Origin of the sequence: Chthonobacter rhizosphaerae (genome assembly GCF_013839525.1) — a bacterium.
Classification (GTDB): Bacteria; Pseudomonadota; Alphaproteobacteria; order Rhizobiales; family Pleomorphomonadaceae; genus Chthonobacter; species Chthonobacter rhizosphaerae.
The window spans coordinates 1-84,436 of sequence record NZ_JACDIS010000015.1 but is presented as its reverse complement, the minus strand read 5'-3'; the positions used below and the strand labels follow the sequence as shown (position 1 = coordinate 84,436).

At 70.4% G+C, this 84,436-nt stretch carries 81 protein-coding genes, 3 tRNA genes, 2 pseudogenes and 1 riboswitch; of the genes and pseudogenes, 50 read left to right on the top strand and 36 right to left on the bottom strand.

The features are described 5' to 3' along the window. Positions 1 to 128 (bottom strand): annotated as a pseudogene (locus HND91_RS22955) (sugar phosphate isomerase/epimerase); the annotation flags it as partial. A gap of 336 nt (positions 129 to 464) precedes the next feature. On the opposite strand from HND91_RS22955, the gene wrbA reads away from it, so the two are divergent. Beyond that, positions 465 to 1,064 (top strand): NAD(P)H:quinone oxidoreductase, encoded by a 600-nt coding sequence (gene wrbA / locus HND91_RS20150; protein ID WP_181708403.1) that lies wholly within the window; start codon positions 465 to 467, stop codon positions 1,062 to 1,064. Positions 1,065 to 1,136: 72 nt separating this feature from the next. Here the strand turns inward: wrbA and HND91_RS20145 are convergent, their stop codons facing one another. Further along, positions 1,137 to 2,078: a 2-hydroxyacid dehydrogenase gene (locus HND91_RS20145; protein WP_181708402.1), complete on the bottom strand. Its 942-nt coding sequence runs from the start codon at positions 2,076 to 2,078 to the stop codon at positions 1,137 to 1,139. A 56-nt stretch (positions 2,079 to 2,134) separates the two neighbouring features. Next, on the bottom strand, positions 2,135 to 2,878 hold the full coding sequence (phnF, locus tag HND91_RS20140) for a phosphonate metabolism transcriptional regulator PhnF (RefSeq protein ID WP_181708401.1): 744 nt from the start codon (positions 2,876 to 2,878) through the stop codon (positions 2,135 to 2,137). Between the two features lie 206 nt (positions 2,879 to 3,084). On the opposite strand from phnF, the gene phnG reads away from it, so the two are divergent. The 10 genes from phnG (at position 3,085) to phnN (ending at position 10,941) form a co-directional block, all read left to right on the top strand. Further along, positions 3,085 to 3,552: a phosphonate C-P lyase system protein PhnG gene (phnG, locus tag HND91_RS20135; protein WP_181708400.1), complete on the top strand. Its 468-nt coding sequence runs from the start codon at positions 3,085 to 3,087 to the stop codon at positions 3,550 to 3,552. Continuing rightward, complete coding sequence (gene phnH, locus HND91_RS20130; RefSeq protein WP_181708399.1) at positions 3,552 to 4,163, top strand: phosphonate C-P lyase system protein PhnH; 612 nt, start codon at positions 3,552 to 3,554, stop codon at positions 4,161 to 4,163. The genes phnG and phnH overlap by 1 nt, the downstream gene beginning before the upstream one ends. A 4-nt stretch (positions 4,164 to 4,167) precedes the next feature. Next, entirely contained in the window at positions 4,168 to 5,250 is a 1,083-nt protein-coding gene (locus HND91_RS20125) for a carbon-phosphorus lyase complex subunit (protein WP_181708398.1), read from the top strand. Positions 5,251 to 5,378: 128 nt separating this feature from the next. Then, the gene (locus tag HND91_RS20120; protein ID WP_425485505.1) at positions 5,379 to 6,296 is read left to right on the top strand and encodes an alpha-D-ribose 1-methylphosphonate 5-phosphate C-P-lyase PhnJ; all 918 of its coding nucleotides are present in this window, start codon (positions 5,379 to 5,381) and stop codon (positions 6,294 to 6,296) included. After that, entirely contained in the window at positions 6,296 to 7,102 is an 807-nt protein-coding gene (gene phnK, locus HND91_RS20115; RefSeq protein WP_181708397.1) for a phosphonate C-P lyase system protein PhnK, read from the top strand. Before HND91_RS20120 ends, phnK begins: the two co-directional genes overlap by 1 nt. A gap of 9 nt (positions 7,103 to 7,111) precedes the next feature. After that, complete coding sequence (gene phnL / locus HND91_RS20110) at positions 7,112 to 7,810, top strand: phosphonate C-P lyase system protein PhnL (RefSeq protein ID WP_181708396.1); 699 nt, start codon at positions 7,112 to 7,114, stop codon at positions 7,808 to 7,810. An 11-nt stretch (positions 7,811 to 7,821) separates the two neighbouring features. Next, positions 7,822 to 8,484, top strand: a complete 663-nt coding sequence (locus HND91_RS20105) for a DapH/DapD/GlmU-related protein (protein ID WP_181708395.1) — start codon at positions 7,822 to 7,824, stop codon at positions 8,482 to 8,484. 39 nt (positions 8,485 to 8,523) lie between these two features. Continuing rightward, complete coding sequence (locus HND91_RS20100; protein ID WP_181708394.1) at positions 8,524 to 9,210, top strand: DUF1045 domain-containing protein; 687 nt, start codon at positions 8,524 to 8,526, stop codon at positions 9,208 to 9,210. Between the two features lie 43 nt (positions 9,211 to 9,253). Then, positions 9,254 to 10,393, top strand: coding sequence for an alpha-D-ribose 1-methylphosphonate 5-triphosphate diphosphatase (locus HND91_RS20095; protein ID WP_181708393.1), 1,140 nt, complete (start codon positions 9,254 to 9,256; stop codon positions 10,391 to 10,393). Next, positions 10,390 to 10,941: a phosphonate metabolism protein/1,5-bisphosphokinase (PRPP-forming) PhnN gene (phnN, locus tag HND91_RS20090; RefSeq protein ID WP_181708392.1), complete on the top strand. Its 552-nt coding sequence runs from the start codon at positions 10,390 to 10,392 to the stop codon at positions 10,939 to 10,941. Before HND91_RS20095 ends, phnN begins: the two co-directional genes overlap by 4 nt. A 565-nt stretch (positions 10,942 to 11,506) precedes the next feature. Here phnN and HND91_RS20085 read toward each other — a convergent pair. Further along, positions 11,507 to 12,316, bottom strand: a complete 810-nt coding sequence (locus HND91_RS20085) for a transporter substrate-binding domain-containing protein (protein ID WP_181708391.1) — start codon at positions 12,314 to 12,316, stop codon at positions 11,507 to 11,509. A gap of 299 nt (positions 12,317 to 12,615) precedes the next feature. Between HND91_RS20085 and HND91_RS20080 the strand changes: the two genes are divergently transcribed. Next, the gene (locus HND91_RS20080; RefSeq protein WP_181708390.1) at positions 12,616 to 14,574 is read left to right on the top strand and encodes a glycosyltransferase; all 1,959 of its coding nucleotides are present in this window, start codon (positions 12,616 to 12,618) and stop codon (positions 14,572 to 14,574) included. Here HND91_RS20080 and HND91_RS20075 read toward each other — a convergent pair. From HND91_RS20075 to HND91_RS20065, 3 genes are all read right to left on the bottom strand, one after another. Next, positions 14,563 to 14,636, bottom strand: a tRNA-Gly gene (locus HND91_RS20075). The genes HND91_RS20080 and HND91_RS20075 overlap by 12 nt on opposite strands. Before the next feature lie 60 nt (positions 14,637 to 14,696). Then, positions 14,697 to 15,440, bottom strand: coding sequence for a biliverdin-producing heme oxygenase (locus HND91_RS20070; RefSeq protein WP_181708389.1), 744 nt, complete (start codon positions 15,438 to 15,440; stop codon positions 14,697 to 14,699). A gap of 66 nt (positions 15,441 to 15,506) precedes the next feature. Next, a complete protein-coding gene (locus tag HND91_RS20065) occupies positions 15,507 to 16,565 on the bottom strand; it encodes a sensor histidine kinase (protein WP_181708388.1) in 1,059 nt (352 codons plus the stop codon). A gap of 304 nt (positions 16,566 to 16,869) precedes the next feature. Between HND91_RS20065 and HND91_RS20060 the strand changes: the two genes are divergently transcribed. Beyond that, positions 16,870 to 19,449, top strand: a complete 2,580-nt coding sequence (locus tag HND91_RS20060; RefSeq protein ID WP_181708387.1) for an HWE histidine kinase domain-containing protein — start codon at positions 16,870 to 16,872, stop codon at positions 19,447 to 19,449. A gap of 317 nt (positions 19,450 to 19,766) precedes the next feature. Beyond that, the gene (locus HND91_RS20055) at positions 19,767 to 20,513 is read left to right on the top strand and encodes a Crp/Fnr family transcriptional regulator (protein ID WP_181708386.1); all 747 of its coding nucleotides are present in this window, start codon (positions 19,767 to 19,769) and stop codon (positions 20,511 to 20,513) included. A gap of 19 nt (positions 20,514 to 20,532) precedes the next feature. Here the strand turns inward: HND91_RS20055 and HND91_RS20050 are convergent, their stop codons facing one another. Next, a complete protein-coding gene (locus tag HND91_RS20050; RefSeq protein ID WP_181708385.1) occupies positions 20,533 to 21,684 on the bottom strand; it encodes a 2'-deoxycytidine 5'-triphosphate deaminase in 1,152 nt (383 codons plus the stop codon). Between the two features lie 167 nt (positions 21,685 to 21,851). Between HND91_RS20050 and HND91_RS20045 the strand changes: the two genes are divergently transcribed. Continuing rightward, positions 21,852 to 22,889: a ligase-associated DNA damage response exonuclease gene (locus HND91_RS20045; protein ID WP_181708384.1), complete on the top strand. Its 1,038-nt coding sequence runs from the start codon at positions 21,852 to 21,854 to the stop codon at positions 22,887 to 22,889. A 52-nt stretch (positions 22,890 to 22,941) separates the two neighbouring features. Here HND91_RS20045 and HND91_RS20040 read toward each other — a convergent pair whose 3' ends face one another. Further along, positions 22,942 to 23,457, bottom strand: a complete 516-nt coding sequence (locus tag HND91_RS20040; RefSeq protein ID WP_181708383.1) for a GNAT family N-acetyltransferase — start codon at positions 23,455 to 23,457, stop codon at positions 22,942 to 22,944. Between the two features lie 109 nt (positions 23,458 to 23,566). Between HND91_RS20040 and HND91_RS20035 the strand changes: the two genes are divergently transcribed. Next, on the top strand, positions 23,567 to 25,204 hold the full coding sequence (locus HND91_RS20035; protein WP_181708382.1) for a cisplatin damage response ATP-dependent DNA ligase: 1,638 nt from the start codon (positions 23,567 to 23,569) through the stop codon (positions 25,202 to 25,204). Positions 25,205 to 25,598: 394 nt separating this feature from the next. Further along, positions 25,599 to 25,958 (top strand): hypothetical protein, encoded by a 360-nt coding sequence (locus HND91_RS20030; RefSeq protein WP_181708381.1) that lies wholly within the window; start codon positions 25,599 to 25,601, stop codon positions 25,956 to 25,958. Positions 25,959 to 26,112: 154 nt separating this feature from the next. Here HND91_RS20030 and trhA read toward each other — a convergent pair whose 3' ends face one another. The 3 genes from trhA to HND91_RS20015 form a co-directional block, all read right to left on the bottom strand. Further along, positions 26,113 to 26,763, bottom strand: coding sequence for a PAQR family membrane homeostasis protein TrhA (trhA, locus tag HND91_RS20025; RefSeq protein ID WP_181708380.1), 651 nt, complete (start codon positions 26,761 to 26,763; stop codon positions 26,113 to 26,115). 391 nt (positions 26,764 to 27,154) lie between these two features. After that, positions 27,155 to 27,370, bottom strand: coding sequence for an AsnC family transcriptional regulator (locus HND91_RS20020; RefSeq protein WP_181708379.1), 216 nt, complete (start codon positions 27,368 to 27,370; stop codon positions 27,155 to 27,157). A gap of 68 nt (positions 27,371 to 27,438) precedes the next feature. Continuing rightward, positions 27,439 to 27,648: a cold-shock protein gene (locus HND91_RS20015; protein ID WP_181708378.1), complete on the bottom strand. Its 210-nt coding sequence runs from the start codon at positions 27,646 to 27,648 to the stop codon at positions 27,439 to 27,441. A 463-nt stretch (positions 27,649 to 28,111) separates the two neighbouring features. Further along, positions 28,112 to 28,191: riboswitch (SAM riboswitch) on the top strand. 112 nt (positions 28,192 to 28,303) lie between these two features. Here HND91_RS20015 and HND91_RS20010 point away from each other — a divergent pair. Further along, complete coding sequence (locus tag HND91_RS20010) at positions 28,304 to 29,515, top strand: O-succinylhomoserine sulfhydrylase (protein ID WP_181708377.1); 1,212 nt, start codon at positions 28,304 to 28,306, stop codon at positions 29,513 to 29,515. Positions 29,516 to 29,737: 222 nt separating this feature from the next. Here the strand turns inward: HND91_RS20010 and HND91_RS20005 are convergent, their stop codons facing one another. Then, entirely contained in the window at positions 29,738 to 30,343 is a 606-nt protein-coding gene (locus tag HND91_RS20005; RefSeq protein ID WP_181708376.1) for a CDP-alcohol phosphatidyltransferase family protein, read from the bottom strand. A 178-nt stretch (positions 30,344 to 30,521) separates the two neighbouring features. On the opposite strand from HND91_RS20005, the gene apaG reads away from it, so the two are divergent. Further along, positions 30,522 to 30,914 carry a Co2+/Mg2+ efflux protein ApaG gene (gene apaG / locus HND91_RS20000; RefSeq protein WP_181708375.1) on the top strand — a complete coding sequence of 131 codons (393 nt, stop codon included), beginning with the start codon at positions 30,522 to 30,524 and terminating at the stop codon, positions 30,912 to 30,914. Between the two features lie 87 nt (positions 30,915 to 31,001). Next, entirely contained in the window at positions 31,002 to 31,271 is a 270-nt protein-coding gene (locus tag HND91_RS19995; protein ID WP_181708374.1) for a DUF6460 domain-containing protein, read from the top strand. A gap of 112 nt (positions 31,272 to 31,383) precedes the next feature. Here the strand turns inward: HND91_RS19995 and HND91_RS19990 are convergent, their stop codons facing one another. Beyond that, entirely contained in the window at positions 31,384 to 32,283 is a 900-nt protein-coding gene (locus HND91_RS19990; RefSeq protein ID WP_181708373.1) for a histone deacetylase family protein, read from the bottom strand. 299 nt (positions 32,284 to 32,582) lie between these two features. Here HND91_RS19990 and HND91_RS19985 point away from each other — a divergent pair, with 299 nt between their 5' ends. The 3 genes from HND91_RS19985 to nudC are packed head-to-tail and all read left to right on the top strand — an operon-like array spanning position 32,583 to position 35,288. Then, positions 32,583 to 33,908 (top strand): MATE family efflux transporter, encoded by a 1,326-nt coding sequence (locus HND91_RS19985; protein ID WP_181708372.1) that lies wholly within the window; start codon positions 32,583 to 32,585, stop codon positions 33,906 to 33,908. Positions 33,909 to 33,921: 13 nt separating this feature from the next. After that, the gene (locus HND91_RS19980) at positions 33,922 to 34,356 is read left to right on the top strand and encodes an HIT domain-containing protein (protein ID WP_181708371.1); all 435 of its coding nucleotides are present in this window, start codon (positions 33,922 to 33,924) and stop codon (positions 34,354 to 34,356) included. 11 nt (positions 34,357 to 34,367) lie between these two features. Beyond that, on the top strand, positions 34,368 to 35,288 hold the full coding sequence (gene nudC / locus HND91_RS19975; RefSeq protein ID WP_181708370.1) for an NAD(+) diphosphatase: 921 nt from the start codon (positions 34,368 to 34,370) through the stop codon (positions 35,286 to 35,288). Positions 35,289 to 35,328: 40 nt separating this feature from the next. On the opposite strand, the gene HND91_RS19970 is transcribed toward nudC, so the two are convergent. Together HND91_RS19970 and HND91_RS19965 are read right to left on the bottom strand one after the other, a co-directional pair. Further along, positions 35,329 to 36,219, bottom strand: coding sequence for a prephenate dehydratase (locus HND91_RS19970; protein ID WP_181708369.1), 891 nt, complete (start codon positions 36,217 to 36,219; stop codon positions 35,329 to 35,331). A 207-nt stretch (positions 36,220 to 36,426) separates the two neighbouring features. After that, the gene (locus HND91_RS19965; RefSeq protein WP_181708368.1) at positions 36,427 to 37,185 is read right to left on the bottom strand and encodes a 3-deoxy-manno-octulosonate cytidylyltransferase; all 759 of its coding nucleotides are present in this window, start codon (positions 37,183 to 37,185) and stop codon (positions 36,427 to 36,429) included. 294 nt (positions 37,186 to 37,479) lie between these two features. Between HND91_RS19965 and HND91_RS19960 the strand changes: the two genes are divergently transcribed. After that, positions 37,480 to 38,091: a c-type cytochrome gene (locus HND91_RS19960; RefSeq protein WP_181708367.1), complete on the top strand. Its 612-nt coding sequence runs from the start codon at positions 37,480 to 37,482 to the stop codon at positions 38,089 to 38,091. Between the two features lie 113 nt (positions 38,092 to 38,204). Here HND91_RS19960 and HND91_RS19955 read toward each other — a convergent pair whose 3' ends face one another. Beyond that, positions 38,205 to 39,290: a quinone-dependent dihydroorotate dehydrogenase gene (locus tag HND91_RS19955; protein ID WP_246329602.1), complete on the bottom strand. Its 1,086-nt coding sequence runs from the start codon at positions 39,288 to 39,290 to the stop codon at positions 38,205 to 38,207. Between the two features lie 11 nt (positions 39,291 to 39,301). Beyond that, the gene (locus HND91_RS19950) at positions 39,302 to 39,670 is read right to left on the bottom strand and encodes a DUF952 domain-containing protein (protein ID WP_181708366.1); all 369 of its coding nucleotides are present in this window, start codon (positions 39,668 to 39,670) and stop codon (positions 39,302 to 39,304) included. Positions 39,671 to 39,887: 217 nt separating this feature from the next. Here HND91_RS19950 and HND91_RS19945 point away from each other — a divergent pair, with 217 nt between their 5' ends. Further along, entirely contained in the window at positions 39,888 to 40,487 is a 600-nt protein-coding gene (locus HND91_RS19945; protein WP_181708365.1) for a helix-turn-helix transcriptional regulator, read from the top strand. Between the two features lie 29 nt (positions 40,488 to 40,516). After that, entirely contained in the window at positions 40,517 to 41,236 is a 720-nt protein-coding gene (locus HND91_RS19940) for a thermonuclease family protein (protein WP_181708364.1), read from the top strand. A 66-nt stretch (positions 41,237 to 41,302) separates the two neighbouring features. Here HND91_RS19940 and HND91_RS19935 read toward each other — a convergent pair whose 3' ends face one another. Further along, complete coding sequence (locus HND91_RS19935; RefSeq protein WP_181708363.1) at positions 41,303 to 42,967, bottom strand: lysine--tRNA ligase; 1,665 nt, start codon at positions 42,965 to 42,967, stop codon at positions 41,303 to 41,305. 464 nt (positions 42,968 to 43,431) lie between these two features. Between HND91_RS19935 and HND91_RS19930 the strand changes: the two genes are divergently transcribed. Continuing rightward, the gene (locus tag HND91_RS19930) at positions 43,432 to 43,800 is read left to right on the top strand and encodes a DMT family protein (protein ID WP_181708362.1); all 369 of its coding nucleotides are present in this window, start codon (positions 43,432 to 43,434) and stop codon (positions 43,798 to 43,800) included. 186 nt (positions 43,801 to 43,986) lie between these two features. Here the strand turns inward: HND91_RS19930 and HND91_RS19925 are convergent, their stop codons facing one another. From HND91_RS19925 to HND91_RS19915, 3 genes are all read right to left on the bottom strand, one after another. Then, positions 43,987 to 44,424 carry a DUF2948 family protein gene (locus HND91_RS19925; protein WP_343057427.1) on the bottom strand — a complete coding sequence of 146 codons (438 nt, stop codon included), beginning with the start codon at positions 44,422 to 44,424 and terminating at the stop codon, positions 43,987 to 43,989. Between the two features lie 151 nt (positions 44,425 to 44,575). Beyond that, entirely contained in the window at positions 44,576 to 45,865 is a 1,290-nt protein-coding gene (murA, locus tag HND91_RS19920) for a UDP-N-acetylglucosamine 1-carboxyvinyltransferase (protein WP_181708361.1), read from the bottom strand. 185 nt (positions 45,866 to 46,050) lie between these two features. Further along, positions 46,051 to 46,308 (bottom strand): hypothetical protein, encoded by a 258-nt coding sequence (locus tag HND91_RS19915; RefSeq protein ID WP_181708407.1) that lies wholly within the window; start codon positions 46,306 to 46,308, stop codon positions 46,051 to 46,053. Between the two features lie 217 nt (positions 46,309 to 46,525). On the opposite strand from HND91_RS19915, the gene HND91_RS19910 reads away from it, so the two are divergent. The 3 genes from HND91_RS19910 (at position 46,526) to HND91_RS19900 (ending at position 47,445) form a co-directional block, all read left to right on the top strand. Beyond that, positions 46,526 to 46,600: transfer RNA gene (locus tag HND91_RS19910), tRNA-Thr, on the top strand. Between the two features lie 78 nt (positions 46,601 to 46,678). Beyond that, on the top strand, positions 46,679 to 47,263 hold the full coding sequence (locus HND91_RS19905) for a DUF6538 domain-containing protein (protein ID WP_181708360.1): 585 nt from the start codon (positions 46,679 to 46,681) through the stop codon (positions 47,261 to 47,263). 17 nt (positions 47,264 to 47,280) lie between these two features. Then, positions 47,281 to 47,445 (top strand): hypothetical protein, encoded by a 165-nt coding sequence (locus tag HND91_RS19900; RefSeq protein WP_181708359.1) that lies wholly within the window; start codon positions 47,281 to 47,283, stop codon positions 47,443 to 47,445. Between the two features lie 357 nt (positions 47,446 to 47,802). On the opposite strand, the gene HND91_RS19895 is transcribed toward HND91_RS19900, so the two are convergent. Beyond that, complete coding sequence (locus HND91_RS19895; protein WP_181708358.1) at positions 47,803 to 47,973, bottom strand: hypothetical protein; 171 nt, start codon at positions 47,971 to 47,973, stop codon at positions 47,803 to 47,805. A 142-nt stretch (positions 47,974 to 48,115) separates the two neighbouring features. Then, positions 48,116 to 48,358, bottom strand: a complete 243-nt coding sequence (locus HND91_RS19890) for a DUF2188 domain-containing protein (RefSeq protein WP_181708357.1) — start codon at positions 48,356 to 48,358, stop codon at positions 48,116 to 48,118. A gap of 399 nt (positions 48,359 to 48,757) precedes the next feature. Between HND91_RS19890 and HND91_RS19885 the strand changes: the two genes are divergently transcribed. From HND91_RS19885 to HND91_RS19875, 3 genes are all read left to right on the top strand, one after another. After that, on the top strand, positions 48,758 to 49,540 hold the full coding sequence (locus HND91_RS19885) for a winged helix-turn-helix domain-containing protein (protein ID WP_181708356.1): 783 nt from the start codon (positions 48,758 to 48,760) through the stop codon (positions 49,538 to 49,540). 46 nt (positions 49,541 to 49,586) lie between these two features. After that, a complete protein-coding gene (locus HND91_RS19880; RefSeq protein WP_181708355.1) occupies positions 49,587 to 50,000 on the top strand; it encodes an ArsR/SmtB family transcription factor in 414 nt (137 codons plus the stop codon). A 450-nt stretch (positions 50,001 to 50,450) separates the two neighbouring features. Continuing rightward, positions 50,451 to 51,437, top strand: coding sequence for a porin (locus HND91_RS19875; RefSeq protein WP_181708354.1), 987 nt, complete (start codon positions 50,451 to 50,453; stop codon positions 51,435 to 51,437). 175 nt (positions 51,438 to 51,612) lie between these two features. On the opposite strand, the gene HND91_RS19870 is transcribed toward HND91_RS19875, so the two are convergent. The 3 genes from HND91_RS19870 to HND91_RS19860 all read right to left on the bottom strand — a co-directional run bounded on the left by HND91_RS19870 (position 51,613) and on the right by HND91_RS19860 (position 59,558). After that, positions 51,613 to 53,355, bottom strand: a complete 1,743-nt coding sequence (locus HND91_RS19870; protein ID WP_181708353.1) for a thermonuclease family protein — start codon at positions 53,353 to 53,355, stop codon at positions 51,613 to 51,615. A 145-nt stretch (positions 53,356 to 53,500) separates the two neighbouring features. Continuing rightward, positions 53,501 to 57,670: a translocation/assembly module TamB domain-containing protein gene (locus HND91_RS19865; RefSeq protein WP_181708352.1), complete on the bottom strand. Its 4,170-nt coding sequence runs from the start codon at positions 57,668 to 57,670 to the stop codon at positions 53,501 to 53,503. Between the two features lie 13 nt (positions 57,671 to 57,683). After that, positions 57,684 to 59,558 (bottom strand): autotransporter assembly complex protein TamA, encoded by a 1,875-nt coding sequence (locus tag HND91_RS19860; RefSeq protein WP_181708351.1) that lies wholly within the window; start codon positions 59,556 to 59,558, stop codon positions 57,684 to 57,686. Between the two features lie 269 nt (positions 59,559 to 59,827). Between HND91_RS19860 and HND91_RS19855 the strand changes: the two genes are divergently transcribed. The 4 genes from HND91_RS19855 (at position 59,828) to HND91_RS19840 (ending at position 63,688) form a co-directional block, all read left to right on the top strand. After that, positions 59,828 to 60,274: an RbsD/FucU family protein gene (locus tag HND91_RS19855; protein WP_181708350.1), complete on the top strand. Its 447-nt coding sequence runs from the start codon at positions 59,828 to 59,830 to the stop codon at positions 60,272 to 60,274. Positions 60,275 to 60,444: 170 nt separating this feature from the next. Next, positions 60,445 to 61,737 (top strand): histidinol dehydrogenase, encoded by a 1,293-nt coding sequence (hisD, locus tag HND91_RS19850; RefSeq protein ID WP_181708349.1) that lies wholly within the window; start codon positions 60,445 to 60,447, stop codon positions 61,735 to 61,737. Positions 61,738 to 62,744: 1,007 nt separating this feature from the next. Continuing rightward, the gene (locus HND91_RS19845; RefSeq protein WP_181708348.1) at positions 62,745 to 63,227 is read left to right on the top strand and encodes a UPF0262 family protein; all 483 of its coding nucleotides are present in this window, start codon (positions 62,745 to 62,747) and stop codon (positions 63,225 to 63,227) included. Between the two features lie 5 nt (positions 63,228 to 63,232). Beyond that, positions 63,233 to 63,688, top strand: a complete 456-nt coding sequence (locus HND91_RS19840; RefSeq protein ID WP_181708347.1) for an arsenate reductase/protein-tyrosine-phosphatase family protein — start codon at positions 63,233 to 63,235, stop codon at positions 63,686 to 63,688. A 27-nt stretch (positions 63,689 to 63,715) separates the two neighbouring features. On the opposite strand, the gene HND91_RS19835 is transcribed toward HND91_RS19840, so the two are convergent. Then, on the bottom strand, positions 63,716 to 64,168 hold the full coding sequence (locus tag HND91_RS19835) for a hypothetical protein (protein WP_181708346.1): 453 nt from the start codon (positions 64,166 to 64,168) through the stop codon (positions 63,716 to 63,718). Beyond that, positions 64,165 to 64,707, bottom strand: coding sequence for a MarR family winged helix-turn-helix transcriptional regulator (locus HND91_RS19830; RefSeq protein ID WP_181708345.1), 543 nt, complete (start codon positions 64,705 to 64,707; stop codon positions 64,165 to 64,167). The genes HND91_RS19835 and HND91_RS19830 overlap by 4 nt, the downstream gene beginning before the upstream one ends. A 189-nt stretch (positions 64,708 to 64,896) precedes the next feature. Here HND91_RS19830 and infA point away from each other — a divergent pair, with 189 nt between their 5' ends. The 11 genes from infA to HND91_RS19775 all read left to right on the top strand — a co-directional run bounded on the left by infA (position 64,897) and on the right by HND91_RS19775 (position 73,846). Beyond that, positions 64,897 to 65,115, top strand: a complete 219-nt coding sequence (infA, locus tag HND91_RS19825) for a translation initiation factor IF-1 (protein ID WP_004432473.1) — start codon at positions 64,897 to 64,899, stop codon at positions 65,113 to 65,115. Between the two features lie 71 nt (positions 65,116 to 65,186). Next, positions 65,187 to 65,813 carry a Maf family nucleotide pyrophosphatase gene (locus HND91_RS19820; RefSeq protein ID WP_181708344.1) on the top strand — a complete coding sequence of 209 codons (627 nt, stop codon included), beginning with the start codon at positions 65,187 to 65,189 and terminating at the stop codon, positions 65,811 to 65,813. 209 nt (positions 65,814 to 66,022) lie between these two features. Beyond that, entirely contained in the window at positions 66,023 to 66,214 is a 192-nt protein-coding gene (gene yacG, locus HND91_RS19815) for a DNA gyrase inhibitor YacG (RefSeq protein ID WP_181708343.1), read from the top strand. A 658-nt stretch (positions 66,215 to 66,872) separates the two neighbouring features. Continuing rightward, positions 66,873 to 66,948: transfer RNA gene (locus HND91_RS19810), tRNA-Phe, on the top strand. Positions 66,949 to 67,274: 326 nt separating this feature from the next. Then, positions 67,275 to 68,309 (top strand): substrate-binding domain-containing protein, encoded by a 1,035-nt coding sequence (locus tag HND91_RS19805; protein ID WP_181708342.1) that lies wholly within the window; start codon positions 67,275 to 67,277, stop codon positions 68,307 to 68,309. A gap of 54 nt (positions 68,310 to 68,363) precedes the next feature. Further along, positions 68,364 to 69,311 (top strand): ABC transporter substrate-binding protein, encoded by a 948-nt coding sequence (locus HND91_RS19800; protein ID WP_181708341.1) that lies wholly within the window; start codon positions 68,364 to 68,366, stop codon positions 69,309 to 69,311. Between the two features lie 11 nt (positions 69,312 to 69,322). Beyond that, positions 69,323 to 70,108 (top strand): ATP-binding cassette domain-containing protein, encoded by a 786-nt coding sequence (locus HND91_RS19795; protein ID WP_181708340.1) that lies wholly within the window; start codon positions 69,323 to 69,325, stop codon positions 70,106 to 70,108. Beyond that, positions 70,105 to 71,106 carry an ABC transporter permease gene (locus tag HND91_RS19790; RefSeq protein WP_181708339.1) on the top strand — a complete coding sequence of 334 codons (1,002 nt, stop codon included), beginning with the start codon at positions 70,105 to 70,107 and terminating at the stop codon, positions 71,104 to 71,106. The genes HND91_RS19795 and HND91_RS19790 overlap by 4 nt, the downstream gene beginning before the upstream one ends. Then, positions 71,103 to 72,164: a phosphotriesterase family protein gene (locus tag HND91_RS19785; RefSeq protein ID WP_181708338.1), complete on the top strand. Its 1,062-nt coding sequence runs from the start codon at positions 71,103 to 71,105 to the stop codon at positions 72,162 to 72,164. Before HND91_RS19790 ends, HND91_RS19785 begins: the two co-directional genes overlap by 4 nt. Before the next feature lie 15 nt (positions 72,165 to 72,179). After that, the gene (locus HND91_RS19780) at positions 72,180 to 72,956 is read left to right on the top strand and encodes a glutamine amidotransferase (RefSeq protein ID WP_181708337.1); all 777 of its coding nucleotides are present in this window, start codon (positions 72,180 to 72,182) and stop codon (positions 72,954 to 72,956) included. Next, the gene (locus HND91_RS19775; protein WP_181708336.1) at positions 72,932 to 73,846 is read left to right on the top strand and encodes a PfkB family carbohydrate kinase; all 915 of its coding nucleotides are present in this window, start codon (positions 72,932 to 72,934) and stop codon (positions 73,844 to 73,846) included. Before HND91_RS19780 ends, HND91_RS19775 begins: the two co-directional genes overlap by 25 nt. Positions 73,847 to 73,906: 60 nt before the next feature. Here HND91_RS19775 and HND91_RS19770 read toward each other — a convergent pair whose 3' ends face one another. Then, positions 73,907 to 74,635, bottom strand: coding sequence for a maleate cis-trans isomerase family protein (locus HND91_RS19770; RefSeq protein ID WP_181708335.1), 729 nt, complete (start codon positions 74,633 to 74,635; stop codon positions 73,907 to 73,909). Further along, positions 74,632 to 75,219, bottom strand: coding sequence for an aspartate/glutamate racemase family protein (locus HND91_RS19765; RefSeq protein WP_425485506.1), 588 nt, complete (start codon positions 75,217 to 75,219; stop codon positions 74,632 to 74,634). Before HND91_RS19765 ends, HND91_RS19770 begins: the two co-directional genes overlap by 4 nt. 559 nt (positions 75,220 to 75,778) lie before the next feature. Here HND91_RS19765 and HND91_RS23260 point away from each other — a divergent pair. Further along, a complete protein-coding gene (locus HND91_RS23260) occupies positions 75,779 to 77,149 on the top strand; it encodes a tetratricopeptide repeat protein (protein ID WP_181708333.1) in 1,371 nt (456 codons plus the stop codon). 2,240 nt (positions 77,150 to 79,389) lie between these two features. Here HND91_RS23260 and HND91_RS19755 read toward each other — a convergent pair. From HND91_RS19755 to HND91_RS19735, 5 genes and pseudogenes are all read right to left on the bottom strand, one after another. Further along, on the bottom strand, positions 79,390 to 79,854 hold the full coding sequence (locus HND91_RS19755; RefSeq protein ID WP_181708332.1) for a hypothetical protein: 465 nt from the start codon (positions 79,852 to 79,854) through the stop codon (positions 79,390 to 79,392). Between the two features lie 598 nt (positions 79,855 to 80,452). Next, positions 80,453 to 80,755, bottom strand: a complete 303-nt coding sequence (locus HND91_RS19750; protein WP_181708331.1) for a hypothetical protein — start codon at positions 80,753 to 80,755, stop codon at positions 80,453 to 80,455. Between the two features lie 237 nt (positions 80,756 to 80,992). Beyond that, the gene (locus HND91_RS19745; protein WP_181708330.1) at positions 80,993 to 81,808 is read right to left on the bottom strand and encodes a nucleotidyltransferase domain-containing protein; all 816 of its coding nucleotides are present in this window, start codon (positions 81,806 to 81,808) and stop codon (positions 80,993 to 80,995) included. Between the two features lie 181 nt (positions 81,809 to 81,989). Next, positions 81,990 to 82,791 (bottom strand): annotated as a pseudogene (locus tag HND91_RS19740) (IS5 family transposase); the annotation flags it as partial. 460 nt (positions 82,792 to 83,251) lie between these two features. Beyond that, positions 83,252 to 83,584, bottom strand: a complete 333-nt coding sequence (locus HND91_RS19735; RefSeq protein ID WP_181708329.1) for an ArsR/SmtB family transcription factor — start codon at positions 83,582 to 83,584, stop codon at positions 83,252 to 83,254. Between the two features lie 472 nt (positions 83,585 to 84,056). On the opposite strand from HND91_RS19735, the gene HND91_RS19730 reads away from it, so the two are divergent. After that, positions 84,057 to 84,436 (top strand): porin (locus HND91_RS19730; protein ID WP_181708328.1); only part of this gene is annotated, 380 nt, incomplete at its 3' end.

The following is an 84,436-nucleotide window of genomic DNA, read 5'->3' as shown; positions in this document are numbered from 1 at the left end:
GTGGGGATCTGGACGCCCTTGAAGCCGAGGCCGGCCGCCCAGCCGCAGATCGCGTCGAGCGAGTTGAACGGCGGGTTGTCGCCGGCGAACTGGGCCAGGAAGATGGCCGGTCCCTTGATCGTCCTCATCAGCGTGAACTCCTCCCCGGGAGTGCCGGACGCCATGGCCCGGCGGTCGTCGTCCGACGCGGCCGGAGGCGGCCGGCGCCCGAAAGTAACCGATTACATCGACACTCTGGCAGAGGTCGCGCGCCCTCACAAGGGCGGCCGGGCAGGGGAACCGGTCGGGGCGGCACGCCGTTCCGGGTGTGAGAGGGGGCGGGTGAACGGCCCGTCCCCGACTGTTCAGCGATCCGGCAACACTGTGTTCAGGGGTCACTTCGGCGTCCGCCGACCCGATATGGGTGGGCGAGCGAGGCGCCCCGTGCGCGTCGGTCGCACAGCCGAACTGAAGGGAATGAACGGATGGCAAAGGTCCTGGTGCTCTACTATTCCAGCTGGGGTCACGTGGAGAAGATGGCGAACGCGGTGGCCGAAGGCGCCCGCTCCGCCGGCGCGACGGTGACCGTGAAGCGCGTGCCCGAGCTGGTTCCTCAGGAAGTGGCCTCCTCCGCCCACTACAAGCTCGACCAGGCGGCCCCGATCGCCGACCCCACCGAACTCGCCGACTACGACGCGATCATCTTCGGCTCGCCGACCCGCTACGGCAACATGGCCGCCCAGATGAAGAACTTCCTCGACCAGACCGGTGGCCTCTGGGCTCAGGGCAAGCTGGTCGGCAAGGTGGCGTCGGCCTTCACCTCCACGGCCACCCAGCACGGCGGCCAGGAGACGACGCTCACGTCCATGCACACGGTGTTCTTCCACCACGGCATGGTGGTCGTCGGCCTGCCCTACGCCTTCCCTGGCCAGATGAAGATGGACGAGATCACCGGCGGCACGCCCTACGGCGCCAGCACGCTCGCCGGCGGCGACGGCTCGCGCCAGCCGAGCGAGAACGAGCTCGAGGGCGCCCGCTTCCAGGGCCGCTTCGTGGCCGGGATCGCCGGCAAGCTGTTCGGCTGATCCGGCCGTTTCGAAACGACGCGCGGGCGCGCCCTGGAGACGGGCGCGCCCGTTTTCCGTTTGCCGCCCCGCTCAGTAGCCGCGCGAGCGGTCCACCAGGTTCTGCAGCGGCTCGCCGCGCTCGAAGGCGGCGATCTGGCGGGCCACGTAGCGGCTGAGCGCCAGGGGGTCGCTCTCCGCGGCCACGTGCGGCGTGATGGTGAGGTTCGGCGCGTCCCAGAGCGGGCTTTCCGCCGGCAGCGGCTCGGTGACGAACACGTCGAGGCTGGCGGCCCTCAGCCGCCCGTCCTTCAGCGCCGCGACGATGTCGTCCTCCACCTGCAGGCCGCCGCGCCCGCCGTTGACAATCACCGGGCCGCCGAGCGGTCCGTCCTTGGCGAGCCGGTCGACGAGCGACGCGTCGAGGATGCCCCGGGTATCTTCAGTGAGCGGCAGGAGCACGACCAGGATGTCCGTGCGGGCGAGGAAGGGGCCGAGGCCCGCCTCGCCGGAATAGCAGTCGATGCCCGGCTCCGTCTTCGGCGACCGGCTCCAGCCGGCGACCGGGAAGCCGAGGCCCGACAGCGCCCGCGCGGCGTCGATCCCGAGCACGCCGAGGCCCATGATCCCGACCCGGACGTCCGCCGAGGACCACTGGCGCAGCGACTTCCACGTCTTCCTCGCCTGGAAGGCGTCGTAGGCCCGCTGCTGGCGATGGTGCATCAGCACCTGGAGGAGGACCCACTCGGTCATCCGGCCGGTGAGATCCGGGTCGACGATCCGCACCACCGGCAGGTCCGGCAGGTCCGGGTCGGACGTCAGGTGGTCGACGCCGGCGCCGAGCGAGAAGATGACCTTCAGGTTCGGCAGGCTGGCCAGATAGCCGGGCCGCGGCTTCCAGACGAGCGCATAGTCCACCGCGGCGAGGTCCACGTCGTCGCCGGGCGTCAGGACGGCGCGGTCCGGCGCCACCGCCTTCAGGCCCTCGATCCAATCGGCCGGCGACCAGCCCTCGACCGCCACGATGATGGACATGAACCGCGCTCCTCTGTCGTTGAAGCGCAGGAGAGTGCCGCATGCGGCAGGCCGCCTCAAGCCGGATCGTCGCCCTGTTCCACCACCAGTTCCACGCGCTCGCCGGCGAACAGCGTCCGGGAGGTCTGCACGGGCGTGCCCGCCGTGTCCACGTCGATGTTCTCCGTCACGAGCACGGCGGAGCCCGGCGGCAGGCCGAGCCGCTGGCCTTCCAGGGCGTCCGCCACCCGCGCCGTCACCCGGGTGGACCGGCGGGTGTAGTCGGTCACGCCGTGGGCCTCGAGCACCTTGGTGAAGGACCCGGTCTCCGCGTAGACCTCCACGAGGCGGGGGAAGCGCTCGGCCGGGATCCAGTGCTCGGCGAGCGAGATCGGCACGCCGTCGGCGACCGACAGGCTCTCCACCCGGTGTACCGGCGTGCCGGCCGCCACCTTCAACCGCGTGGCGACCGCCTCGTCAGCCACCTCCAGCCGGTGGCCGATCAGGCGGCCGGAGGGTTCGCGCGCCTGGGCCGAGACGATTTCCGAGAATCGGGTCCGCCGCCGGATCGGGTAGCTGAGCCTCCCGGCCTGCACGAAGGTGCCGCGGCCCTGGTCGATCCGCACCACGTCGGCCTCGGCGAGCGCCGCCATGGCGCGCCGCAGGGTGTGGCGGTTCACGCCGAACCGGGCCGCCAGGTCGGCCTCCGGCGGCAGGCGGTCGCCCACCGCGTAGACCCCCGTGGCGATCTCGGTCCTGATCTGCTCGGCGATCTGTCGCCAGAGCGCGATGCCGCCGCCGCGCTCCATGCCTTCTGTCATCGGGCCGTCGTGTCCCCATGGTTCGATTCGCATCGGTCCGGCCACTCATACAGGCGGCGATTGTCACAATCATCCGCCGCGTCTCCGGCCTTCTTTTCCGTCCGCCGGATCCCGTCCAGCCGTCATCGGCTTGTCATCCGGACGGTCTATGCATCGTCGCGGGTCCAGTGGTATAGATGTATAGACCAATTGAACGGAGACCTGCCATGACCAGTCTCTCAGGCCTCGACGCCGATACGGACGCCCGTCGCGCCGTCCTCGGCGTCCTGGCCCGCGCCACCAGGGACGACCTCGCTGCCGCCTGGACCGCCTGGCCCGACAAGCCGGACGTCTTCGACGTCCGGGCGCCCGAGACCGGGCTCGTGATGGTGCGCGGCCGCATGGGCGGCGGCGGGCGCCCGTTCAACCTCGGCGAGACGACCGTGACCCGCTGCACGGTTAGGCTCGGCGACGGCACGGTCGGCACCGGCCACGTGCTCGGCCGCGACCGGGTGCAGGCGCGCCTCGTCGCGGTGTTCGACGCCCTCTGGCAGCGGCCGCGGACGCGCCCGGCCGTGGAGGCCGCAGTGATCGCGCCCGTCCGCGCCCGCCTCGCTGCGGAGGACGACTCGGCCCGCTCCGAGACGGCCGCCACCCGCGTCGATTTCTTCACCATGGTCCGGGGAGACGACTGATGGCCGCCCTGACGGCAGACACCCTCGAAGGGGGCTTCCACGATCCCGTGTTCCAGTCCCAGGCCGTGTTCCGGGCCGTGATGGCGGCGCTCGCCGAGCCGGCCCGGCCGGTGCCGCTGCCGCCCTCGGCTCGGCCGCCGGCGCCGCTCACGGCCGAACTCGGCGCGGTCGCGCTGACGCTCGCCGATCCGGACACGCCCGTGTGGCTGGACCCGGCGCTCGCCGCATCGGACGCGGTGCGCGCCTGGCTCGCCTTCCACACCGGCGCGCCGGTCACCGCCGAGCCGATGGACGCGGCGTTCGCCCTGGTGGCCGATCCGGCGCGCCTGCCGCCGCTCTCCGCCTTCGCCCAGGGCACGGCCGAGTATCCGGACCGCTCGACCACGCTCGTCATCGCGGTGGAGCGCTTCGACACGGCCGCCGGGCCGCTCTTCACCGGGCCGGGGTTCGAGACGCCCCGCCGGTTCGCCGCCCACCCGGAACGGATCGGCTTCCTCGACCAGTGGGCCGCCAACCGGGCGCTCTTCCCGCGCGGCGTCGACATCGTCTTCGTCGCCGACGGGCTCGTCGCGGGCCTGCCCCGCTCGGCCCGCCTCGCCACCACGGAGTGACGCCATGTATGTTGCCGTCAAAGGGGGCGAACAGGCGATCGCCGCCGCCCACCGCCTGCTCGCCCACGAGCGCCGGGGCGACCGCTCGGTCCCCGCTCTCACGCTCGCCCAGATCGCCGAACAGCTCACCCTGGCGGTCGACCGCGTGATGGCGGAAGGCTCGCTCTACGACCGGGACCTCGCCGCCCTCGCGGTGAAGCAGGCCCGGGGCGACCTGATCGAGGCCATCTTCCTTCTGCGGGCCTACCGGACCACCCTGCCGCGCTTCGGCTTCTCCCGGCCGGTGGACACGGCCGCCATGCTGGTGCGCCGGCGCATCTCGGCGACCTTCAAGGACCTGCCGGGCGGCCAGTGCCTCGGCCCCACCTTCGACTACACCCACCGGCTGCTCGACCCCTTGCTGGCCGGCGACCCGGACCTGCCGGACCCGGCCGAACGTCCGGCGGACGAGACCGCCATGCCCCGGGTGACCGATCTTCTCAACGACGAGGGCCTGATCGAGCCGGACCCGGCCGAAACCGACGCGCCCGTCGGCGACCTCACCCGCGAGCCCCTGAGCTTTCCCGCCGACCGGGATCTCCGCCTCCAGGCGCTCGCCCGCGGCGACGAGGGCTTCCTCCTGGCGCTCGGCTATTCCACCCAGCGCGGCTATGGCCGGACCCACCCGTTCGTGGGCGAGATCCGGCTCGGCGACGTGGAGGTGGAGATCGACGTGCCGGAACTCGGCTTCTCGGTCGCCATCGGCCGCATCACCGTGACCGAGTGCCAGATGGTCACCCAGTTCAAAGGCTCCGCCAAGGCGCCCCCCGCCTTCACCCGCGGCTACGGCCTCGTGTTCGGCCATCAGGAGCGCAAGGCCATGGCCATGTCGCTCGTCGACCGGGCGCTCCGGGCCGGCGACCTCGGCGAGGACCGGGTGGCGCCCGCCCAGGACGAGGAATTCGTCCTCTCCCATTCCGACAACGTGCAGTCCACCGGCTTCGTGGAGCACCTGAAGCTGCCCCACTACGTGGACTTCCAGGCCGAACTCGACCTCATCCGCCGCATGCGCGCCGAGATCGCCGCCCGCCAGGAGGCCGCCGAATGACTGACATGGATGACGCGAGGTTCCCCCCTCTCTCCAACTCTCTCCCACGAGGGGAGAGAGGGCCCGTTGGCGGGTCCGGAGCGGGCGCGGACGCCGGTGTAGAGCTGAACGGAGCCCTCTCTCCCCTCGTGGGAGAGAGCGGGAGAGAGGGGGCGCCCGGGGCCGTCCTCGACGACCAGGCGAACCTGCGAACCTATTCCTTCGCCTACCTCGACGAGCAGACCAAGCGCATGATCCGGCGCGCGATCCTGAAGGGGATCGCCATTCCGGGCTATCAGGTGCCGTTCGCCTCCCGCGAGATGCCCATGCCCTACGGCTGGGGTACCGGCGGCGTGCAGGTGACGGCGGCGGTGCTCGGGCCCGACGACGTGCTGAAGGTCATCGACCAGGGCGCCGACGACACCACCAACGCGGTGGCGATCCGCGGCTTCTTCCAGAAGACGGCCGGCGTCGCCACGACGACCCGAACCGCCGACGCGACCGTCATCCAGACCCGCCACCGGATCCCGGAGCGGACCCTGCAGGCGCACCAGATCCTCGTCTACCAGGTGCCGATCCCGGAGCCCCTGCGCTACCTGGAGCCGCGCGAGACCGAGACGCGCAAGCTGCACGGGCTGGAGGAATACGGCCTCATGCACGTGAAGCTCTACGAGGACATCGCCCGGCACGGCCACATCGCCACCACCTACGCCTACCCGGTGAAGGTGGAGGGCCGCTACATCATGGATCCGTCGCCGACGCCGAAGTTCGACAACCCGAAGATGCACCGCTCCAAGGCGCTGCAGCTTTTCGGCGCCGGCCGCGAGAAGCGCATCTACGCGGTGCCGCCGCACACGGACGTTGTCAGCCTCGACTTCGAGGACCATCCGTTCCGGATCCAGACCTTCAAGGAGCCCTGCGCCCTGTGCGGCGCCGAGGGCGTCTACCTGGACGAGGTCATCCTCGACGACAGGGGAGGGCGCATGTTCGTCTGCTCCGACACCGACCACTGCGAGGAGCGCCGGGCCGAAGGCCACCGGGGCGCCCTGTCCGGGGAGAGCCGCTGATGTCCGCCGTCGCCACCCTGCCGGACGCCGAGGAGGAGCGCCCGCTCCTCAAGGTGTCCCGCCTGTCCCACTACTACGGCTCCCGCCTCGGCTGCCGCGACGTGAGCCTCGACGTCTACCCCGGCGAGGTGGTCGCCGTGGTCGGCGAGAGCGGGTCCGGCAAGACCACGCTCCTCAACTGCCTCGCCGGCCGGCTGACGCCGACCGCCGGCTCGGTGGAGTTCCGCATGCGGGACGGCCGGCTGCGCGGTCTCTTCTCGCTCACCGAGGCGGAGCGGCGCCTGCTCGCCCGCACCGACTGGGGCTTCGTGCACCAGAACCCGGCCGACGGCCTGCGCATGACGGTCTCGGCCGGCGCCAACGTGGGCGAGCGGCTGATGGCCGTCGGCGACCGGCACTACGGCCGGATCCGGTCGACCGCCCTCGACTGGCTCGCCCGGGTGGAGATCGAAGCCGACCGGATCGACGACGACCCGCGCGCCTTCTCCGGCGGCATGCGCCAGCGCTTGCAGATCGCCCGCAACCTAGTGACCCGGCCGCGTCTCGTCTTCATGGACGAGCCGACCGGCGGGCTCGACGTCTCCGTCCAGGCGCGGCTCCTCGATCTCCTGCGCCAGCTGGTGGCGGATCTCGGCCTCGCCGCCATCGTGGTCACCCACGATCTGGCGGTCGCCCGGCTCCTTTCCGACCGCATGCTGGTGATGAAGGGCGGCGAGGTGATCGAGCACGGCCTCACCGACCGGGTGCTCGACGACCCGCGGGAGCCCTACACCCAGCTCCTCGTCTCCTCCATCCTGCAGGTCTGAGGACACACCATGGCAACGCGTATCGTCGTCTCCGGTCTCTCCAAGTCCTTTGTCATGCATCTTCAGGGCGGGGTGCAGCTGCCCGTGGTCCAGGGCGTGGACTTCTCCGTCGACGCGGGCGAATGCGTCGTCCTCGGCGGGCCGTCGGGAGCGGGCAAGAGTTCGATCCTGAAGATGGTCTACGGCAACTACGGCGCCGACGGCGGCCAGATCCTCGTCCGCGACGGCGACAGGCTCGTCGACGTGGCGAGCGCCGACCCGCGCCGGATCGTCCGCCTCCGGCAGTCCACGATCGGCTACGTGAGCCAGTTCCTGCGGGTGGTTCCGAGGGTCTCGGCCCTCGACGTGGTGGCCGAGCCGCTCGTCTCGCGCGGCGTCGACCGGGCGCTCGCCCGCTCCCGGGCGCGGGAGATCCTGTCCAGGCTGAACGTGCCCGAGCGGCTGTTCGCCCTGCCGCCCGCCACCTTCTCCGGCGGCGAGCAGCAGCGGGTGAACGTCGCCCGCGGCTTCGTCACCGACCACCCGATCCTCCTCCTCGACGAGCCGACCGCGTCCCTGGACGCCGCCAACCGGGCCGTGGTGGTGGACCTGATCCGCGAAAAGAAGCGCCAGGGCGTCGCGATGCTCGGCATCTTCCACGACGAGGAGGTGCGCTCGGCGGTGGCCGACCGGATCGTCGACGTCATGTCGTTCCGCGCGGCAGCCTGAGGGAGACTCCCATGAGCCAGACACCGAAGGCCAAGCTGGCCGAGACCTTCATCGATCCGACCGTGCGCCTGCGCGAGGCGGTGGTCGGTCAGCGCTGCGAGATCCTGAAGGATTCGCGCGTCTCCTACGCCACCGTCGGCGACATGTCCTACATCGGCGAGGACTGCAGCGTGGCGGACGCCACCATCGGCCGCTATTGCGCCATCGCCGACAAGGTCCGGATCGGCGCGCCGAACCATCCGATGGATCGGCCGACCCAGCACCGGCTCACCTACACGCCGGAATACTACGACACCGCGCTGGAGCGCGACCACGCCTTCTTCGCGGCGCGCCGGGGCGCGCGGGTGACGATCGGCAACGACGTGTGGATCGGCCACGGGGTTACGGTGCTGCCGGGCGTGACCGTGGGCGACGGGGCGGTGCTGGCGGCAGGCGCCGTGGTGAGCCGGGACGTGGCGCCCTACACCATCGTCGGGGGCGTGCCGGCGAAGCCGATCCGCGAGCGATTCTCGCGGGATATCGCAGAGCGGCTGATCCGGATCGCCTGGTGGGACTGGCCGGTCGAGACGGTGCTTGCCCGCCTCGCTGACTTCCGCGATACGGACGTGGCGGCGTTCTGCGACCGCTTCGAACGGGAGGCCGACCGTCACCCTGGTGACATGAGCGCCGCCTAGGAGCAGTGCGCTAAAGTAAGAATGGGGGACAAGCGGTCCATGCGTTACGCCATCTACTTCGCCCCGCCGCCCGGCAGCCCGCTTGCCGAGGCGGGCGCCCGATGGCTCGGGCGGGACGCCTTCACGGGCGCGGCGCTCACGCAGCCGGCGGTGGAGGGCGTCGACCCGGAGACCGTCCGCCTCCTCACCACCGACCCGCGCCGCTACGGCTTTCACGCCACCCTGAAGGCCCCCTTCGGCCTGAAGCCGGGGGCGAGCGCGGCGGCGCTGGTGGACCGGTTCGAGACCTTCGCGGCCGAGCGCCCGCCGTTCCGGGTCCGGCTCGCGGTCCGACGGCTCGGCGGCTTCATCGCCATCATCCCGGACGAGCCGTCCGAGCCGCTCCAGGCGCTCGCCGACGACTGCGTCCGCGCGTTCGAGCCCTTCCGCCGACCGCTGACCGTGCAGGAGGTGGAGAAGCGCCGGAAGGCCGGGCTGTCGCCCCGCGAGGAGGCCCACCTGATGGCCTGGGGCTATCCGGCGGTGTTCGACACCTTCCGCTTCCACATGACCCTCTCCCAGCGCGTGCTCGGCCCCGAGGGCGACCGGCTGGAAGAGGCCGCCCGGGCCTATTTCGCCGACATCCTGGCCGAGCCGGTCACCGTCGACCACCTCGGCCTCTTCGCCGAGCCGCCGGGCGGCGGCCCCTTCACCGTCCATGTCCTGAAGCCCCTCGCGGGGCGCTGATCCGCCCTTTTCGTCCGAACGCCCTGCCCGAAAGCACCGACCGATGTCCGCCGAAACCGTCTTCACCAACGCCCGCGTCGTCCTCGCCGACCACGTGATCGACGGCACCGTCGTCGTCCGCGACGGCCGGATCGCCGAGGTCGCCGATGGGCGATCCGCCTCCGGCGTCGACCTGGAGGGCGACTGGCTCATCCCGGGCATCGTGGAACTCCACACCGACCACCTGGAGAACCACTACGCCCCGCGCCCCAAGGTGCGCTGGAACCCGCTCGCCTCCGTCCAGGCCCACGACGCCCAGGTGGCGGCCTCCGGCATCACCACCGTGTTCGACGCGCTCCGGGTCGGCATGGACTATGACGCCGAGCTCAACGGCGAGGACATGCGCCGCCTCGCCGACGCCATCGAGGCGGGCGTCGCCGCCGACCGGCTGCGGGCGGATCACTTCATCCATCTGCGCTGCGAGGTGGCGGCTCCGGACACCCTGGAGGTGTTCAAGCTATTCGAGCGGGACGGGCGGGTGAAGCTCGCCTCCCTGATGGACCATACCCCCGGCCAGCGCCAGTTCACCTCGCTCGACCACTACCGGATCTACTACCAGGGCAAGACCGGCATGTCGGACGAGGCCTTCCTCGCCATGATCGACCGGCGCGTCGGCCAGGCCGCCCAGTTCTCCGAGCCGCACCGCGCCGAGATCGCCGAGCGCTGCCGCGCGGCCGGCATCGTGCTCGCCAGCCACGACGACGCGACCGCCGCCCACGTGGCCGAAAGCCTCGCCCACGGCGTCACCATCGCCGAATTCCCCACCACCATGGAGGCCGCCAGGGCGGCCCGGGACGGCGGGCTGAAGATCCTGATGGGCGCGCCCAACGTGGTGCGCGGCGGTTCCCACTCCGGCAACATCGCCGCCCGGACGCTGATGGAGGAGGGCCTCCTCGACATCCTGTCGTCCGACTACGTGCCCTTCTCGCTCCTCCACGCGGCCTTCATGGTGGCGGGCGACGTGCCGGGCGTCGGCGTACCGGAGGCGATCGCCACCATCACCCGCAACCCCGCCGAGGCGGCCGGGCTGACCGACCGCGGCGTCATCGAGGCCGGCCGGCGCGCCGACCTCGTCCAGGTCAACCTCGAACACGAGGTGCCGCTCGTCCGCTCCGTCTGGCGCGAAGGGCGGCGGGTGTCATGACCGACGGCCGGCCGGGCGCCTTCGTCGCCGTCGTCGGCCCGTCAGGCGCCGGCAAGGATACGGTCATGAGCCGCGTGCGCGAGCAGCTCTCCTCGGACGGGCGCTTCGTCTTCGCCCGCCGGGTGGTGACGCGCGACCAGAACGGCGGCGAGGACCACGACTGCCTGGACCCCGCCGCCTTCGAGGCGGCCTGCGCCGATGGGGCCTACGTGCTCTCCTGGCGGGCGCACGGCCTCGGCTACGGCATCCCGGCCGCCTATGGCCGCATGGTGGACGGGGGCGCCGTGGTGGTGGCCAACCTGTCGCGCGCGGTGCTCACCGACGCCCGCGCCCGCTTCCCGCGCTTCGCCGTCCTGGAGATCACCGCCCCCGCGGAGGTCCTCGCGGCGCGGCTGGCGGCCCGCGGCCGCGAAAGCACGGACGAGATCGCCGCCCGCCTCGCCCGCGTGGAGGCTCCGGTGACCGGCCCCGACGTCCACCGCATCGACAACGGCGGCCCCCTCGCGGACGCCGTCGCGGCCGCGGTGAGCGTGCTCCGAGGCCTCTGAGCCGGAGCGAGGCTCGGCAGCGCCCGTCAGGCGATCCGCCGGGACGCCCGGAAGCGACCCTCATTCCCGGAAGCGACCCTCATTCCCGATGGCCAGGAGGTTCCCCCTCTCCCCCACCCTCTCCCTCAAGGGGAGAGGGGGACCCTCGGCGTATCCGAGCGTCATCACAGGCCCATCCCTGCGTCCGCCCTCGCCACAAACACTCACTTTGGCAGCCCGACGCTCCCATCGCACCCCGCCACTTCCGATCCCCTCCTGAACCGCCACGGACCCCCTCTCCCCTTGCGGGGGAGGGTCGGGGTGGGGGGTGCCCGCGCGACGCTGGTCGTCGTCCGAGGCGACGCCCCACCCGATCCACCCCACCCTCAAGCAGAAAGCAGGCGCGGCGGAGCACCGCCCCCCGCCACTTCCGATCCCCTCCTGAACCGCCACGGACCCCCTCTCCCCTTGTGGGGGAGGGTTGGGGTGGGGGGTGCCCGCGCGACGCCGCTCGTCGCCCAAACCTATCCACCCCACCCTCAAGCAGAAAGCAGGCGCGGCGGAGCGATGCGCGCCACGCCCTCCCTCAATACAGTCCCACCGGGAAGAACCTTAAGTGGAGATCCGCAAGGGTGCCGTCGGCTTCCAGGCTTCGGAGCGTGGAATCGATCAGCCGCTTCAGGCCGACATTCTCCTTGGCCACCGCGATGGTGAGGCCCTTGCCCATGTAGGCCGGCTCGGTGAAGGCGCCCGGGGCGAAGCGGCAGCAGGTGCGGGATTCCGGGCCGGCGAGCCAGAAGGACGCCCCGAGGCCGCCGGTGAACACCGCATCCACCTCGCCGGCCTGGAGCAGGCGGAAGGCCTCCTCGTCGGACGCCGTCTCGGTGCGGCGGGCGCCGGGGTAGAAGTCGGCCAGGAAATCGCGCGTGCGGGTGCCGGCCCGCACCGCCACGGTGGCGCCGGCCATCGCCTCCGGGGTGACCGCCCGCGTCCACTCCCGTCGGACCACGAAACGGGCGGGCAGGCGCAGATAGCTTTCCGTGTGGATCACATAGTCGCGGAGCGCCGGCGTGTCCTTCAGGCCGGCGATCACCGCGTCGGCGGCATTCTCCACCAGCGCGTCGACCAGCAGCGGAAAGGGCCGGACCTGCACCGTGCACGGCACCCCCAGCCGCTGGCAGATGGCCCGGGCGAGTTCCACGTTGTAGCCGCCGAGCCGGCCCGATCCGTCCAGGAAGTTGAACGGCGGGAAGTCGTCGCTGGTGACGAAGCGGATCGCCGCCGGCTTCGCCACGTCGGCGGCCGCCGGCGTCTCGGCCAGGAACCGGGGCAGGGGTTGCAGTTCGGCCGCACGCGCCGGTATCCCGGCGATCAGGCCGGCAACCGCTATTGTCAAAAACAACGATCCATGCGTTAGGTGTGGAGAGCGCCACAGCGTCAATGGTCTGGCCCCATGTGGTCCGCCCTCACCGGCTCCGGTCGATGTCCGGAGCGGCGGGCTGACGATGCCGTTCGACCGGACGCTAGTGGGTTTCGCGATCGATTGGAATTGCATCCCGCGCCGGCCGGGTGAACCGGCGCCCGGACCCGGCCCTGAAAGCGCCGGGCGTGTTCGCTCGCCCTCACGGACGGACAGTCGATGCGCGGGCGCGGAACCGGATCCGGACGGCGGGGCGGTGCGGACGGGAGCGCGTGATGAGTTGGAGCTTCAGGACGGGACCGGGCGGCAAGACCCCGGACGGGGACGGTGAGGGCCGGCCGGGCGGCATGGAGACCGCGGGGGAGCAGGCGCCGGCCGTGACGACGGCGGACGCCCCGCCCGGCGCGGCGCCGGCCGTGACGACGGCGGACGCCCCGCCCGGCGCGGCGCCGGCCGACGAGCCTTCCGCGTCCATGGCCGCCGAGTGGCCGGAGGACGCGGTCTACCGGGCCGCGTGCGCCACGGCGGGCGCCCGGTTCGAACCGCTCACCCGATGGGGCGGGCCGCGGCGCGCGGAGCGGCTGACGGCGCGTGGGGCCGCGCGGCTGGGCGCGGCGGGCCTGGCGGATCCGGACGGCGCGACCGTGACGGTGCTGGCGCCGCCGCCCCATGCGCTCGACCGCGTGCTCCTCGACCTGAAGCCGCGCGGCCGCTGGCCGAGCCCGGCCGTCATCACCACGCCCCGGCGGCTGCGCGCCGTCCTGAGGGGGGCGATCTCCGAGCGGACCGAGCAGCGGGTGCGCCATCACCTCGCGCGGGCGGAGCCGCAGCTCTCGGCCTCGACGGCCCCGTCGCCGGCGGCCCGGGCGATCATCCTGGCGACCGTCGCGGGCCTGTGCGCCGGGATCCTGACCGGATGGCCGCCGGTGACCTGGACGCTCTTCGTGGTCTCTGCCGTGCTCTTCCACATCACGGCGGGGATCCGCTTCCTGGTGGCCCTGGAGACGAGCGCCCCCTTGTCGACGCCGCCACCCGCGATCCCGGAACGGGACCTGCCCTTCTACACCGTGATGGTCTGCCTCTACCGGGAGGCCGCCATGGTGCCCTCCCTCGTGGCGGCCCTCGACCGGCTGCGCTACCCGCGCGACCGGCTGGAGATCCTGATTCTCCTGGAGGCGGACGACGCGGAGACGATCGCGGCCGCGGAGGCGGCCTGCCGGACGCCCGAATACGACGTGATCGTGGTGCCGCCGGGCCGGCCGCGCACCAAGCCGCGGGCGCTGACCTACGGTCTCGCCTTCGCGCGGGGCGACCTGGTGGGCGTGTTCGACGCGGAGGACCGGCCGGACCCGGACCAGCTGCTCGCCGCCGCCGCCATGTTGACGGCCGGGCCGCACCATCAAGTCTGCGTCCAGGCGGGTCTTCGCATCGACGGCGACACGGGCGTCCTGCAGCGGCTGTTCGCGGTGGACTATGCGGCCCTCTTCGCCGGCCTCCTGCCCTGGCTGGCCCGGCGCCGGGCGCCCCTGCCGCTCGGCGGCACGTCCAACCACTTCAAGCGGGACGCGCTGGTGATCGCCCATGGGTGGGATCCGTTCAACGTGACGGAGGACGCCGACCTCGGCGTCCGGCTCGCCCGCTACGGCTTCTCGTCCGGCGTGCTGGACTCCGTCACCCGCGAGGAGGCGCCGGACCGGTTCCGGATCTGGCTGCCCCAGCGCACGCGGTGGCTGAAGGGCTGGATGATCACCTGGCTTGTGCACAGCCGCCGCCCGCTGGACCTCGTGCGCGAGATCGGCCTGCCGGGCGCGCTCCTCTTCCACGCGAACGCCTTCATGCAGGTGGCCGCACCTCTGGCGCACCCGCTCGCGCTCGCCGCCTACAGCCTGCACCTGACCGGGCTCAAACCGATCCCGGACCTCGGCGGCATGTCGGGGGCGGTGCTGCTCGGGGTCGCGGGCTTCGCCGTCCTGGTCGGCCACGGGGCGGCCGTGGTGATCGCCCGGCGGGCCGTGCGGGCGATCGGCCGGCCCGACCTCCTGCCCTGGACCTGGGCGCTGCCGCTGCAGTGGCTGCTCGTCTCGGTCGCCGCCTGGAGGGCCCTGTTCGAACTCGTCTTCCGGCCGCACTACTGGGCGAAGACGCCGCACGTGCCGGCGGGGCATGGGGCGGCGGGCCAACGGTCCGGCAAGCCGCGCATCACGGAACCAGGGAAGAGAGGCTGGAGCGGGTGAAGGGAATCGAACCCTCGTATGCAGCTTGGGAAGCTGCCGTTCTACCATTGAACTACACCCGCGACGCGCCATAGATCGCAAGAGCCGGGCCGGCAGTCAAGACGGATCGGCACGGTCCGCCGTCACGGGCGGGGAGGGGACGTCGCCTCCGAAGGATCGGCCGTCGCCGCACGCCCGGCGTCCGCCCTCGGCGACCCGTCCGCCACGGGCGGAACCTCGGCCTGGAGCACGCAGCGGCGGACCGTCTCGAACGTGCGCCGGGCCGCCGCGACGGCGGCCTCCGCGTCCGGGCCGGTCGGGCCGAGCCGGTCGAGGGCGGCGGTGAAGCCCTGCCACATAGCGCCGGTGCGCGCGCCGTAGCCGTGGAAGAAGCGCCCGCCCCGGTCCGCGTCGAGACCGAGCCGAGCCGCCACCTCGCGGCCGATGATCCGGCCGCCGAGGGTGGAGCCCTCCAGCACGTAGAGCATCCCGAAGGCTTCGCCGGGGGACGGCGGCGGGCCGTCCTCGTCGCCAGGGGGAGCGGCGGCGTCCTCATCCGCCGGGACAAGGGCGCCGCCGTCGGCCGCGACCCGGGGAGCCCCGGCGGCGTCGGCCGGGACGGGCAGGGCGCGGAGCGCGGCAAGATCCGCCTCCAGCCAGGCAAGCTTTCGCCGCTCCGCGAAAGCGATGCCGGAGCCGGCCCACTCGAAGGCGGCGAGCCGCGCCTCGATCGGCCGGTGCGCCCGGTAGAGGGCGCGCAGGAGCGCCGTGTAGGCTCCGAGGGAGGCGAGCCGCCGGTCGAGGTCGAGCGCAGCCTCGGCGTCCTGGTGCGCCTGGAGCGTCTCGTCCCGGAGCCGGAACCGGAGGGTCGTGATCGGCGCGTCCATGCGGCGGGTCCTTGTTCGGCGGCGGGCGACGCGCGGGTTCCAGTGGATCAAGGCGGCGGCGCGGCGTCAATCGGCTCGGGCGGGGGACACGTCCGGAGCCGCGCCCGGACGCAAGGGGAGCGGCCGGCCGGCCGGATCGGCGAGCGTCGTCGCCGGGAACACGAAGCGGCCGCGGGTGCCGGCGGCCCCGTCGAGCTCGAACGTGCCGCCGAGCTGGGCCGCCATGGCCGAGATGATCCGAAGCCCCAGGCTGCGGGTGGTCTTCAGGTCGAAGCCGGGCGGCAGGCCGACGCCGTCGTCCACGACGGTGAGCACCACCATGGGGTCGTCGCGGCGAAGCTCGATGGCGACGTTCAGCGGCCGGTCGGCGCCGCCGTGCTCGATGGCGTTCGACAGGAGCTCCAGCATGACGAGGCCGAGCGGCGTCACCTGCTCCGGCGGCAGCACCACCGGCTCCACCCGGATGGAGAGCGACACGGACCCGGCGCCGGAAGCGTCCACCGTGTCGCGGGCGAGGTCGGCCAGGAAGGTGGCGGTGTCGCGGGTCGCGTCGCCGTAGAGCTCGCGCTGGATCTTGCCGACGAGGTTCACGCGGCTCGCCGCGTCCCGCAGCGCCTGGCGAGCGCCCTCGTGCTCCACCTGGCCCTGCTGCAGCCGGAGGATGGCGGACAGCATCTGGAGGTTGTTGGAGATCCGGTGCTGGGCCTCCTTGAGGAGCGTGGCGTTCTCGGCGGCGAGGCGGGCCGACCTGTCCTGCTCCTCCTTCAGCCGGGCCTGGGCGAGCTGCATCGTGTGGATGATCACGATGTCTACGCTGGCGACCGCCACGAAGAAGCCGAGGGCGATCAGCGTGGCGGAGATCGGCTGACCGCTGTGCGGCATGAAGAAGAACCACGCCGACCAGGTGGACAGGGCGGCCGTGAGGACGCCCGGTCCGAGGCCGAACACGAAGGCCGTGATGATCACGGCCGGGAAATAGGTCAGGAACGGGAAGCCCGGCGGCAGGAACGGGTCGGCGGCCTGTCGGGCGAGGGTGGCGGCCAGGACGGCCAGGAGCGGGCAGGCGAGCGCCATGAGTCGGGAGGCCGACCCGGGCCGCTGGCCGAAGCGCAGGCGGTGCGTCATGGCCGGCCCGCGACCAAACGCCCGCACCGCTCGTCCTCGTCACGCTCCGCCGTCTCGGCCATGCAGCCCCGCCCCCCGTCGCCCGCGCGTCCGGCCGCGCCTGGCGGCCGGTCACCCTGGAAAGACCCGCACCGCCCTCGTCAAAAAGAAGGTGACAGGCGCCGCCCGACCCGTGATTCTGGTCCATGGCAGGGCGGCCGATTTGACTGCGGTGCCCTATCGCTATGTTATGAAGGCGACTTTCGCAAGCGTCCGGGCCGCATGGCCGGCGCTGGCTGGTCGGCATAGGACGGGTGGGTGGGGCGTGCCTGATCGAAACGACGTGGTGGATCTGACGCTCTGCGACCGCGAGCCGATCCACATTCCCGGGGCCGTCCAGCCCTGGGGCTGCCTTCTGGCGATGGACGAGCGCAGCCTTGCGGTCGTCCAGGCGGCGGGCGCCTGCGAGACGGTGTTCGGCGCGCCGGCCGAGGCCCTCCCGGGACGCGCCTTCGCGGACCTGGTGCCGCAGGCCGTGGCGGCCGAGCTCGCGCGTCTCGTGCGGGCGGACCTGCCGTCCGTGCGCATGCCCCTGCCCTTGGACTTCGTCCTCGGCGAGCGGAGCTTCGCCGGCGCCGTGCACCGGTCCGGCGGCCGGGTCGTCCTGGAGGTGACGCCCGCCGACGGCGCCTTCGCCCTCGACACCCTCGGCGAGGTGCAGCGCAGCCTCGCGGCGCTCGGCGGCACCGGCACGGTGACAGCCTTCCTGGCCGTGCTCGCCCGCGAGGTCCGTCGGATCACCGGCTACGGCCGCGTGATGGTCTACCGCTTCCAGGAGGACGACAGCGGCGTCGTGATCGCCGAGGACCGGCGGCCGGACCTGGAGGAATACCTCGGCCTCCACTATCCGGCCTCCGACATCCCGGTCCAGGCGCGGGCGCTCTACCTGCGCAACTGGATCCGCTTCATCCCGGACGCGCTCTACCGGCCTGCGCCGATCGTGCCGGCCCTCGACCCAGAGACGGGCGCTCCGCTCGACCTCACCGACTGCATGATCCGCAGCGTCTCGCCCGTGCACCTGGAATACCTGGCGAACATGGGGGTCGCTGCCTCCCTGTCCCTGTCGCTGGTGGTCCAGGGCCGCCTCTGGGGTCTCGTCGCCTGCCACGACGACCGCCCCCACACGCTGCCCCGGTCGGTGCTGCGCAACTGCGAGCTGATCGCCCAGATAGCCTCGCTGCAGCTCGCCGAGCGGCTGGGCCGCACCGAGAGCCAGGACCAGCTGCGCTCGCGCACCCTGCTCTCGGCGCTCGTCAACCGGGTCGGCGGCGACAACGACGTGGGCGCGGGGCTCCGCGCCGTGGTGCCGGACCTGATCGGCCTTGTGCCGAGCGAGGGGCTGGCGGTGATCTGGGACGGCTCCGTAACCCTGTTCGGCCGCACCCCGCCGGGGGAGGTCGTGGAGCGGTTCGTCGCCTGGCTGAACGCCACCCAGGCGGAGGGCGTCTACGCCACCGACCGGATGGCGGAGGTGATGCCGGAGGCGGCCGATCACACCGAGCGCGCCGCGGGCTTCCTGTCCGTCTCCATCTCCCGCTCGCCGCGCGACTACATCCTGTGGTTCCGGCCGGAGATCGAGCAGACGGTCACCTGGGCCGGCGCGCCGACCAAGGTCGTGACGATCGGCGACGACGGGGTGCGGCTCCACCCGCGCACGTCCTTCAAGGCCTGGCGGGAGACCGTGCGCGGCCGCTCGCGCCCCTGGACCGCCCAGGAGCTGGACCTCCTGAAGGCGTTCCGGCTCGCCATGCTGGAGGTGGTGCTGAAGCGGGTGGACGAGGTGGCCCGCGAGCGCGAGAAGGCGCGGGCGCACCAGGATCTCCTGATGGCGGAGCTGGACCACCGGGTGAAGAACACCCTGGCGACGATCCAGGCCCTTGCCCGGCAGTCCTCCCGGGGCGCCACCGACCTGGAGGAATATGTCCGCCAGTTCGAGATGCGGCTGCGCTCCATGGCGCTGACCCACAGCCTCCTGACCAAGAACCGGTGGCTCGGTGCCGATCTGCGCCAGCTCCTGAAGGAGGAACTGGCCGCCTACGGCGACGAGTCGTCCGGACGCTACCGGCTGGACGGCGCCAACCTGGCGCTCCGCCCGAAGGCCACCATCTCGCTCGGCCTCGCCGTCCACGAACTCGCCACCAACGCCGCCAAGTACGGCGCCTTCTCGCTGCCGGACGGCCATGTGTCCGTGCGCTGGTCGATCGACGGCGGGCCGGCGGAGCCGATGCTGACGATCACCTGGACCGAGACCGGCGGGCCGACCGTGGGCGAGCGGCCGAAACGGCGCGGCTTCGGCATGACGCTGATCGAGCGCACCCTGGCGCTGGACGTGTCCGGCCGGGCCGAATTGCGGTTCGAGCCGAAGGGCCTCGTGTGCATCGTCCAGATCCCGGCCTCGGAGGTGATCGACCCGGAACCGGCCGCCGTCGCGACCGGCCACGGCCATGCCGCGCCGCAGGAGCGGATCCGCGACACGCGGGTGCTGCTGGTGGAGGACAACGCCCTGGTGGCGCTCGACGCCCAGATCGGCCTGGAGGACGCGGGCGTGGTGGTGGTCGGCCCGGTCGCCCGGCTGGCCGCGGCCGTCTCCCTCGCCGAAACGGCGGAGGTGGACGCCGCCTTCCTGGACGTCGACCTTCATGGCCAGCCGGTGTGGGAGGCCGCCGACGTGCTGGCGGGCCGCGGCGTTCCCTTCGCCTTCACCACCGGCTTCGAGGCCTCCGTGGTGGTGCCTGACCGGTTCCGGTCCGTGCCGGTGGTCTCCAAACCCTACAGGGCGAGCGAACTCGCCGGCATGCTCATCCGCCTCGTCGGCACCGGCGGCGGCCCCGCCCAGGGCGGCTGACCGGACGCGGCCGCCTCGGCGGCGGGCGCGGGATCCTCGCCGGGACGAGGCGGACGGCGACGCCGGCCGGAAGCGATCGTCCATCCGGCCGCGGCCGCCTTTCCGGACGCGGCCGTCCGTCCTTGTCCCCGGCGCCGCCGTTTCGCCGCCTTGCGCACTATGCCCGCCGGGGAAACAGGCGGGTTGCCATTGCGCTCGCCGCGTGTATGGTTTCATACACATCCATACCGCGTGCTTCGATCCGGGCACGGCCCGGACGCACGGGGCCGCCGCCGCTCCGCCCCGCACGTCGAGACCGAGGCTAGACCTTCCCGCCCATGGTGAGACCGGACGCCGCCGACCCGCCGCGCAATCGCCTGCTGTCCGGACTTCCCGCCTTCGATCGCGAAAGGCTGCTGGCGCGCGCCCGGCTGGCGGACCTGCCCGGCGGCGCGGTGCTGGCGGACCTGCCGGGCGCCTCGCCCGGCGACGTGGTGTTCGCCGAGAGCGGGCTGATCGGGCTTCACCTCGCCGGGCCGGACGGCACGCGGATCGGGCTCGGTTCCGTGTCGGACGACATGGCGGTGGGGCTCGCCCAGTCGCTGAGCGGCCTGCCGTTCGCCACGACCGCGGTGGTGGAATGTCCCGGCCGGGCCTGGATCGTGGACGCCACCACCCTGCGGGCCGCCCATGCGGACAGTCCGGCTGTGCGCGACATGGTGCTGCGCTGCGCCGCCGTGTACGCCACGCTGATCGCCGAGAACATGCTCTGCAACGCCACCCACACGGTGCCGCAGCGCATGGCCCGATGGATCGCCACGTACCGCCGGCGGACGGGCGGCGACACATGCCGGGTGATGCAGGAATACCTGTCGGCCTATTTCTCCGTGAAGCGCACCACCGTCACCCAGGCGGGCCTTTCGCTCTCGCGGGCGAACCTGATCGCCTACAGCCGCGGCTCGCTCACGGTGCTCGACCCCGACGGCCTCGACCGTGCTTCCTGCGGCTGCGACCGCCGGCTGGCCGAGAAGGTGAACCGCATCTTCGCCTGCGCGTCCGGCGTGCTGGCGCCCGGCCCCGCCTGATCGCCGGGCGGCGGCGCCGTCAGCGGAAGTGCTTGGAAAGCTTCAGGCCCTGGGCCTGGTAGTTGGAGCCGATGCCCTGGCCGTAGAGGGTGGTCGGCGGCTCCAGCATGCGCTCGTAGACGAGCCGGCCGATGGTCTGGCCATGGTCCAGGATGAAGGGCACCTCGTGGCTGCGCACCTCCAGCACCGCGCGCGAGCCGCTGCCGCCCGCCTCCGCGTGGCCGAAGCCCGGATCGAAGAAGCCCGCGTAGTGGACGCGGAACTCGCCGACGAGCGGATCGATCGCCACCATCTCGGCGGCCGTACCGGGCGGCACGTGCACCGCCTCGCGCGAGACCAGGATGTAGAACTCGTCCGGATCGAGCACGAGCGACGGCTCGCCGCGCTGATGGAGCGGCTCCCAGAAGTCCAGCACGTCGTGGGCCGCCTTGGCGTCCATGTCGATGACGGCGGAATGCCGCTTGGCCCGGTAGCCGACGAGCGAGCCCGGCCCTTCGCGCTTGAGGTCGATGGAGAGCGTGAGGCCGTTCTCGAACACCGCCGGATCGGCGTCGACGAGGGGCGTCTCCGCGTGGAGGGCGGCGAGCTCCTCGTCGGACAGGCGGGCGTCGCCGCAGCGGAAGCGCACCTGCGACAGGCGCGAGCCGAGCCGGACCAGCACCGGGAAGGTGCGTGGGCTGATCTCCACGAAGAGCGGGCCCCGGTAGCCGGGCGCGATGGTGTCGAAGGCGGCGCCGTGGTCGGTGATCACGCGGGTGAACACGTCGAGCCGGCCGGTGGAGCTCTTCGGGTTGGCCGATGCCGACACGTCGTGCGGCAGGGCGAGGCGCTCCAAGACCGGGACCAGGTAGACGCATCCGGTCTCCAGGACCGCGCCGTCGGTGAGGTCGATGGTGTGGAGCTTCAGCCGGTCCAGCTTGTCGGTGACGCGCGCGTGGGGACCGGGAAGGAAGCTCGCCCGCAGCCGGTGGGCCACCGGCCCGAGCCGGAGGTCGAGGCTCGCCGGCTGCACCTGGTCGGCGTCATAGGGGTGCGACGCCTGGATCGACTGGCGGCCGATCAGGTCGTCGATGCGGTGGGCCGGCAGGATGCCGGTGGCGCTCCGGTCGGCGGAGACGAGGCCGGTGTGGCTTCGTGGGGCCGGCAGGCCGTCGATGGCAGGTCTCGTCATGGCGCTCGCCCGATCATGCTGGCCCGCCGCGGCGGGCCGTCGCCGGCCTGCTCGGATCGGAGAGGCCGGTTCTTGCCCCGGTCATATCCCACCTCCGGGATGGCGTCATCCGTGATTGAGGAGATCGCCCCTTCCGGCCGGCGCGCGCCCGCCCTAGGTTGTGAAGGATGCGCGCCGAAGACCTCCTCACCCTCGACGCCGCCGGCCTCTACTGCCCGCCGGGCGGTTTCCACGTGGATCCGGTGCGGCCGGTGGCCCGGGCCGTGATCACCCACGGCCACTCCGATCACGCCCGCTCCGGCCACCAGGCGGTGCTGGCGACGCCGGAGACGCTCGCCATCATGGCGGTGCGCTACGGGGCCGACTTCACCCGCGCCCGCCAGCCGGTGGACTATGGCGAGACGGTGCGGGTGGGCGACGTGGACGTGACGCTCTACCCGGCCGGCCACGTGCTCGGCTCGGCCCAGATCCTCCTGGAGTGGAAGGGCCTGCGGCTCGTCGTCTCCGGCGACTACAAGCGCCAGCCCGACCCGACCTGCACGCCCTTCGAGCCCGTGCGCTGCCACGCCTTCATCACCGAGGCGACCTTCGCGCTGCCGGTGTTCCGCCATCCCTCGGCGGCCGGCGAGATCGCCAGGCTGATGGACAGCCACCGGCTGTTCCCCGAGCGCACGCATCTCGTCGGCGCCTATGCGCTCGGCAAGGCCCAGCGGGTGATCGCCCTCATCCGGGAGGCGGGCTACGACGCGCCGATCCTGATCCACGGCGGTCTCGACAAGCTCTGCCGCTTCTACGGCGAGATGGGCGTAAACCTCGGGCCCCTGGAGGGCGTCGCCGGGCGGGCGAAGGCCGACGTCGCCGGCCGGATCGTGCTCTGCCCGCCCTCCGCGACCGCCGACCTCTGGGCCCGCCGCTTCGCCGACCCGGTGACGGCCTTCGCGAGCGGCTGGATGCGCGTGCGCGCCCGCGCCCGCCAGCGTGGCGCCGAACTGCCGCTCGTCATCTCCGACCACTCCGACTGGGACGATCTCCTCGCCACCATCCGGGAGACCGGCGCCGAGGAGGTGTGGGTCACCCACGGCCAGGAGGACGCCCTCGTCCACTGGTGCGGCCAGAACGCCATCCGCGGCCGCCCGCTCCACCTGATCGGCTACGGGGACGAGGAGGAGGGAGAAGGGGCGACGGCGGCGGTGGAGGGGTCTTGATCTCCAACGGCGTCGCCCGTCTTGCCGGCGCGGTCAGCGTGGAACCGCGTGCTCAGCCCGGCGCCGCCAAGGCCGGCGGTGTCTGGTCGACCGTCTTCCACATGACGAGGTCGTCCACGTAGAGGCGCGCCCCCAGGCGGTGGTAGAAGCCGATCGCCGCCGCGTTGCGGTGCCAGACGGTCCACACCAGCGTGGCGGCGCCGCGGGCGCGGGCGATCGCTTCGGTTTCGGCCATCAGGGCGGAGCCGATGCCGGCGCCGCGCACGGCGCGGCGGACGAACAGGCCGGCGACGAACAGGGCGCCGCGGCCTTCGAAGACGCCTGGATGATGGGCGAGGTAGCCGACGGGGCCGGTGTCGTCGGTCGCGACCAGGCAGTCGCAGAAGCGGTTCGGTCCGAACGAGAGGGCCGCCATCGCGGACATGTCCTGCGTGGACGCGGCGATCAGCGCCGGTTCCGGCAACGCGCCGTCCTCGAGCGAGCCGAAGTAGGCGTAGATCTCCCTGAGCAGCTCCTCCAGGGCGGGTCGGTCGGCGGGCACGGCAGGGCGAATGCTGACGGCGGACATCGGACGACCTTCGGCGAAACGGGTGGAACGCGGTCAGGGTGCATGATCGGCCGGTGCCGACGCGGCACCCCCTCGGCAACCAGCCTTGCCGGCGCTACGTTGCGGTCTCATGAACCGCTTCGCCGCCCTTGTCGACCGGCTCGCCTACGAGCCTCGCCGCAACGCCAAGATCGAGCTCGTCAGGGCCTATCTGGCGGAGGCGCCGGATCCGGATCGGGGCTACGCGCTGGCGGCGCTCACCGGCGGGCTCGACTTCCCGCACGCCAAGCCGGGGCTGATCCGGGCGCTGATCGCCGAGCGGACCGACCCGGTGCTGTTCGCGCTCTCCTACGACTACGTGGGCGACCTTTCCGAGACGGTCGCCCTGATGTGGCCCGCGCCGGACGCCACGCCGAACCTGCCGCCGCCGGGCATCGCCGAGGTGGTGGAGACGCTGCGGACGTCCTCCAGGCTGGAGATCCCGCGCCTCATCGCCCGCTGGCTCGACCTCCTGGACGAGGCCGGGCGGTTCGCGCTCCTGAAGCTCATCACCGGCTCGCTCCGGATCGGCGTCTCGGCCCGGCTCGCCAAGACGGCGCTCGCGCGGCTCGGCGGGCGCGAGCCGGACGAGGTGGAGGAGGTCTGGCACGGCCTGGCGCCGCCCTACGGGCCGCTGTTCGATTGGATCGAGGGGCGCGGCGCGCGGCCGTCGTCGGTCGATCCGGCGCCGTTCCGGCCGCCCATGCTGGCGCACGCCCTGGAAGAGCGGGACGTGGAGGGCAACGACCCGGCGCTGTTCCGGGCCGAATGGAAGTGGGACGGGATCCGCGTGCAGGCCGCCGCCGGCCGGACGCCCGAGGGGCGCCAGGTGGCGCGCCTCTTCTCCCGCTCCGGCGACGACATCTCGGCCACCTTCCCGGATCTTCTCGACCGGCTCGACTTCGACGGGGCGATCGACGGGGAACTCCTCATCCTGATCGACGGCCGGGTGCAGCCCTTCGCGACCCTGCAGCAGCGGCTGAACCGCAAGACCGTGACGCCGAAGCTGCTCGCCGAGATGCCGGCGGCGATCCGCGCCTACGATCTCCTCGCCGAGAACGGCGAGGACGTGCGCGGCCTGCCCTTCGACGAGCGGCGCGCGCGCCTGGAGGCCTTCGTGGCCCGGCTCGGCGATCCCCTGATCGACCTCTCGCCCATGATCCCCTTCGCCACCTGGGACGACCTCGCCGCCGCCCGGGCCGACCCGGCGAGCCACGGCGCGGGCGCGGACGCGGAGGCGGTGGAGGGCGTGATGATCAAGCGCGCGCTCGCCCCCTACGTGCCCGGCCGGCCCAAGGGCGAGTGGTTCAAGTGGAAGCGCGATCCCTACACCGTGGACGCCGTGCTCATGTACGCCCAGCGCGGCCACGGCAAGCGTTCGTCCTTCTATTCGGACTACACCTTCGGGGTCTGGCGCGAGACGGCGACCGGGCGCGAGCTGGTGCCCGTCGGCAAGGCCTATTTCGGCTTCACCGACGAGGAGCTGAAGGAGATCGACCGGTTCGTGCGCAACAACACCGTGGGGCGGTTCGGTCCGGTCCGCGAGGTGGTGCACACGGCCGAGGCGGGCCTCGTGCTGGAAGTGGCGTTCGAAGGGCTGAACCGGTCCACGCGCCACAAGTCGGGCATCGCCATGCGGTTTCCCCGCGTCGCCCGGCTGCGCTGGGACAAGCGGCCCCACGAGGCCGACACCATCGACGGGCTGATGGCGCTCCTGCCGGAAGGCTGAAGGACACGCATGAAGCACGCATCCGTGACCGGAGCCGGAGCGCCCGTCCGAAAGGCGGCGGCGGTCGGCGGAGGTGGGGTGCGAGCGTCGGCGTGGCCGTGAACACTCGCGATCAGGGAAGTGCCTGAGCCGCATGGCAAAAAGCCACGCTTACGGTTGCAGCGGTCACGAGCGTTGTCCCGGGCGCGTGAAGATTGTGTGCGCCAGCCGTGAACGATCACATTCCGAATAACAGATTGTTCAGCGGGACGAGCCTTTCGCCGCCGCCGGTCATGATCTATCTCAGGGTCATCGAGGCGGTCGAAACCGCTCCGACCAAAGAAAACCAAAGTCGAAATCCACCGCCATGCTCGATCATTGAAGTCGAGCCGACGATGGTTCATGGAGAAATATCATGAATACCAAGATCATTGCCGCCGCTCTTGTTGGTGTCCTCTCTGTCGCGTCTGCCGCTCAGGCCGCCGGCTGGGATCCGGCCAACAGCACCCGCGATCGTTACATCGAGAGCTTCGCCGAGCGCGGCGCCAGCGCCGGTTCCGCCGTTTCGACCAACGACAGCGGTTTCGTGGCCGGCACCTCGGCCTGGGACCCGGCCAACAGCACCCGCGACCGTGAGGTCGAGGCTCTCGCCAACCGCGTGACCTCGTCCGGCTCGGCCGTCTCGACCAACGACAGCGTTCGCCTGCCCTCCGCCTCGGTCTACGACCCGGCGAACTCCAGCCGCGACCGCTACCTGGAGCAGTTCGCCAACTGACCCGGTCCGGCAGCATGGCTTGTCACGCGGGATCGCGTGGTGAGCCGGGCGGCGGCGGGCCACCCGCGTGCCGCATCGTCGAAGGGGCGTCGACCGGAAGGTCGGCGCCCTTCCGTCGTTTCGGGAAGCGTGCGGGCGAGACCGCGCCGGCCGGTCAGGCGACGCGCTCCACCACCAGGCAGTGGAACACCGCCCAGTAGTGTATGCCGGCGCCGGCGACCACGAAGCCGTGCCAGATGGCGTTCTGGAACTTCAGGCTCTCCCACACGTGGAAGACCACCCCGGCCGAATAGACCACGCCGCCCACCACGATGAGCAGGAGGGTGAGCTCCGGCAGCGCTTCGGACAGCGCCGGAAGGGCCAGCACGCCGCTCCAGGCTACCGCGAGGTAGAAGACGATCGTGAGCCGGTCGTAGCGCCCCGGCAGCCCGAGCTTGAACGCGATGCCGGCGAGGGCCGCGCCCCAGATCCCCGTCGCAAGGCTCACCGAGACCGTGCCGTAGGGAAGCTGCGCGAGGAAAGGCGTGTAGGTGCCGGCGATCAGGAGGAAGATCGCCGAATGGTCGAACCGCCGGAACACCCATTTCAGCGGCGAGACCGGCCAGTGATTGTAGAGGAAGGACGCCGTCAGGGCCGCGATCAGGCCGGTGCCGTAGATGGCCGCGACGGCCATGTCGGACAGGCCGCCGAGCGTCGCCGTGTGGACCAGCAGGAGGACGACGCCCACCGCCGCCAGCAGCAGGCCCACCGTGTGGACGACGGCGTCGGCGATGCGCTCGCCCCGGGTATAGCTCCAGTCCATCATCGGCGGCCGACTCCCGTCCGTGGTCCGGCACATCCGGCAAAGCTGCCTGAACGTCCGGGTCGTCTCAATCCGCCCTTCGGGCGTGCCGTAGCGGCAGCCGAAGCGGATCGGTGCATGAAGGAGAACGGAGGAGACCGGCGAAAGGTTGGCCGCACCAGGGTCGGCCCGTGGCCGCGCCCATAAAAAAGCAAACGGCGCCCGATGGGCCGCCCGGAAACGCAAACGGCGCCCGATGGGCCGCCTGGAAACGCAAAGGGCGGCCGATGGGCCGCCCGGAAACGCCAAAGGCGCCCGATGGGCCGCCCGGAAACGCAAAGGGCGGCCGATGGGCCGCCCGGAGGTCTGGCCGCCCTCGGCGGGCGGCCTTTTCGGAGAGAACCGTCGTCCGCCCTCAGGCGGCCCGCACGGTCACGGCCGCCGCCGGGAGGCGGAAGCGCTCGGCCAGATGCCAGCGCAGTTCGCGGGCGGAGGCGTAGTCATAGGTGCGGTCGACAAGCGCGGTGACATCCCGCGCGTCGTTGCGCTCGGTGACCGTCAGGCGGCCGATCCGGAAGCGAGGGCCCTCCGCCGTCTCCCGAACGGCTGCGGGTCTGTATTCGAAATGCATATTTATCCTGTTTCTTGTTATTGCCCCGCGGCGGCAGCCGCCGCGGGGTGTCGTCGGGCCAAGCCTGATCAGGCGGCCTTCAGGTTGTCGGCGGCGGACTTGCCGGTGCGACGATCCTTGACGACGTCGAAGCTGATGCGCTGGCCTTCGCCGAGGCCGGTGAGGCCCGAGCGCTCGACAGCGGAGATGTGGACGAACACGTCCGGGCCGCCGTTATCCGGCTGGATGAAGCCAAAGCCCTTGGTCGCGTTGAACCACTTGACGGTACCGACGTTCATGACGATCCCTTTCGGATAGAACGTTCAATAGGATGCGCGAGGCCGGTTTGACGCGGCCCGCACGTGATGCCGATTTTGGAGAGGGTCGTTCAGAACGGTCGCCCGGGGAGGGCGAACAGGCCGATCGTCTGGCCAAATCGATGAGCCGAATATGGGCCGGTTCGCCCGAGAGAACAAGACCGATACGCCGGAAATTTCCCGCTGTTCAGAAATCGCGGGCCGCGGAGAGGTGCGCGAACCGGCGGAAATCGGCGGGATCGGGCGGGTTCGGGACGGGGCGAAAAAAGTGGCTCCGGGGCTCGTCGGAAGGCTGCGGCGGGCATCGGAAGCGGCTCGGCGACCGATCCGGAACGGTCCGGGCGGACGGGGGAGGCGGCTTGTCCATCGCCCCGAAGGTTTGCGTCTCCTCGTCCTCTGCGGACGCCCGCGTCCTTGACGGCGGCGTCGTTCGTCTTTATCGATGGCGCTCCATCGTGGTTCTTTGAGCCGGCCGGCTTGCCGCCACGTTAAACAAGGATGCTAAAAGGCCGGGACGGACGTCTCATCGACCCCGGCTCGGCCCCGTGCCCGCCGGGGTTTTTCGTATGCGGGCGCCGAGGACCTTCGCTCCAACCGTTCACGACGAGACGTCCACGACGACTTCCAAGGACAGCCGATGACCGCCGACACCTCCCGCCGCTGGCACCCCGACACCGCCCTCGTCCATGGCGGCACGCTCCGCTCGCCCTTCGGCGAGACCTCCGAGGCCCTCTTCCTGACGCAGGGCTACGTCTACGAGAGCGCCGAGCAGGCCGAGGCGCGCTTCCTCAACCTGGAGCCGGGCTACCAGTATTCGCGCTTCTCCAACCCCACCGTCACCATGTTCGAGGAGCGGATGGCGCTGATGGAAGGCGCCGAGGTGGCGCGCGCCACCGCGACCGGCATGGCGGCGGTGACGGCGGCCATGCTGTCGCAGCTCTCCGCCGGCGACCACGTGGTGGCCGCGAAGGCGCTGTTCGGCTCCTGCCGCTACATCGTGGAGGACCTCTGCCCGCGCTTCGGCATCGCCTGCACGCTCGTCGACGGGCGCGATCTCGCCGCCTGGAAGGCGGCGGTCAGGCCGCAGACCAAGGTCTTCTTCCTGGAAAGCCCCACCAACCCGACGCTGGAGGTGGTGGACATCGAGGCCGTGGCGGAGATCGCCCACGCGGCCGGCGCCCGGCTGGTGGTGGACAACGTGTTCGCCACGCCGATCTGGCAGAAGCCTCTGACCCTCGGCGCCGACGTGGTGGTCTATTCGGCCACCAAGCACATCGACGGCCAGGGCCGCTGCCTCGGCGGCGTGGTGCTCTGCTCCAAGGAGTTCCTGGACAAGCACCTGCAGGTGTTCATCCGCCAGACCGGCCCGTCGCTCAGCCCGTTCAACGCCTGGGTTCTCCTGAAGGGCCTGGAGACCCTGTCGCTGCGGGTGGAGCGCCAGACCACGAGCGCCGGGGCGGTGGCGGCGGCCCTGAAGACGCATCCGCTGGTCACGCGCGTGATCTATCCGGGCGATCCGGACCATCCGCAGGCGGACATCATCGCCCGCCAGATGGCACGCGGCTCCACCATGGTGGCGTTCGAGGTGGCGGGCTGCAAGGCGGCGGCCTTCGCGACCGCGAACGCGCTGGAGATCATCAGGATCTCCAACAACCTCGGCGACGCCAAGAGCCTGATCACCCACCCGACCACCACCACCCACCAGCGCCTGACCGAGGACGCGCGCCAGGAGCTCGGCATCAACCCGGGCCTCCTGCGTCTCTCCGTCGGCCTGGAATACCCGGACGACCTGGTGGCGGACCTCACCCAGGCGCTCGACCGGGCGGCCGCCCGCATCGCGGCGGAGTGACGGAAGCAGCCCCCGCGCCGGAGCGCCGCTCGACCGGACGGGCACCAGGTCGGCGCTCCGGTCCCGGCCCGGAGCATTCATCCCGTCGGCCTCCGGCCAGACGGTGCTCCAGAGCGCTTTCCGACCTGACGGAATCGTCAGGTCGACAAGAAATCGCTCCAGATTCAATAAGCTGGAGCATTTTCTCGGCGATCAAGTCGTGCAACTTGATCGGAGAATTCTCTAGCGAAGCGCGCGGGCGCCGAGCACGACGCGAGCGACGGCGCTCACACCCGTGAGCGCCGCGAACGCGCCCGCGAGCGCCGGGAAGGCGGCCGGAAACACGCACATGGCGGCGAACACCGCGATGGTCTCGGCCCCCTCGGCGAGGCCCGCCAGGTAGAAGAGCGACTTGTCGCCCTGCGCGCTCGTCTTCAGCCCGCGCTTCTCCGCCATCACGGCGAAGGCCAGGAAGGCCGCGCCGTTCACGTAGAAGGCGGTGAGGAGGGCGGCGGCCGCCAGGGCATTCCGCTCCGGGTCGGCCGCCGCGAAGGCCAGCGGCACGAGGCCGTAGAAGGCGAAGTCGAGCGTGACGTCCAGGTAGCCGCCCCGGTCGGTCTTCCCCGTCGTCCGGGCGACGGCCCCGTCGAGCCCGTCCGCCAGCCTGTTGAGGCCTATGAGCGCCAGCCCGACCAGGAAGGCGCCCGCCGCGATGGCCGCCGCCGCGGCCACGCCCGCCGCGAAGCCCGCGACCGTGAGGCCGTCGGCGGTGACGCCGCGGGCGGCGAGCCATGCCCCGGCGCGGCCGAGCGGCGGGTCGATCAGCGGGCGGAGGCGGGCGTCGAACATGGGGCTCCCGTCGGTCGTGGAACGTCACGTCAGTAGCGCAGGCGCGGGCCGTGGCGGAACAGGGCGGCGATCACGGTTGCGGCATGGCGTCCGCGCCACCGGCCGTCGCGCTCGGCTGTTGCCCAAGCCGGTCGGAACGACTATTTCCCGTCGTGACAAGTCGAACGGAGGCGTCACCATGTTCCGTGCCGTCACCCGCGGGATCGTCGTATCCGTGGAGCCGACCTATCTGGCGCACGAATCCAACCCGGACGAGATGCGCTGGGTCTGGTCCTACCGGGTCGAGATCGAGAACCGGTCCAAGATCACCGTCCAGCTCCTGTCCCGCCGCTGGCTGATCACGGACGCGAACGGAATCCGCCGCGAGGTGGCCGGCCAGGGCGTCGTCGGCGAGCAGCCGATTATCCGGCCGGGCGGCGAGTACGCCTACACCAGCGGCTGTCCCCTCGGCACCCCGAGCGGCATCATGGAGGGCACCTACCGGATGGTGACCGACGCCGGAGAGCTGTTCGACGTGGACATTCCGGCCTTCTCGCTCGACAAGCCGGACGTCGCCCGCGTCCTCAACTGAGCCATGGCCGCTTGGCCCGCCGGCCGGGCGATCTTATGTGTCGCGTCGCCGCCCGGATCGGACCGGGCCGCCCATGCTGGAGCCTTCATGTCCACCCTGACCCGCTTTCTCGGCGATTCCCCGCTTCGCGTGCTCGTGCGGCTCGTGTTCCTGTCCTTCCTGGTCGGCGTCGTGATGGCGGCGATCGGCCTGGAGCCGCTCGACCTCGTCAACAGCGCCATCCGCTTCGTGGAGGACATCTGGGAGACCGGGTTCCAGACCATCGAGCGCGCCATGCGCTACCTCCTGCTCGGCGCCGTGATCGTGGTGCCGATCTTCATCCTGATGCGCCTGATGCGGATGGGCGGCCGGGGCTGAGCGCCGGCCGATCCGCCCTCTGACCGGGGCGACCCGGACGATCCGGGGCTGCCCCTCCCGACGCCGGGCCCGGCTCCCGGACGACCGAGGCCCGACCCTCCGGCCGCGGTCGTCAGCAGAACCGCGCCGCCACCCGGTGGAGGGTGGCGTGCCGGCGGGCGAGCCGGTCCACGTCCGTGTCGTAGCCGCCGCCGATGACGCCGGCGAGCGGCAGGTCGCGGCCGCGCACCGCCTCGATCACGCGCGCGTCCCGGGCCGCCAGCCCGGCGTCCGTGAGGGCGAGGCGGCCGAGCCGGTCGTCCGCGTGCGGATCGACCCCGGCGTTGTAGAAGACGATGTCCGGCTCCGCCCGGTCGATCAGCCCGTCCAGGTGGTCGTCCAGCATGTCGAGATAGCCGCTGTCGCCGAGGGCGTCCGGCAGGCCGACGTCGAGGCTCGAGGGCACCTTGCGGACGGGATAGTTCTTCTCCGCGTGGGCCGAGAAGGTCACCACCCGGTCGTCGCCGGCGAAGATGTCGGCGGTGCCGTCGCCCTGGTGCACGTCGAGGTCGATCACGAGCACGCGGCCGACGAGCCCCTCGGCGAGAAGCACGCGCGCCGCCACCGCCACGTCGTTGAACACGCAGAAGCCCGCCCCGTGCGCGCGCCGCGCGTGATGGCTGCCGCCCGCCGTGTTGAGGGCAAGCCCGTGCCGAAGGGCGAGCCGCGCCGCCAGCACGGTGCCGCCGGTGGCGCAGCGGGCGCGAAGAGCCACGCTCTCGGTCATCGGAAAGCCGATCTCCCGCGCCACCGCCGCCGGCACGGTGCCGCCCGTCACCTGGTCCACGTACGCCCGCTCGTGGGCGAGCACCAGCCACTCCGCCGGCGCCGGCTCCGGCTGGTGAAACCCGCCCGGCCCCACCAGCCGCTCCTCCACCAGCACCTCCGCCAGCCGGCGGAACTTGCCCATGGGAAAGCGATGGTCGGCGGGAATGTCGGCCTGGTAGGCGGGATGATGAACGATCGGCAGCATGGCTGGGGAAGGATGGGGCGAACGCCGGGGATGTAAAGAGGAGAGGCATCCCCCTCGTCATCCCGAACGCCGGGACCCAACCATCGCCGCCGTCATCCTCCCCGCCACGACCTTGACCTCCTTCGGTTGGACCCCGGAGTGCGTCGGGGTGACGCCTGGAGGAATAGAGTGCGGCGAAACGCCGACCACCCCCCACCCCACCCACCCCCCAACCACCCCCCTCTCTTCCGTGATGGACAGGGGCGGCGGCGGCGGGGTAGGGCTCCACGGGTCACAACCTGAGGACTCCGGACCGCCGCATGGCCGCCGCACCCGCCTTCCGTGTCGACAGCGCCACGGTGTTCCGCATCGCCCTGCCGATGACGCTCGCCTTCCTGACCACGCCGCTCGTCGGCACGGTGGACACGGCCGTGGTCGGGCAACTGGGCGACGCGGCGCTCCTCGGCGGCATCGCCGTCGGGGCGATCGTGTTCGACGTGATCTTCTCCACGTTCAACTTCCTGCGCTCCGGCACCACGGGCCTCACCGCCCAGGCGCTCGGGGCGGGCGACCGGCCGGCGCAGTCGCTGGTGCTCCTGCGGGCGCTGGTGCTCGCCTTGGCGCTCGGGGTCGGGCTCGTGATCCTCGCCGGACCGGTGCTCGCCGGCGCGCTCGCCTTCCTTCAGCCCAGCGCCGCCGTCCGGGCGGCGACGGAGCGCTACTACGACATCCGCATCCTCTCCGCGCCGTTCGCGCTCGCCAACTACGCCATCCTCGGCTGGGTGCTCGGCCTCGGGCGGGCGGGGCTCGGGCTCGCGCTCCAGACCCTCCTCAACGGCATCAACATCGCCGGGTCGATCTGGCTCGGCCTCGGGCTCGGCTGGGGCGTGGAGGGCGTCGCCTACGGCACCCTCGCCGGCGAGGTGACGGCGGCCGTGGTCGGCCTCGCGGTCTGCCTGGCGATCGGGCGCGACGGCCTGCGGGCGGCGCTGCCGGCGGTCTTCCACCGGGCGGGCTTCCTCGCCATGGTGGCCGTCAACGGCGACATCATGGTGCGATCCTTCGCGCTCCTCTTCGCCTTCGCGCTGTTCACCCGCGTCGGCGCCGGCTTCGGCGACACGGTGCTCGCCGCCAACGCCATCCTGATGAACTTCTTCCTGATCGGCGGCTATTTCCTCGACGGCCTCGCCAACGCGGCCGAACAGCTGGCCGGCCGGGCGGTGGGCGCGCGCCGGCGGGCGGAGTTCGGCGCGGCGGTGCGGCTGACGGTGATCTGGGGCTTCGTCTTCTCGGCGGTGGCGACGGTCGCGCTCCTCGTCCTCGGCGGCACCTTCATCGGCTGGATGACCACGGCGCCGGACGTGCGCGCCGCCGCGCTCGCCTACCTGCCCTGGGCGGCGCTGACGCCGCTTGCCGGCGTGCTCGCCTTCCAGATGGACGGCGTCTACATCGGGGCGACCTGGTCGCGCGAGATGCGCAACATGATGCTCGCGTCCGTGGTGGTCTATGGGGCGGTCCTCGCCGCCGCCGTGCCGGTCCTCGGCAACCACGGGCTCTGGCTGGCGTTGCTGGTGTTTCTCGGAGCGCGCGGGATCACCCTCACGCTGCGGCTGAAGCCGCTTTCCGCCCGAACCTTTCCCGCCTGAGAGGCCGCCCGCCATGTCCGACTTCGCCCTCGATCCCCGCCTTGAAGCCGACACCCGCCTCCTCGGCGATCTCGGCCTGTCGCGCCTCCTCCTGATGAACGACGCCACCTATCCGTGGCTGATCCTGGTGCCGCGCCGGCCGGGGCTGTCCGAGCTCATCGACCTCGACCGCGACGCGCGGATCGCGCTCCTCGACGAGATCGCCCTCGTGTCGGAGGCGCTCAAGGCCGCGACCGGGCCGGTGAAGCTGAATGTCGCGGCCCTCGGCAACATGGTGCGGCAGCTCCATGTCCATGTGATCGCGCGGTTCGAGGACGACCCGGCCTGGCCCGGCCCGGTCTGGGGGAGGGCGCCGGCCCGGCCCTATTCGGACGCCTCCGCCCGCGACATCGCCGAGCGCCTGGCGGCCCGCCTCGGCGATGCCCTGAAGCCCGTCGCCGACGCGTGAGGCCGACCGTCATGGACAGCAAGACCCTCCTGGACCGCTCCAGCCTCAACGCCTTCGCGGTGAATCCCATCGAGCGGCGGTCGGAGAAGCGCGGCGACCCCTCCGTGCTCGCCGAGGCGCTGGCCGACATCCGGGCGGGCGCCTTCCTGTTCGTCGGCGAGCGGATCGTGCTCGACCCGACCACGGCGGCGCCGGCCCTGTTCGACCTCCTGCGGGCGAAGCGCCTCGGGGCCGACCTCCACGAGAGCGTGCTCCTCGGCTGGATGCCGGACGGCGCCCCGCGCTTCGCCGCCACCCTGCCGGCGGACCCGGAGGACGGCCTGGTGCTGACCGACCTCAGGAGCCTCGTCCTCGAAGGGCGGATCGAGCCGGACCTGTTCGGCTCCGTCGCCCAGGCTCGCTCGCTCCTCGCCTGGCACGAGCGGCACGGCTTCTGCGCCAACTGCGGGCGCGCCACCGTGCCCGCCAGCGCCGGCTACCGGCGCGACTGCGCTCACTGCGGCGCCCAGCACTTCCCGCGCACGGATCCGGTGGTCATCATGCTGGTGACGGACGGGGAGCGCTGCCTGCTCGGCCGGCAGGCGCGCTTCAAGCCGGGCAGCTATTCCTGCCTCGCCGGCTTCATGGAGCCGGGCGAGACCGTCGAGGACGCGGTCCGGCGCGAAACCTTCGAGGAGGCGGGCGTCCGGGTCGGCCGGGTGGACTACGTGTCGTCGCAGCCCTGGCCCTTCCCGTCGTCGCTGATGATCGGCTGCCGAGGCGTCGCCGAGACCACCGACATCGTGATGGACGCCGAGGAGCTGGAGGACTGCCGCTGGTTCCTGCGCGACGAGGTGGCCGCCATGGTGGCGGGCAGCCACCGGGGCGGCCTCACGACCCCGCCCCGGACCGCCATCGCGCGGCTCCTGATCGAGCACTGGCTGGAGGGCTGACGCCCCCGTCGCGCCTTCGCGGCGCGCCCTCCGGCGCCGCTCACTCCGCCGGGCGCAGGCCGCGCTCGGCCTCCGGCTCGCGGATCTTCTCGCGGAAGGGATGGGCCGGATAGGCGCCGAGGATATGCACCTCGTGGCTGAAGAAGGCGAGCTCCTCCAGGGCGAACGTCAGGCCGCGCTCGTCCGGATGGCCCTCCACGTCCGCGTAGAACTGGGACGCGTAGAACTGGCCTTCGAGCTGATAGCTCTCCAGCTTGGTCATGTTGATGCCGTTGGTGGCGAAGCCGCCGAGCGCCTTGTAGAGGGCGGCCGGAATGTTGCGCACCCGGAACACGAAGGTGGTGATCACCGGCCCGGAGCCGAGCGCCGCCGTGCGCGGCTCCCGCGACAGGATCACGAAGCGGGTGGTGTTGTGGGCCGCGTCCTCCACGTTCTCGGCCAGGATGTCGAGCCCGTAGATCTCGGCGGCGAAGCGCGGCGCCAGGGCCGCGCGGGTGAGGTCGCCCGCCTCGGCCACCAGCCGGGCCGCGCCCGCGGTGTCGCCGGCCACCCGGGCGACCAGCTTGCGCTCGCGGATGATGCGCCGGCACTGGCCGAGGGCGTGCACGTGGCTCTCCACCGTCCGGATGGTGTCGAGGGTCGCACCCTTCGGGGCCATCAGCTGGAAGCGGATCGGCAGGAAGTATTCGCCGATGATGTGGAGGCCCGAGGACGGCAGCAGGTGGTGGATGTCCGCCACCCGGCCCGCGAGCGAATTCTCGATCGGGATCATGGCGAGGTCCGCCGCGCCCGACTGCATGGCCGAGAAGCAGTCCTCGAAGGTGGCGCAGGGAAGGGGCTCGCTGCCCGGATAGACGTCGAGGCAGGCGATGTGGGAATTGGCGCCACGTTCGCCCTGGAAGGCGATGCGCGGGGATGCGGGATCGGACACGGTCGAACGTCCTTCGGACAAGAGGCTGGCCGCTTCTAGAGCATTCTCCGCCCAAGTTGAAACACTTGGTCGACGAGAGAGTGCTCCGCGCTGTCGATTCCGGAGCGCTTTCCCACCGGCCCGACGGTCCCGTCCGGTCGAAAGGCGCTCCGAGGGGGGCCCGCTTCATGAAACGGGCCTTGCGATGGACCTTGCGAGCCGGCCGGCTCAGCGGCCGGCGAGGATCGCCTTCGCCCGGTCGAGATCGTGCCGGGTGTCGACGCCGAGCGGCACGTCGTCGACGATCGCCACGTCGATCCGCATGCCGGCCTCCAGGAGGCGCAGCTGCTCCAGCTTCTCGCGCAGCTCCAGGGTGGACGGCGGCAGGGCGACGAAGCGGGCGAGCGCCTCCCGGCGATAGGCGTAGAGGCCGATGTGGTGGTAGAGCGGCCCGTCGCCCCAAGGCGCGGTGGCGCGGGTGAAGTAGAGCGCGCGCAGGCGCCGGTCCGCGACGGGCGAGCCCACCACCTTCACGACGTTCGGGTTGGTCGTCTCCGCCTCCTCGGTGATCGCCACCGCCAGGGTGGCGACGTCCACCGCCGGGTCGGCGAGGGGGGCGAAACAGGCGCGGATCGTCTCCGGCGCGATGGTCGGCAGGTCGCCCTGCACGTTGACGATCACGTCGGCGGTCGCCGCCGCGCCGCCGATCGCCTCGAAGATGCGGTCCGACCCGCTCGGATGGTCCGGCCGGGTCATCACCGCCTCGCCGCCGGCGGCCTCCACGGCCCGCAGCACCGCCGCGTCGTCGCAGGCGACGAGCACCGGCCCGATTGCGGCCTCCACCGCCCGGCGCCACACGTGAACGATCATCGGCTCGCCGGCGATGTCGGCGAGCGGCTTGCCCGGAAGGCGGGTGGATCCCATGCGGGCGGGCACGACCACGAGGGCCTGCGGGGCGGTCGGGCGGGCGGCGGGGCTGGAACTCATGGCGCGGGGTCTCGGGGGCAGGGGTCGGGACTGGCGGAAACGGCCGGGGGCGGTGACTGAAAGTATCAGCGTCGTCCGCGTTATACGTATGGACAGCCCCACGGGAAAGTTTGTAGTTTCCGGCCGATTTTGCGACGCGGCGAGGCCGCGCGGCCACGGCCGCGCGAGGCTCGTCCGGCAGGTTCGGGTGCGGGCCTCCCGCGGTCGTTCACGGCGACCCGGAACCCGCGGCCGGCATACAAGGCGACCGGTCACACCGCGGCCGGCACAAAGGTCATCCTTCGGAGCCCACGAATGTCCCTCGAATTCAACAAGGTAGCCGCCGCCCTCCTCGGATCGTTGGTGTTCGCGATGGGAACCGGCCTGCTGGCGGATGTCATCTACACCTCCGAGGCGCCGGAGAAACCCGGCTTCGAGGTGGCGGCCGCCGAAGGTGAACCGGCGGGCGAAGGCGCCGAGACCGCCGCCGTGGAGCCGATCGCCGTCCGCCTCGCCTCCGCGAGCGTGGAGAACGGCATGAAGGTGTCCAAGGCCTGCGCGTCCTGCCACAACTTCGACAAGGGCGGCGCCAACAAGACCGGCCCCGGCCTCTGGGAGACCGTCAACCGCAAGCCCGGCACCCACGAGGGCTACGCTTATTCCGCCGCCATGGTGGAGTTCGGCAACACCCACGTGTGGGACTTCGAGCAGCTGGACGCCTTCCTCGCCAACCCGAAGGGCGTCGTCGCGGGCACCAAGATGGGCTACGCCGGCCTGAAGAAGCCGGACGACCGGGCCGACCTGATCGCCTATCTCCAGTCGCTGTCGGACAACCCGGTGCCGCTGCCGGCCGCCTCCGAGGCGCCCGCCGCCGAGATCCCGGGCGAGACCCCGCCGAACGCCCCGGCCCCGGCCCCGGCGCCCTGATCGGGCGGGCGCCCCAAGCGCCCTCCGGAACGGCCACGTCCACGACATCGCAGCAGCGCCGGCCCTCGCGGGCCGGCGTTTCTCGTCGTGGCGGCCGGGCGATCGAGCGCCCGTCAGGCGGGAATCGGCCGGGCGGCCCAGGCGGCCGTGGTCGTGCCGGTGAGGGCGGTGACGGAGGCGAGCTTGCGCGCCTTGACGAGGCCGAGGAGGTCGCGCGCCATCGCGGCCGGCAGGCCGGAGCCGCCGTAGATGAAGGCGGTGTAGAGCTGCACCGCGGTGGCGCCCGCCGCCATCTTCTCCGCCGCCTCGGCCGCGCTGGAGACGCCCCCGACCCCCAGGATGGGGCGCTCCGGCCCGATCCGCTGGCGCATCTTGGCGAGCACGATGGTGGAGCGGGCGAACAGGGGCCGGCCGGAAAGGCCGCCCGCCTCGCTCTTCAGGGGATGGCGCAGCCCCTCCCGCGACAGCGTGGTGTTCGACACCACGAGGCCGTCGATGCCGCGGCTCACCGACACCTCGGCCACGTCGTCGAGGCCCGCCTCCGTGAGGTCCGGCGCGATCTTGAGAAGCACCGGCACCTTGCGCCGGCCGGTCCCGGCCAGCCGGTCCCGCGCCTCGATCACCCGGGCGAGCAGGTCGTCGAGGGCGTCGCGGGCCTGCAGGTCGCGCAGGCCCGGCGTGTTCGGCGACGATACGTTGACGGTGAAGTAGGACGCGAACGGCGCGAAGGCCGCGATGCCGGTCACATAGTCGGCGGCCCGGTCGGCGCTGTCCTTGTTGGCGCCCACGTTGATGCCGAGAACGCCCCGCCGGTTCATCCGGGCGGCGAGGCGGCCGAGGGTCGGGCCGTGGCCGTCGTTGTTGAAGCCGAGCCGGTTGATCACCGCGCCGTCCTCCGGCAGCCGGAACAGGCGCGGGCGCGGGTTGCCGGCCTGGGCGCGCGGCGTGATGGTGCCCACCTCCACGAAGCCGAAGCCGAGCCGCAGAAGCGCGTCCGGCACCTCCGCGTTCTTGTCGAAGCCGGCCGCCATGCCGATCGGGTTCGGCAGGGTCATGTCGAAGAACGGCACGGCGAGCCGCGGGTCCGCCGGCACGCTCTCCCCCGGCACCAGCCCGCCGGCGAGCGCCCGGACGGCGACGCCGTGGGCCGTCTCCGGGTCGAGCCGGCGGAGCGCGGCCGCGCCGATGCGCCCGAACAGGCCGCGCGCGCTCACGGGCGGCTCCCCGGGGCCGGCAGCACGCCGTCCGGAAACACGTGCGCGCCGTCCCGCCAGGGCAGCGGCTCCACCCAGGCGACGTGCGCGAGCGCCAGCGGGCCATAGAGGTGCGGGAACAGCGCGCCGCCGCGGGACGGCTCGTAGCGGAGCGCCTCGCCGAGCAATTCAGGGCGGATCGCCGCGAGCACCAGGTCGGTCTGGCCGGCGAAGTGCTTCGCCGCCGTCTCGCCCACCTGCTCCGCGGTGGAGAAGTGGATGTAGCCGTCCGCAAGGTCCACCGGCGCGCCCTGGAACACGCCGGTCCGTTCCGCCTCCTCCCAGAGCGGGCGGGGCGCGATCTTGTAGATGAGCGGATGCGGCATCGGCGGTGTCCTCAGGGACGGTCGGCGGCGGACGCGGATGGAGTAGCGTCCGCGCGGCACGAGCACAAGCGCGGCGCCGCACAGGCCGGGTTCCGCGCCCGCAGGCGGGGTCCGCGAACGAACTCCTTCTCAGTGATATGGTCTGAAGGCTATGAATTGGCCGATTCGCCCCTCCGTGTGCCGGACGTGCTGATCCCGCTCTCTCGGACGGTTCACAATGCTGACCCATGACCAGATCTGGGGAATGATCGACTGGCTGGCGGCCCGCCACGGCCTGTCGCCGTCGGGCCTCGCCAAGCGGGCCGGGCTCGATCCCACCACCTTCAACCGCTCCAAGCGCACCGGCGGCGACGGCCGCCTGCGCTGGCCGTCCACGGAAAGCCTCGCCAAGGTGCTGGAGGCCACCAACACCCCCCTGTCGGAGTTCGGCGCCCTCGCGGTGGCGGTCGACCACAAGGCCCGCGCGGGCTTCCTGCGTCACCCTGCCGGGACGGGATTCACCGACGATCCCGATGAGGCCGGCGAGGCGGGGGGCATGATGGATCCCGTTTGGGCGCCGCACGTTGTTCCGGTGCCGCCTTCGGCCGTCGGTCCCTTCTTCCGCGCGCGCGATCGGCTGATCGTGGTTCGCGCCGCGCGGGTGGAGCCGGGCGACCGGATCCTGGCGAGGACGGCGGACGGCGAGACGATCCTCAGGGAGATCGTCTCGGCGACGGACACCCATCTGGCGCTCAGGGCGCCGGGCGGCGCAAAGGAGGACCTGGTGGAGCGGTCGGCTTTGTCGGACATGTCGCGCGTCCTGTGGGCGAGCCAATGAGACGCCGGCGCGGACAGCGCAGCCTGGCGATGACGTGGGGCGTGCCGCTCCTGGCCGGCCCGGCGGTGACCGCGCTCGGCCTTCTCGCCCTCACACTGACGCTCGCCCCGCCCGACCTGTCCGACCTGTCCGAGATGCCCGCCTTCGTCGCCGACGCGAACGCCGACGGGGCGCTCCGCGTCGCCGCCGCCGACCCGCCGCCGTCCGCGCCGGCCGCCGAAACCCCGGCGCCCGTCCGCAACGTGACGCCGCCGGGCGTGACCCCGGGGCCGGCCGTCTCCGGCCCGCTCAAGCGCGTGAAGCCCGCCGAGCGGGCGATTCCCAGGCCGCAGGACCAGCCGGCGGACCGCTATACCCGCGTGGTGGTGCTGGACGCCGGCCACTTTCGCGTGGTGAGCGGCTCCGACGCCCTCGTCGTCTCGGTCGCCGGCATCGTGGCCCCCGCCTTCGACGAGATGTGCACCGACGGCGACGGCGTGGAGTGGAAGTGCGGCGCCCGGGCGCGCGCCGAGCTCGCCCGCCTCATCGGCGGCCGCTCCGTCGGCTGCACCACCGTCGACGACACGGAGCCGCGCGCGCCCGTCGCCCGCTGCAGCGTCGGCAACCGCGACCTCGCCTCCTGGCTGGTCGAGAACGGCTGGGCCGAGCCCGACGGCAGCCGGGTGGAGCTGATCCCGCTCGCCACCACGGCGCGCGACCAGAAGCGGGGCCGGCACGGCTCCGCTCCGCACGGCATCATCGCCGGCTGAGGCCGGACGACCGGCTCACGCCGGCGGATCGCGGGTAAACGCCGGCGGATCGCCGGCGAACGCCCGTCAGATCGTCAGCCGCCCGTCCAGCGCCGCGTCGATCATCGCCACCGTCTCGTCCAGCCCGTAGAGCGCCACGAACGAGCCGAAGCGCGGCCCCTTCTCCTGGCCGAGCAGGATCTGGTAGAGCGCCGCGAACCATTCCAGGCTGACGCCCGGCCCGCCGTCCGGGCTCTTCTTGGACGGATCCTGGAAGCGCTCGAACCGGCGCGCCACCGCCAGCACCGCGTCCTGGATGGTCTCCGCCGCCGCGTCCTTCGGCAGGGCCGCGAGCGCGTCGCGAAGCGCCTTCAGGGCCTCCCGCTCGGTCTCGTCCGGCGCGCGGAACACCTTGGTCGGCCGCACCCGGTCCTCGTAGTAGCGGATGGCGTAGCCGGCGAGTTCGTCGAGCTTCGGGTTGGTCTCCGGCGTGAGGCCCGCGCTGTGGCGCGAGATGTAGCCCCAGAGCGCCGCCTTGGTGTGGGCGTGGCTCGCCGACACGAGGTTCAGCAGCATGGAGAAGGACACCGGCGTGCCCTCCGCCGGCGGCTCGCCCGAGTGGATGTGCCAGACCGGGTTGGCGAGCTTGGTGTCCGGGTCCTGGACCGGAAATTTCTCCAGGAAGGTGAAGTACTCGTCCACCGCCCGCGGGATCACGTCGAAGAACAGCCGCTTGGCGGTCTTCGGCTTCTGGAACATGTAGAGCGACAGGCTTTCCGGCGACGCGTAGGTCAGCCACTCGTCGATGGTCAGGCCGTTGCCCTTCGACTTGGAGATCTTCTCGCCGTTCTCGTCGAGGAAGAGCTCGTAGTTGAAGCCGTCCGGCGGCAGGCCGCCGAGCACCTGGCAGATCTTCGACGACGTCTTGACGTTGTCGATGTGGTCCTTGCCGCTCATCTCGTAGTCGACGCCGAGCGCCGCCCAGCGCAGCGCCCAGTCGGGCTTCCACTGCGCCTTGGCGTGGCCGCCGGTGACCGGCGTCTCGAAGCGCTCGCCCGTGTCCGGGTCGGTCCACACGATGGTGCCGGCCGCCACGTTGCGCTCCTCCACCGGCACCTGCATGACGACGCCGGTCCTCGGGTGCACGGGCAGGAAGGGCGAATAGGTCTTCCGCCGCTCCTCGCGCAGCGTCGGCAGCATGATCGCCATCACGTCGTCGTAGCGCTCCAGCATGACGAGCAGCTTCTCGTCGAGCGTGCCCTTGGCATATTCCTCTGTGGCCGACATGAACTCGTAGTCGAAGCCGAAGGCGTCGAGGAAGCTTCTCAGCTTGGCGTTGTTGTTCTCGCCGAAGCTCGGGTGCTCGTTGTTGTAGGGATTGGGCACGCGGGTGAGCGGCTTGCCGAGATGGGGCCGCAGCAGGTCCGGGTTCGGCACGGTGTCCGGCACCTTGCGCATGCCGTCCATGTCGTCGGAGAAGCACAGGAGCCGCGTCGGGATCCGGTCCTCCGTGAGCACGCGGAACGCGTGGCGCACCATGGTGGTGCGCGCCACTTCGCCGAAGGTGCCGATGTGCGGCAGGCCCGAGGGGCCGTAGCCGGTCTCGAAGATCACGCCCTTCTCCGGCCGCCCGCGTTTCGCCAACCGCTCCACGATCTTCTTCGCCTCCTCGAACGGCCAGGCCTTCGAGCGGCCGGCCGCGGCGAGGAGCGCGGGATCGTTGAGCGTGGCGGGATCGGCGGACGTGGTCATCGGACAAGGGCCTTGGCGTTCGGGTCTGCCGCGGGTCTCGCGGGCGCGCGACAGTAGGGAGGGGGCCGGACGCCGTCAACGGCGGATGCAGGGGCACCCACCCTCCCCCTCGCGGGGAGGGTCGACGGCTCGCAGGCCGTCGGGGCGGGGTCGCCTGCCGAACAGGCACCAACCCTCCCCCTCGCGGGGAGGGTCGACGGCCGCAGGCCGTCGGGGAGGGGTCGCCCGCCGACGTACGGTCACTAACGACCAGGGATCCAGCGGCCCTCCCGTCCGTGCCCCCAAGGCGCATGATGACACAGCTGCAATACACAGGGATCCAACCGTCCCGTCAGCCTGCGCCGCCACCGGGCCGCCGCCCGCCGTCGGTCGAGCCAGGCTCAAACCGGGGTGTCCCACGCCCCATCCCCTTCCGTCCGCGTTCCCGCTACAACCGTCCGGCCTTCCCACCGGACACCGATTCCATGGCCTCGATCGCCTCGCCCCAGGTTCTGCCCATCCTCCTCCTCGTCGCGTCCAACCTCTTCATGACCCTCGCCTGGTACGGGCACCTGAAGTTCACCGACAAGCCGCTCTGGCTGGTGGTGATCGCGTCGTGGGGGATCGCCTTCGTGGAATACTGCCTCGCCGTGCCGGCGAACCGCATCGGCTACGCGGTCTATTCGGCGGCCGAACTGAAGACCATCCAGGAGGTCATCACCCTCACGGTCTTCGTGGCCTTCTCGATCGTCTACCTGAAGGAGAGCTTCACCTGGAATCACGCGATCGGCTTCGCGCTCATCGCGGCCGGCGCCGCCTTCATCTTCCGCGGCCCGATCGGGGCAGGCCACTGAGACCTGCCGGGGCAGGACCGGCGGCGAGGGACCGGTTCCCTCCGGCACGGCGGGGCGATGCCCCCGCATTCTGCCGGCGCGGCGCGGCACGGCCCGCCGCCGCCTCGCTCGTCTTGACATGAGGGCGGATCGTCCACGCACTCCCGCCGTCCAGGCGGCGCTCCGGCCGTCTCGGCCGCGGCGTCCTCAGTCCAGCTGGTGCGCCGGCACGTTCGCCGTCGACCAGGCGGCGCCGAGGTCCGTGAGGCTCGATTCGATGCATTCCACGTCCAGCCGGATGCAGCCGCCGCCGGCGAACTCCAGGTGGATGTGGCCGGCGGGCGTGTCGGTGGGCTCGAACCGGATGGTCAGCAGCTCCAGCACCGCGTCCTTGGCGTCCTGGCGGATCCGGGTGGCCTTCACGCCCTCCACCCGGGCGAAGTGCAGGCAGCAGCGCCGCCGCTCGAAGGATTTCGCCCGCTCGTCCAGCTTCTCCCAGGCGAAGCGGTTCAGCTGGATGAGGATGCGCTTCTCCCTCGGCCGGTAGTCCACGTCGCCGATCCGCAGCACCGCGTCCTGCACGTGGGCGGAGACGACCTTGAGGTCTTCCTCGTCGAGGGCGGCAAGCTTCAGGAGGTCGGACACGGCGCTGGTACTCCGGCAGGAACGGCGTCAAGACGATGGCCCGCAGATAGGGTGCGGGCCCGCGTGGCGCAACCGGCCGAGCGGAAAGGCGGGTCCGGCGCCCCGCCGCGCATCCGCCAGCGGAGAGCGCCCCGCCGGTCGCCAGCCCCGCTCAGCCGCTGATCCGCTCCACCTGCGCGCCGCAGCGGCTGATCTTCTCCTCCAGCCGTTCGAAGCCCCGGTCCAGGTGGTAGACGCGGTTGACGATCGTCTCGCCCTCGGCCACCAGCCCCGCGATCACCAGCGACACGGAGGCCCGGAGGTCCGTCGCCATCACGGGCGCGCCGGTCAGCCGCTCCACGCCCTCCACGGTCGCCACCTGGCCGTCCAGGTGGATGCGCGCGCCGAACCGGGCGAGTTCCTGCACGTGCATGAAGCGGTTCTCGAAGATGGTCTCGGTGATCCGCGAGGTGCCCTTTGCGCGGGTCATCAGCGCCATGAACTGGGCCTGCAGGTCGGTCGGGAAGCCGGGGAAGGGCTGGGTCTCCACGTCGGCGGCGTTGATGCCGTGGCCGTTCCGCTTCACCCGGATGCCCCGGTTCGTCTCGGTGATCTCCGCGCCCACCTGCCGGAGCACGTCCAGCGGGCCGGCGAGGAGGTCGGCTTCCGCCCCCTCCAGCACCACGTCGCCGCCGGTCATGGCCACCGCCATGGCGTAGGTGCCCGCCTCGATCCGGTCCGACACCACCCGGTGCCGGGCGCCGCGCAGGCGGTCCACGCCCTCGATCCGGATGGTGGAGGTGCCGGCGCCCTCGATCCGGGCGCCCATGGCGGTCAGGCAGCGGGCGAGGTCCACGACCTCCGGCTCGCGGGCGGCGTTCTCCAGCACGGTCTCGCCCCTGGCGAGGGTCGCCGCCATCATGATGGTGTGGGTCGCGCCCACCGACACCTTCGGGAAGGCCACCCGGCCGCCCTTCAGCCCGTTCGGCGCCTTGGCGACCACGTAGCCGGCGTCCACGTCGATGTCGGCGCCGAGGTCGGCGAGGCCGGACAGGAACAGGTCCACCGGCCGGGTGCCGATGGCGCAGCCGCCCGGCAGCGACACGCGGCAGCCGCCCATGCGGGCGAGCAGCGGCCCGATCACCCAGAAGCTCGCCCGCATCTTGGAGACGAGCTCATAGGGGGCCGTGGTGTCGGTGATCGAGCGGGCCGTCAGGCTCACGGTCTGGCCGGTGAGGAGATCCTCGCCCGCCCGCTTGCCGTTCAGCGCGTAGTCGACGCCGTGGTTCACCAGGATGCGGGTCAAGAGGTTCACGTCCGCCAGCCGCGGCACGTTCTCCAGCGTCAGCGTCTCGTCGGTCAGAAGGCTCGCGATCATCAGCGGCAGGGCCGCGTTCTTGGCGCCCGAGATGGGAATGGTGCCGGTGAGCGCGTTGCCGCCGACGATCCTGATCTTGTCCATGCGTGTCCCCGTGATCCCGGCTGCAGCCGCCGGTGCGGTCCGTCTCGTGCCGCCGACTTGCGCCGCCCGTCTAGTGCCGTCCGTCCAGTGCCGTCCGTCCTGTCCGGCCCGTCTCGTCTGGTTCGTCTCGTCCGGCCCGTCCGGTCCGTCCTGTCCCGTCCGTCCCGATCCCGGCCGCCACCGCGTCAGGACCGCTCCGTGCCCTTGGATGGAGCGGCCGATTCGGGCGGCACCAAGGCGTCCCCGTCCATGCCTTCGCCGGCCCGGCCCTCGTCCCCGTCCTGGCCGTCCGAAGCCGACATGAGCCCGCTGCGGCCGTCCGCGTCGCCGGCCCGCCGGCTCTTCGCCTGGGCCTTTCGCCGCTTCAGGTTGGCCCTCAGGGCCTCCGCGAGCCGCCGGTCGCGCTCCGCCTTGCCGGACGGGCGAACAGGGTCGTCTGTCATCGTGCCGTCACCTCTTCCCGGCCACCTTTGGGCCCTGGATGATCGGCGCACAAGGTGAAAAGCCGCGAAAGCCGCGGAAATCCGGGCCGGTCTTGCACCTCGGCCACACTCGTCCCCAGCCCCGGACGAGAAAGGCTTGCACGCCCCGGCGAACTATGGCAGAGGTGCACCCGCAAACGACGACCGGCGGCCGAACCGCCCCGCACCGTCGCCCGGCGCTGCCGTAGCTCAGTGGTAGAGCACTCCCTTGGTAAGGGAGAGGTCGAGAGTTCAATCCTCTCTGGCAGCACCATCTTTTCTCCTGAAATCCGCCAAACCATTGCGTTTCCGCCGTTTTGGTCCAAAGCATGGTCCAAACGGAAACTCTCTGATGGCTGGCAAGGTCCGAAACATCCGCGAGCGCAACGGCCTGTTCTTCGCCCGGCTGGTGGTGCCGGCCGCTCTCCGCCCGATCATCGGCCAAACGGATCTGATTGAATCCCTCGGATCGAACCGGACCGCCGCCGAGCGCCGCTCCTATGAAGTCCTTACCCGGTTCCAGGCTCGCCTTGCCGACGCCCGCGCCAAGCTTGGCAAGCCCGATGCCCCGGTCCGCACCAAGCCGTTGGCACCGGAAGCCTTGGCCATTGGTCGGAAGCGGGAGCTGACCGACAAGGACACGGCCAACCTCGCGACTCTCCGGGACGTGCTGCTGAAGCTGGAAGCCCGCCTTCTAAAGATTCGCCGCGTACAACAGCCGTCAAGCGGAAATCTGTTCTATGAATCCTATACACATACCCGGCAGATAAAATGTTGGCGAAAGCCATCGGCGGGTGAAGACGCGTTGGCAATTGCTGCCGGAGCGTGCTGTTCTGACTTCGGGAGGAAGCAACCGATTCGTCCACTCAATGAGGCCAGATGCAACACCAACTCTACGTCGCTCTTATCTTCACGGCCGTGGTCCTCACCATCGTGATGATGTCGCTCTACCGAATGGCTGTGTCCACCGATCAACAGATCGCCTTTTGGGCGCTCCTCCTCACTGCCTTCAATACTACCGCCAGCGCAGTTGATCAGATTTTTGTGGCCCATCCGATCACCCAACTGGAATACCGCATAGCCGCCCTGGAGCTGGCGGTTCGGAAGTCGATTGACTGACCGAGGCTACGGCACCGCATAGGATGGCGGGCGGAGAGAGAGCACCAGCCCCTCCGCCTGACCACATTGACAACAACCGCGTCAACAACCAGCTCGCCAACTTGCGTGAGTGCGACCAACGGCAGAACACCGGGAATGCCCAGGTCAAGAACACGAGCGTGAGTGGCCTGAAGGGTGTGCGCAAGGTTGGCCACCGTTATCGGGCGTCGCGCCATCCGGGTCCGCTCCGCGCCTCAGATCCGAGGCCGTCGGAGAAACCCGCCCGAACACGGCGGAGCCCCCGCCCGTCCCGCGACGACGATCATCCCGCGGCCACGCCGCCGGGGGCGGCGGCGCGAGCCTCTGTGGGGATGCGCCTCAGCCGCCGCCGACGCCGTCCACCACCACGCCCGTGCCGTCGCAGGTCGGGCAGGGGCGGTCGTCGAGGCGGCCGGTGCCGCGGCAGTCCGGGCACACGTTCTCGCCGGTGCCGGGCGTTCCGGGTTTGGCCTGGTCGCCGGGGGCGGGTTTCGGGGTGTCGTCGGTCATCTGGGCGCGTCTCCGGTCTGGCTTGGCGTGTCGGCGAAGTGGCTCGCCGGCGGGCGCTCTGGTCGAACCGCGACGCGGCCGGCCCGTTCCCGTCGCGGGCGTGGCGCCGGTCCGGCCGGCGCGGACGATCGCTTGCGACCGCTCAGTCCATCACCACGTCGGCGTCCGGCCGGTCCGTGCCGCGGGCCCATTCCCGGTGCCAGCGGCCGTTCGCGTCCTGATAGAGGATGGCGGTGTCGTCCCCGGGCGCATGCATCAGCTGGGCGGCCGCCTTGGCGGCGTCGAACGCCTGCTCGCGGGTGTCGAACGTTTCCGAGAAGCTGTCGCCGAGCCGGTAGGCCCAGCCGCCCATGTGCTCCACCACGTGATAGTGCAGATCCGCCATCGGTCGTCTCCTTCGCTTCTGGGGGCCGACGCCCCCGTCCCGGCGCTCGCTCGTTCCGGCTGACAACGATCAGCCGTTCCCTGCCGTTCCGCCCGCCGCGTCCCTGGATGCTCGCGCCCGCGACGGCGCCGCCGCCGGCCAGATCGGCCGCAGCGCGAGCCGTCATCCACAGGCCGTTTGCGGAGAACGAAGCGCCCAGGCCGGCCCTGCCGCCGCGGGTTTCCCCGGTTTTCCGATCCGCTGGCCCGGGCCGCTTCACAGGTCTTTACATCGTAATGTTTGACACAAATTCCGCCCCAAATATATATGGGCGTGCGGATTTGATGATCCGGCCTCCAGGGGATGACGTGGGCTGCCACCCCGGCTCGCGTCGGTCCTCAAGGCATCCCCCGAGAGACCTTGAGGGCCGCTTTCGTGCTCCACCATAGAACGAGCGAAATCCCGGACGTGCTGATCGTCTCCGACGACGCCGACTACCGCATTCTCGCCGAACTGCTGATCGCGCGCGGCGTTTCGGCCGTCCTTGCCGACCCGTCCGCGGTCGTGGCCGGCGACCGGGCGCTGGAGGCCGACCTGGTGGTTCTCGGCGGCGTGGTGGCGGATGCGTCCTGCCCGGTCTACCGGGCGTTCAACCGGTGCGCCACGGCGCGGCGGACCATCGCGGTGCTGCGGTCCCACGATCCGGATGCGGTGGCGACGCTCTACCGGAAGGGCGCGGCCGTGGTCTTCGTCCCGCCGGCCGACTATCACCACCTTTGCTTGCAGTGCGCCTATTTCCTGGAGCGCGCCCGCAGCGGCGACCGGCCCATGCGCATCGCCAACACGGTGTTCGATCCGGCGAGCCGGCAGATCCGCAACGCGCCGGACGGCGACGTGCGGCTCACCGAGGCGGAGACGCGCATCCTGGTGCTGCTGTCCGACCGGGCGGGCCAGAATGTCGCCAAGGACGAGATCTCCGAATTCGTCTTCCGCAAGCCCTATGACAAGTACGACCGGCGGATCGACGTCCACATCTCCAACATCCGCCGCAAGCTGCGCGACGCGGGCCTGCCCGTGCGGATCGATTCGTCCCGGCTCGGCGGCGTCCGGCTGGTGGTCGGCGGCCCGGATGCGGCGGCCGATCCTGAACCGCTGCCCGCCCTCGCCGCCCACGAAGTCCGCCCGGGCGCCGCCGATCTCTGACGCCTTTCCGCCTCCGTCCGTCGAACCGCCAGGATGGGCCGACACGATGAGCAAGCTTTCGCCGGATCTGAAGTCGGACCTGAGGCGGATGGAGCGGCGCTCCCGGTCCCTCAGCACGGCCCTCAAGGCCTTCACGGCGGACAAGCGCATCTTCATCATCGAACTCCTGGCCGAGCGGGACCGGAGCGTCACCGAGCTCTGCGACGCCACCGGGGTCAGCCAGCCCAACGTCTCCCAGCAGCTGGCCGTCCTGAAGAAGCAGGGGCTCGTGAAGGCGCGCCGGGAGGGGCGCACCATCCGCTACAGGCTGAACCGGCCGAAGCTGCAGGATCTCTACGCCCAGATCGGGCAGAGCTTCGGCGTGCTTGCGCCGGCTCTGCGACCGGCCGCCCCCGCGTCCCCGGCGCTCGCGGCCGCGCCCGTCGCCGCCGACGTCCAGCCGGGCGCGCTCGCCGGCTGACCCCGCCCGACCACCCGTCGCCGGCCAAACCCGACCTGGAGATCCGGGGGTGGGGCAATCCTGCGTTGGTATTTCGAAAGACAAATCCCGCAGTCCCGCCGCCCATCAAAGCATTGATCGACACGACCGAAAGGTGACATGCGGCATGCATGGCATCAGCGTCATCATAGCGGGAGTAAATACTTTTTTAGCAAATGCGGCGGGCTGAACGCTGTGTTGTAACATCGCAACAACGGAATGAGCCTTACATTTCTTTACATTCGTTTTGGTTGATGTACGGACGAGCAGGACAGAATATGTCGTCGTCAATCGCGCGGCATCCAATCACGAAGATCAGGTGTCGAAGCGAACATAGGGTGGGTGGGTCCGATTCTTTGGTTTGGACGGGTCGGTCTCAGGGACGGCTTGGACGAACTGCCCTCACACACATGAAAACTGGAGACTTCGACGATGACGATTAGGGCTTTTCTTCTGGGCACCGCCGCTGGCCTGATGGCCGTCACGGGCGCTCAGGCCGCGGACCTGCCGGGTGAGGCTGTTCCGTCGGCCGTCGACTATGTGAAGGTGTGCGACACCTTCGGGGCGGGCTTCTTCTACATCCCGGGCACCGAAACCTGCCTGGACATCTCCGGCCGCGTCCGCTTCCGCGTGACCGCCAACTTCGACGCGGAGACCGTCCAGTTCCGCGCCGACGGCCGCGTCGACTTCGACGCCCGCACGGCCACCGAATACGGCCAGCTGCGCTCCTTCTTCCGTCTCGGCGCCGGCGACGACCGTGAGACGAACGTCGAGAACGCCTTCATCCAGCTCGGCTACCTGACCGTCGGCCTCGCCGGCGACCTCTACAACGCCGACATTCTCTACGGCATCAACGACTTCGCCCAGGGCGGCTTCGACGACACCCTGCAGATCACCGTCCTTGCCGACGACCTCGGCGGCGGCTTCTATGCCGGCGCGTCGCTGGTCACCCAGACGGACGAGGACACCCGCGTCACCGCCACCGACTTCGAGGACGACCTGGAGATCCAGGCGGCCGTCGGCATCGCCGGCCAGCCCTGGGGCGGCGTCGACCTCTCGGTCTTCTACGCTCCCGAGACCGCCGACGACCAGTGGGGCGCCAAGCTGACCGGCGATCTCACCCTCGCCGAAGGCTTCGATGCCCGCCTGAGCGCCGCCTACGTCGACGCCGGCGCCACGGAGGCCTTCATCCTCGGCGCCGCCGGTGCCTTCTCGATCTCCGACGCCGCCACCATCTACGCCGGCGTGCGCTATGACATCGAGGACGACTCCGACGACGACCTCGGCGCCAACATCGGCGTCGACTACACCGTCGTGTCGGGCCTCGTGCTCACCGGCGAGGTGTCCTACAGCGACAGCGACGAGGACGGCGACGACGAGGAGATCCAGGCGATCCTCCAGCTGTCCCGCACCTGGTAAGGTCGGCTGACGCCATCGCGACAGGGGGCCCGGCACGCGCCGGGCCCTTTTTTCATCGGCCTCCCGATGTCTGGCGCTGCCCCGCGCGGCGGCGACGGTCTCCGGACATCCGACACGACGAAGGGCCGCCCCGGCTGGGGCGGCCCTTCGCCGTCGGGATCCCTGACGGCCGTCCTCAGTTCCGCGTCACCTCGAATTCGGCCGCCGCCGAGATGCCCTTGACGGTCGCGGCGCCGGATGGGGCCGCGCTCGCCCACACGCCGCGCCCGGCGTCGGCCGCCGCCTTGGCGGCAGCCCGGTAGGGCTCCGGCGCGCCGTCAGCCGGCAGCGCCAACCCTTGCGCGACCATCCACAGGCCCATGTCCTCGCCGCCCGACACGCAGACGGCCGGAATCTTGCCCGGTGTCAGCGAACTGCCGCCCGCCTTGCCGCAGGTCACCGGATTGGCCCCGATCCGCGACGACAGGGCGGAGCGCGCGAAGGCTCCGCAGCGCCAGACCGTGTCGCCGGACCGGCAGACCTGGTTGAACTCCGGCGCCTTCACGTACTGGAGCGAATAGGTGAACGCGCCGCCCGCGCCGGTCGCGAACAGGGTCCGGGCGTCGCGCACCACCATCCGCTGATACGTCTGGCCATCCTCCACCGGCGCCGAGGGGGCGGCCTTGGCGGCTGGCGTCGCCAGCGCGGGCGCCGCCAGCGCGGGCGCCGTCGCCGCCACCTCCACCGGCTCGGCCGGCTTCGGCGTTTCGGCCGGCGCGGCGTCCGCCGTCGGGGCGGGGGGAGGGGTGGCCGGCGTCACGCCGGCCTCGGGCGCTCCGGCGGTCACCGGCGCCTCGGTCGCGGCCGGCGCGTCCGCGCCTACGGGCGCTTCGGCAGCGGCCGGCGGTTCATCCGTCACCCGCGCTTCGGCCGCGGCCGGCGGCGGCTCGACCGGTGCTGCGTCCGGCACGGACGCCGGATCGATCGCCGCCACGGTCATCGGCGGCTCGGGGACCGCGGGCGCGACGGCCGGCTCGGCGGGCGCGGCCGGCTCGGCAGCCGCCGGTGGGGCGGCGGCCTGCCGGAAGGTGCCCGGCCGGGCCTCATAAGCCAGGAGCGCGCCGTCGGTGGCGTCCGGGCTGGAAAGGCCGGTCGGCAGGGCCGCCATGGCGGCTCCGGCGATCGCCACCTCGTCCGGCTCCACCGCCGGCTTCGGGGCGGCCGCCACCACGTCGTGGGCCTGGTCGATCATTTCCTCGATGGAGCGCTCACCGGCCGGATCGGCGGCGGCGGTCTCCACCGGCTCCGCGATGGCCGTCCCGGGCGTCGCGTCCGGCTCCGCCCCGGCGATGGCCGTCCCGGGCGTCGCGTCCGGCTGCGTCCCGGCGACGGCCGGCTGCTCCGTCACCGGCCGGGGCCGCGGAACCGGCCCGGCGTCGACGGCGGCCACCTCGGGCGCGGCTGCCGGAAGCGCGGCCACCTCGGCCGCCGGCGCCTCGGCCCCGCGGCCGTCGGCCTCCCGCGCATCCGCGACGGCCGGTGCGTCGCCCGGCGGCGGCGCTGGCGCGGCAGCCACGGGCGGGGCCGGGTCGGGCGTCACGGTCTCGGCCAGCACCAGGTCGCGGTTGCTGGCATAGGGCATGATCTGGCGCACGGGCCGGTCGCTCGCCACCGGGCCGGCGGGCCGCAGCTTCACCGGCTTGGCCTCGATCGCGCCGGTGCCGCCGTCGGCCGCGTCGGTCGCCAGGGGGCGCGACACCGCGCCCGGATCCACCATCGCCTGCAGGGTCGGCTGAGGCCGCTTCATGCCGTCGCCGGAGGCGGGTTCCGCCGTCACGGGCACGTCCAGCGCCACGGCCACCGCCGCGAGCCCGCCCACCGTCACGGCAAGCCCCGCCAGCATCGGCCCCAGGATCGGGCCACTCCCATACCGTGCCATCGCAACCCCCATCCGGCGCGCGCTGAAGGTGGCGCGCCGGTACACGCGCCCGCACACTCACATGACGCATTCGCAATTTACTGCGAATTGACCACGAGCGTCCATCCGGGCGGATCCAACACTTAAGCAGCGGGCATATGTGCGCTTAATATTCCTTTTCATAGTAGACGCCCACGCGCGATCCGGCGTCCGCGCCCACCTCGGCCCGCGCCTTCACCTCGTCGGTGATGTCGAGGTTCACCGACAGTCGCGTCTGCCCGCCCGCGCCCGCCGTCACGCCCACGTAGATGTTCTCGCCGATGTATCGCCCGGCCTGGACCGCCGCGTTGCCGGACTCGTCCGTCACCACGTCGAGATCGTCGAGCCCGGTGGAGGCTCTCAGGCGGCCGAGCAGATCCGGCCCGCCGCCGCCGCCGGAGAACTGCGCCACCGCCGTCGCCAGCCGGGCGATCTGGAAGGGCGAGAGCTCGTCCAGCGACCGGCCGAACAGGAACTGCGCCAGGATCTCGTCCTGCGGCAGCTCCGGGGTGGACGAGAGCACGATCTGCGGGTTGGACACCTGCCCGGTCACCGAGGCGGTGACGCTGATCTGGTTCGTCCGGGTCGTCGCCGAGAAGTCGATCAGCGGATCGAGGTCGCCCACGAGGGTGATGCTGCCCCGGTCGAAGGTGATGCGCTGGCCGATGATGTCCAGGCGCCCGCGCCGCATCTCGAAGCTGCCCACCGGCTCGATGGCGTTCACCGGCCCGGTCAGCCGCACGCTGCCGAAGAGCTCCGCGTCGAGGCCCCGGCCGCGCACGAACAGGCGCGCCGGCGCTTCCACGGTCAGGTCCAGCACCAGGCCGCCGCCGCCCACGCCGGCCCGCTCCGCCGCCCGGCGGGTCTCGGTGGTCAGCCGCGCCCGCTCCAGCGTGCGCCGCACGTTCGGCGGCGGCAGCCGGTGCTTCACGTCGAGCAGCGTCGCCGACGACGGCAGGCGTTCCGGCACGGTCACCTCCGTCCGGTCCAGCACGATCCGCCCGCCGAGGGTCAGCGTGCCGGCGATCGCGCCGGTCAGCGTCACGGTGCCGCTCGCCTCGCCGCGCACGAGCTCCCCATAGGTGTAGCGCGCGCTCGCCGCCGTCAGGGTGAGATCGACCGGCTGGTCGCCCGTCAGCCCCACGGTGCCGCTGCCGGTGATCCGGCCGCCCCGGGGCGTCGCGGCGGTCAGCCGCTCGATGGTCGCCTCGTCGCCGTCGAACCGCACGGTGGCGGCGATGCCGGTCAGCCGGTTCTGGGTCTCGGGGTCGACGAGCGTCGCCCCGTCCACCGTCACGGTGCCGGCCACCGCCGGCGCGTCGATCGACCCGGTGACGCGCACGTCCAGCCGCGCCGTGCCGGTCACCCGCGTGCCCCGTGTGGCGAGCGCCTGGTTGGCGATCGCGAGCGGCGCCGTGCCGGTCGCGGAAACCGAAAGGCCGTCCCCCGCGAGCGGCACCGTGCCGGAGACGGTGAGGTCGATCCCGCCGCCGCCCCCGACGGTGGCGTCGAACGTCACCGTGTTCTCCGCGAACCGGCCGTCGGCGTTCAGCGTCAGCGGGTCGACCCCGGCGGCCTGGAGCGCGTTGGCCGTCAGCCCTCGGCCCTCGGCCCGGAACGAGACCTCCGGGGCCGCGACCGTGCCCGTCACCTCCGCCCGGCCGCTGAGCGTGCCGGACGCGCCGAGATCGGGCGCGAAGGCGTTGGCGAGCGCCAGCGGCAGGCTGGCGATGTCGGCGGTCAGGTTCAGCGTCTCGCCCACGGTGCCGTTCGCCTGCACCCGCCCGCCGTTCAGCCGGGCGTCGGCGGTCACCTCGAAGGCGTCTCCGGTCGCCGACCGGGCGGCCGTGGCCGTGAGCGTGTCGATGGTCACGCCGCCGACCGCCACCCGCGCCGCCTCGGCGCGACCGTCGATCACCGGCCGGCCGAAAAGGTCGTCGAGCGTGGCGTCGACGGCGGCGGTGCCGATGGTCACCGTCTCGACCGTCAGGTCGCGCGCGGTCGCCCGCACCACGGCGGACTGCCGTCCTCCCTCCGCCGACAGCGTCACGGCCGCGTCCACCGCGCCGGATCCGTCCACGAGGGCGAGCGGGGCCACCACCGAGATGTCCGGCGACGTGAAGGTGATCGAGCCGGTCGCAAGGCCGTCCGGCGTCAGCGCCACGTCGCCCGTCGCCCGGGTGGTGCCGACAGAGGCCGCGAGGTCCTCCAGCCGCCGCACGCCGTCCTCAAGGCTCGCGATCCGGGCCCTCAGGTCCAGCGGCACGTCCGCCAGGCGGCCCGTCACGGTGAGGTCGCCGTTCACCAGCGCGCCGTCGAGAACGCCCTCGAACCGCGCCTCCGCGTTCGTCAGCGGCTTGCCGGCGAGGTCCAGGGCGTCGGCCATCACGACCGCCACCACGTTCGGCCGCTGGCCGGATCCGGTCAGGCGCGCCTCGAAGGCCACCGGCCCGGACGCCCGCGGCGCCACCCGGGCGATGTTGGCGAGCCGGGCGGTCAGGCGCAGGTCCGCCGCCGCGAAGTCGTAGGCGCCGTCCAGGTGGATCTCCGCCTGCCGGTTGGCGACCCGAAGGTTGTCGAACCGCAGGCCCGCCGTGTCGCGCACCGCGCGGCCGCCGACCACGGTCTCGCCTTCCAGAAGGCTGTCGGCCGCCGGGATGCCGACCCTCAGTTCCGTCCCCGTGCCGTCGAGCGTCAGGTCGAAGCCGCCGCCGATCAGCGCCACGGTGCCGGTCGCCGCAAGGTCGGCCGAACCGGCGAGGTCCTGCCCGGCCACGCCGGAGAAGGCCGCGAGATCGGCGGCCCGGAGCGTGTATCGCCCGTTGAAGCCGTCCGGCTCCACCCGGCCGACGAAGGAGGCCTCGGCGTTGGCGTTCGCCACCCGGGCGGTCTCCACCTCCACCGGCTGGCCGGCGGTCCAGGTGCCGCGCGCCGCCAGGTCCACCGCTTCGCCCACCGCGCGGGCGATGGCCGGGTCGTCGGACGTGATGCCCGTGAGGCCGCCGCCGACGTCGAAGGTCAGCGACCGGGTCGCGGCGTCCTGCAGGTTGCGGGCGACGCCGCGCGCCTCGATCAGGGCGCGCCCGGCGGTGAAGCCGCCGCTGCGGAAGCCGGTCACGTCGAAGGCGGCCGTCCATTCCTCCGCCTCGCCGCCGAACGAGACCTGGAAGCGGCCGTTGGCGATCTGCCCGGCCGCGCCGGGGATCACGACCGCCTCCTGGCCTTCCGCGCCGACCCGTCCGTCGATGGCGAGCCGGGTCGGGAAGCCGTCCGGCGCGAGCGCGCCGTTCGCCCGGAAGCTGAGGACGCCGGACGTCAGATCCAGCCGGTCGAGCGTCAGCGCGCCGGTGTCCGCCCGGACCGCGTCGATCGCCAGCGTCGAGGACCCGCGCACATAGTCCGCGTATTCCGCCGGAATCAGCGGCGCCAGGTTGCCGGTCACGTCCGTCACGAACCGCCGGCCGCCTTCGACTCCCGTGAGCGTCGTCCGGCCGCTGAGGAGCTGCTCGCCGTTCGCCGCCAGGGTGATGTCCGCCGCGAAGCCGTCCAGCGGGCCGCTGCCGGCGATCCGGAAGGCGAGGGCAGGGCGGTTCGGGATGTTGAGGAGGGTGGCGACCACGCCGTTCGCCGGCTCGTCGAGCGAGAAGTCGAGGTCGAGGACGTTGGTCTCGTTGGCGTAGGCCGCCCGCAGGGCGAAGCGGCCGCCCGGGCCGTCCGTCCGCACGATGGCGAGGTTGGTGTCGAGCGCGCCGCCCTCCAGGCTGATCGCGCCGTCCACAGACAGCACCGCCGGCTGGCCGAGGAAGCTTTCCGCGAGCGACACCGCCGGCACCGTCAGCCGGTCGATCACGATCTCCACCGGCAGGTCTGGCAGCTGGAAGCCCGCGCCGGCGGCCGGGTCGGGCGTTTCGGCGGGAACGGGCGAGCGGGCGAGGGTGATCCGCTCCGCCTCCAGGAGGTCGATGTCGAGCCGACCTCTGAGGAGCGCCAGCCGGCTCCAGACCAGGTGCACGTTCTCGATCCGGAGCCACTCGCCCTCCCGGTCGGACACCGCGATGTAGGCGATCCGCGCGTCCGACGACAGGACGCCGTCGATCGGCCCGATGGAGATGCGCCGGTCGGGCGTGGAGATCTGGTCCTCCACGAAGCGCACGAACCGGCTCTTCTCCTCCGTGTCGTCCTCCTGGGCGCCGACCACCCCGATGAGGAGGCCGTCCGCCGGTCCGACGAGCACGGCCCCGACGGCCGAGACCGCGAGGAGGAAGGCGAGGGCGGCGATGCGGGCGACGAGGGTCATGGCGTTCTCCCGCTCAGAAGGCCTGGCCGAGGCCGATGTAGATGGCGAACGACGGGTCGTCCTCGCCCGGGTTGATCGGCACGGCGGCGTCCACCCGGATCGGGCCGATGCCCGTGTCGTAGCGGATGCCGAGACCGGCGCCGATCTTCAGGTCCTCGGAAAAGTCCGGCAGGCTGGACGCGAAGGCGCTGCCCACGTCCACGAACGGCACGATGCCGAGCGACTCGGTCACCTTGGCGCGCACCTCCAGCGACGCCTCCACGTAGGAGCGTCCGCCCACCACCTCGCCGTTCTCCTCCGGGCCGATCGAGCGGTACTCGAAGCCGCGCACCGACCCGCCGCCGCCGGCGAAGAACAGCCGGCTCGCCGGCACCTCCTCCCGCGGCGGGCCGATGATGCTGCCGATCGCCGCGCGCGCCGCGATCACCAGCCGGTCGTCGCCCGTCACCGACAGGTAGGTGGAGGCCTCCAGGTCCGCGATCAGGCCCGGGTTGCCGTAGTTGAACTCGTAGAAGGGCTCCAGCCCCAGGGTCGTCCGGAAGCTGGTGGTCGGGTTGAACTCGTCGTCGCGCCCGTCGTAGGTCAGCGTCCCCGGCAGGCTCGCCAGCAGGAACTGGCGCGTCTCGAACGGATCCTCGATCTCCGCGGCTTCGATGTTGGCCGCGATCGTGCCGGTCAGCCCCTCGTAGAACTCGTGGGCGAGGCCGACCCGCGCCCGCACGGTGTTCTCCGTATAGGCGTCCAGCGGCTCGCGCCTGGCGGAGAGTTCCGCCGTCAGGTCCGTCAGCGGCGTCAGCACGCCGGGCTTCAGGAAGGTCGCCGCCGCCGAATAGGAGAAGTCCTCCGGATCCGCCGACGCGATGCCGCCGACCCGGCCCTCGAGCCGGAACTTCTCCGCCCGGCCGAACAGGTTGCGGTGTTCCCAGTAGCCCTCCACGCCCGCGCCGTCGACGGTGGAATAGCTTGCGCCGCCGCCGATCACGCGCAGCGGCCGCTCCGCCACGTTGGCGGTGATCGGCAGGGCGCCGTCCGGCCCCACCGTCTCGCCCTCCACGATTCGGGCGGAGGCGAACACCCCCAGGCGCCGCAGCTGCCTCTGCGCCTTCTCGATGTCGTCCGGGTCGTACTCCGCGCCCGGCTTCAGGTTCGTCATGTAGGCGACGAACGCCGGGTCCATCCGCTCCGTCCCGGTCACGCCCACCGGTCCGTACACCGCCCGCGGCCCGCTCGCCACGTCGATGGCCACGTCCAGCGTGTCGGACGGATGGTCGGCGATCGCCTCCCGGTTGGCGATCTCCGCCTTCGGGTGGCCCTGCTCGCGCCAGGCGTCGACCAGCGCCCGTTCCGACGACAGCACGATGCCGGACCGCGCCACCGATCCCGGCACCAGGCCGAGGCTCTCCGGCGTCTCCTCCGGCTGGTCCTTCGGGTCGCTCGTCGCCGGCGCCCGGCCGCTGATCGCCACCTGGCCGAAGGCGAATCGCGGGCCCGGATCGATCGCGATGGTCACCGGCACCGGCTTCGGCAGCGCGGCGTCCGGCTCGATGGTCGCCGGATCGCGCCCGTCCACCCGGATCTCCACCGTGCCGCCGTAGAAGCCCTCGCTGTAGAGCCCGGCGACGATGCGGCCGTATTCCGCGTTCACCCGCGACAGGAACGAGGCCGTGGAGGGCGGCGGGTCCTCCTCGCGCTGGGCGTAGAGCAGCGACGACGTGCTGAGAGTTTCCTGGAGGTCCTCGTCCTCCGTCGCCACGGTCACGTCCACCGTGTAGGGCTGGGCGTCCGGGTTGGGCGGCTCCGGCTCGTCCTCGAAGAAGCGCCAGCCGAAGATCTCGAAGGCCGCCGCCGGCGCCGCGGTCCCGGTCACCGCCGCCGTGCCGATCATCATTCCTGTGAGAACCGAGGCGGCCCCGCCCACGAATCTCCGTCGGCGCCCCCGCGCCGGCCCACGATTCCAGCCTTGCCGCATCTGCGCTCCCGTACCTCGTCACTCGTCGAGGAGCAGCCCCCGCGGCGGATCCTATCCGAAACATATCGCTAACGGTACCTGTCGCGACGACGAAGACTGGACCCCGTCCACGGACCGTTTAAGGCTAGGCCGGACGCCCCGGGCGTCCGCATGCCCGAGACGAACCGCCTGCCGACCGGAGACCCACCATGCTGAAGGGCCTGTCCCCCCTGCTCACCCCCGACCTCCTGCGCCTGATCGCCACCATGGGTCACGGCGACGACCTCGTGGTCGCGGACCGCAACTTCCCGGCCGCGTCCGTCGCCGCCCACACCGTCACGGGCCAGCTGGTGGAACTCCCCATGGCCCAGAACGGCCCGGTCCTGGAGGCCATCCTCTCCCTCTTCCCGCTCGACAGCTTCGTCGAGAAGCCCATCCACCACATGCAGGTGGTCGGCGAGCCGGACACGGTCCTGGAGGTCCACCAGGAGGCCGCCGCCATCGCGGCCCGGGCGGAGGGCCGGCCGGTCGCGCTCGGCTCCATCGAGCGATTCGCCTTCTACGAAGCCGCCCGCCAGGCCTATGCGGTGGTCCAGACCGGCGAGACCCGGCCCTACGGCTGCTTCATCCTGAAGAAGGGCGTCATCTTCGACTGACCCCGGCCCACTGGCGGAAGCCGACCGGTCGCCCGATCCCGGTCGTCCGGGCGGCAGGCGGGGGCGCGGCGGAACGGCCCGGCCGCGCCGTTCGACAAGCGCCCGCCCGGCCGCTAGAAGAAGCCCAACCGTCCGACCCGGACATCCGACCCTTCCTGGAGTGACCGCCGGTGGCGATCCGTCTCGACGACCGCGAAGCCGATTTCGAAACCCGTTTCGCCGCTTTCCTGACGACCAAGCGCGAGGTGTCCGAGGACGTGGACCAGCGCGTCCGCGCCATCCTGGACGACGTCAAGGCCCGGGGCGACGCCGCCCTCCATCACTGGACCGCCGTCCTCGACCGCTTCGACCCGGCTTCCCGAGGCCTCCGCGTCTCCGCCGCCGAGATCGACGCCGCCGTGGCGGGCGTCGATCCGGCCACCCTGGACGCGCTCACCCTCGCCCGCGACCGGATCGAGGCGCACCACGCCCGCCAGAAGCCCGAGGACAGCCGCTACACCGACCCGATCGGCGTGGAGCTCGGCTCCAAGTGGACGGCGATCGAGGCGGTCGGCCTCTACGTGCCGGGCGGCACCGCCAGCTATCCGTCGTCCGTCCTCATGAACGCGGTGCCCGCCAAGGTGGCGGGCGTCGAGCGCCTGGTCATGGTGGTGCCGTCTCCGGACGGCGTCCTCAATCCGCTGGTCCTGGTCGCCGCCCGGCTCGCCGGCGTCGACGAGATCTACCGCATCGGCGGCGCCCAGGCCGTGGCCGCGCTCGCCTACGGCACCGGGACGATCCGGCCGGTCGCCAAGATCGTCGGCCCGGGCAACGCCTACGTGGCCGCCGCCAAGCGCCGGGTGTTCGGCACCGTCGGCATCGACATGATCGCCGGCCCGTCCGAAGTCCTCATCGTGGCCGACCGGGACAACGACCCGGACTGGCTCGCGGCCGATCTCCTCGCCCAGGCCGAGCACGACACCGCCGCCCAGAGCATCCTGATCACCGACGACGCGAGCCTCGCCGAGGCCGTGGAGGCGGCCGTGGAGCGCCAGCTCGCCCTCTTGCCCCGGGCCGACACGGCGCGCGCCTCCTGGCAGGACTACGGCGCCGTCATCCTGGTGCGCGACCTCGCCGGCGCGATGCCGCTCGTCGATCGGGTCGCGGCCGAGCACCTGGAGCTCGCCGTCGCCGATCCGGAGCCCCTGCTCGCCCGCGTCCGCAACGCCGGCGCCGTCTTCGTCGGCCGCCACACGCCCGAGGTGATCGGCGACTACGTGGGCGGCTCCAACCACGTGCTCCCCACCGCCCGCTCCGCCCGCTTCTCCTCGGGCCTTGGCGTCCTCGACTTCATGAAGCGCACGTCGATCCTGAAGTGCGGCCCCGACCAGCTCCGCGCCCTCGGCCCCGCCGCCATCGCCCTCGCCGAAGCCGAAGGCCTCTCCGCCCACGCCCGCAGCGTGGCCATCCGCCTCAACCTGTGACGGACGGAACAGCCCCCACCCCCGCCAACCGCCCACCCGCCGTCCTCAGCCCCACCCGTCACCTCGGCGTACGCCGGGGCCCAACCGACGGCGCCATCACCCGCGCCGCTCCGCCGTTCCCCACCGTCGGCTGGATCCCGGCCTTCGCCGGGATGACGGCGGCGGTTGGCGGGCGGACGGCGGGCGGCGGTCCCGCACCCACCCCCACCGGCCGTCGCACACCCACCCCCATCAGCCGCCCACCCGCCTCCCTCAGCCCCACCCGTCACCCCGGCGTACGCCGGGGCCCAACCGACGGCGCCATCACCCGCGCCGCTCCGCCCGTTCCCCACCGTCGGCTGGATCCCGGCCTTCGCCGGGATGACGGCACAAGTTGGCGGGCGGACGGCGGGCGGCGGTCCCGCACCCACCCCCGCCGGCCGTCGCACACCCCACCCCCGCCAGCCGCCCACCCGCCTCCCTCAGCCCCACCCGTCACCCCGGCGTACGCCGGGGCCCAACCGACGGCGCCATCACCCGCGCCGCTCCGCCGTTCCCCACCGTCGGCTGGATCCCGGCCTTCGCCGGGATGACGGCGCAGGTTGGCGGGCGGGCGGCGGGCGGCGGTCCCGTACTCCACCTGCGCCGGCGGTCCCGCACCCACCCCCGCCGGCCGTCGCACACCCCACCCCCGCCGCCACCGCTGGCCACCCCCGCACCCACCCCCGCCAGCCGCCCGCCCGCCTTCCTCAGCCCCACCCGTCACCCCGGCGCACGCCGGGGCCCAACCGACGGCGCCATCACCCTCGCCGCTCCGCCGTTCCCCACCGTCGGCTGGATCCCGGCTTTCGCCGGGATGACGGCGGCGGTTGGCGGCCGGCCACCCCCGCCGGCCACCCTCCCGCCTCCCTAAGCCCCACCCCCCACCCCCATCGACGCCATCGCGCCTTCACCGCCCTCGTGCTAGATCTCCGCCTTCACGAGAAACCGCCCTCCAACGCGGGGGCAGCTGACGGGGTGAGGATCGGGTGAGACAGAAGACGCCGCGAGGCAAGCTCGTGTCCGTGGTGCTCGACGAGGACAGCATCGGCCGGTCCTCGTCGGACGTGGAGCACGAGCGCAAGGTCGCCATCTACGATCTCCTGGAGGAGAACGTGTTCGAGCCCGACGGCCACGGGCCGGAGACCTACGCGCTCCGTCTCGCCATCGTGGACCGGAAGCTGGTGTTCGAGGTCACGACCCCTGACGGCGGGCCGGTCATCACCCACATATTGTCGCTGACACCCTTCCGGCGGGTCGTGAAGGACTATTTCATGATCTGCGACAGCTACTACCAGGCCATCCGCACCGCGAGCCCGAGCCAGATCGAAGCCATCGACATGGGGCGGCGGGGCCTCCACAACGAAGGATCGCGGCTTCTCATGGAGCGCCTCGCCGGCAAGATCGTCATCGACATGGATACCGCGCGCCGCCTGTTCACGCTCATCAGCGTGCTGCACTGGAAGGGCTGACCGGCGTGACGGAGGAGCGGACCCGACCCGCCGCCGTTCTGTTCGCCTGTTCGTTCAATGCCGTGCGCTCGCCGATGGCGGCCGCCCTGGCGCGCCACCTGTTTCCCAACCAGATCTACGTGCGGTCCGCCGGCGTGCGCCGCGGCGAGCCGGACCCGTTCGCGGTCGCCGTCATGGACGAGATCGGCCTCGACATCCGCCGCCACAAGCCGCACACCTTCGAGGACCTGGAGGACACCAGCTTCGACCTCGTGATCTCGCTCGCCCCGGAGGCCCACCACAAGGCGCTGGAGCTCACCCGCTTCTACAGCCTCGACGCCGAATACTGGCCGACCGCGGACCCGACGCTCACCGCCGGCTCCCGCGAGCAGATCCTCAACGCCTACCGCGCCGTCCGGGACGGGCTCGAGAAGCGCATCAAGGAGCGGCTCGACTGGAAGCCCATGATCGGCGCCGGATGAGCCGGCGGAGCCGGCGCGCCACGCTCCTCAGGCGGCCGTCGGCGCACGCCCGATCCGGCCCTTGAGGCGCAGGCCGTCGCGGAAGGACAGGCCGAGCAGGGCGATGTTGACCGCGCCGGCGACGAACTCCACCGCCTGGACCAGCAGGAAGGAGCTGTCGAACGCGCCCGCCGCCGCCTTCGCCTGCAGGTAGACGGCCGCCGGTGCGAGCACCAGGAGCCCGTTGGCGGCGATCACCGGCATCCGGCGGCGCTTCGCCGCGACCAGCGGGTGGCGCGCCCGCCCGCCGAGGCGCATGCCGGTGATGCCGACCGCCGCCATGGCCGGCACGAGCACCACGAGCCCCTGGAGGATGGCGGTCTTGACCGCCAGGACCGCCGCGGGGTCGCCGGACAGTTCGGACACGACCGTGGCCGTCCAGAACGCCAGGATCGTCAGCAAGGCGAGCGCGCCCGCCACCGGATGCAGTCGTTTCGTCACGGCGTGGTCTCCCTGTCGCCTGGCTCGCCATCAAGCCGGATCTCGCCTGGCTCGTCGCCGAGCCGGATCTCGCCTGGCTCGCCATCGAGCCGGGCCCGCATGCGCCGGAGAAGGGCGAGGGCGGCCGCCGTCTCCGCGTCGGAGAATCCGGCCACCAGCTGGTCGGCGACCGGCCTCCAGGCGGCCATGGCGTCCGCGAAGGCGCGCGTCCCGGCGGGCGTCAGGCGCACCAGCCTCGCGCGCTTGTGGTGCGGGTTGTCCGCCAAAGCCACGAGCCCGTCCCGGACGAGGTCGTCGACGATCCGCTGCACCGACTGCCGCGCGAGGCCCATGGTCCGGGCCACTTGGGGCACGGTCTTGTCCGTGCCGTCCCGGGCGATGCCGCCGAGCACCTGCCAGCGGGCGCTGGTCAGGCCGAGAGGGGCGACGAGCCGGTCGCCGGCCGCCACGAGCGCGCCGTTGAGACGAAACACCTCCACCGCGAGGGCGCTGGCGGGGTGGGTGAAGGCGGTCGCGATGGGGTCCGGGCGCTGGGTCATGACGACAGCAGGCTGTCAAATCAGCAGCATGCTGTCAACATGCGTTCGCTCTCTCTCCGCCGGTCGCTCGTCGCCGGGGTGGACCGGGCGGACTGGACCGATCGTCGTCCGCCGTCCTCCGGTGTTCCCTTCCGCGCTCCGATCGGATAGTTATCCGCGCAGCCTCATTCCGATCGGATCGAACACCGCATGACCAAGGAAGAAGTCCTGGAGTTTCCGGGCATCGTCACCGAACTGCTGCCGAACGCCACGTTCCGCGTGAAGCTGGAGAACGAGCACGAGATCATCGCCCACACCGCCGGCCGCATGCGCAAGAACCGCATCCGCGTTCTCGCCGGCGACAAGGTGCTCGTCGAGATGACGCCCTACGACCTCACCAAGGGCCGCATCACCTACCGCTTCAAGTGACGGCCCGGCCTCGCCGCCCGGCGCGGCCGAGCGCCCGCCGGTTCCCCCGGTAGGTTTCCCAGCAGGTATCCATGAGCGATCGTCCTCTCCTGGTGCTGGCCTCCGGCAGCCCGCGGCGCGTGAGCCTGCTCACCCAGGTGGGCATCACGCCGGACCGCCTGATGCCCGCCGACGTGGACGAGACCCCCGGCCGCCGGGAGCTGCCGCGCACGCTCGCCCGCCGCCTCGCCCGCACCAAGGCGGAGGTCGCCGCCAACCGCATGGAACCCACCCCGGGCGGCGGTCCCGTCCTGGTGCTCGCCGCCGACACGGTGGTGAGCGTCGGCCGGCGCATCCTGCCGAAGGCCGAGACCTTCGCGGAGGCCGAGGATTGCCTCGCCCTCCTGTCCGGCCGAACCCACCGGGTCTTCACCGCCGTCTGCCTCGTCACCCCGCGCGGCGTGCGCGAACGCCTCGTCGACACCCGCGTTCGCTTCAAGCGCCTGTCCCGCGCCGAGATGGACGCTTATCTCGCCAGCGGCGAATGGCAGGGCAAGGCCGGTGGCTACGCCATCCAGGGCCGTGCCGGCTCCTTCGTGGTCCGCCTCGTCGGCTCCTACCACGCCGTGGTCGGCCTGCCGCTGTTCGAGGCGACGTCGCTCCTGGAAGGCGCCGGCTACCCGGTCCACGCCACCTGGCCCGCCGGCGTCGAGGTCTGAGCGTCCGGCCGCGGGCGAGGGTGCCTGCCCGTGTCGGCCGAGCCGCTGGCCCGCCCGACGGCGACCCGCAAGCTCTGGAGCATTCTCCGACCAAGGTGCACGACTTGGTCGGAGAATGCCCCAAGGCATCCATCGGGGGGATTTCTCGTCGCCCTGACGCTTCCGTCAGGTCGGAACGCGCCTATCGTCCCCGTGCCCGGAGGACCCGCATGACCCAGTCTCCGATCCCCGTCCGCGTCGGCGGGAAATGCCCCACCTGCGGCAAGCCGACCGACCCGGCGCACCGTCCCTTCTGCTCCAAGCGCTGCCGCGACGTGGATCTCCACCGCTGGCTGTCCGGCTCCTACGCCATCCCGTCGGCTGCTGACGACAACCCCGACGACATGCCCGACGAGCGATGAGGCGGCGCCGAGGGCCGCCCGGCCGCCGTGCCGGCGGCGTTCGAGCGGCCACGAGCGCCCGCATCGGGCCGACGACACCCCCACATGTGGGGGCGGCCCGCCGCACCATTGCTCGCGGCGAGGGCCCGACCTCGATTGAAGAGGCCGATCAAAGGCCTGCCGGCCCCGGTCCGGGCGCCCAGACCCCTCACCCCATCCCGACGGCGCCGACAACACCCCGACGCGAAATCGGGCCACCTTGTCCCCCTTCCAGCCGCCCTCCACCCGTCGCCCAACCGCCGGCCGTGCCGCCCCAGGCTGCCGCCTGGCCCGTCACCGCCCGCATCGGCCGGACCCGCCACAGGCCGCCGCCCAGGCTCCGCCGGCTCCGCCGCCGCCCAGGCTCCACCCGCTCCGCCGCCGCCCGACCCATCGGCCGGACCCGCCACTGGACGCCGCCCAGGCTCCACCCGCTCCGCCGCCGCCCGACCTGTTCGCCAGCATTTTCGAACACTTAGCCCAAACGCCCGCACCGCCAGCCCCCGGCGCGCCGCCCGGTCCCGGTCCCTTTCCGGGCGCATGACATTTTGATGGATCAAGCCACTAGACAGCCCGACCCGGAGTTTCTATAAGGCCCCTCGTCGCTGGCGGGACGCACCAAACCCCGCACGGATCCGGCGCCCGGGTAGCTCAGTTGGTAGAGCATGCGACTGAAAATCGCAGTGTCGGTGGTTCGATTCCGCCCCCGGGCACCACTTCAGCCTCCAGAATAGCCCAAGACAGCTCGTAATCTCTTGTTACAACTGAGCTTTCCTCGCGCGCCTACCTTCGTAACGGCGTGCTCCTGCGGCACGCGCGGGTTCGTCCGGGGAGGCGGTCGGTGGGGGGTGGAGCCTCGTAATCGCGCCGGCTTCGGATGGGCGGCGGGCTAATCATGGGGGCGCGTCGCATCGGTCGGCCGAGAGCAGGGTCGGGCTGGCCGCCCGCCGGCCATCCGGTCCCAGACCGGTCCATCCCTTGACAGATGGCCCGGGCGGGCCTTCAGTAGAGCGGTTCACTAAAGCGCTTTACGGAGCGACCCGTGCGCAAGGCGACGCTCACCGAGGTGGCCAAGGCGGCGAAGGTTTCGCCGACCACCGTGTCGCGTTGGCTGAACGGGTCCATCCAGCTGCCGCCGGCCACCACGGACCGCATCCGCGCCGCCATCCGCGAGCTCGACTACCGGCCGAACGCCCAGGCCCGGCGCCTCTCCCGCGGGCGGGCGGACACCATCGGCATCCTCGTGCCGGACATTTCCAATCCCTTCTTCGCCCTCATCGCCGGAGAGGCCGAGCGCGTGGCGGTCGAGGGCGGCTTCGACCTGATGATCTGGTCGTCGCGCAATCTCATCGAGCGCGAACTCGCCTGCTTCGACCGGCTCGCCACGGGCTTCGTGGACGGGTTGATCGTGATCACCAACCACGAGGACGATGGCCGCCTCGCCGAGCGCATCAACCGCCACCCGGGCCGGGTCGTCATCGTCGACGAGGACGTCGCGGGCGGCCGCGCGCCGCGCTTCTTCGTGGAGAACGAGGCGGGCGGCCTGGCCGCGACGCGCCTGCTGCTCGCCAACGGCCACCGGCGCATCTTCCACATCGGCGGCCCGTCCGGCGTCATGAGCGCGATCGAGCGGGCGCAAGGCTGGCGCCTCGCGCTCGCCGAGGCGGGCGTGTCGCCCCTGTCCGACTGGCACGTCTTCACCGACTACGAGGTCGAGCCGGCCACCGCCGCGGCGGCGGCGCTGTTCGATCGGCCCGATCCGCCGACGGCGGTCTTCGCCGGGTCGGACGCGATCGCCCTCGGCGTGCTCGCCCGGGCGAACGCGCGGTCCGTTGCGATTCCGGATCACCTGTCGCTCGTCGGCTTCGACGGCCTGCCCATCGTGGGGCTCCTCGGGCCGGCGCTGACCAGCGTGGAGCAGCCCATCGCCGCGCTGGGCCGGCTGAGCGCGGAGCGGCTGATCGCCATGATCGAAGGCGCGGAGCCGATCGACGACGCGCTGCGCCTGCCGGTGCGCCTCGTCGAGCGGGCCTCGGTCGCGCCATGCCGGGGATTTCGGCTGCCGGGGGCGGCCTGACGACATCACGCGACGGGAAAGGTCCCGCGCGCGATCAAGAGGGGAGAAAGAGCAATGACCACTTTCGACAGGCGTCAGGTCCTCGGAACCCTTGCGGCCTCCATGCTGGCGCTCTCCGCCGGCACGGCGCTCGCCCAGGACAAGCCCACCATCGGCCTCGTCCAGATCAACCAGCAGGCGCTGTTCTTCACCCAGATGAACGAGGGGGCCCAGAAGGCCGCCGACGCCGCCGGCGTCAACCTCGTCATCTTCAACGCCAACAACGATCCGGCCGCGCAGAACAACGCGATCGAGACCTATATCGAGCAGAAGGTGGCCGGCCTCGTGGTCGTCGCCATCGACACCAACGGCATCATGCCGGCGGTGAACGCCGCGGCGGCGGCCGGCATTCCGGTCGTGGCGGTGGACGCCGTGCTGCCCGAAGGCCCGCAGAAGGCGCAAGTCGGCGTCGACAACGAGGGCGCCGGACGGGCGATGGGCGAATTCTTCGTCAAGTACGTGGGCGAGGGCATGGGCGGCAGCGCCAAGCTCGGCATCGTCGGCGCGCTGAACTCCACCATCCAGAACATCCGCCAGAAGGGCTTCGAGGACGTGGTGAAGGGCGCCTCCGGCGTCACCATGGCCGGCGTCGTCGACGGCCGCAACGTGCAGGACAGCGCGCTTGCCGCCGCCGAGAGCCTGATGACGGCCAACCCCGACCTCACCGCCATCTACGCCACCGGCGAGCCGGCGCTCCTCGGCGCCGTCGCTGCCGTGGAAAGCCAGGGCAAGCAGGACCAGGTGAAGGTGTTCGGCTGGGATCTCACCGCCCAGGCGATCCAGGGCATCGACGCCGGCTATGTGGTGGGCGTGGTCCAGCAGGATCCGGCCGGCATGGGCGCCGCCGCGGTCGACGCGCTGGTGAAGATCGGCAAGGGCGAGGCGGTCGACGCCAACATCCCCGTCCCGATCACCATCGTCACCAAGGACAACGTCGAGCCCTATCGCGCGGTCTTCAAGTGAGCTCGACCGCCATGGCGGCTGAAAGCGAGGGAGCGGCTCCGGCCGCTCCCGTTCCCCGCATCTCCATGCGCGGCATCGTCAAGCGCTTCGGCTCCGTCGAGGCGCTGCGCGGCGTTGATCTCGATCTTCACGCGGGTGAATGCCTCGGCCTCGTCGGCGACAACGCGGCCGGCAAGTCCACGCTCACCAAAATCCTCGCCGGCGCTTACGTTCCGGACGGCGGCGAGATCCGCGTCAACGGCAACCCCGTTTCGTTCCGGAACCCCGCCGACGCGCGGGCGCACCACATCGAGATGGTCTACCAGGACCTCTCGCTCTGCGACACGGTCGACGTGGCGGGCAATCTCTTCCTCGGTCGCGAGCCTATGCGCGGCCCCTTCCTGGACCGCAGGGCGATGCGCGACGGCGCGCGCGCGATGCTCGATCGCCTGGAGATCAAGATCCCCAAGCTCGACCATCTGGTCGCCCAGCTCTCGGGAGGCCAGCGCCAGGCGATCGCCATCTGCCGCGCCGCCGCCTTCGACCCGCAGGTGCTCATCATGGACGAGCCGACCTCCGCGCTCGCCGTCGCCGAGGTGGAGGCGGTGCTCGCCCTCATCAACCGGGTGAAGGCCTCCGGCGTCTCGGTGGTGCTCATCACCCACCGCCTGCAGGACCTCTTCCGGGTCTGCGACCGCATCGCCGTCCTGTACGAGGGCACCAAGGTCGCCGAGCGGCGAACGGCCGAGACCGACCTGCAGGATCTCGTCTCGCTGATCGTCGGCGAGAAGCACGTGGCGAGGGGAGGGCGGGCATGACGGCCTACACCTCGCGGCCGGAGGGCTCGCGCCTCGCCGACGTCCTCGCCACCCATGCCCAGTTGCTGTCGATCGCCGGCTTCTTCCTCATCATGGTGGTGATCTTCTCCACCCTCAGCCCGGTGTTCCTGACGCCCGGCAACCTTCTCAACGTGCTGCGCCAGGCGGCGCCGATCCTGATCGTCGCCGTCGCCATGACGTTCGTGATCACCACGGGCGGGATCGACCTCTCCGTCGGCTCCTCGGTGGCGCTGGTCAACGCGCTCGCCGCCATCCTCATCCAGGCCGGCGTGCCCTGGCAGCTGGTCGTGCCCGTCCTCCTCGCCATCGGCGCCGGCATCGGGGCGGTCCAGGGCTGGTTCATCGCCTTCCAGGGCATCCAGCCCTTCATCGTCACCCTCGCCGGGCTTTCGGCCCTTCGCGGCATCGCGCTCCTGATGACGGAAGGCTTCTCCGTCCCGATCCCCACCGGCATCGGCTTCGTGCAGATCGGCCGGGGCTGGTTCGCCGGCGTACCCGCGCCGGCCTGGATCGCCGTCGCCGCCGCCGTGGCGGGCTTCGTCGCGCTCTCCTCCATGCGGTTCGGCCGCTACGTCACCGCCATCGGCGCCAATCAGGAGGCCGCCCGCCGGGCCGGCATCCCGACCCGCGCCGTCCTCCTGCGGGTCTATGTCCTCACCGGCCTCGCCTCGGCCGTCGCGGGCATCGTCATCGCGGCGCGGCTCGGGTCCGGCAGCTCCAACGCGGCGGTCGGCTTCGAGCTCGACGTGATCGCCGGCGTGGTCCTCGGCGGCACGTCCCTGATGGGCGGGCGCGGCTCGATGCTGGGCACGATCCTCGGCGCGCTCACCATCGCGGTCATCGGTAACGGCCTCATCCTGGCGCACGTCTCGCCCTTCTTCACCCAGATCGTCACCGGCTCCATCATCCTGCTCGCCGTCTGGCTCAACGCGCGGGTGTTCTCCCGCCTCGCGGCCGGACGCAGGAGGCGCACATGAGCGAACTCTCGCCCGCCCACGTCGGCTCCGGCCTCGTGATGACCGTGAACGGCCCCATCCCGGCCGGCGACCTCGGCCTGACGCTGATGCACGAGCATCTCGTCAACGACTGCCGCTGCTGGTGGAACCCGCCGACGGAGCCGGAGCGCGCCCATCTCGGCACCGAGCCGGTGCATGCGGGCATCCTCGGCGAATTGCGCATGGACCCCTTCGTCAACCTGGACAACTGCGCCCTCGACGACCACCGGGCCGCCGCCGCCGAGCTGATGCTCTTCAAGGCGGCCGGCGGGCGCTCCGTCGTCGATCCGACCTGCCGGGGCATCGGCCGCAGTCCGGCGAAATTGCGCGAGATCGCGGCGATCACCGGGCTCAACATCGTGATGGGCTCCGGCTACTACCTCCAGTCCTCGCACCCGCCCGAGGTCGCCCGTCTGAGCGCCGACGCGATCGCCGACGAGATCGTCGCCGAGGCGCTGGAGGGCGTCGACGGCACGGACGCCCGGATCGGCCTCATCGGCGAGATCGGCGTTTCCGGTGACTTCACCGCCGACGAGGAGAAGAGCCTGCGCGGCGCGGCCCGCGCCCAGGCGCGCACCCGCCTGCCGCTGATGGTGCACCTGCCGGCCTGGTACCGCCACGGCGACCGGGTGCTGGACACCGCCGGGGAGGAGGGCGCGGATCTTTCGCACACCATCCTCTGCCACATGGGCCCGTCCTGGCGTGACGTCGACTACCAGACGCGGCTTGCCGCGCGCGGCGCCTACATCGAGTACGACATGATCGGCATGGACTACTGGTACGCCGACCAGGGCGTCCAATGCCCCTCCGACGAGGAGAACGCCACCGCGATCAAGGGGCTGATCGACGCCGGTTTCGTCGACCGGATCCTGCTCTCCCAGGACGTCTTCCTGAAGATGATGCTGACCCGCCACGGCGGCTTCGGCTACGCCTATGTTCCCACCCATTTCGCGGCTCGGCTGAGGCGGCACGGCGTGACGGACGACCAGATCCGCACGATGCTCGTCGACAATCCGCGCCGCGTGTTCCAGGCCGACTGAGTGACCGGAGGACCTATGCCGAAGAAGAAGATCCTGCTCGTCGGCGAAAGCTGGATGAGCGCCGCCAACCACTACAAGGGCTTCGACGTCTTCTCCAGCGTGACCTTCCACCTCGGCGCCGAGCCGCTGGTGGAGGCGCTGAAGGACAGCCCCTTCGAGATCACCTACATGAAGGTGCACGAGGCGGCGACCGCCTTCCCGATGACCATGGAGGGGCTGAAGGCCTACGACGCCGTCCTCCTCTCCGACATCGGCTCCAACACGCTCCTCCTCCATCCCGACGTGTGGCTCCACGGCCGGACCGTGCCCAATCGCCTGTCGCTGATCCGCGACTATGTGGAGGCCGGCGGCGGGCTGATGATGATCGGCGGCTACTTCTCCTTCCAGGGCATCGACGGCAAGGCGCGCTGGCGCCGCACGCCCGTGGAGGACGCCCTGCCGGTCGCCTGCCTGCCCTACGACGACCGCATCGAGGCCCCGGAGGGGATCGTGGCCGACGTCCTCCTGCCGGACCATCCGATCGTCGCGGGCCTGCCCTCGCCCTGGCCGGCGCTTCTCGGCGTCAACGAGGTGCTGCTGAAAGACCAACCCGGCATCGAGGTCATCGCCCGCCTGCCGGAGGAGCAGGGCGGCCACCCGTTGCTCGTCGCCGGCTCCCGCGGCAGGGGCCGCACGCTGGCCTGGACGTCCGACATCGGCCCGCACTGGCTGCCGCAGCCCTTCGTCGACTGGCCGGGCTACCGGCAGCTCTGGACCCAGGCGCTGGAGTGGCTGACGACGCCGGCCGCGTGATGCTGGTCGTCTTCGGCAACGCCGGTCGCGACGTCACCTTCCGTGTCGGCCGCCTGCCGGCCGCCGGCGAGACGGTCAACGCCCGCTCGACCGCGCGCGATCTCGGCGGCAAGGGCCTCAACCAGGCGATCGCCGCCGCGCGCGCCGGGGCGACCGTCCGGCTCGTCGCGCCCGTCGGCACGGACGACGTCGCGACGGAGATCCGGGCTTTCATCCGAGCCGAGCGCATCGCAGACGGGCTCGTCGTCCGCCCCGGCCCGAGCGACCAGTCGATGATCGTGGTGGACGACCGCGCCGAGAACCTCATCGTCTCCGATTCCGCGCTCGCCGAAGGGCTGCCCGCGGCCGAGGTCCCCGACCTGCTCGACCTCTCCTCCGGGGACGGGCTCCTGATGCAGGGCAACCTTCGGGCGGAGACGACGCGGCGCGCCGCCGAGGCGGGGCGCGCCGCCGGGGCCCGCGTCATCCTCAACCCCGCGCCCTTCTCGCCCGCCTTCGCGGCGCTCGCCGACCGGATCGACGGGGTGGTGGTCAATGCCGTGGAGGCCGCCCAGTGGACCGGCGTCGACGATCCGGCCGGCGCCCTGAAGGCCCTTCCCGTGCCGGTGGCGGTCGTCACCCGCGGCGCGGCCGGGTGCCTGCTCCGCACCGCGGCCGGCGCGGTCCTCGAGCTCCCCGCGCCGCCGGTGGAGCCCGTGGACACCACCGGAGCCGGCGACACCTTCGTCGGCGCCTTCGTGGCCGAATGGCTGGCGACCGGCGACCCGGTCCGTGCGGCCCGGCTCGGGCTCGCCGCCGCGAGCGAGATGGTGACGCGCGCCGGAACCGTTTCGGCTCTGCCCACGCGGGCCGACTTCGCCCGCCTGCGGGCGATGCTCGCCGCCGGCTGATGCCCGGTTTACGGGCGGCCGGACCGCACACCGGCCGTGGGTTCGGCGAACCGGCCGCCATCAGGCGAAAAGGCGGCCGAACCCCGCGAGATCCCTGGTCGGAAGGCCACGTTCGGCGAAGCACCCCCAGAGGGTGAAGGCGACGGAGTCGAGGACGGTGACGCCGAGCTCCGCCTCCAGGTCCGCGGCGATCAGCGTCCCGCGCATGTTGGTGCAGAGCACCACGATCGCCTGGGGCATCTCCACCGCGACCGCGCGGCAGAGATCGGCGATCTCGCCCTCCGGCACGGTCGCGAAGGAGAAGTTGTCCGAAACGCCGAGGTGGCGCTCGGCCACCGTGGTGATCCCGTCGCGCGCGAAGGTCTGAACGATCCGCGCCTGGACGTCCGAGGTGTAGGGCGTCACGAGCCCGATCCGAGTGATGCCGTGTCCCGCCAGATAGCGCCGCAGGCTCAGGACAGCGCTGGTCGCCGGGACGCCGCACCGCGCCGTGATCGCCGCGCAGAGCCGCTCGTCCGTGTCGATCCCGAGCCAGGAGGCCGAGGTCCCGTTCCAGGCGATCAGATCGACCTTGGCGTCCGCCAGGAGATCGGAGGCCGCCAGGATCGGCTCCTGCGAGAATTGCGCGTCGGCGCCTGGATCGAGGCCGATGCGCGTCACTCGGAACCGCCCGAAGTGGGCGGTCACCCTGGGGAAGAGCGGGGCCAGCAGCGCGGCCGTGTAGGGCTCCAGCACCGTGTTCGACGACGGCGTGAGCATGCCGATGCGGAAGGGTGGGACTGCGCTCATTCGTTTTCTCCGCCCGGGCCGCGGGAGTGGGCGGCGGCCGGCGCCTCCTCATGGGCCAGCCAGTCCGCCAGGGGGCGGGGCAGGCCGCGGCTCTGTTTCGGATCCGGCCGACGGGTGCCGCCCGCCAGCGCCGGCCGCACCTTCAGGGCGACCAGCGCCTCGGCCTGTTTCACCGCGGCGACGGTCTGGTCCACGACGGGTACGGGCACGCGGTCGCGGATCAGCGCGGCCAGTCCCGTCAGCGGCGCGCCCCCGAAGATGATGACTTCGGCGCCATCCTCCTCCACCGCCTGCTCGGCAAGCCTGACCAGGAGATCCCTGATCTTCGCCTCGTCCTGCACGTTGGCGACGTCCCTCGACGGCGCCGCGTCCGGAGCGCGGATCGAGGCGCAGCGGCTGGCGAGGCCGTGCGTGGCCACGCAATCGGCGAACCAGCCGCGGAGCGGCGGCGCGAAAGTGATGATGGAAAACCGGCCGCCCAGCATGCAGGCGCTCAGCATCGCGGCTTCCGCGAGACCGACGACGGGCAGGTCGAACAACTCCCGTGCCGCCAGCAGGCCCGGATCGCCGAAGGCGGCGACGATGGCCGCGTGCTTTGCCTCCGAAGACGGCGAAACACACGCAACTCTTCGGAGTCAGCACCTGGACCGATACGCGATCTTGATCAGGCCAAACAGGTCTCTTGAGAAAGGACGCTAAGCACCTGGCTTTTCGCCAAACTACCGCCGAACGGTAGAAAAACTGCACTATCCAAAGCTTCAAGTTGCGCCGATCGAGAAGCGATGTTCCTGCCGATAGAAAGTTACTTTTGGAGCGCTACGTAACCACGCGACTGATAAAGACATCAATCGGACCAAATGCACCTTTAGGCGCGCTGATTGATCTAGGATCTTGCTGACAGCACGAATCGCCAAATCAGCAGAAATGCAGAACAGAATAAATAGTCGTTCACGGAAACTAGGTTAGAATAGTCAGTTTTAAGTCGCGTTTGCATTTCGATAACTTAGATTGATCCACCTTCTCGTCTTTGAATCATGTTGCGGTTGAAAGGCTTGTTGAATGATGGGTCGCACTAGAGTCTTCGACAACGGGACCACCGTGGCTTCTTATAGTCTATGCCCTGGTGCTCGGGCGAGCACTCTGGTGGTCACATTCGATCATCTCGGGGCCTTAAACGTGGAAACACCGGGGTTTGGTGAGGCCTTCCTTCTGAAGCACGGTTTCGACGTCCTCAACTTCCAAAAAAGGAAAGAAAATTATTACCAGGACTTATCGCGAGATTGCTTTAAACAAGTGGTACATAACTTGCCTAATACTTATGACAGAGTGTGTCTGTACGGATCGAGCCTGGGCGGTTACGCGGCTCTGTACTATTCGATAGCCGTCGAATCTGATTTGATTGCAATCTCTCCGTTGTGTTCGATCCACCCTGGACATAATAATGTACAGGCTAGACATGACAGCCGAGTAGAATGGCAGCACGATCAGCTCCAATTGCCGACGAACTACCATGCAAGTGCTGTCATCTTGACCGACCCTTATGACCACCAGGATGCATTTTTTCTACAAGGTGTTGTCAGGCCTGCATTCCCAGAAGCATACGTTGTAAAAGTTCCGTTCGGAGGGCATCCGGTCGGGGAAGTGCTCTCAGAATTAGGAGTGCTCAAGCAGTACATAGTCGATGTTCTCAGAAGGGAGGGGAGCAGATCAATCAGTACAGTCGGTATAAAAGGAAGATCGAAGTCGATCGTTTTCAATATGGCCAACGAAGCAATACGCAGGAACAAAACCAACATCGCGATAGCGCTGTCAGATCGTTTGACGAGCCAATACCAGGATAATGTAGCCTTTGCAATTCAATCTAGCCGCGCGATGCTGAACGCTGGCCTGTTGGACAGCGCTTTCCAGAAAGCATTGGACGCTATTGGGCGTTCAGAAGAGACTGGCGATTTGCAGCACGGGGCAGCGCCTCTCGCAATAACTGATCGCGCGCATGCAGGCCACTTCGTGGATCTTGGCAAAGCCCTTACCGCCGCTAAGCGATACAGCGAGGCCTCTCGCGCTTTTGCTACTGCTATTCGGCTAAACGATGAAGTGCCATGGTGGCGCTATCTCCACGCCAGCACGCTCTATGAAGCGAAACGATACGAGGAGGCAATTGCCACTTTAAAGCATAAAGGTGCCGACGCGCCCCACTATGCCGAGGCATGGAATCTGCTTGGGCGTTGTCATGCAATAAGCGGAAATGTGACAGAAGCCACGCGAGCCTACTCTCGAGCGCATGAATTACGGCCGACGTGGCTTTGGCCATTGCTGCAGCTTGCAAATCTGCAACTTGGGCCAGGCGGCGATCCAGAAGTCGGAATTTCCGCGCTCAGTAGCTTCATCTCAAGGGAAAGCAACATAAACGAACGGCAATCACTATTTAGGCTTAAAGGAAAGTTACACGAGCTGATTGCAGAGCGGTCTCTAAGGGAAGCACGTAGGTGTCATGAACTAGCTAATGCTGGATGATCTCGGTTAGGAGTAGGCACAAAGCCTTTACACATAAGAACACCTTCCGTTCTTGTCTAATCCAGCACTATCCCGAAGTAAGGTACCATCAACCTCAGTGCAGGAGAACGACATCGGTACGCGGGAATTAATTAGTTGGCAGTTTCGTTGACAAGACGGGTGAGCTGCGCCTCTTTTTATTCAAGCCTCGCATTTATTTCGGCGAGTATGTTGACCCTCTCGGGCCGGCCCTACCGGGACGAGCGCGCGGCTGATTGTGCTGCGAACCGTCGGACCCTGCCGTGCGGAAACGTCGAGGCGCAGGCGGTTGGCTTCTGTTATCAGAGCTTCGAGCGCAACTTGGTGGTGTTGTGGTCGAGCTGCCACTGCGAGAGGCTACTACTGTCTTTTGAACGGTTGGAGGCTGAATATCAACCTTTCACACGGCTTGGCATTCAGCAGTTCATCGCTCAGCCGGCCGTCGAAGCTCTGAATAGAGCTATTCCGTATTGCCCTGCAGGGTGCAACGGTGTGCCACTCACCCTTGGCCGCATCGGCCCGGGCCAGGTTGGCACTGGAGGTCGGCTCGACGCCTTTGTTACTGACGATCATCTTGGGCTTGCGTTGCTCCACTAGGAGCTATCGGGCTCCGCCGACTCTTAAGGAAAGAAGCGGCGTATCCGTCAGTAAGAGATGAGCCTCACCGATCCCACGAAACCAAAAGGAAGGGGCGGGCCGTCGCCCGCCCCTCGTTCTGCAATTCCGGCTTGACCGTACAAGAACAAACTAATGTATCTGCAAAATCGAGCTTAAACGCTCGAGCTATTTCAAAACGGGATGCTTATAAACCGATTGCGATTTACATTGAAGCGTCTGTCCTATCGGGCTGCGCAGAAAACTATGTCTTGTGGTGGAATTGCAACAGCTTATGGCTAAGTCTCAGTTCAGAAGCTATGCCGACCCTATGCCGCAAAGGCGCACATTAGAGACATGTAAGATCGTTCACTGGAAGGTAGGCTATAAACAGAAATGAGCCGGAACTAAAACGTCACCAGCAGGCGCTCTAAGTGGAAATGCGCACACGCCCGCAAAGTGAGCTCAAATAAAGTTTGAACTATAGGTATTTAACAGCGTCAACAAAGGAGCAGTTCTGTGACACTCCTGGGTCTAGCTGGCAGAGCTGCTCTTTTTGGCATGTTCCTTGTGTAGAGCTATGACGCACTTCCGCGCTGTAAAGATGATGTCTCGAGTAGGGACAAACACCGTTTCGGATGATGACCTTCCGCCGGATTTGCGCCGAGGATTATAAGCCTACGTTTTTCTAAGCAACCTTAGGCCCTGGCCAAGAGCATACGCAGCAGCAATAGCCATTAAGAGCACGCCAAGAAACGTGTACACGATGAGCGTTATGCTAGCGGTCGCTAAAGCAACCACTGTGTTCCGAGCAGCGCTCCGATGTCCGCGCTTGTAGCCGCGCGAATACGTGGTGGAATCAACGGCTGCCACAGTTTGTACCCTTGCCTAGAACTGACAGAAGAACGAACGGGCGCCCTGTAGAGTTCCGAAGGACCGCGTGGCTTCAGAAGATGCTCATCGATACGCAGTATTTACAATTACACAGGTTTCTTAGGCGCTGGGCAATAATCCATAGCGGCCTGTGTAGATGCGCTCCCGTCGCGCACTGGGCAGCAAACCGCGAGTCCAGCGTAGACGGGCCCAGTGTGCCTCGTCCGAGGTTTGAAATCAGAGTGGCCGAGCCGCTAGTCAAGGGCTGCCAGAATCATCACGGTCAGAATGAGCCACCCGGCGGTACCAAGCAGAAGCAGCCAAGACCCGAGAATCCTATTCTTAGGGAGTTGGATCTCTTTCTCGAGGGTCGCCGCAAGGGCAGCTTTAACGGCAGAGCCGAGGGCTGCCGGGCGGGACGATCTCATTCTGCACGTGGATCCAATCGGGTGATGTCGTCGGTTGTACTCTCATGAGCGGTAAGCGGGACTTTGGTCAAGTAGGTAGCACAGCGAACGCCTGGGGAACGCTGAACGGAAAGGCGCCGCGCCGGCGCAATGCCCTAACGGCGTGAATGTGACAGCTCGCCTGCAAGCGCCCGTTTCGAAAGCCAGCGTTATCGAGCTTTCAGAGGCGAGCGAAGGGGCGCCCGTTGCGCTCGGTTAGGTGGCAGTCCGGTGTTCATCAAAAGTGCATAAGCCGCCGTGGCCTTAGAATGCCACGGCGGGGTATGATCAAGCATCCGGATCGTTCGATCAGGCCAGCAAGCCAGCAAACTCCGTATCGCCAATGGTCTGGTCTGCAAGAGCCAGAACGCTGCCATCGATGCTGTTGCCAACGCCGTTTCCAGCAATGACGTTGGCGACGTTGACGCCGATATTGATGTCCGGGCCACCGAAGAAGTCGTAGAGGCTGGGGCCGCCACCGACGTCAGTGTCGCCGACGTCCTGAGTCGCCTGAGCGACCACGTCTCCGTCGATGTCGTTGCCGACGCCGTTACCGGCGACCACCGTTGCGACATTGACGCCAATGTTGATATCCGGGCCGCCAAAAAGGTCGTAGAGGCTGGGGCCGCTCAGTTCAGTGTCGCCGCCGTCTTGGGTCGCTTGCGCGACCACATCGCCGCCGACCTCATTGCCGACGCCGTTTGCAGCGTTGACCGAAGCGGTGTTTGTGCCCTGATTCAGTTCCGAGGCGAAAGCAGCAAGCCAAGCATCCATGGGAGTGCTCCATAGTCGATAGGGTCAGGTTCACCGCCGTTCAAGGACTGGTTGATGCCCGGCGATGACTGGACTATGGCAACTGACAGAGCTTGGCTCAGTGACCGAGCGCACACACCCGAGTACAAGGCAGTCTATCTGCGCGGGACATCGAGAAGACAGGAGCAGGTACTCAAAGCCCCAAGCCAGTACAGCAACATGGAGGATTCTGGAGCAGTGCAGAACCGGCGGGAAGAGACGCTATGCGTGTTTGACGTCGACCTGATGGTCCGCACAGCGTCTCCCCGGTCCGCCGCAATGCGAGCCGACGCTAGTCACGACAATTGCAGTTAACGGGGGCTTAACGCATGAACCGCTGCGCCGAACGACGCGTTGATGATAGCCACCTTGAATCGTGGAACTGCGATACGGCGGCCTGCAGACACAAAGGCGTATAGAGGCTTGTGCAGCGGGCCAATTGCCTGCGCGAGCTAATTGGGCCGTCTCGACTGATTGCAGAAAAATGCTTTGCAAGCGGCGGAGCTATACCAAAAGCAGAAAGGCCGCCGCACCAGCGACGCCCTTTCTTGTCTAAAGCGTGACGTTTCAGAACAGGGTATCAGTGCATGAAGAGAGGGAAGCCCTCGACGTCACCGACAGTCTGATCCGCATCCGCGTAGATGCCCCCACCGACGTGGTTGAAGAGACCATTGGCCGCGTACACGTCTGCCGAGTTGCTGCCGTAATTGGCCTCGTGGGCTTCGAAACCGAAATCGTGCCCATAATCGACAACGGTCTGGCTGGCGTCAGACACAATCTCGCCGGTGACGCTGTTGCCAATGCCGTTGGCAGCGTTCACGGAGCCGCTGTTGTGGCCTTCGTTCACTTCGGTTCCGAAAGCGAGCATCCAGGGGTCCGCCATGGAATCTTTCCGTCCAGGTTGGTCCGGTTGTCGGCGGGGAGCGGGGGTGACCGCCGATGGGTGGCCACTGCCTTGGGCTCGAACAGCTAACTGATATGAACGTCACGCGTGATCGCTAAGTCGGTTTAGAGCGCCCATCAAAACCATCAGTGGACATCGTTGCGGCGGCTATGCGTGGCGGCGTCCCTGGAAGACCGGGAGTCGCTTCTGCCGGATGCGCACGCCTGAACGACAGGTTTAGGCCGACGTCTGTGCAGGCAGAGGCCAATCGAAGGATGCGATGAACTCCTCCAGGGCGCCCGGCATACCAGGAGTGGTCACCGACGGCGGATCGTCAGACCGTAGGTCCAGGTACAGGCGTGCTGCGGCGAGGAGGCTGCCCCGGACTGAGGCCGTTTCATGCCGCGCAACTGTGCCAGCCAGCCGGTTGTCCGCGTTCAGGCCTAGCGCCTCGATCCGGCGCACGCCGCGCTGGGGGAGACCCGCTCGCCGGTGCAGCATCGGGCCCAGCACCTGTTCGCGGAAGAAGGCAAGCATGCCCATGGCCTCGAAGAGTTCGCCCCGGCCGAGCTTGGTGGCCCCGTAGTGGAGCCAAATCCAGGCCCGCGCCTCAAACCAGTCAGCCTCCCGGTTGGGCCAGGCTACCGGGGTTCGGTCGAGCCGGGCCTCCAACGCGGCACGATCTCGGGAGACCAGGATGGCAGGCCGCTCGATGAGCGGGTGCAGGTCGGCCAAAGTAACCACCTTCAGGTCCACGTGAAGGAGCGGTGGGCCATAAAGGCAGATGAGCAGGCGCGGCTCGCCCACATGTTCGCCCGTGAAGGCGCTGAGCAAGGGACCGAGCGCCTCGGCAAAGGATTGGCGCGATGCGAGCAGGTCTTCGTGCGCCGCCGCCTCGGCCACGAGAATGAAGTCGAGATCCGAGAACTCATCCAGCCCGCCGTGGATGAACGAGCCAGCCGCCAGCAGGCTGTGGATCCGCGGATCGCGCGCAACCGCGTCACAGATGCGCTCGAGGAATTCGGAGTGAGGCTGGGGCAATATGCGGGTCATCGTGTCTCCTGGGCAGAGGCTCACGATAGATAGAGGAACTTGCCAGCAGCAACAGGAGACAAGGCCAATTCGGGACAGACGGACCTGAAAGTTGTGCCCAAGGTCGTCGGTTTGAATTGGCAGTGGTTGGCATGCTTTGACCCTCGTCAGGGACGAGGCCTTGAGGCGCCCAACCACGCAGCCGCTGGCCCAACCTCCAGCAGATGAGGGAGGCAGCGAGCGACAGGAACGCCAGGTGGATGTCGGCGCGGCGCTCAAAACTGATGGTGAGGCGACGGAAGCGGCTGACCAGGCCAGAATGCGTTCAACTACCCAGCGGTGACGGCCCAAGCGCTCGCTACCGTCGACCGCACGTCGGGCGACCCGAGCTTCGATGCAGCGCCGACGTAGGGCCTCGCGGCAGCGTGGCACGTCATCAGCTCTATCTGCGTGGAGCTTGGTTGGGCGCCCACGGGGGCGCCCTCGCCGTTGCCGGACCGGCGGCACGGCGTCGATCAGGGCCTCAAAGACGCGGCTGTCGTGGACGTTGGCAGCCGTGAGCTGGCCGGCGAGCGGGACGCTGTTGCCATCCGTGATGACGTGACACTTGGATCCTGGTCGACCCCGGTCCGTGGGGTTCGGGCAGGTGCGCTCGCTCCCCTTTTCGCCGGCACGGACGCGCTGTCCAGCCACGCTCGACTCCAATCAATGACCCCCGCTCGCCCGAGCCGGTCCAAGAGAACGCGAGAGCACGCGATGGAGCCGGTCGCAAACCCTGGCTCCTGCCACTCCCACAAGCCCCGTCAGCAGGTCATTCTCGAGCGACAGCCCATCTCTTGGGGCAGCATTTCCTAAGGCAGAGCCGAGCGCAGCACGAACAGGATGCCGGTCAGGGCTGCGTGGTCCGGCACCCGAGGTCGGCTGCCCTTGGGATCGGGCCGCTCAGCCGGCAGCAGCGGCTCAGTAACTGCCCACAGATCATCGGGAAGAAAAGGTCTCGCCATGCGCTCGGAATCGACACGGCGCCACTTCAGTTCTGAGATTAGGCGCTGCTAGCCCGATGTCGCGCCGTCTGGGCCAAACGGCTGCACACAGGCCGGAATGGTCTAGATAGAAACTTTGGAAGCAGCTATCGCCGGCTGAAGGGCAACAATGATCAATCCAGGTACGATCGACCATCCTATGCCCTTTCCATGAAAACGATCGGCGTCGATGCTAGCTCGCGGCTCCGCTCAAGATGCTCGCGAAACCACACCTCGCGACGATCCCATCTGAGATGCCCAGCCCGCGATGCTGCGAATGCAGTCAGCTGGATCGGCGCCATCCGTAAGATTGGCTCTTGCTCTGAGCCGACCGTGAGAATGGTGCTGGCCAGGGTTGTCGGTCACAGCGCTACAGGCAGGTAGTCCGCGAAGCTCCGCTTTTGAAGGGTCAGCTATGACCGCGTATTAAAGAGCGCTACGGTTAGTCGCCATCCTGTGCATGTGAGTCCTTCCGCTCGGCCGAACTCGGCTCGTAATTGGTATCGAGCAGCCACTCCAGTCGCGTCTTGAGCAATTCGATGCCGTTCCTATCCAATCGGTAGACGCGGCTCCGGCCGTCAACCTCTGACTTGATGAGGCCCAGCTCCTTCATTCTCGCCAGGTTCTGAGAAACGGTCGGCTGCGGCAGGTCCAGAGCCTTAGTGATTTGGCCGACGTTCATTGGTCCGCGCGCCAGGAGCCCCATCATCAAGAGACGGTTCTGATATGCGATGCCGGACAGAGACTCCTCAAGGTGGGTTGCGACCTGCTTCATACGAATCCAATCCATACCGCCGCCCTTGCGTATTAAGGCGCACCGGCTGCTTCCGACTCGCCTATGGCGCCAGCGCCAGCCTTAAGTCTCTGCCACCGCTGTGCTCGCCGAGTACCACCCTGGCCCCGAGCAAAGGCAAGCTATCCAAAAATCGTTCACCCGTTAACCTATTGTTTAGTGTTCCAATTTCGTCCGCAAATCTCGCGTGGCATATCTGCAACAAAGGGATTTCAAAACCCTCGTTGGTCGGGTGTGAGGGCTTTTCGACGTTGAACCGGTCCGGCGGATCGTTCACTTTCACCCTGCGAGTTCGGAAACGAGCTCACAACGTTCCACCGCTGAGGGTCTGGGGTGACCCACCAGCTTCCCAGTGGGGCGATACACACAAGGGCCGGTTTGAGATCACTCGACGAAGCAGCGCTTCAAGACGATCGCAGCGGGTTCCTCTCTGGTTGACTTTGGAGGTCAGGAAATGAACATCAAGAGCATCCTGCTCGGCACCGCTGCCGGCCTGATGGTCGCGTCGGCTGCCCAGGCTGCGGACCTTCCGGGCGAGCCGGTTCCGGCCGCTGTGGACTATGTGAAGGTTTGCGACACCTTCGGCGCCGGCTTCTTCTACATCCCCGGCACCGAGACCTGCCTCGACATCTCCGGCCGCGTCCGCTTCCGCGTCACGGCCTTCGAGGCTGACCAGGACGTCCCGGGTGACGGCGACGACGACTTCAGCGTCCAGTTCCGTGCTGACGCCCGCGTCGACTTCGACGCCCGCACCATGACCGAGTACGGCCAGCTCCGGTCGTTCTTCCGTCTGGCGACGGACAGCGAAGACTCCATCCTGGTGGAAGGCGCCTT

What these genes read in the sequence shown, in the direction of transcription:
- HND91_RS20100 (WP_181708394.1), top strand. Translation starts at nt 8,524, where the DNA reads ATGCGTTACGCCATCTACTTCGCCCCGCCGCCCGGCAGCCCGCTTGCC.
- HND91_RS20095 (WP_181708393.1), top strand. Translation starts at nt 9,254, where the DNA reads ATGTCCGCCGAAACCGTCTTCACCAACGCCCGCGTCGTCCTCGCCGAC.
- murA (WP_181708361.1), bottom strand. Translation starts at nt 45,865, where the DNA reads ATGGACAAGATCAGGATCGTCGGCGGCAACGCGCTCACCGGCACCATT.
- HND91_RS19820 (WP_181708344.1), top strand. Translation starts at nt 65,187, where the DNA reads ATGAGCGATCGTCCTCTCCTGGTGCTGGCCTCCGGCAGCCCGCGGCGC.
- phnN (WP_181708392.1), top strand. Translation starts at nt 10,390, where the DNA reads ATGACCGACGGCCGGCCGGGCGCCTTCGTCGCCGTCGTCGGCCCGTCA.
- phnL (WP_181708396.1), top strand. Translation starts at nt 7,112, where the DNA reads ATGGCAACGCGTATCGTCGTCTCCGGTCTCTCCAAGTCCTTTGTCATG.
- HND91_RS19790 (WP_181708339.1), top strand. Translation starts at nt 70,105, where the DNA reads ATGACGGCCTACACCTCGCGGCCGGAGGGCTCGCGCCTCGCCGACGTC.
- phnK (WP_181708397.1), top strand. Translation starts at nt 6,296, where the DNA reads ATGTCCGCCGTCGCCACCCTGCCGGACGCCGAGGAGGAGCGCCCGCTC.
- HND91_RS20045 (WP_181708384.1), top strand. Translation starts at nt 21,852, where the DNA reads ATGCGCGCCGAAGACCTCCTCACCCTCGACGCCGCCGGCCTCTACTGC.
- HND91_RS19915 (WP_181708407.1), bottom strand. Translation starts at nt 46,308, where the DNA reads ATGACAGACGACCCTGTTCGCCCGTCCGGCAAGGCGGAGCGCGACCGG.
- HND91_RS19950 (WP_181708366.1), bottom strand. Translation starts at nt 39,670, where the DNA reads ATGCCGCATCCGCTCATCTACAAGATCGCGCCCCGCCCGCTCTGGGAG.
- HND91_RS19940 (WP_181708364.1), top strand. Translation starts at nt 40,517, where the DNA reads ATGACGTGGGGCGTGCCGCTCCTGGCCGGCCCGGCGGTGACCGCGCTC.
- HND91_RS19830 (WP_181708345.1), bottom strand. Translation starts at nt 64,707, where the DNA reads ATGACCCAGCGCCCGGACCCCATCGCGACCGCCTTCACCCACCCCGCC.
- HND91_RS19865 (WP_181708352.1), bottom strand. Translation starts at nt 57,670, where the DNA reads ATGACCCTCGTCGCCCGCATCGCCGCCCTCGCCTTCCTCCTCGCGGTC.
- HND91_RS19870 (WP_181708353.1), bottom strand. Translation starts at nt 53,355, where the DNA reads ATGGCACGGTATGGGAGTGGCCCGATCCTGGGGCCGATGCTGGCGGGG.
- HND91_RS19735 (WP_181708329.1), bottom strand. Translation starts at nt 83,584, where the DNA reads ATGAAGCAGGTCGCAACCCACCTTGAGGAGTCTCTGTCCGGCATCGCA.
- HND91_RS19985 (WP_181708372.1), top strand. Translation starts at nt 32,583, where the DNA reads ATGGCCGCCGCACCCGCCTTCCGTGTCGACAGCGCCACGGTGTTCCGC.
- HND91_RS19900 (WP_181708359.1), top strand. Translation starts at nt 47,281, where the DNA reads ATGGCTGTGTCCACCGATCAACAGATCGCCTTTTGGGCGCTCCTCCTC.
- HND91_RS20010 (WP_181708377.1), top strand. Translation starts at nt 28,304, where the DNA reads ATGACCGCCGACACCTCCCGCCGCTGGCACCCCGACACCGCCCTCGTC.
- HND91_RS20040 (WP_181708383.1), bottom strand. Translation starts at nt 23,457, where the DNA reads ATGTCCGCCGTCAGCATTCGCCCTGCCGTGCCCGCCGACCGACCCGCC.
- HND91_RS19770 (WP_181708335.1), bottom strand. Translation starts at nt 74,635, where the DNA reads ATGAGCGCAGTCCCACCCTTCCGCATCGGCATGCTCACGCCGTCGTCG.
- HND91_RS19785 (WP_181708338.1), top strand. Translation starts at nt 71,103, where the DNA reads ATGAGCGAACTCTCGCCCGCCCACGTCGGCTCCGGCCTCGTGATGACC.
- HND91_RS19750 (WP_181708331.1), bottom strand. Translation starts at nt 80,755, where the DNA reads ATGGCGGACCCCTGGATGCTCGCTTTCGGAACCGAAGTGAACGAAGGC.
- HND91_RS19965 (WP_181708368.1), bottom strand. Translation starts at nt 37,185, where the DNA reads ATGAGTTCCAGCCCCGCCGCCCGCCCGACCGCCCCGCAGGCCCTCGTG.
- infA (WP_004432473.1), top strand. Translation starts at nt 64,897, where the DNA reads ATGACCAAGGAAGAAGTCCTGGAGTTTCCGGGCATCGTCACCGAACTG.
- HND91_RS19860 (WP_181708351.1), bottom strand. Translation starts at nt 59,558, where the DNA reads ATGATGATCGGCACGGCGGCGGTGACCGGGACCGCGGCGCCGGCGGCG.
- HND91_RS19875 (WP_181708354.1), top strand. Translation starts at nt 50,451, where the DNA reads ATGACGATTAGGGCTTTTCTTCTGGGCACCGCCGCTGGCCTGATGGCC.
- HND91_RS19905 (WP_181708360.1), top strand. Translation starts at nt 46,679, where the DNA reads ATGGCTGGCAAGGTCCGAAACATCCGCGAGCGCAACGGCCTGTTCTTC.
- HND91_RS19980 (WP_181708371.1), top strand. Translation starts at nt 33,922, where the DNA reads ATGTCCGACTTCGCCCTCGATCCCCGCCTTGAAGCCGACACCCGCCTC.
- HND91_RS20020 (WP_181708379.1), bottom strand. Translation starts at nt 27,370, where the DNA reads ATGCATTTCGAATACAGACCCGCAGCCGTTCGGGAGACGGCGGAGGGC.
- apaG (WP_181708375.1), top strand. Translation starts at nt 30,522, where the DNA reads ATGTTCCGTGCCGTCACCCGCGGGATCGTCGTATCCGTGGAGCCGACC.
- HND91_RS19995 (WP_181708374.1), top strand. Translation starts at nt 31,002, where the DNA reads ATGTCCACCCTGACCCGCTTTCTCGGCGATTCCCCGCTTCGCGTGCTC.
- HND91_RS19890 (WP_181708357.1), bottom strand. Translation starts at nt 48,358, where the DNA reads ATGGCGGATCTGCACTATCACGTGGTGGAGCACATGGGCGGCTGGGCC.
- HND91_RS19935 (WP_181708363.1), bottom strand. Translation starts at nt 42,967, where the DNA reads ATGACCACGTCCGCCGATCCCGCCACGCTCAACGATCCCGCGCTCCTC.
- HND91_RS19895 (WP_181708358.1), bottom strand. Translation starts at nt 47,973, where the DNA reads ATGACCGACGACACCCCGAAACCCGCCCCCGGCGACCAGGCCAAACCC.
- phnH (WP_181708399.1), top strand. Translation starts at nt 3,552, where the DNA reads ATGGCCGCCCTGACGGCAGACACCCTCGAAGGGGGCTTCCACGATCCC.
- HND91_RS20030 (WP_181708381.1), top strand. Translation starts at nt 25,599, where the DNA reads ATGAATACCAAGATCATTGCCGCCGCTCTTGTTGGTGTCCTCTCTGTC.
- HND91_RS19855 (WP_181708350.1), top strand. Translation starts at nt 59,828, where the DNA reads ATGCTGAAGGGCCTGTCCCCCCTGCTCACCCCCGACCTCCTGCGCCTG.
- HND91_RS19800 (WP_181708341.1), top strand. Translation starts at nt 68,364, where the DNA reads ATGACCACTTTCGACAGGCGTCAGGTCCTCGGAACCCTTGCGGCCTCC.
- HND91_RS20035 (WP_181708382.1), top strand. Translation starts at nt 23,567, where the DNA reads ATGAACCGCTTCGCCGCCCTTGTCGACCGGCTCGCCTACGAGCCTCGC.
- HND91_RS20065 (WP_181708388.1), bottom strand. Translation starts at nt 16,565, where the DNA reads ATGACGCACCGCCTGCGCTTCGGCCAGCGGCCCGGGTCGGCCTCCCGA.
- HND91_RS19945 (WP_181708365.1), top strand. Translation starts at nt 39,888, where the DNA reads ATGCTGACCCATGACCAGATCTGGGGAATGATCGACTGGCTGGCGGCC.
- HND91_RS19960 (WP_181708367.1), top strand. Translation starts at nt 37,480, where the DNA reads ATGTCCCTCGAATTCAACAAGGTAGCCGCCGCCCTCCTCGGATCGTTG.
- nudC (WP_181708370.1), top strand. Translation starts at nt 34,368, where the DNA reads ATGGACAGCAAGACCCTCCTGGACCGCTCCAGCCTCAACGCCTTCGCG.
- wrbA (WP_181708403.1), top strand. Translation starts at nt 465, where the DNA reads ATGGCAAAGGTCCTGGTGCTCTACTATTCCAGCTGGGGTCACGTGGAG.
- HND91_RS20145 (WP_181708402.1), bottom strand. Translation starts at nt 2,078, where the DNA reads ATGTCCATCATCGTGGCGGTCGAGGGCTGGTCGCCGGCCGATTGGATC.
- HND91_RS19880 (WP_181708355.1), top strand. Translation starts at nt 49,587, where the DNA reads ATGAGCAAGCTTTCGCCGGATCTGAAGTCGGACCTGAGGCGGATGGAG.
- phnG (WP_181708400.1), top strand. Translation starts at nt 3,085, where the DNA reads ATGACCAGTCTCTCAGGCCTCGACGCCGATACGGACGCCCGTCGCGCC.
- HND91_RS19930 (WP_181708362.1), top strand. Translation starts at nt 43,432, where the DNA reads ATGGCCTCGATCGCCTCGCCCCAGGTTCTGCCCATCCTCCTCCTCGTC.
- HND91_RS19795 (WP_181708340.1), top strand. Translation starts at nt 69,323, where the DNA reads ATGGCGGCTGAAAGCGAGGGAGCGGCTCCGGCCGCTCCCGTTCCCCGC.
- HND91_RS20015 (WP_181708378.1), bottom strand. Translation starts at nt 27,648, where the DNA reads ATGAACGTCGGTACCGTCAAGTGGTTCAACGCGACCAAGGGCTTTGGC.
- HND91_RS20005 (WP_181708376.1), bottom strand. Translation starts at nt 30,343, where the DNA reads ATGTTCGACGCCCGCCTCCGCCCGCTGATCGACCCGCCGCTCGGCCGC.
- HND91_RS19990 (WP_181708373.1), bottom strand. Translation starts at nt 32,283, where the DNA reads ATGCTGCCGATCGTTCATCATCCCGCCTACCAGGCCGACATTCCCGCC.
- HND91_RS20070 (WP_181708389.1), bottom strand. Translation starts at nt 15,440, where the DNA reads ATGGACGCGCCGATCACGACCCTCCGGTTCCGGCTCCGGGACGAGACG.
- yacG (WP_181708343.1), top strand. Translation starts at nt 66,023, where the DNA reads ATGACCCAGTCTCCGATCCCCGTCCGCGTCGGCGGGAAATGCCCCACC.
- HND91_RS20080 (WP_181708390.1), top strand. Translation starts at nt 12,616, where the DNA reads ATGAGTTGGAGCTTCAGGACGGGACCGGGCGGCAAGACCCCGGACGGG.
- HND91_RS20105 (WP_181708395.1), top strand. Translation starts at nt 7,822, where the DNA reads ATGAGCCAGACACCGAAGGCCAAGCTGGCCGAGACCTTCATCGATCCG.
- HND91_RS19745 (WP_181708330.1), bottom strand. Translation starts at nt 81,808, where the DNA reads ATGACCCGCATATTGCCCCAGCCTCACTCCGAATTCCTCGAGCGCATC.
- HND91_RS20055 (WP_181708386.1), top strand. Translation starts at nt 19,767, where the DNA reads ATGGTGAGACCGGACGCCGCCGACCCGCCGCGCAATCGCCTGCTGTCC.
- HND91_RS19755 (WP_181708332.1), bottom strand. Translation starts at nt 79,854, where the DNA reads ATGGATGCTTGGCTTGCTGCTTTCGCCTCGGAACTGAATCAGGGCACA.
- phnF (WP_181708401.1), bottom strand. Translation starts at nt 2,878, where the DNA reads ATGACAGAAGGCATGGAGCGCGGCGGCGGCATCGCGCTCTGGCGACAG.
- trhA (WP_181708380.1), bottom strand. Translation starts at nt 26,763, where the DNA reads ATGATGGACTGGAGCTATACCCGGGGCGAGCGCATCGCCGACGCCGTC.
- HND91_RS19780 (WP_181708337.1), top strand. Translation starts at nt 72,180, where the DNA reads ATGCCGAAGAAGAAGATCCTGCTCGTCGGCGAAAGCTGGATGAGCGCC.
- HND91_RS20125 (WP_181708398.1), top strand. Translation starts at nt 4,168, where the DNA reads ATGTATGTTGCCGTCAAAGGGGGCGAACAGGCGATCGCCGCCGCCCAC.
- HND91_RS20050 (WP_181708385.1), bottom strand. Translation starts at nt 21,684, where the DNA reads ATGACGAGACCTGCCATCGACGGCCTGCCGGCCCCACGAAGCCACACC.